Origin of the sequence: Mycolicibacterium chitae, assembly GCF_900637205.1 — a bacterium.
GTDB classification, from domain to species: domain Bacteria; phylum Actinomycetota; class Actinomycetes; order Mycobacteriales; family Mycobacteriaceae; genus Mycobacterium; species Mycobacterium chitae.
The window spans coordinates 5,345,349-5,459,570 of record NZ_LR134355.1 but is presented as its reverse complement, the minus strand read 5'-3'; the positions used below and the strand labels follow the sequence as shown (position 1 = coordinate 5,459,570).

104 protein-coding genes and 8 pseudogenes (2 of these 112 running past the window's edge) are annotated in these 114,222 nt (G+C 67.5%); 58 read left to right on the top strand and 54 right to left on the bottom strand.

All coding sequences use genetic code 11. The features are described from left to right. The 6 genes from yidC to EL338_RS26000 form a co-directional block, all read left to right on the top strand. A protein-coding gene (yidC, locus tag EL338_RS26025) for a membrane protein insertase YidC (RefSeq protein ID WP_126336570.1) crosses the window boundary here: on the top strand, positions 1 to 547 show its 3' end. 623 nt of this gene lie to the left of the window's left edge; the window shows 547 of its 1,170 coding nt (coding positions 624-1,170); its start codon lies beyond the left edge, outside the window; its stop codon occupies positions 545 to 547. Positions 548 to 602: 55 nt separating this feature from the next. Then, the gene (locus tag EL338_RS26020; RefSeq protein ID WP_126336569.1) at positions 603 to 1,166 is read left to right on the top strand and encodes a Jag family protein; all 564 of its coding nucleotides are present in this window, start codon (positions 603 to 605) and stop codon (positions 1,164 to 1,166) included. Positions 1,167 to 1,216: 50 nt separating this feature from the next. Beyond that, positions 1,217 to 1,918 carry a 16S rRNA (guanine(527)-N(7))-methyltransferase RsmG gene (gene rsmG, locus EL338_RS26015; RefSeq protein WP_126336568.1) on the top strand — a complete coding sequence of 234 codons (702 nt, stop codon included), beginning with the start codon at positions 1,217 to 1,219 and terminating at the stop codon, positions 1,916 to 1,918. Beyond that, the gene (locus tag EL338_RS26010; protein WP_126336567.1) at positions 1,915 to 2,886 is read left to right on the top strand and encodes a ParA family protein; all 972 of its coding nucleotides are present in this window, start codon (positions 1,915 to 1,917) and stop codon (positions 2,884 to 2,886) included. The genes rsmG and EL338_RS26010 overlap by 4 nt, the downstream gene beginning before the upstream one ends. Beyond that, positions 2,883 to 3,869: a ParB/RepB/Spo0J family partition protein gene (locus tag EL338_RS26005; RefSeq protein WP_126336566.1), complete on the top strand. Its 987-nt coding sequence runs from the start codon at positions 2,883 to 2,885 to the stop codon at positions 3,867 to 3,869. The genes EL338_RS26010 and EL338_RS26005 overlap by 4 nt, the downstream gene beginning before the upstream one ends. Positions 3,870 to 4,075: 206 nt before the next feature. After that, the gene (locus EL338_RS26000; protein WP_126336565.1) at positions 4,076 to 4,804 is read left to right on the top strand and encodes an acetyltransferase; all 729 of its coding nucleotides are present in this window, start codon (positions 4,076 to 4,078) and stop codon (positions 4,802 to 4,804) included. A 164-nt stretch (positions 4,805 to 4,968) separates the two neighbouring features. Here the strand turns inward: EL338_RS26000 and EL338_RS25995 are convergent, their stop codons facing one another. From EL338_RS25995 to EL338_RS25960, 8 genes are all read right to left on the bottom strand, one after another. Then, positions 4,969 to 6,180, bottom strand: coding sequence for an N-acetylmuramoyl-L-alanine amidase (locus tag EL338_RS25995; RefSeq protein WP_126336564.1), 1,212 nt, complete (start codon positions 6,178 to 6,180; stop codon positions 4,969 to 4,971). Positions 6,181 to 6,340: 160 nt separating this feature from the next. Next, positions 6,341 to 6,682: a thioredoxin gene (trxA, locus tag EL338_RS25990; protein WP_126336563.1), complete on the bottom strand. Its 342-nt coding sequence runs from the start codon at positions 6,680 to 6,682 to the stop codon at positions 6,341 to 6,343. Beyond that, complete coding sequence (gene trxB, locus EL338_RS25985) at positions 6,679 to 7,650, bottom strand: thioredoxin-disulfide reductase (RefSeq protein WP_126336562.1); 972 nt, start codon at positions 7,648 to 7,650, stop codon at positions 6,679 to 6,681. The genes trxA and trxB overlap by 4 nt, the downstream gene beginning before the upstream one ends. A gap of 115 nt (positions 7,651 to 7,765) precedes the next feature. Continuing rightward, on the bottom strand, positions 7,766 to 8,287 hold the full coding sequence (locus EL338_RS25980) for an RsmA family anti-sigma factor (protein WP_276005769.1): 522 nt from the start codon (positions 8,285 to 8,287) through the stop codon (positions 7,766 to 7,768). A gap of 4 nt (positions 8,288 to 8,291) precedes the next feature. Next, entirely contained in the window at positions 8,292 to 8,864 is a 573-nt protein-coding gene (sigM, locus tag EL338_RS25975; protein ID WP_126336561.1) for an RNA polymerase sigma factor SigM, read from the bottom strand. A gap of 74 nt (positions 8,865 to 8,938) precedes the next feature. Further along, positions 8,939 to 12,481, bottom strand: coding sequence for a murein biosynthesis integral membrane protein MurJ (gene murJ, locus EL338_RS25970; RefSeq protein WP_126336560.1), 3,543 nt, complete (start codon positions 12,479 to 12,481; stop codon positions 8,939 to 8,941). After that, positions 12,478 to 14,874, bottom strand: coding sequence for a hypothetical protein (locus EL338_RS25965; protein ID WP_126336559.1), 2,397 nt, complete (start codon positions 14,872 to 14,874; stop codon positions 12,478 to 12,480). The genes murJ and EL338_RS25965 overlap by 4 nt, the downstream gene beginning before the upstream one ends. Further along, on the bottom strand, positions 14,871 to 15,683 hold the full coding sequence (locus EL338_RS25960) for an NUDIX hydrolase (RefSeq protein ID WP_126336557.1): 813 nt from the start codon (positions 15,681 to 15,683) through the stop codon (positions 14,871 to 14,873). The genes EL338_RS25965 and EL338_RS25960 overlap by 4 nt, the downstream gene beginning before the upstream one ends. Before the next feature lie 127 nt (positions 15,684 to 15,810). Between EL338_RS25960 and EL338_RS25955 the strand changes: the two genes are divergently transcribed. Continuing rightward, entirely contained in the window at positions 15,811 to 17,301 is a 1,491-nt protein-coding gene (locus tag EL338_RS25955) for a CCA tRNA nucleotidyltransferase (protein ID WP_126336555.1), read from the top strand. A 7-nt stretch (positions 17,302 to 17,308) separates the two neighbouring features. Further along, entirely contained in the window at positions 17,309 to 17,812 is a 504-nt protein-coding gene (locus EL338_RS25950) for a pullulanase (RefSeq protein WP_126336553.1), read from the top strand. Positions 17,813 to 17,874: 62 nt separating this feature from the next. Here the strand turns inward: EL338_RS25950 and EL338_RS25945 are convergent, their stop codons facing one another. After that, complete coding sequence (locus EL338_RS25945) at positions 17,875 to 18,660, bottom strand: TIGR03084 family metal-binding protein (RefSeq protein WP_126336551.1); 786 nt, start codon at positions 18,658 to 18,660, stop codon at positions 17,875 to 17,877. Positions 18,661 to 18,664: 4 nt separating this feature from the next. Then, the gene (locus tag EL338_RS25940; protein ID WP_126336549.1) at positions 18,665 to 19,942 is read right to left on the bottom strand and encodes an MFS transporter; all 1,278 of its coding nucleotides are present in this window, start codon (positions 19,940 to 19,942) and stop codon (positions 18,665 to 18,667) included. 138 nt (positions 19,943 to 20,080) lie between these two features. Between EL338_RS25940 and EL338_RS25935 the strand changes: the two genes are divergently transcribed. Next, positions 20,081 to 20,686, top strand: coding sequence for a YqgE/AlgH family protein (locus tag EL338_RS25935; protein ID WP_126336547.1), 606 nt, complete (start codon positions 20,081 to 20,083; stop codon positions 20,684 to 20,686). Between the two features lie 3 nt (positions 20,687 to 20,689). On the opposite strand, the gene EL338_RS25930 is transcribed toward EL338_RS25935, so the two are convergent. Genes EL338_RS25930 through EL338_RS25920 form a run of 3 tightly spaced genes read right to left on the bottom strand, consistent with a single transcriptional unit; the run spans position 20,690 to position 22,569 of the window. After that, positions 20,690 to 21,178 carry a hypothetical protein gene (locus tag EL338_RS25930; RefSeq protein WP_126336545.1) on the bottom strand — a complete coding sequence of 163 codons (489 nt, stop codon included), beginning with the start codon at positions 21,176 to 21,178 and terminating at the stop codon, positions 20,690 to 20,692. Position 21,179: 1 nt separating this feature from the next. Further along, positions 21,180 to 21,857: an MspA family porin gene (locus tag EL338_RS25925; RefSeq protein ID WP_235666306.1), complete on the bottom strand. Its 678-nt coding sequence runs from the start codon at positions 21,855 to 21,857 to the stop codon at positions 21,180 to 21,182. Between the two features lie 16 nt (positions 21,858 to 21,873). Then, positions 21,874 to 22,569: an MspA family porin gene (locus EL338_RS25920; RefSeq protein WP_126336542.1), complete on the bottom strand. Its 696-nt coding sequence runs from the start codon at positions 22,567 to 22,569 to the stop codon at positions 21,874 to 21,876. 306 nt (positions 22,570 to 22,875) lie between these two features. On the opposite strand from EL338_RS25920, the gene EL338_RS25915 reads away from it, so the two are divergent. Beyond that, a complete protein-coding gene (locus tag EL338_RS25915; RefSeq protein ID WP_179967141.1) occupies positions 22,876 to 23,364 on the top strand; it encodes an Rv2240c family protein in 489 nt (162 codons plus the stop codon). 9 nt (positions 23,365 to 23,373) lie between these two features. On the opposite strand, the gene purU is transcribed toward EL338_RS25915, so the two are convergent. From purU to EL338_RS25900, 3 genes are read right to left on the bottom strand one after another with little or no spacing between them, the layout of a single operon-like run. Further along, positions 23,374 to 24,267, bottom strand: coding sequence for a formyltetrahydrofolate deformylase (gene purU, locus EL338_RS25910; protein WP_126336540.1), 894 nt, complete (start codon positions 24,265 to 24,267; stop codon positions 23,374 to 23,376). 10 nt (positions 24,268 to 24,277) lie between these two features. After that, on the bottom strand, positions 24,278 to 24,631 hold the full coding sequence (locus EL338_RS25905; protein ID WP_126336538.1) for a hypothetical protein: 354 nt from the start codon (positions 24,629 to 24,631) through the stop codon (positions 24,278 to 24,280). Positions 24,632 to 24,666: 35 nt separating this feature from the next. Beyond that, positions 24,667 to 25,632: an LpqN/LpqT family lipoprotein gene (locus EL338_RS25900; RefSeq protein WP_126336536.1), complete on the bottom strand. Its 966-nt coding sequence runs from the start codon at positions 25,630 to 25,632 to the stop codon at positions 24,667 to 24,669. A 247-nt stretch (positions 25,633 to 25,879) separates the two neighbouring features. Here EL338_RS25900 and leuS point away from each other — a divergent pair, with 247 nt between their 5' ends. Then, positions 25,880 to 28,732 (top strand): leucine--tRNA ligase, encoded by a 2,853-nt coding sequence (gene leuS, locus EL338_RS25895; protein WP_126336534.1) that lies wholly within the window; start codon positions 25,880 to 25,882, stop codon positions 28,730 to 28,732. 93 nt (positions 28,733 to 28,825) lie between these two features. On the opposite strand, the gene EL338_RS25890 is transcribed toward leuS, so the two are convergent. Then, entirely contained in the window at positions 28,826 to 29,497 is a 672-nt protein-coding gene (locus EL338_RS25890; RefSeq protein ID WP_126336532.1) for an SDR family oxidoreductase, read from the bottom strand. Positions 29,498 to 29,543: 46 nt separating this feature from the next. Between EL338_RS25890 and ggh the strand changes: the two genes are divergently transcribed. Next, complete coding sequence (gene ggh, locus EL338_RS25885) at positions 29,544 to 30,893, top strand: glucosylglycerate hydrolase (protein WP_179967140.1); 1,350 nt, start codon at positions 29,544 to 29,546, stop codon at positions 30,891 to 30,893. On the opposite strand, the gene EL338_RS25880 is transcribed toward ggh, so the two are convergent. The 9 genes from EL338_RS25880 to EL338_RS25840 form a co-directional block, all read right to left on the bottom strand. After that, positions 30,894 to 31,349, bottom strand: coding sequence for a MarR family winged helix-turn-helix transcriptional regulator (locus tag EL338_RS25880; protein WP_126336528.1), 456 nt, complete (start codon positions 31,347 to 31,349; stop codon positions 30,894 to 30,896). A gap of 61 nt (positions 31,350 to 31,410) precedes the next feature. Then, entirely contained in the window at positions 31,411 to 32,145 is a 735-nt protein-coding gene (locus tag EL338_RS25875; RefSeq protein ID WP_126336526.1) for an amino acid ABC transporter ATP-binding protein, read from the bottom strand. Beyond that, a complete protein-coding gene (locus tag EL338_RS25870; RefSeq protein WP_126336524.1) occupies positions 32,145 to 33,923 on the bottom strand; it encodes an ABC transporter substrate-binding protein/permease in 1,779 nt (592 codons plus the stop codon). The genes EL338_RS25875 and EL338_RS25870 overlap by 1 nt, the downstream gene beginning before the upstream one ends. Positions 33,924 to 33,962: 39 nt before the next feature. Next, positions 33,963 to 34,628, bottom strand: coding sequence for a GntR family transcriptional regulator (locus EL338_RS25865; RefSeq protein ID WP_126336522.1), 666 nt, complete (start codon positions 34,626 to 34,628; stop codon positions 33,963 to 33,965). A gap of 89 nt (positions 34,629 to 34,717) precedes the next feature. Next, the gene (locus EL338_RS25860) at positions 34,718 to 36,784 is read right to left on the bottom strand and encodes a PhoX family protein (RefSeq protein WP_126336521.1); all 2,067 of its coding nucleotides are present in this window, start codon (positions 36,782 to 36,784) and stop codon (positions 34,718 to 34,720) included. Between the two features lie 94 nt (positions 36,785 to 36,878). Further along, a complete protein-coding gene (locus EL338_RS25855; RefSeq protein WP_126336519.1) occupies positions 36,879 to 37,763 on the bottom strand; it encodes an Rv0045c family esterase in 885 nt (294 codons plus the stop codon). Between the two features lie 83 nt (positions 37,764 to 37,846). Beyond that, positions 37,847 to 38,962, bottom strand: a complete 1,116-nt coding sequence (locus tag EL338_RS25850) for an inositol-3-phosphate synthase (protein WP_126336517.1) — start codon at positions 38,960 to 38,962, stop codon at positions 37,847 to 37,849. Between the two features lie 62 nt (positions 38,963 to 39,024). Further along, on the bottom strand, positions 39,025 to 39,567 hold the full coding sequence (locus tag EL338_RS25845) for a PadR family transcriptional regulator (protein ID WP_163792285.1): 543 nt from the start codon (positions 39,565 to 39,567) through the stop codon (positions 39,025 to 39,027). Between the two features lie 199 nt (positions 39,568 to 39,766). After that, the gene (locus EL338_RS25840) at positions 39,767 to 40,618 is read right to left on the bottom strand and encodes a DUF1707 SHOCT-like domain-containing protein (protein WP_126336515.1); all 852 of its coding nucleotides are present in this window, start codon (positions 40,616 to 40,618) and stop codon (positions 39,767 to 39,769) included. A 104-nt stretch (positions 40,619 to 40,722) separates the two neighbouring features. Between EL338_RS25840 and EL338_RS25835 the strand changes: the two genes are divergently transcribed. From EL338_RS25835 to EL338_RS25775, 13 genes and pseudogenes are all read left to right on the top strand, one after another. After that, positions 40,723 to 41,154, top strand: coding sequence for a DUF5318 domain-containing protein (locus tag EL338_RS25835; protein ID WP_126336513.1), 432 nt, complete (start codon positions 40,723 to 40,725; stop codon positions 41,152 to 41,154). Continuing rightward, positions 41,147 to 43,687 (top strand): transglycosylase domain-containing protein, encoded by a 2,541-nt coding sequence (locus tag EL338_RS25830; protein ID WP_163791948.1) that lies wholly within the window; start codon positions 41,147 to 41,149, stop codon positions 43,685 to 43,687. Before EL338_RS25835 ends, EL338_RS25830 begins: the two co-directional genes overlap by 8 nt. A gap of 71 nt (positions 43,688 to 43,758) precedes the next feature. Continuing rightward, a complete protein-coding gene (locus tag EL338_RS25825; RefSeq protein WP_126337146.1) occupies positions 43,759 to 45,390 on the top strand; it encodes a glycosyltransferase family 87 protein in 1,632 nt (543 codons plus the stop codon). A gap of 84 nt (positions 45,391 to 45,474) precedes the next feature. Next, entirely contained in the window at positions 45,475 to 45,765 is a 291-nt protein-coding gene (gene rpsF / locus EL338_RS25820; RefSeq protein WP_085152333.1) for a 30S ribosomal protein S6, read from the top strand. A 90-nt stretch (positions 45,766 to 45,855) separates the two neighbouring features. Further along, the gene (locus tag EL338_RS25815; protein ID WP_126336509.1) at positions 45,856 to 46,380 is read left to right on the top strand and encodes a single-stranded DNA-binding protein; all 525 of its coding nucleotides are present in this window, start codon (positions 45,856 to 45,858) and stop codon (positions 46,378 to 46,380) included. Between the two features lie 44 nt (positions 46,381 to 46,424). Continuing rightward, on the top strand, positions 46,425 to 46,685 hold the full coding sequence (gene rpsR, locus EL338_RS25810) for a 30S ribosomal protein S18 (RefSeq protein WP_126336507.1): 261 nt from the start codon (positions 46,425 to 46,427) through the stop codon (positions 46,683 to 46,685). A gap of 33 nt (positions 46,686 to 46,718) precedes the next feature. Further along, the gene (gene rplI, locus EL338_RS25805) at positions 46,719 to 47,174 is read left to right on the top strand and encodes a 50S ribosomal protein L9 (protein WP_126336506.1); all 456 of its coding nucleotides are present in this window, start codon (positions 46,719 to 46,721) and stop codon (positions 47,172 to 47,174) included. Between the two features lie 525 nt (positions 47,175 to 47,699). Continuing rightward, entirely contained in the window at positions 47,700 to 49,496 is a 1,797-nt protein-coding gene (dnaB, locus tag EL338_RS25800) for a replicative DNA helicase (RefSeq protein WP_126336504.1), read from the top strand. Positions 49,497 to 49,561: 65 nt separating this feature from the next. Then, positions 49,562 to 50,065 carry an aldo-keto reductase family protein gene (locus EL338_RS26325; RefSeq protein ID WP_179967138.1) on the top strand — a complete coding sequence of 168 codons (504 nt, stop codon included), beginning with the start codon at positions 49,562 to 49,564 and terminating at the stop codon, positions 50,063 to 50,065. A gap of 265 nt (positions 50,066 to 50,330) precedes the next feature. Next, on the top strand, positions 50,331 to 51,692 hold the full coding sequence (locus EL338_RS25790) for a Mu transposase domain-containing protein (RefSeq protein WP_126336502.1): 1,362 nt from the start codon (positions 50,331 to 50,333) through the stop codon (positions 51,690 to 51,692). Next, positions 51,689 to 52,531, top strand: coding sequence for an IS21-like element helper ATPase IstB (gene istB / locus EL338_RS25785; RefSeq protein WP_085130819.1), 843 nt, complete (start codon positions 51,689 to 51,691; stop codon positions 52,529 to 52,531). The genes EL338_RS25790 and istB overlap by 4 nt, the downstream gene beginning before the upstream one ends. 49 nt (positions 52,532 to 52,580) lie before the next feature. Then, positions 52,581 to 53,437 (top strand): annotated as a pseudogene (locus EL338_RS26915) (aldo/keto reductase). A gap of 238 nt (positions 53,438 to 53,675) precedes the next feature. Continuing rightward, positions 53,676 to 55,049, top strand: coding sequence for an LAGLIDADG family homing endonuclease (locus EL338_RS25775; RefSeq protein ID WP_126336500.1), 1,374 nt, complete (start codon positions 53,676 to 53,678; stop codon positions 55,047 to 55,049). A gap of 1,045 nt (positions 55,050 to 56,094) precedes the next feature. Here the strand turns inward: EL338_RS25775 and EL338_RS25765 are convergent. Continuing rightward, positions 56,095 to 56,916 (bottom strand): NAD(P)H-binding protein, encoded by an 822-nt coding sequence (locus EL338_RS25765; protein WP_126336496.1) that lies wholly within the window; start codon positions 56,914 to 56,916, stop codon positions 56,095 to 56,097. Then, entirely contained in the window at positions 56,909 to 57,343 is a 435-nt protein-coding gene (locus EL338_RS25760) for a nuclear transport factor 2 family protein (RefSeq protein ID WP_126336494.1), read from the bottom strand. Before EL338_RS25760 ends, EL338_RS25765 begins: the two co-directional genes overlap by 8 nt. 74 nt (positions 57,344 to 57,417) lie before the next feature. On the opposite strand from EL338_RS25760, the gene EL338_RS25755 reads away from it, so the two are divergent. Next, positions 57,418 to 58,005 (top strand): TetR/AcrR family transcriptional regulator, encoded by a 588-nt coding sequence (locus EL338_RS25755; protein ID WP_126336492.1) that lies wholly within the window; start codon positions 57,418 to 57,420, stop codon positions 58,003 to 58,005. A gap of 95 nt (positions 58,006 to 58,100) precedes the next feature. Here the strand turns inward: EL338_RS25755 and EL338_RS25750 are convergent, their stop codons facing one another. The 7 genes from EL338_RS25750 to EL338_RS25720 form a co-directional block, all read right to left on the bottom strand. After that, positions 58,101 to 58,982 (bottom strand): SDR family oxidoreductase, encoded by an 882-nt coding sequence (locus EL338_RS25750; RefSeq protein ID WP_235666304.1) that lies wholly within the window; start codon positions 58,980 to 58,982, stop codon positions 58,101 to 58,103. 110 nt (positions 58,983 to 59,092) lie between these two features. After that, entirely contained in the window at positions 59,093 to 60,445 is a 1,353-nt protein-coding gene (locus EL338_RS25745) for a lipase family protein (protein ID WP_126336489.1), read from the bottom strand. Between the two features lie 94 nt (positions 60,446 to 60,539). Beyond that, entirely contained in the window at positions 60,540 to 62,105 is a 1,566-nt protein-coding gene (locus tag EL338_RS25740) for a class I adenylate-forming enzyme family protein (RefSeq protein WP_126336487.1), read from the bottom strand. A 55-nt stretch (positions 62,106 to 62,160) separates the two neighbouring features. After that, entirely contained in the window at positions 62,161 to 62,958 is a 798-nt protein-coding gene (locus EL338_RS25735) for a cyclase family protein (protein ID WP_126336486.1), read from the bottom strand. A gap of 88 nt (positions 62,959 to 63,046) precedes the next feature. After that, positions 63,047 to 64,012, bottom strand: a complete 966-nt coding sequence (locus EL338_RS25730) for a fumarylacetoacetate hydrolase family protein (RefSeq protein ID WP_126336484.1) — start codon at positions 64,010 to 64,012, stop codon at positions 63,047 to 63,049. Between the two features lie 90 nt (positions 64,013 to 64,102). Then, positions 64,103 to 64,333, bottom strand: a complete 231-nt coding sequence (locus EL338_RS25725) for a ferredoxin (protein ID WP_126336482.1) — start codon at positions 64,331 to 64,333, stop codon at positions 64,103 to 64,105. After that, positions 64,330 to 65,580, bottom strand: coding sequence for a cytochrome P450 (locus EL338_RS25720; RefSeq protein ID WP_126336481.1), 1,251 nt, complete (start codon positions 65,578 to 65,580; stop codon positions 64,330 to 64,332). The genes EL338_RS25725 and EL338_RS25720 overlap by 4 nt, the downstream gene beginning before the upstream one ends. A 297-nt stretch (positions 65,581 to 65,877) precedes the next feature. Here EL338_RS25720 and EL338_RS25715 point away from each other — a divergent pair, with 297 nt between their 5' ends. Next, positions 65,878 to 66,432, top strand: a complete 555-nt coding sequence (locus EL338_RS25715; RefSeq protein ID WP_163791946.1) for a TetR/AcrR family transcriptional regulator — start codon at positions 65,878 to 65,880, stop codon at positions 66,430 to 66,432. Here EL338_RS25715 and EL338_RS25710 read toward each other — a convergent pair. Beyond that, positions 66,429 to 67,238 carry a helix-turn-helix transcriptional regulator gene (locus EL338_RS25710; protein WP_126336477.1) on the bottom strand — a complete coding sequence of 270 codons (810 nt, stop codon included), beginning with the start codon at positions 67,236 to 67,238 and terminating at the stop codon, positions 66,429 to 66,431. The genes EL338_RS25715 and EL338_RS25710 overlap by 4 nt on opposite strands. Positions 67,239 to 67,458: 220 nt before the next feature. On the opposite strand from EL338_RS25710, the gene EL338_RS25705 reads away from it, so the two are divergent. Next, positions 67,459 to 68,988, top strand: coding sequence for an AMP-binding protein (locus tag EL338_RS25705; RefSeq protein ID WP_126336475.1), 1,530 nt, complete (start codon positions 67,459 to 67,461; stop codon positions 68,986 to 68,988). A 310-nt stretch (positions 68,989 to 69,298) separates the two neighbouring features. Beyond that, a complete protein-coding gene (locus tag EL338_RS25700; protein WP_126336473.1) occupies positions 69,299 to 69,694 on the top strand; it encodes a nitroreductase family deazaflavin-dependent oxidoreductase in 396 nt (131 codons plus the stop codon). A 65-nt stretch (positions 69,695 to 69,759) separates the two neighbouring features. On the opposite strand, the gene EL338_RS26710 is transcribed toward EL338_RS25700, so the two are convergent. Beyond that, positions 69,760 to 69,933 carry a hypothetical protein gene (locus EL338_RS26710; protein WP_235666302.1) on the bottom strand — a complete coding sequence of 58 codons (174 nt, stop codon included), beginning with the start codon at positions 69,931 to 69,933 and terminating at the stop codon, positions 69,760 to 69,762. A gap of 206 nt (positions 69,934 to 70,139) precedes the next feature. On the opposite strand from EL338_RS26710, the pseudogene EL338_RS25685 reads away from it, so the two are divergent. After that, positions 70,140 to 71,277, top strand: a pseudogene (locus EL338_RS25685) (IS3 family transposase). A gap of 29 nt (positions 71,278 to 71,306) precedes the next feature. Here the strand turns inward: EL338_RS25685 and EL338_RS25680 are convergent. Beyond that, positions 71,307 to 72,392 (bottom strand): annotated as a pseudogene (locus EL338_RS25680) (IS256 family transposase); the annotation flags it as partial. A 137-nt stretch (positions 72,393 to 72,529) separates the two neighbouring features. On the opposite strand from EL338_RS25680, the pseudogene EL338_RS25675 reads away from it, so the two are divergent. Further along, positions 72,530 to 72,772: pseudogene (locus EL338_RS25675) on the top strand (cytochrome P450); the annotation flags it as partial. Positions 72,773 to 72,986: 214 nt separating this feature from the next. On the opposite strand, the gene EL338_RS26960 reads toward EL338_RS25675, so the two are convergent. After that, positions 72,987 to 73,196, bottom strand: a complete 210-nt coding sequence (locus EL338_RS26960) for a hypothetical protein (protein WP_197721911.1) — start codon at positions 73,194 to 73,196, stop codon at positions 72,987 to 72,989. A 376-nt stretch (positions 73,197 to 73,572) separates the two neighbouring features. Here EL338_RS26960 and EL338_RS25665 point away from each other — a divergent pair, with 376 nt between their 5' ends. Then, positions 73,573 to 73,827 (top strand): hypothetical protein, encoded by a 255-nt coding sequence (locus EL338_RS25665; protein WP_276005104.1) that lies wholly within the window; start codon positions 73,573 to 73,575, stop codon positions 73,825 to 73,827. Next, positions 73,824 to 74,294 (top strand): annotated as a pseudogene (locus EL338_RS25660) (helix-turn-helix transcriptional regulator); the annotation flags it as partial. The gene EL338_RS25665 and the pseudogene EL338_RS25660, both read left to right, overlap by 4 nt. Before the next feature lie 100 nt (positions 74,295 to 74,394). Here the strand turns inward: EL338_RS25660 and EL338_RS25655 are convergent. Beyond that, positions 74,395 to 75,756, bottom strand: coding sequence for a PucR family transcriptional regulator (locus tag EL338_RS25655; protein ID WP_126336467.1), 1,362 nt, complete (start codon positions 75,754 to 75,756; stop codon positions 74,395 to 74,397). A 172-nt stretch (positions 75,757 to 75,928) separates the two neighbouring features. Here EL338_RS25655 and EL338_RS25650 point away from each other — a divergent pair, with 172 nt between their 5' ends. The 5 genes from EL338_RS25650 to EL338_RS25630 are packed head-to-tail and all read left to right on the top strand — an operon-like array spanning position 75,929 to position 80,667. Next, positions 75,929 to 77,392 carry an APC family permease gene (locus EL338_RS25650; RefSeq protein ID WP_126336466.1) on the top strand — a complete coding sequence of 488 codons (1,464 nt, stop codon included), beginning with the start codon at positions 75,929 to 75,931 and terminating at the stop codon, positions 77,390 to 77,392. Next, positions 77,389 to 78,081 (top strand): SDR family NAD(P)-dependent oxidoreductase, encoded by a 693-nt coding sequence (locus EL338_RS25645; RefSeq protein ID WP_126336464.1) that lies wholly within the window; start codon positions 77,389 to 77,391, stop codon positions 78,079 to 78,081. Before EL338_RS25650 ends, EL338_RS25645 begins: the two co-directional genes overlap by 4 nt. Next, positions 78,078 to 78,836 carry an SDR family NAD(P)-dependent oxidoreductase gene (locus EL338_RS25640; RefSeq protein ID WP_126336462.1) on the top strand — a complete coding sequence of 253 codons (759 nt, stop codon included), beginning with the start codon at positions 78,078 to 78,080 and terminating at the stop codon, positions 78,834 to 78,836. Before EL338_RS25645 ends, EL338_RS25640 begins: the two co-directional genes overlap by 4 nt. Next, the gene (speB, locus tag EL338_RS25635; protein WP_126336460.1) at positions 78,833 to 79,813 is read left to right on the top strand and encodes an agmatinase; all 981 of its coding nucleotides are present in this window, start codon (positions 78,833 to 78,835) and stop codon (positions 79,811 to 79,813) included. The genes EL338_RS25640 and speB overlap by 4 nt, the downstream gene beginning before the upstream one ends. Then, the gene (locus EL338_RS25630) at positions 79,810 to 80,667 is read left to right on the top strand and encodes a polysaccharide deacetylase family protein (RefSeq protein ID WP_126336458.1); all 858 of its coding nucleotides are present in this window, start codon (positions 79,810 to 79,812) and stop codon (positions 80,665 to 80,667) included. Before speB ends, EL338_RS25630 begins: the two co-directional genes overlap by 4 nt. A 26-nt stretch (positions 80,668 to 80,693) precedes the next feature. On the opposite strand, the gene EL338_RS25625 is transcribed toward EL338_RS25630, so the two are convergent. The 3 genes from EL338_RS25625 to poxB all read right to left on the bottom strand — a co-directional run bounded on the left by EL338_RS25625 (position 80,694) and on the right by poxB (position 83,956). Then, a complete protein-coding gene (locus tag EL338_RS25625) occupies positions 80,694 to 81,101 on the bottom strand; it encodes a histone-like nucleoid-structuring protein Lsr2 (protein ID WP_235666301.1) in 408 nt (135 codons plus the stop codon). 117 nt (positions 81,102 to 81,218) lie between these two features. Next, a complete protein-coding gene (locus EL338_RS25620; protein ID WP_126336454.1) occupies positions 81,219 to 81,983 on the bottom strand; it encodes a cutinase family protein in 765 nt (254 codons plus the stop codon). A gap of 248 nt (positions 81,984 to 82,231) precedes the next feature. Next, complete coding sequence (poxB, locus tag EL338_RS25615) at positions 82,232 to 83,956, bottom strand: ubiquinone-dependent pyruvate dehydrogenase (protein ID WP_126336452.1); 1,725 nt, start codon at positions 83,954 to 83,956, stop codon at positions 82,232 to 82,234. A 236-nt stretch (positions 83,957 to 84,192) separates the two neighbouring features. Here poxB and EL338_RS25610 point away from each other — a divergent pair, with 236 nt between their 5' ends. Next, a complete protein-coding gene (locus tag EL338_RS25610) occupies positions 84,193 to 85,203 on the top strand; it encodes an oxygenase MpaB family protein (RefSeq protein ID WP_126336450.1) in 1,011 nt (336 codons plus the stop codon). Here the strand turns inward: EL338_RS25610 and EL338_RS26310 are convergent. The 3 genes from EL338_RS26310 to EL338_RS25595 all read right to left on the bottom strand — a co-directional run bounded on the left by EL338_RS26310 (position 85,185) and on the right by EL338_RS25595 (position 86,995). After that, on the bottom strand, positions 85,185 to 85,325 hold the full coding sequence (locus EL338_RS26310) for a hypothetical protein (protein ID WP_179967137.1): 141 nt from the start codon (positions 85,323 to 85,325) through the stop codon (positions 85,185 to 85,187). The two genes, EL338_RS25610 and EL338_RS26310, sit on opposite strands and share 19 nt — an antisense overlap. Positions 85,326 to 85,501: 176 nt before the next feature. Next, the gene (locus EL338_RS25600) at positions 85,502 to 86,305 is read right to left on the bottom strand and encodes a class I SAM-dependent methyltransferase (RefSeq protein WP_197721910.1); all 804 of its coding nucleotides are present in this window, start codon (positions 86,303 to 86,305) and stop codon (positions 85,502 to 85,504) included. Positions 86,306 to 86,548: 243 nt separating this feature from the next. After that, the gene (locus EL338_RS25595) at positions 86,549 to 86,995 is read right to left on the bottom strand and encodes a DoxX family protein (protein WP_126336427.1); all 447 of its coding nucleotides are present in this window, start codon (positions 86,993 to 86,995) and stop codon (positions 86,549 to 86,551) included. Positions 86,996 to 87,090: 95 nt separating this feature from the next. Between EL338_RS25595 and EL338_RS25590 the strand changes: the two genes are divergently transcribed. Continuing rightward, a complete protein-coding gene (locus EL338_RS25590) occupies positions 87,091 to 87,660 on the top strand; it encodes a TetR/AcrR family transcriptional regulator (protein ID WP_126336446.1) in 570 nt (189 codons plus the stop codon). Between the two features lie 53 nt (positions 87,661 to 87,713). On the opposite strand, the gene EL338_RS25585 is transcribed toward EL338_RS25590, so the two are convergent. Then, positions 87,714 to 88,310: a TetR/AcrR family transcriptional regulator gene (locus EL338_RS25585; protein WP_126336444.1), complete on the bottom strand. Its 597-nt coding sequence runs from the start codon at positions 88,308 to 88,310 to the stop codon at positions 87,714 to 87,716. On the opposite strand from EL338_RS25585, the gene EL338_RS25580 reads away from it, so the two are divergent. From EL338_RS25580 to EL338_RS25560, 5 genes and pseudogenes are all read left to right on the top strand, one after another. Beyond that, entirely contained in the window at positions 88,311 to 89,525 is a 1,215-nt protein-coding gene (locus EL338_RS25580; protein ID WP_126336442.1) for an MFS transporter, read from the top strand. A 120-nt stretch (positions 89,526 to 89,645) separates the two neighbouring features. Continuing rightward, positions 89,646 to 90,247 (top strand): annotated as a pseudogene (locus EL338_RS25575) (sigma-70 family RNA polymerase sigma factor); the annotation flags it as partial. Positions 90,248 to 90,295: 48 nt separating this feature from the next. Further along, positions 90,296 to 91,162 carry an alpha/beta fold hydrolase gene (locus tag EL338_RS25570; protein ID WP_126336438.1) on the top strand — a complete coding sequence of 289 codons (867 nt, stop codon included), beginning with the start codon at positions 90,296 to 90,298 and terminating at the stop codon, positions 91,160 to 91,162. A 6-nt stretch (positions 91,163 to 91,168) separates the two neighbouring features. Further along, entirely contained in the window at positions 91,169 to 92,800 is a 1,632-nt protein-coding gene (locus EL338_RS25565; protein ID WP_126336436.1) for a glutamate synthase-related protein, read from the top strand. Continuing rightward, positions 92,797 to 94,755, top strand: a complete 1,959-nt coding sequence (locus EL338_RS25560; RefSeq protein WP_126336435.1) for a thiamine pyrophosphate-dependent enzyme — start codon at positions 92,797 to 92,799, stop codon at positions 94,753 to 94,755. Before EL338_RS25565 ends, EL338_RS25560 begins: the two co-directional genes overlap by 4 nt. A gap of 15 nt (positions 94,756 to 94,770) precedes the next feature. On the opposite strand, the gene EL338_RS25555 is transcribed toward EL338_RS25560, so the two are convergent. Continuing rightward, positions 94,771 to 95,349: a TetR/AcrR family transcriptional regulator gene (locus EL338_RS25555; RefSeq protein ID WP_126336433.1), complete on the bottom strand. Its 579-nt coding sequence runs from the start codon at positions 95,347 to 95,349 to the stop codon at positions 94,771 to 94,773. A 202-nt stretch (positions 95,350 to 95,551) separates the two neighbouring features. Between EL338_RS25555 and EL338_RS25550 the strand changes: the two genes are divergently transcribed. Beyond that, positions 95,552 to 96,295: an SDR family NAD(P)-dependent oxidoreductase gene (locus EL338_RS25550; RefSeq protein ID WP_126336431.1), complete on the top strand. Its 744-nt coding sequence runs from the start codon at positions 95,552 to 95,554 to the stop codon at positions 96,293 to 96,295. Between the two features lie 73 nt (positions 96,296 to 96,368). Then, complete coding sequence (locus tag EL338_RS25545; protein WP_235666300.1) at positions 96,369 to 97,883, top strand: alpha/beta hydrolase; 1,515 nt, start codon at positions 96,369 to 96,371, stop codon at positions 97,881 to 97,883. Here the strand turns inward: EL338_RS25545 and EL338_RS25540 are convergent. The 3 genes and pseudogenes from EL338_RS25540 to EL338_RS25525 all read right to left on the bottom strand — a co-directional run bounded on the left by EL338_RS25540 (position 97,832) and on the right by EL338_RS25525 (position 99,719). Beyond that, entirely contained in the window at positions 97,832 to 98,824 is a 993-nt protein-coding gene (locus tag EL338_RS25540; protein WP_235666299.1) for a class I SAM-dependent methyltransferase, read from the bottom strand. The two genes, EL338_RS25545 and EL338_RS25540, sit on opposite strands and share 52 nt — an antisense overlap. Before the next feature lie 214 nt (positions 98,825 to 99,038). Then, positions 99,039 to 99,221 (bottom strand): annotated as a pseudogene (locus tag EL338_RS25530) (carotenoid oxygenase family protein); the annotation flags it as partial. A gap of 51 nt (positions 99,222 to 99,272) precedes the next feature. Then, positions 99,273 to 99,719: a DoxX family protein gene (locus EL338_RS25525; RefSeq protein ID WP_126336427.1), complete on the bottom strand. Its 447-nt coding sequence runs from the start codon at positions 99,717 to 99,719 to the stop codon at positions 99,273 to 99,275. A gap of 95 nt (positions 99,720 to 99,814) precedes the next feature. On the opposite strand from EL338_RS25525, the gene EL338_RS25520 reads away from it, so the two are divergent. The 10 genes and pseudogenes from EL338_RS25520 to EL338_RS25465 all read left to right on the top strand — a co-directional run bounded on the left by EL338_RS25520 (position 99,815) and on the right by EL338_RS25465 (position 110,740). Then, on the top strand, positions 99,815 to 100,384 hold the full coding sequence (locus tag EL338_RS25520; protein WP_126336425.1) for a TetR/AcrR family transcriptional regulator: 570 nt from the start codon (positions 99,815 to 99,817) through the stop codon (positions 100,382 to 100,384). 235 nt (positions 100,385 to 100,619) lie between these two features. Then, positions 100,620 to 100,847, top strand: a complete 228-nt coding sequence (locus EL338_RS25510) for a hypothetical protein (protein WP_179967136.1) — start codon at positions 100,620 to 100,622, stop codon at positions 100,845 to 100,847. Positions 100,848 to 100,977: 130 nt separating this feature from the next. Next, positions 100,978 to 101,787: a TauD/TfdA family dioxygenase gene (locus tag EL338_RS26875; RefSeq protein ID WP_308213077.1), complete on the top strand. Its 810-nt coding sequence runs from the start codon at positions 100,978 to 100,980 to the stop codon at positions 101,785 to 101,787. A 19-nt stretch (positions 101,788 to 101,806) separates the two neighbouring features. Continuing rightward, positions 101,807 to 104,344: an excinuclease ABC subunit UvrA gene (locus tag EL338_RS25495; protein WP_126336423.1), complete on the top strand. Its 2,538-nt coding sequence runs from the start codon at positions 101,807 to 101,809 to the stop codon at positions 104,342 to 104,344. A 35-nt stretch (positions 104,345 to 104,379) separates the two neighbouring features. Next, positions 104,380 to 104,622: pseudogene (locus tag EL338_RS25490) on the top strand (VldE C-terminal domain-containing protein); the annotation flags it as partial. 336 nt (positions 104,623 to 104,958) lie between these two features. Further along, positions 104,959 to 106,293 (top strand): ABC transporter substrate-binding protein, encoded by a 1,335-nt coding sequence (locus EL338_RS25485; protein ID WP_126336421.1) that lies wholly within the window; start codon positions 104,959 to 104,961, stop codon positions 106,291 to 106,293. Positions 106,294 to 106,402: 109 nt separating this feature from the next. Then, positions 106,403 to 107,245, top strand: coding sequence for an ABC transporter permease subunit (locus EL338_RS25480; protein WP_197721909.1), 843 nt, complete (start codon positions 106,403 to 106,405; stop codon positions 107,243 to 107,245). Between the two features lie 68 nt (positions 107,246 to 107,313). Beyond that, a complete protein-coding gene (locus EL338_RS25475; RefSeq protein WP_163791940.1) occupies positions 107,314 to 109,068 on the top strand; it encodes an ABC transporter permease subunit in 1,755 nt (584 codons plus the stop codon). Next, on the top strand, positions 109,040 to 109,756 hold the full coding sequence (locus EL338_RS25470) for an ABC transporter ATP-binding protein (RefSeq protein ID WP_163791938.1): 717 nt from the start codon (positions 109,040 to 109,042) through the stop codon (positions 109,754 to 109,756). Before EL338_RS25475 ends, EL338_RS25470 begins: the two co-directional genes overlap by 29 nt. Positions 109,757 to 109,816: 60 nt before the next feature. Further along, positions 109,817 to 110,740, top strand: coding sequence for a LysR family transcriptional regulator (locus EL338_RS25465; protein WP_126336413.1), 924 nt, complete (start codon positions 109,817 to 109,819; stop codon positions 110,738 to 110,740). A 72-nt stretch (positions 110,741 to 110,812) separates the two neighbouring features. On the opposite strand, the gene EL338_RS25460 is transcribed toward EL338_RS25465, so the two are convergent. The 3 genes from EL338_RS25460 to EL338_RS25455 all read right to left on the bottom strand — a co-directional run bounded on the left by EL338_RS25460 (position 110,813) and on the right by EL338_RS25455 (position 113,438). Next, positions 110,813 to 112,228, bottom strand: coding sequence for an amidase (locus tag EL338_RS25460; RefSeq protein ID WP_126336411.1), 1,416 nt, complete (start codon positions 112,226 to 112,228; stop codon positions 110,813 to 110,815). Between the two features lie 34 nt (positions 112,229 to 112,262). Continuing rightward, on the bottom strand, positions 112,263 to 112,406 hold the full coding sequence (locus tag EL338_RS26245; RefSeq protein ID WP_163791937.1) for a hypothetical protein: 144 nt from the start codon (positions 112,404 to 112,406) through the stop codon (positions 112,263 to 112,265). Between the two features lie 129 nt (positions 112,407 to 112,535). After that, entirely contained in the window at positions 112,536 to 113,438 is a 903-nt protein-coding gene (locus EL338_RS25455; protein WP_126336409.1) for a LysR family transcriptional regulator, read from the bottom strand. Positions 113,439 to 113,522: 84 nt separating this feature from the next. Here EL338_RS25455 and EL338_RS25450 point away from each other — a divergent pair, with 84 nt between their 5' ends. Beyond that, positions 113,523 to 114,222 carry the beginning of a CoA-acylating methylmalonate-semialdehyde dehydrogenase gene (locus tag EL338_RS25450; RefSeq protein ID WP_308213076.1) on the top strand. The gene runs 812 nt beyond the window's last position, so only the first 700 of its 1,512 coding nucleotides appear in the window; it begins with the start codon at positions 113,523 to 113,525; its stop codon lies beyond the right edge, outside the window.

The window sequence follows — 114,222 nt, the reverse complement described above, 5'->3', positions numbered from 1 at the left end:
CACCTACTTCAACAGCCGGGCCTCGATCTCGCGGCAGAGCCCGGAGGCCGCGGCCAACCCGCAGACCGCGATCATGAACAAGCTCGCGCTGTACGTCTTCCCGCTCGGAGTGGTTGTCGGCGGGCCGTTCCTGCCGCTGGCGATCATCCTGTACTGGTTCGCCAACAACGTCTGGACCTTCGGTCAGCAGCACTACGTGTTCGGCAAGATCGAGCAGGAAGAGGAAGCCAAGAAGCAGGAGGCGCTCGAGCGCCGCTCCGCCAATGCCCCCGCCCCGGGCGCCAAGCCGGCCAAGCGCAAGAAGTCGGCGACGGGCACCGCGGCGAACGCCGCGACGACGGTGACCGAGGACGGCGCCGAAGCCGAGGCCCCCGCGGAGGCGGAGGGCGAGGGCGCGACGGAGACGACGCCGCAGAAGCCGGCCGCCCAGAAGCCGGCCGCGAAGGCCACCCCCAAGACTGCGGCCAAGGGCGGCCAGGCGAAGGCGGGCGGGACCGCCAACCGCAATCCGCGCCCCGGCGCGAAGCCGAAGAAACGTAAGCGCTGACAAGCCAGCGCACCGATACCACCCCACGGTGATTTGAGAGGGACCCGAGAAACACATGACTGACACGACCGACACCACAGCCACCGAAGCCCCCGAGGCGGCCGAGACCGACGCGACCCAGGCCGCCGACGCCGGCGAGGCGAAGGGCAACGATCTCGAGGAGCGCTTGGTCGCCGAGGGCGAGATCGCCGGCGACTACCTCGAGGAGCTGCTCGACCTGTTGGACTTCGACGGCGACATCGATCTGGACGTCGAGGGCAACCGCGCCGTCGTCAGCATCGACGGCGGCGACGACTTGGAGAAGCTCGTCGGCCGCAAGGGCGAGGTGCTCGACGCGCTGCAGGAGCTGACCCGGCTGGCCGTGCACCAGAAGACGGGGGAGCGCAGCCGGCTGATGCTGGACGTCGCGAGCTGGCGCCGTCGCCGTCGCGATGAGCTGGCCGCGCTCGGCGACAAGCTGGCGCGGCGGGTGCTCGACTCGGGTGAGCGTGAGCAGCTCGCTCCGATGACGCCGTTCGAGCGCAAGATCGTGCACGACGCCGTGGCCGCCATCGACGGTGTGCACAGCGAGAGCGAGGGCGTGGAGCCGTCGCGCCGCGTGGTCATCCTGCCCGACTGACCTGACTTACATCGATGTAGTTCTGCGCCGACGCCCCGACCACCCGGAGGATGTTTCACGTGAAACATGACGGCGTGAGCGCGGTGCCCCCGGCCGCTCGCGAGGTCTTCGGCGAGCGGTTGGGGACGGCGCAGCGCTACGCGGAGTTCCTGGCGACGGCCGGGGTGGAGCGCGGGCTGATCGGTCCCCGCGAAACCGACCGGCTGTGGGAACGCCACGTCCTCAACAGTGCGGCGATCGCCGAACTCATCCCCGAGGGCCAACGGGTGGTCGACGTCGGCAGCGGCGCCGGTCTGCCCGGCGTGCCGCTGGCCATCGCTCGCCCGGATCTTGCGGTGGTCCTCGTCGAGCCCTTGCTCCGGCGGGCCGCCTTCCTCAACGAAGTCGTCGACGAGCTTCGCCTCGAGAACGTCACGGTGGTGCGCGGCCGCGCGGAGGAGAAGTCCGTCGTCGCCGAGCACGGCCGGGCCGACATCGTCACCTCCCGGGCGGTCGCAGCGCTGGACAAGTTGAGCAAGTGGAGTCTGCCGCTCTTGCGGGTCGGGGGCACGATGCTGGCGCTGAAGGGGGAGCGCGCCGAAAGCGAAGTCGCCGAGCATCGGCGTGTGATGACATCGTTGGGCGCCGACGATGTGAGGGTGATGAAATGTGGCGTGAGCTATTTGGATCCGCCGGCGACCGTCGTCGCCGCCCGCCGGTCGGAGCCGAAGTCAGGACGGCGAACGCGTCCGCCAACCAGGAGAGCACGATGACGTCGGAACAACGACGGATGAACCGGCCGCGGCCACAGCGCACCGATGTTTCACGTGAAACATGGAGCGGACCGGGGGAGTCCAGCAGCGAGTACGACACACCGATCGGGGCCGCGGCGCAACGCGCGACCCAGGTGCTGCACACCAATCAGCGCTTGCCGCGCCCGCCCCGTCGTCGCGTCTTCACCGTGGCGAACCAGAAGGGTGGGGTCGGCAAGACCACGACCGCGGTGAACCTCGCGGCCGCGATGGCGGTCCAGGGCTTGAAGACCTTGGTCATCGATCTCGACCCGCAGGGCAACGCCAGCACCGCGCTGGGCATCGAGCGCCGCGAGTCGGGCACCCCGTCGTCCTACGAGGTGTTGATCGGGGAGATCCCCCTGCGCGAGGCGCTGCGCCGGAGCCCGCACAGCGAGTTGCTGTACTGCGTCCCGGCCACCATCGACCTGGCCGGCGCGGAGATCGAGTTGGTCAGCATGGTCGCCCGCGAGAACCGGCTGCGTTCCGCGCTGGCCGATCTGGACCAGTACGACTTCGACTACGTCTTCATCGACTGCCCGCCATCGCTGGGTCTGCTGACGATCAACGCCCTCGTCGCCGCGCCCGAGGTGCTGATCCCGATCCAGTGCGAGTACTACGCGCTCGAGGGTGTCTCGCAGTTGATGAACAACATCGAGATGGTCCGCGCGCATCTCAACCCGGCGCTGAACGTGACGACGGTTCTGCTGACCATGTATGACGGCCGCACCAAGCTGGCCGATCAGGTGGCCGAGGAGGTCCGCCGCTACTTCGGCGAGAAGGTGCTGCGGACGGTGATCCCGCGCAGCGTCAAGGTCTCCGAGGCACCCGGCTACAGCATGACGATCATCGACTACGACCCCGGGTCACGGGGTGCGATGAGTTATCTGGACGCCAGCCGCGAGATCGCCGAACGGGGCGCCGCGCCCACCGGGAAGGGACAGTCATGACGAACGCACCATCGAAACGTAAGGGTGGCCTGGGCCGCGGGCTGGCCTCGCTGATTCCGACCGGACCGGCCGACGGGGACGCGACCGCGCCGAAGATCGGTTCGGCCGCCGCCGACGTCCTGATGGGCGGCGGCACGCCGGCCGCGGCGGCCCCCGCACCCGAGGGCGATATGGGGGCGACGTACCGGGAGATCGACCCGGCCACCATCGAGCCGAACCCACGCCAGCCGCGCCAGGTGTTCGACGAGGAAGCGCTCGCGGAACTCGTGCACTCGATCCGCGAGTTCGGCCTGATGCAGCCGATCGTCGTCCGCGAGGTTTCACGTGAACCGGTGCGCTATCAGCTGGTGATGGGGGAGCGGCGCTGGCGGGCCTCCCAAGAGGCCGGCCTGGCGACCATCCCGGCGATCGTCCGCGAGACCGCCGACGACAACCTGCTCCGGGATGCCCTGCTGGAGAACATCCACCGGGTCCAGCTGAACCCCCTGGAAGAGGCGGCGGCCTACCAGCAGCTGCTCGACGAGTTCGGGGTCACCCACGATGAACTCGCCTCCCGGATCGGCCGCTCGAGGCCGTTGATCACCAACATGATCCGACTGCTGCGGCTGCCGATCGCCGTGCAACGCCGCGTGGCCGCCGGCGTGCTGTCGGCCGGTCACGCCCGCGCGCTGCTCTCGCTCGAGGCGGGCGCCGAGGCGCAGGAGGAGTTGGCGGCGCGCATCGTCGCCGAGGGGCTGTCGGTCCGGGCGACCGAGGAGGCGGTGACCCTGGCCAATCGGGCCGACGGCACCTCCACCACCCCCGCCCGGCGCAAGCCGATCCAGATGCCGGGACTCCAAGACGTTGCTGAGCGGCTGTCGGGGACCTTCGATACCCGTGTCACGGTCAGCCTCGGCAAACGAAAGGGCAAGATCGTCGTCGAGTTCGGGTCGGTGGAGGATCTGCAGCGCATTGTCGAGTTGATGGACCAAAAAGGCGGTTGAAACGTAGGTCCGGACATACCGGGGAATTACGTCACTGTGACACAGCCCCCGTCCGGACCCACCCGTAGCCCCGGCACGATCGCCAAAGCTGCTGTGCAGCAGCGGTATTCACCGAAAACGGGCGCTACTGGTGGGATATCCGCTTCCTCTCCTATTCTGGAGGGGCTGCCGCGCACCGCGGCCTGGCAGAAAGGCCTGAAAACCTAGTGTCGGCTCGTATCTCGCCGCTTCGGCTCGAAGCCTTCGAGCAGTTGCCCAAGCACGCCCGCCGGTGTGTGTTCTGGGAGGTCGATCCGGACATCGTGGGCCGCGAAGATCACCTCACCGACCCGGAGTTCGAGAAGGAAGCATGGCTGTCGATGGTCATGCTCGAGTGGGGATCCTGCGGGCAGGTCGCGCTGGCCGGACCGCCACCGGCCGCCGACGGTGGTGCCGACGAGGCGCCGTGCGCCGGCTACATCCTCTACGCCCCGCCGAACGCCGTGCCCCGCGCGCAGCGGATGCCGACCGGACCCGTCAGTGCCGACGCGGTCCTGCTCACCTCGATGGGGGTGGAGCCGGGCTGGGAATCCGACGGATTGCCACACACGTTGATCGCTCAGGTGGTCGCCGAACTGGTGCGCCGCGGGGTGCGCGCGCTCGAGGCGTTCGGGCGCACCGCCGAGGCCGACACCATCGATCCGGCCGGCACCGATCCGCAGACCAGGGCGGCCGTGGAGGCGCTCGGCGAATGCTCGTTCGACCACTGCATGATCGACGCCGACTTCCTCACCGAGGTCGGGTTCGACGTGGTCTCACCGCACCGCTACTTCCCGCGGCTGCGCCTCGAGCTCGACAAGGGGCTGGGCTGGAAGGCCGAGGTCGAAGCGGCCCTCGAGCGGTTGTTGAATTCCGCGGAACTGAGCCAGCCGGTCGGAGCGGGTAACGGCGGCTGAGCGCCAAGCCGGCGTGCCGCCTCGGTCCGGTGACGGATTTGCCCACCTTCGCGCGACAACGTCGGGAAAGTGTCGCTCGGAGGCGGGCAATCCGTTGTGCGCCGGGAAATCTCGCGGGTGTGCCAGAAACTCCGCAGCCCGGTAAACCCGGGTCAGCGCCGGGCCTAGCGGCTGGCCTGCTCCACCGACAGTTCGTGGGCGAGCAGTTCGGCGAAGGTGAAAGTGCCTGTGGGACGGTCGTTCTTGCCCAGCAGGTAGAGGCGCTTGACGGCGGCCAGGATGCCCTCGGCGATGGCGTCGCGGGTCTGCGTGGAGCCCAGCATGGCGCGATCGCGCGGATTGCTGATGTAACCGACGTCGACCTGCACGGTGGGCATCCGGGTCAGTCGCAGCAGATCCCAGGTCCGGCCGTGGCTGCGGCAGTCGCGTAAACCGGTGCGCGCCACCACTTCCCGCTGAATGAAATCGGCCAGGTTGCGGCCGATGGTCGACACCGAACCGTGCGAGTTGCCGAAGTGGAACGAGGCCACACCGTTGGCGGCGGGATTGGGCTGACGGGCGCAGCGCAGGCTGATCATCAGGTCGGCGCCCACCCCGTTGGCGGTGTCGGCGCGCTGCGCATCGGTGGGACCGAAGTTGGCCGGCCGCGACAGGAAGGTCTCCATGCCGATGGCGGTCATTCGGCCCTCGAGCCGGCTTGCCAAGTCCCACAGGATATCTGCCTCGCTGATCGGCCCGCCCGGGCCCGAGACGATGACACCCGTGTCCTGGCCGCCCAGACCGGGATCGATGATGATCCGCTTGCCGGAGAGCTTCGGGCCGGAGCGGCGTACCAGCTCCTCCTCGCGGATCGCGTGCGGCGAACCGCCGGTGACCCGCGAACCCAGAAAGTACAGCGACCGCAGCGTTTCCGGGCCGCAGATGCCGTCGGCGGCCAGCCCGTACTCACGCTGGTAGGACATCAACGCATTGTGGGTTTGCAGCCCGAAGTGGCCGTCGACCAAACCGGTGTAGAAACCGAGATCCTGCAGCCGGGCCTGCAACGTGGCGACGTCGTCGCCGTACATCGGGGCGCCGAACTGATGATTCAGGGTCCGGGCCCCCAACCGGTAGGAGGCTTCCTTGATGGCGCGGTAGGTGGCCTCGCCCACGATCCCGTCGACCAGCAGCGCGCGGTGCTGCTGGAAGGCGCGCACCGCCTCGTCGAGCTCGGCGTCGAACAGATCCACTGCCACGTGCTTGCCGGTGGTCAGGTCCGAATCCGGGTTCTCGACGAGACCCAGCGCCGCGAGCGCGGCGCGGATCTCGGTCACAGCGAGGCCGCGGTCTCCGAGACGGAGCACGTCTGGAGTGTCTCCGTGGCGGGGACTCGACATGGGTTAGGGCCCTTCGGTCACGGTGGTCGGCGTCCCCCAAGAACGTCGACCTTGGCAAGGCAGACTGCGAATATTGTCGCAGACCTGTGCCCGAATCGGGAAAACACCAGGCCAGTGCGCGAGCCCCACCGGCGGGTGGGGCCGGCGCACCGGCCGGCGCTCAGCTAACTTCGTCGGCCAGTTCGCGCAGCAGCGCGGCCTTGCCCTTGGCGCCGACGATCCGCTTCACCGGCTCGCCGTTCTTGAACAGGATCAGCGTCGGGATCGACACGACGGAGAACTGCTGGGCGGTGTTCGGGTTGGCGTCGACGTCGAGCTTGGCGACGGTCAGCTGACCGGACTTCTCGGCGGCGATCTCCTCGAGCACCGGGGCGACCATCTTGCACGGGCCGCACCAGGTGGCCCAAAAGTCCACCAGCACAGGGGTGTTGCTACCCAACACGTCCGAGGCGAACGAGTCGTCGGACACCTCGACGGTGGCGTGGCCCTCCGATGTGGTCATTGCTGAGCTCCTATCAGATCGGTGTTCTCGTCGCTGGCTTCGGCAAGCCAGCGTTCGGCGTCGATGGCGGCCGAACAGCCGCTGCCCGCGGCGGTGATGGCCTGTCGGTAGGTGCGGTCCACCAGGTCGCCGGAGGCAAACACACCCTCGACCGAGGTGGCCGTCGTACGGCCCTGCACCAGCACGTAGCCGTCGGGATCAAGATCGAGCGTGTCGCGGACCAGCTCCGAGCGCGGGTCGTGGCCGATCGCGACGAACACGCCGGTCACCGGCAGCGTCGACTCGGCGCCGGTCAGGACGTCGCGCACCCGCATGCCGGTGACGGTGTCGGTGCCCTCCACGGCCACGACCTGGGTGTTCGTCACGAACTTGATCTTCTCGTTGGTCTGGGCGCGCTCCAGCATGATCTTGGAGGCGCGGAACTCGTCGCGACGGTGGACCAGAGTGACGGTGCGGGCGAACTTCGTCAGGAAGATGGCCTCCTCCATCGCCGAGTCGCCGCCGCCGATGACGGCGATGTCCTGCTCCTTGAAGAAGAACCCGTCGCAGGTGGCGCACGAGCTGACCCCGCGGCCCAGCAACTCCTGCTCGCCGGGTACCCCGAGGTAGCGCGGCGCGGCGCCCATCGCCAGGATGATCGAACGGGCGTGGAACGTCTCGCCGCCGGCGGTGGTGACGGACTTGACGGGCCCGGTCAGCGACACCGACTCGACGTCCTCCATCTGCAGGTCGGCGCCGAACCGCAGCGCCTGCTCCCGCATCTCGTCCATCAGATCGGGCCCCTGGATGCCCTCCTTGAACCCGGGGTAGTTCTCCACCTCGGTGGTGGTCATCAGGGCGCCACCGAAGGCGCTGCCCTCGAACACCAGCGGCGCCAGCTGGGCGCGGGCGGTGTAGATCGCGGCGGTGTAACCGGCCGGGCCGGAGCCGATGATGATGACCTCGTGGACGGTCGGACTGGCGCTCATGCGGGCCTTTCTGGGTTCTCGAGCGGCGGCCTGGGGTTATCGGCCGGATACGCGTAGCAACACCAGCGTAGGCGCGGGTGTTCCACGACGTTCCCACGGCCGACAAATCCCGTCCTCAGGGAGCCGTCGGCCGCGTCAGGCTGGTCTGCGCCAACAAACCGGTGTCCGCCGCGCTGCAGTGGGGCGCCACCACCACCGCGCTGAGCTCGTCGTCCTGCGCACCCGGCAGGACCAGCAGCACCCCGGACCGGCCGTCGACGTCGAGGGGCCGCGCGGCCAGTACACGGGTCGACGCCGGGTAGCCGAGCCCGCTCAGACAGCCCGCCCGCCGGCCCGGATCGGTCAGCGGCCCGTAGTCCGGCGGGCGGTGCAGCAGCACCAGCAGCTGCTGGTCGGTCAGCGGCACGGTCGGGGTGACGGTGATGTGCAGCGCCGAACTCGGTGTGGAGCGCACCGGGCCCGGGGAGTTCACCAGCGCGAAGGTGCCGACCCCGATCGCGGCGAGGGCCGCCACACCGCCGAGCACCGCGGCCGTGCGCCGCGCGGGCCCGGCCGACGGTCGTGCGCTGTGCTGCGCGCGACCCGGATCCACGCCGGTGACCTGGTGAGATTCGCCCTCGGGCGGGGTGGACGCCACCCGATCAGTGTCCGGCAGACCCCGGGTCGCATTGCCGTCGGGGGTCCAGCGATTCGACCAACTGCGCGCGGGCGCGGGCCCGCCGGCTCTTCACAGTGCCCTCCGGGATGCCCAGCAGCCGCGCGGCCTCGCGCACCGAGTAGCCGTGCATGTCCACGGCCAGCACCGCGGCCCGCTGCGTCGGTGGAAGCCTGCGCAGCGCGGCGCGGACGGTCAGCGCGGTCTCGATCTGGGCGGTGCGGTCGGCCACGGGGTGGGCCTCCTCGTCGAACCACTGTTCGCGTCGGGTGGCCCGTGCGCGGTGCCGGTCGATGCAGGCGTTGGTGACGATGCGGCACAGCCAGCTGCCGACGGCGGCGTGCTGCCGGAGTCCGCCCGCGCGGCGGTGCGCGGACAACATGGCGTCCTGCAGGGCGTCGGCGGCGTCCTCGGGGGTGTCGCTGCACCGCGCGGCCAGCCGGGCAAGGCGCGGGCCGTGGCGGGCGAACAGTTCGGCGAACGCGTCCGGCTCACCGGCGACGTGCGCGCTCAACAGCTGCGCATCGGAACGGGGGGTGGGGGATTGGATGCCGACCATCCGCCGCACGGTAGGAGCGTCGACGCGCGGCGGCACTTCACGGCGGGGCCGGGCTGTGGAGCGTTGCCGGCGGGCTACTCCGCGGCGCGGACGGTGATCTCGGCGATATCGGTGCGGCTCTCGCCGTCGATGCTGCCCAGCGTCGAAATCCACACCAGCACATTGGATGTCGGCTCGGCGGCGTCGACCTCGATGGTGTTCTCGCCGCGGCGCATGGTGGCCGGTTCCGTCAAGGCGGTGGTGTCCTCGAGTGTGGACGGATTCGGCGTGGACGACGACCGGATCTGGATCCGGGTGCCGGTGCTGGCCAGGTCGACGGTCACCGCGCCGATCTTCGTGGGCTCCGGCAGGGTGAGCATCAGGCCGACCCCGCTCTTGAAGTTGGGGAACGGCACCGTGTCCGAATAGGTGTCGGTGGGCCACACGGTGGACCGGTCGCCGTCGATGGCCAACGATGCCTGGCTCGGGGAATCGGCGCCGCCGCCCGGCGAGAACACCGTGACCCCAGTGGGTTTGACCTCGCTGCCGGAGGCGGACGGGGATTCGCTCTCGGTCTCGGTGGCGGAGGTCTTCGGGTTCAGTCCGAGCTGATCGCCGTCGAGCCCGCCGCCGACATCACCGAAGATGCGGCCCAGCACCGTCGCCAGGACGATCAGTGCCACCAGGATGATGGCCCCGGCGATGCCGCCGCCGATCATCAGCGCCCGGCGCCGCCGGGCCTGGGTCTCGTCATCGTCGCTGGGGCGGGAGCGGTCCTGGTCGACCGGTTCGATCAACTCGGTGCGATCGGCCACCGCGGTGGTCTGCTGCAGCAGGTTCAACAGCGTTGGCGCGGTGCGGATCCCGCCGCCTTCCTGCACCGAACGCGCGGCGGCCGCGGAGATCTGGAACGGGATGGCCCGGTCCACCGAGCGCGGTTCGACGGGCTGACCGGCCGCGTCGAGGTCGGCCGGGGCCAGTCCGCCGGCCGTCCCGGTCTCGGGCAGCGGCCACCGGTTCACCAGCAGCGCGTACAGCGCGGCGCCGGTCCCGCGGATGTCGTCCTCGGGGGTGGCGTCGGGCAGGGTGGCCGGGAAGGCCAGGACCACATCGCCTTCGACGCTGACGCGGATCCGGCTCGGATGGTCCAGCGACAGCGCGACGCCGGCCTGATGGGCGGCCTCCGCGGCGGCGGCCAGGGACTGCACCGCCCGGGCACCGCCGACCGGCGACGGCGAAGTCTCGGCGACCTCCTGCAGCGAGCCGCCGCGGATCCACTCCGAAACCACCAGTCCGCCGGAGCCGGTGTCGGCGACATCGAGGATGCGCGCGATGCCCAGCGCCTCGACGCGGCTCAGTCGCATTGTGCGCGAAAGGATTTCCTGCACCTCGGCGGCGGGCAGATTGCCCTCGGGGTCGACGAAGGTCAGCGCGACCTGACGGTCCAGCGCGGTGTCGAGGGCCTGCCAGAACTGCAGGTGCTCGGGGCCGCCGTGGAACACCAACAGCCGGTACCGGCCGTCGGCGATGCTCGCCCCGGCCATCAGGTACACGTCGTCGGTGCCGCCGTCGAGGGACCGCTCGGTCGGCGGGTCGAAGGCCACCGGTTCGCGGCTGGGATCTCCGGCGAAGTCGGCGCGGGGTCGGCGCGACGGCGCGGACTCGCCGGATTCGGGGGCGGGTCGGTCGGCGTCAGGGTCGGCGTCGGCGGCGTCGGTCAGCGGCTTGCTCGACGGGTCGTCGTCCACCACCGCTCCTCCTGTGCTGCCGGGCCCGGCAACCTCCGCCGGGGGCCCCGACCGGGGGTCGTCGCGGGTCGGCCGCGACGCCGGTTGGGGCGAATTGCTCTGCTCAGAGTACTGGACGGGCTTCCCCGGCGGATGTGACTGAGCTGCAGCGGATCCACTTGCGGCTACCACGTGACCCGGCCGTAACCGGCGCAGGACCGCCGCCTTGGCGGCCGCCGCCTCGGGTACGCGGGCCAGCAACAGGACCGCCGCGACGACGGGCAGCATCAGGACGCCGAGGATCAGCAGCCGCAGCAGCGACCCCGCCCCGCCCCACGCCTCGGTCAGCGACGAGAGCCCCAGCACCGTGTCGGCGACATAGCCCAGCAACCCCGCCAGCAGCGACGCGGTGATGGTCACCAGGATGGTGCGGACCACCGGCAGTCCCAGCAGCCGGCCGTCGGGCGGTTGCAGCGCGCGCCGCAGCAGCACGTACCCGGCGACCGCACCGGCGGTGAAGCCCAATCCGTTGGCCAGCCCGAGATATCCGGCCACCAGGTCGGGGTTGTCGGTCATGTGCGGGGCCAGCACCGAGGCCACGATCTTGACGATGGTGATCACCACGATGATGGCGATCGGGATCCACGGTTGCTCGCGCGCGTAGAACACCCGGAGCTGCAGCAGCACCAGCGCGTAGGGGATCAAGGTGAAGGCCGACAACGAGATCGAGATGCCCAGGTAGTTCGCGTCGACCGAGCCGAAATTGCCGTAGGCGAACAGGGCGCTGCCGATCGCCGGGCCGCCCACGGTCATGAACGCCACGATCGGGATCAGGGTGATCATGGTCAGGCGGGTGGCCAGCGACAGGTCGGCCAGCACGGCCGGGCCGTCGTCGGCCGCGGCGTTGCGGCTCAGCCTAGGCATCACCACGGTCAGCACCGTCACGCCGATCATGCCGAACGGCAGCATCAGCACCAGCCAGGTGTAGTTGTAGATCGCGGGCCCGGAAGCGGCCGCGCCACTGGCGATCTGGTTGCCGACGATCAACCCGATCTGGCTGATGATGACGTAGAGCACCATGGCGGCGGCCATCGCGCCGAACCGCTTGAGCCGGTCGTCGATGCCCCACAGCGGCCGCAGGCTGATGTGCTCGCGGCGGATGGCGATCAGCAGCACGGCGGTCTGGGCCACCACCCCCAGCGTGGTGCCGATGCCCAGCACCAGCAGCTTCGCGTTGCCCATCTGCACCGGGTCCAGGGACAGCTCGCCGGGCACCAGCACGTACAGGCCCAGGGTGGCGATCGCCACCACGTTGTTGACCACCGGGGCCCACGCCGGCGCACGGAACTCGTTGCGGTTGTTCAGGATTGCCATGAACACCGAGGACAGCCCGTAGAAGATGACCTGCGGTAACAACAGGTAGGCGAAGGCTCGCGTCAGCGGCTCGTTGACCTGCGGATGGCTGCCCAGCATGAGCCGCACCAGCAGCGGCGCGCAGGCCACCGACAACACCGTGGTGACCAGCAGCAACGTGGTCGCCAGCGTGACCAGCCGGCGGACGAAGGCCGCACCCCCGTCGGGGTCGTCGCGTTCGGCGCGGGCCAGCACGGGCACGAAGATGGCCGTGAACGTCGCCTCGAGCACCAAGGCGGCCACCAGGTTGGGCAGCTGATTGGCGATGGTGAACGAACTCGACAGCGCGGCGCCCAGGATGGCCGCCAGCAACACGATCCGGATGAACCCGGTGATCCGGCTGACCAGCGTCGCGACCGCCATGCCCCAGGACCGCGACACCACCGCGGAGTCGCTGAGCTCCGGGCGGACCGGCCGCTTGGGCGGGCCGGCGACCGGCGGCGGCGCGATGCCGGGGGTTCGGGCGCTGCGGCGCCCGGCTTCGTGGGGTGCGTTCATCGTGGCGGTTCTACTGGGGCAGGTTCGGGGTCACTGGATTCGGGTCGATCGCGGGGTTCGGGTCGATCGCTGGATTCTGGTCGATCGAGGTCGGCGGGGTCCGGTTGGCCCCGGAAACGGTGCCACAACCGGCGCGCGGTCAGCGTGATCAGTACCGCGGCCGCCGCCAGGGTGATGAAGAACAGGACCTTGCCGTAGGCGTTGGAATGCACCGACAGCCGGACCGGCTCACCGAGGGTCAGGCCGTCCGGGGTGCGCAGCGCCACGTCGACGGCGACGCGCTGGCTGAAGTGCACCTCGACGGGGATGTGGATGGGCAGATAGCCCGGCGGCAGCTCCTGCTCGCCGATGTCGGTGACCGACATGCCCGGCGGCGCGTCGACCACCAGGCGCACCCGGATCGGGACGGCCAGGTCGTTGCGCAGCGCCAGCGGCAGCGGGCTGCGCTCGGTGGCCAGGGTGTAGGAGCCGCCCGGGTTCACGATGGTCACCGCCCCGAACAGATCGGCGACGGTGCGGCCGACGACGGCCAGCCGCTGCTCGGCCAGTTCGTTGCGCACGGCGGGACGCTCGGCCTGGCTGAGCGCGCGCAGCATGTCCTCGCGCAGCGGCGCGGTGTACTGCAGGCCGGTCAGCCCGGTCTGCTCGTTGGTGGTCAGCGCCGCCGTCAGTCCCCACAGCCGGCCCACCTGCCCGGCGATGGTGTTGACGACGCCGTCGTCGAACCGGGTCTGCGGGGCGACGGCCGCGACGGCGTCCGGGTCGGCGGGCGGCGGGGCCGCGGCCGCCCCGGCGATGACCGCGGGCAGCGGGGCCGCAGTCGCCAGCCCCGCGCGGATCGTGGTCGCCAGCGTGGTCAGGATGGCCTGGGCGTCATCGGGGTCCAGGTTCCACTTCAGCGGCGGCATCAGGATCTGGCTGCGCGGCTCGTTCTCGGGATCCAGCGTGCGCCACAGCATGGCGCCCAGCGCGTCCTGGCGCCGGGCGGTGTGCGAGCCGTCGCGCAGCGGCACGGCCAGCGAGTCGTCGAGGTAGTTCGGTGCGACGGGGGCCCGGCCCGCGGCGGCCAGTGCCGCCCCGACCGTCGGGTCGGTGGGTGCGGCGACCACCTGCGGCGAGACCCGCCGCACGGCGAGGTCGGGGCCGTCGTCGGCGGTGGCGTCCGCGGCGGCGATGGCCACGGTGTTGCCCTGGGCGCCGAGCAGGTCGACCACCCGGCGGGTCAGTGGGCCGTCGCCCACCAGCGTCGCCCCGCGCACCGACTGCACGCCGAGCAGCTGATCCACCAGATCGGCGGCGGCCACGGTGGTGAAGTGGCTCAGGCCGGGGTCGTTGACCCGCTGCAGCGCGTCGAGGTCGGCCTGCGCGTACGGCGTCGCGACCACGCACATCCGCGCGGCCAGCGCGCGCAGCCGGTCCAGCCAGCCGATCGCCGCGGTCTGGCCGGTGCCCGGGTGGCTGGCCGCCCCCAGGCCGTCGCTGGCGTCGGCGACGACGTAGCCGCCGGTCATGGCGTTGACGGTGACCAGCAGGTCCGGGTCGACGGCCAGGCACAACGCGCGGCTGACCTCGCCCTCGGGGTCGACGGGCTCGCTGGTGGCGAACTCGGCGGCGCCCAGCAGCGTGTCCAGCCGGCCGCCGGGGGCCAGCGAGGTCGCCAACTCGTCGTCCATCAGCCGCACGGGCGCGGTGCCGCCGGGCACCCCGGGCGCCAGCCGGGGCCGATCGGCCAGCGGCCACAGCATCGTCGTGGCCACCGGCCGGCGGGTGTCCGGCGGGATCACGCCGTCGAGCCCGAGCGCGCCGACGGTCGGGGCGCCGTCGGCGTCGTCCTCGCGGGGCACCCCGAGGACCGGCAGCAGGAAGCGCGCGTCGTCCAGGCGGGCCGGGGCGCCGTAATCCGGGGTGCCGTTGACGTTGACCAGCAGCGGGTAGACGCCGGGCTCGGTCACCCGCAGCGACGGGTCGGTGTCGGAGCGCAGCGGGTAGCTGAACCGGAACGGGGTCCGCTGGCCGCGGTCGAGTTGGTCGGTGAGGGTGACGAATCCGCCGACCGCGCTGAACTGCGCGGTGCCGCCGGTCAGGCTGGTGCGCAGCGCCGCGGCCGACGACACGGCCGGGGCGTGCTCGAGGCGGGCGACGACGTCGCGCACGGTGCGGTCGCCGACGTTGGACACGGTGCCGGTGACGGTGACGGTGGGATTGCTGGCGGTGGTGACGACGTTCGGGTCGACGCTGTCGATGCTGATCACCACGAACGGGGCGGAGCCGGACTCGTCGCCGGGCTGGGCGGCGGCCTGCGGCAGGACGGCCGGCACCAACAGCATCGCCAGGATCGCCAGCAGGGTGACGATGCGTGGCGCCACGATCGATGGGCGCCGCGGCACGGTCATGGCGACTTTCCGCAACCGTTCGTCCGTCCCGATGCGGATTCGTCATTGCGGCGTTCGGTACGGCGATCCCGGTGGCGGTCCCGGGTGCGCGAATGGGTCTGCGGGCGGCGCCGCGGCGAACTCGGCGGCAGCGGCGGCAGCGCCTCGGGCCCGTGGGTCTGCAGGGTGTGGATCAGTTCGCCGGCGACCTCGGCCAGGCGGCGCTCGTCGGCGTAGGCCAGCCGCGCGGGCAACTCGGACAGGGGCACCCAGGCCACCTCGCTGACCTCGACGTCCTCGTCGGACAGCTCGCCGCCGGCGAACCGCAGCAGATAGTGGTGCACGGTCTTGTGCACGCGGCGGCCCTCGGTGACGAACCAGTAGTCGATGCTGCCGAGCGCGGCCAGCACCGTGCCCTGGATGCCGGTTTCCTCGGCGACCTCGCGGATGGCGGTCTGCTCGGCGGTCTCGCCCTGCTCGATGTGGCCCTTGGGCAGCGACCACAGCATCCGGCCGCGCCGGTCGATCCGGCCGATCAGGGCGGCGCTCTGTTCATCGCGGGGGCCGTCGATGCCGTCGATCACCAGGCCGCCGGCCGACGTCTCGTGGACCGTGCGCAGCCGCGGCGGTCGGGCGCGCCGACTCTTGCCGGGCTGGGCCGCCGGCCGGGCGGCGGCGACGACATTGGGGGTGTTCACGGTTTTCTGCGGCGGGACGTCACGCGGGCTGTCGGAATGGGCCTCGGCGGCCGGTTGCGCGGGACCGGCGGCACGACGACCGCGACGCCGGCCTCGGCGCCGTCGCGGTTTGGCCTGTTCGCCGTCGGACACCCAAGCGATAGTAGCTGCCAGGACGACGGCCCCTCGCCGCCACTCGCCGGTGCTGCGATATCGAGACCGGCCTGTTGTCGAGGAGGTATTAGGCCGTCGCCCGCCCGGCGCATTAGGCTCACCGAACGTGTCCGAGCCCCGTCCGCGCAGCGCCGCCGCCGATCCTCTCGCCGAGGATGACGCCGCGTTGTTGGCGCGCGCCGTGGTGGCCCTGCAGCGGCACGCCGAGCCGCTGCGCGAAGTGGGCGCGCTGTTCACCGACGCCGGCCACGAGCTCTACTTGGTGGGCGGCAGCGTCCGCGACGCGCTGCTGGGCCGGCTGGGCGTCGACCTGGATTTCACCACCGACGCGCATCCCGAGGCCGTGCAGCGCATCCTGCGGCCGTGGGCCGACGGGATGTGGGACACCGGCATCGACTTCGGCACGGTGGGCGCCGCGCGGCAGGGGCACCGGGTGGAGATCACCACGTTCCGGGCCGATACCTACGACCGGGTGTCGCGCAACCCGCAGGTGCGGTTCGGCGAACGCCTCGACGACGACCTGATCCGGCGGGACTTCACCGTCAACGCGATGGCGGTGCGGATCGACCCGGCCGCGCCGGGCGGCATCGGCGAGTTCGTCGACCCGCTGAACGGGCTCGCCGCGCTGCGCGCCCGGACGCTCGATACGCCGTCGGCGCCGGAGGTGTCCTTCGGCGACGACCCGCTGCGCATGCTGCGCGCCGCCCGGTTCGTGTCCCAGCTGGGTTTCACCGTGGCGCCGCGGGTGCGCGCGGCCATCGAGCAGATGGCCCCGGAGCTGGGCCGGATCACCGCCGAGCGGATCGCCGCCGAACTCGACAAGCTGCTGCTGGGGGCCGACCCGGTGGCCGGCATCGACCTGATGGTCGAGACCGGGATGGGCGAGCAGGTGCTGCCGGAGATCGGCGCCATGCGGATGGCCATCGACGAACACCATCAGCACAAGGACGTCTACCAGCATTCGCTGACGGTGCTGCGCCAGGCGATCGACCTCGAGGCCGGTGAGCCGGATCTGGTGCTGCGCTGGGCCGCGCTGCTGCACGACATCGGCAAGCCCGCGACGCGGCGCCACGAAGAGGGCGGCGGCGTGAGCTTCCACCACCACGAGGTGGTCGGGGCGAAGATGGCCCGCAAGCGGATGCGGGCGTTGAAGTACTCCAAGCAGATGGTCGACGACGTATCCCAGCTGGTGTACCTGCACCTGCGGTTCCACGGCTACGGCGACGGGCGCTGGACCGACTCGGCGGTGCGCCGCTACGTCACCGACGCCGGCCCGCTGCTGAGCCGGCTGCACCGGCTGGTCCGCGCGGACTGCACGACCCGCAACAAGCGGCGCGCCGCGCGGCTGCAGGCCAACTACGACGACCTCGAGCAGCGCATCGCCGAACTGGCCGCCAAGGAGGACTTGGCGCGGGTCCGTCCGGACCTCGACGGCAACGAGATCATGCAGCTGCTGGGCATCCCGGCCGGCCCGCAGGTCGGGCGCGCCTGGAACTTCCTCAAGGAGCTGCGGATGGAGCGCGGTCCGCTGGACCGCGACGAGGCCGAGGCCGAATTGTTGAAATGGTGGAACGCCGAGGGCGGTTCGACCGTCTGATCCCGGTATGGATTACTGCTTGGGTGCCGGGGACGGCACCGCATCGATGTGGAGTGCCCAACCGGATGTCGACACCGACGGCGACGGCGTGCTGGACGCGGTCGGGGTGGATCTGGACGACGACGGCCTGCGCGACGACGCGCTGCTCGATCTCGACGACGACGGGCTGGCCGACCACGCCGTGCTGGACTTCGCCGCCGAGCCCGCGTGGTTCACCGACGACGGCTCCGGCACCTGGGCGCTGGCCGCGGCCGCCCCGGGATCGGGGTCCGCGCTGCGGTGGTACGCGCTGGACGGGGTGGAGCAGTCCGGCGGGCCGTTGGTCGATTTCGACGCCGACGGCGCGGCCGACGACCGGCTGTTCGACAGCGACGGCGACGGCCTGGCGGACCGGGTGATCGCCGAGGACGGGTCGGTCGGCTTCGTCGACCTCGACGGGGACGGCCGGATGGATCTCAAGCTGGTGGACGCCGACGGCGACGGTGCCGCCGAGGACGCCGGGGCGCTCTGACCCGCCTCTGGCGCCGAGAAGTAGCTGCCGTACGCATTTCCCCAGGACGGGGTGTCAGAAAGCTACTTCTCGGCGGCGCGACCTTTGCCGGGCGGCCCCGCGAACGCCTGCGCGATCGTCAGCCAATGCTCGGCGTCGGCGCCGCGGGCGACCACGTCGAGCTCGCGCAGCGGCCGCCGCTGCGTGACCAGCGCGCAGAAGTCGGCCGCCGAGCCGGTGATCCGCTGCGCCGCATCCGGCGGGCCCCACGTCCACACGTCCCCGTCGGGCGCGCGTAGTTCCACGTGAAACGGTGCCTCCGGCGGGGTTTGGCCGTGCACGGTGTAGGCGAAGTCGCGGGTCCGCACGCCGATGTGCGCGATCGACCGGAGCCGGGCGGTGGGCGCGCGCCGTACCCCGAGCGCATCGGCGACGTCGAGACCGTGCGCCCAGGTCTCCATGAGCCGCGCGGTGGCCATCGACGCCGCGCTCATCGGCGGGCCGAACCACACCAGCTTGCGGCCGTCGGCCACGGTGCGCAGCGCCTCGTGCAGCCGGGTGCGGGTGGTGCGCCAGTCGGCGAGCAGCCGCTCGGGCGGAGCGGCGGCGAGTTCGGCCGCCGCGGCGTCGACGAAGCCGGTGGGGTCGGCGGCCGCGGTGCCCAGCACATCGGCGAAGCCGGCCTCGTCGGTCACCGAGATCAGCGCGACGCGGTCGGTCCACAGCAGGTGCCCGATCTGATGCGCGATGCTCCAGCCCGGCGCGGGGGTCGGCGTGCGCCACTGCGCTTCGGTCAGTCCGGCGACGAGCGCGTCGAGCTCCGCGCTCTCCGCGACGAGGTCGTCGACGATCGGACCGGCTGCGCCCATGGGCTCACCGTAACCGCCCGACGGCCGCGTGCACCCCTAAGCCGATCAGATACAGCGCGGAGCCGACGACGGCCAGCAGCGGCGCCTGCCCGTCCGGGGGGATGACGGCGGCCGCGGCGGTGATCGCGGCGATGAACGACACCCAGAACAGCGAGTCCTGCACGGCGAACACGTGCCCGCGCAGCGCGTCCTCGACGTCGAGTTGCATTGCGCTGTCGGCACACAACTTGACCACCTGACCCAGCCCGCCGAGGACGAAACCGCACAGCACCATCACCGGCAGGTGCAGCGTCGCGCCCGCCAGTTGCACCAGCGCCGCGGCACCCAGCGCGCCGTTGGCCGTCGCGTAGCGGCCCCACCGGTGCACCGCGGCCGGAGTCAGGACGGTGGCCAGGAAGGATCCGGTCCCGGTCGCGGCCACGAACAGCACCGCGGTGCCCAACCCCGCGACGCCGACGGTCGGGACGTCGGTGTGCCGCACGATGACCAGCACCAGCAGCGTGTTGATGCCGAACGCCATCCGGTGCACCGCCAACCCGGCCAGCGTCGCGGTGACCGCCGGCACGGCCAGTACGGTGCGCGCGCCGTGCATCCACCCGGTGGCCACGGCGTAGAGCACCGACCCGTGCACGGCGCGGGCGCTGTCGTCGGGACCGAGGACCCGGGTCGGGAACCGCAGCGCGAGTAGCAGCGCGATCGTCACCGGGATCGCGACCATGAAGATGATGGCCGCGGCGCCGGCGTCGTCGGCGCCGATCAGCCGGCGCGGCACCAGCATGAAGTTGGCGCCCAGGAACGTGGCGACCGCACCCGTCGCGATGGCCACCGAGTTCATCGACACCACCTGTTCGCGCGGCACGACGTGCGGCAGGGCGGCCGACAGGCCGGAGCCGACGAACCGGGTGAAGCCGTTGACCAGCAGCGCCCCGCACAGCACCGCCAGATCGCTGGAGTGGGTGGCCAACAACAGCCCGACGCCGAGGATCAGCACCAGCCGACCGGAGTTGGCGCCCACGAGGACCAGCCGTCGGTCCCAGCGGTCCAGCAGCGCGCCGGCGAACGGGCCCAGCAGCGAGTAGGGCAGGAACAGCACCGCGAACGCCCCGGCGATCGCCCACGGATTGGCGGCGCGTTCGGGGTTGAACAGCAGCGCGCCGGCCAGCCCCGCCGAGAACAGGCCGTCGCCGAACTGGCTGACGATGCGCAGTTCGAGCAGCCGCCGGAAGTCCGGGAGGGCCCGCACGGAACGCCAACCGGCCAGCGAGAGGCGCGGATTGTTCACAGGGGCCACTCCCTTGCGGTGGTGCTACCGACCGCAGGCGCGGGCGACGGGACGGATCGGCGCAGTCTCACCCTACAAATATCCAGCGGTCCGGCGCTTGATGGCCACAGCCGGCGGCGGGGGTGCCATGATGGATGGATGGCTCAGCCCGAGGACCCGGAGGACTTCGTCGCACCCGCGGCGCAGCGGGTGCGTGCCGGGACGCTGCTGTTGGCCAACACCGATCTGTTGGAGCCGACCTTCCGGCGCAGCGTGATCTACGTGGTGGAACACAACGACGGCGGGACGCTGGGCGTCATCCTGAACCGGCCCAGCGAGATGGCGGTCTACAACGTGTTGCCGCAGTGGGCCAAGCTGACCACCAAACCCAAGACGATGTTCGTCGGCGGCCCCGTCAAGCGGGACGCCGCGCTGTGCCTGGGCACGCTGCGAGTGGGGGCGGACGCCGAGGAGGTGCCCGGCCTGCGGCACGTGTCGGGCCGCATCGTCATGGTGGACCTCGACGCCGACCCCGACGAACTGGCCCCGGTGCTCGAGGGCGTGCGGATCTTCGCCGGCTACTCCGGGTGGACCATCGGTCAGCTCGAGGGCGAGATCGAGCGCGACGACTGGATCGTGTTGTCCGCGTTGCCCTCTGATGTGCTGGTGGAGCCGAAGGTGGATCTGTGGTCGCGGATCCTGCGCCGTCAGCCGATGCCGTTGGCGATGCTGGCGACCCACCCGATCGACACCAGCCGCAACTGAGGCTCAGCCCGGCGGCGGGACGGGCCCGGGCGGCGCGGTCCCCGGCAGCGGTTCGGCGAGACGTTCGACGGGGAGCTTGCCGAACATCGAGTGCCAGTAGGCGTGGATGCCCCGCGCGCTGTTGATCCGGCCGGGCGCGTGCGGGTCGCCGGGGCCCAGGACATACGGCGACAGGTGCGGGGGTTGGTCGGGCTTCGGCTTCCGGAAGTTCAGCGGGTCCATGAACTGACCGCCGTTGACGATCTCGAGGCCCGGGGGAGCGGCGGGCTGGCCGCCCGGCGCCGACGGCACCGAATGTTGGCCCAGCACAAGCTCGTCCAGCGGTGTCGAGGCCAGCTGCTCCGGAAGGCTCGGCTGCGGCGCGGGGACCGGGGCCGGCACCGGATCCGGCGGCGGGGGAGGCGGTTCGGCGGCCGCGGTGGTCGCGCCGAGGGTCGTCGCCGCGAGCGCGAGCAGACCGGCCACCGCCGCGCGTGTCCTCCAGTGCCTCATCTCAGAACACCTTCGGGATGCCGTAGTAGGCGACGATGTCGTCGGTATCGGTGTCGGAACTGGTCAAGATCGCATACGACCGCAGCGACGAGGCGCCGACACAGCCGTCGACCTTGATCTGGATGTCCTTGACGGTGACTCGCGTGCTCGTGCCCTTGAACGACTTCTTGTCCACCGGGACGTTGGTGACCTCGCCGGGGCGGGGGAACACCTCGACGCCGCCGTTGATCGGGAAGCCCACGACGCCGTCGGCGAAGTCGCCCTGCGGGGTCGCGATGCCGAACCCGCCGAAGGCGACGCCCACCGAACCGGTCAGCTTGACGCCCTTGTCCAGCAGGATGCCGCACCCGATCTGGTAGCCGACCTCGAGCGTCCCGCCGTTGACGTCGCCGGTGACCTCGCCGGTGAAGGTGGCGCCGACCAGCCAGGCCCGCGACGACAAGGCGGTGGTCAGTGGCGCGATCGGCAACTGGGTCTCGTCCCTGGCGGCGACGGTCAGGGTGCGGCCGTCCGGGGTCTGCGCGACGACGGGTGCCTCCGAGGCGACGACGCCGGTGTCCGGGGGCGGCCCGACGTCGGCCACCGGTTGTACCAGCGGATCGGCGGGGGGCGGCGGTTCGGCAGCCGCCGACGGCGCCAGCGCGATCGGGACGAGGGCCAGCGCCGCGGCAAGGCGCACGCGTAAGTGGTTGGGATCAAACAATTTTGGTCACCCCCGTGTATGTGATGACGTCGTTGGTGTTGTCGGTGGCGGCCCCGAAGGTGGCGTAGGACCGGATGAAGGACTGGCCGGCGCAGCTGTCGAACTTGATCCGCAGGCCCGTGATGGAGATCCGCGGGACGGTGCCCTTGAAGGCCTTCTTGCCCACCGGGACGGTGGTGACCGTGCCGGGGCGCAGCGCGATCTTGGTGTTGACGCTTGCCTGGGCGCCGAGGACCAGCGGGAAGATCCCGCCCTCCCCGAGGAACGGCAGGGCGAAGCCGGGCGCGATGCCGGCGTTGATGATCGGCTCGATGGAATCCTGGATGATGCCGCAGCCGATCTGATAGCCGGCCTCGAGCGTGCCGCCGGTCAGGCTGGTGATGTTCGTACCGGTCACTGCGCCGGTGAACGTCCCGCTGACGATGTATTCGCGCGACGTCGGCGCGCCGGTCAGCGCGGGGACCGGCGTCATGGATTCGTCCTTGCCGAACACCGTCAGCGTCCACCCATCGGGGGTCTCCAGCACGCCCGGTGGGGCCGACGGGACGGGCCCGTCGGGCACGGGGGTGGCGTTGGCGACCGGGGTGACGGGCGGGCCGGGCGGCTCGGGTTCGGCCAGCGCCGGCGCTCCCACCGCGATGGGCACCAGCACGCAGGCAGCGGTCAGGACGGCGAGTCGAATCACCATGCTGCGGTGCTCCTTTCGGTTCGTGACGCAAACGCGGAACCGTTGCGGCGCAGCCGGTTTTGACAGGCGTCAGGTGGGACGCGAGTCGCGGTCGGGGCGAGATTCGGTAGCGGTTTCGGCGGATGCCTTGTTGGCGAGCACTAGATCACAGTTCGGCGGTCCGCCCAATGCGCTTGCTACTGAGTGGAATTGCGGGGAGCGAAAGCGAGGTGGAGGGCGAGGCTGTGGGAATCTCATTACTCGGCGACGCCGGGGGAGAATCAACGGCGTGTCCGAAAATGCTCAATCTCATAGGGGGACAACACGATGCAATTCAGATTCCGGACCGCGATCCCGGCGACCGTCATCGCCGTCGGCCTGGGGCCGGCGTTTGCTGCTGTTGCCGCCGCCGACGAGGCCCCGGCGGCGCCGGGGGGCGGACCGGCCGTGATCGCCTGTCAGCAGTTCGCCCAGGCCCTGGACTACGCGGCGACGAACTACTCCGACTTCGCGGATTCGGTCGCCTTCGGCGATGCGCGCCTGGACTTCGCGGATCCGACGGTCCGCAGCAACAACACCGTCGGCCGGACCGCGCTGCGGCAGGCGGCCGGGGTGGCGCTGGACGCGGCGGGCACCCCGGGGTTGCAGCCGCAGATCGCCGACCCGATGCGGTCCTGGTCGCTGCACGCCACCAAGCTGCTGCTGTTGATGGGGGTGCGCAGCGGCAGCGAACGAATCGACAACGCGGCCGCTCAGGTCAACACCGACACCCACGACGTCCAGATGGCCTGCGCGCAGGCCGGCACATCGGCCTGATCCAGGGCCTCAGAGGACGATCGTCTGATTGCCGTGCTGCACAATGCGGTCCTCGCAGTGCCACAGCACGGCGCGGGAGAGCACCACGCGCTCGACGTCGGCGCCGAGGCGCCGCAGGTCGTCGACGGTGTGCCGGTGGTCCACCCGCACGACGTCCTGTTCGATGATGGGGCCCTCGTCGAGTTCCTCGGTGACGTAATGCGCGGTGGCGCCCACCAGCTTCACGCCGCGTTCCCGGGCCTTGCGGTAGGGGGCCTCGCCGACAAAGGCGGGCAGGAACGAGTGGTGAATGTTGATCAGCGGGCAGCCGACCTCGGTGAGGAACGCACCGGACAGGATCTGCATGTAGCGCGCGAGCACCACCAGGTCGACGTTGCCGCGCAGTAGGTCGAGCTGGCGCGCCTCGGCCTCGGCCCGAATGTCCTTGTGCGCGGGCACATGCAGGAACGGCACCCCGAACGGGCGGACCTGATCGGCCAGGTCGGAATGGTTGGAGATCACCATCGCCACCGACATGTCCAGCTCGCCGCGGCGGTTGCGCCACAACAGGTCCAGCAGGCAGTGGTCCTCGCGGGAGGCGAGGATGGCGACGCGCTTGGGCTTGGCGGCCTCGGTGAGGCGAAAGTCCATCGCGAACTGGTCGGCGACCCGCGCGGCGAACTCGCGCTCGAGCTCGTCGCGGGCGGCGGCCAGGCCGGGCATGTGGAAGATGGTGCGCTGCATGAACGTGCCGCCGGTCTGCGTGGTCGAATGCTGATCCAGCGAGATGATGTTGGCCCCGGCGTCGGACAGGAACCCGCTGATGGCGGCCACCAGGCCAGGGCGGTCCGCGCAGCGCAGCAGCAGCCGACCGATGTCCTTGGCCGGCAGCGTGGTGGCCGAGGGGAAACTCTCCGAGGTCATGGCGGGCCGCTCAGTGGCAGGACAGCGCGCAGGACGCGCAGCTGCCGGCGCAGTCGTCGGTTTGCGGCGGGGCCGCGGCGGCGTTCGCGACCACGAAGCGGGCGCCCTGCCACGACCCGGCGGCAATCGTTCCGATGGCGCCGAGCACGCAGACGATCAGCACCACCAGCGTCGTCGCACCGTGGCCGGCCAGCGCGACGGCGCCGCCGGCGGCCAACATCACCGCGGCCGCCAACTGGGTGGGCGCCAGGGCGCGTCGGACCTGCGCGGACAGGTCGTCGGCGGGGGGTCGGGTCAGCGTCCAGAGTCCGAATCCCGCCGAGGCAAGGGCCGCGCACAGGCACAGCACTCCGGCGATCAACATAGGGGCCACCTTAACGAGGTGGCCGCCGTTCACCGCTATCCGGTGGGTGCGGGCACCCCGGGCAGGACCGGCGCGGCCGCGGGGACGGCCGGCGCCACCGGTGCCGGTGCGGCAGCCGGGGCGGGCGCGACGGCAGCCGGGTCGCCGGGCGTCGCGGGCGCCGGCGCGACAGGCAGGGCCGTCGGCGTGGCCGGGTCGGTGACGCGGAAGCCGTTGACGATCGCATCGGTGGCGTCCGCGGTGGCCACGGCCTGGCTCACCGAGGTGGTCACCGCCAGCGACACCAGGTAGTGGTCGGCCCCGGCCTTGGCGATGACGTGCCGGCGCGAGGTGTTCAGCGGCAACTCGTTCTCCGTGTAGGTGCCCTCGATCAGCGCGGACGGGAAGCCGCCGAAGTCGGCCAGCGACGCGTCGGTGGACTGCCAGGCCGGCAACTGCTGGCTGTCGACGTAGCCGTGGGTGATCGCTTCCTTCGGGTCGAACTCGCCGACCAGCCGGTAGATCACCACCTGCGCGTTCGAGGTGTACAGGCCGCCGCTGGCGCGGTCGGCGATCACCACGTACGCGTCGGGGACGTTGGGGTCGGGCACCTGCGTCCAGCCCGGCGGCATCGGCAAGGTGATGTGCAGCGCCTCGAACACGCGCGGATCCTGCGCTTCGAGGGCCACGCCCTTGTCGGCGAAGTACTCGCGCAGCGTCCCGGAGGTGGCCGGGGCCAGCGTCGGGACCGCCGGGGCGGCCAGCAGGGCGGCCGGTTGGTGGGGCACGGCCTGCTGGGGCACGGCTTGGGGCACGGCTGCGGCCGATGGCGCGGTGCCGGCGGCGACGGGTGCGGCGGTGACGGTCTGGGTGACCGTGACCGGCGCCGGGACGGGGGCCGGTGGCGCGGGCAGCACCGGGTCGGCCGCGGCGGTCGTGGAGCCGACGAAACCCACCACGCACGCAACGCCGGCGGCCGCCCCACCTGCCACAACGCGCCAGCTTCGGGCCTTGGAGAACATAGTCTTCGCGTCCTTCCAGGTGGGCGGAAACCGACTTCCGCGATCCGATTTCGGGGCGTGCGCCACCCCTTCCGTAGGGGCCGACTGTAGCCCCGGCCCGCAGGCCCAACCAGGGGTCGAGGGCACCTGGAACACAGCTGGAATCAACCCCTGACAACCCCGCAACTCAACCGAGACCAAGCTGTTGCCCAGGTCACTGGGTTTCCGCGCTTTTTGGCCCGGCGCGCAGCCCTTATACCCTGTCTGGGTGACCGAACCCCTGAGCTCCGGAGCCGAGTCCGACGCACCGCAATTCCGCTACACCGCGGAGCTCGCGGGCCGGATCGAGCAGGACTGGCAGCAGCTCTGGCGGGACCGCGGGACATTCAATGTCCCCAACCCGGTCGGGTCGCTGGCGCCGCCGGCGGGCACCGCGGTGCCCGAGGACAAGATGTTCGTCCAGGACATGTTCCCGTACCCGTCCGGCGACGGACTGCACGTCGGGCACCCGCTGGGCTACATCGCCACCGACGTCTACGCGCGCTACTTCCGCATGACGGGCCGCAACGTGCTGCACGCGCTGGGGTTCGACGCGTTCGGGCTGCCCGCCGAGCAGTACGCCATCCAGACCGGCACGCACCCGCGGACCCGGACCGAGGCCAACATCGTCAACTTCCGCCGGCAGCTGGGCCGGCTGGGGCTGGGACACGATGCGCGGCGCAGTTTCTCCACCACCGACGTCGACTACTACAAGTGGACGCAGTGGATCTTCCTGCAGATCTACAACGCCTGGTTCGACACCGACGCCCAGAAGGCGCGGCCCATCTCCGAGCTGGTCGCCGAGTTCGAGGCCGGCACAAGAACTCTCGACGACGGCCGCGACTGGGCGGACCTGGACGCCGCGGCCCGCGCCGATGTGATCGACGGCCATCGGCTGGTCTACCGCTCGGACTCGATGGTCAACTGGTGCCCCGGTCTGGGCACGGTGCTGGCCAACGAGGAGGTCACCGCCGACGGCCGCAGCGAGCGCGGCAACTTCCCGGTGTTCCGCAAGCGCCTGCGGCAGTGGATGATGCGGATCACCGCCTACTCCGACCGGTTGCTCGACGACCTGGACGTGCTGGACTGGCCGGACAAGGTCAAGGCCATGCAGCGCAACTGGATCGGGCGCTCCACCGGCGCCACCGCGCTGTTCGACTCGCCGGCCGGCGACATCGAGGTGTTCACCACCCGCCCGGACACCCTGTTCGGCGCGACGTACCTGGTGCTGGCACCCGAGCACGAACTGGTGGATCAACTGGTGGCCGACGCCTGGCCCGACGGTGTCGACGAGCGCTGGACCTACGGGGCGGCCACGCCGGGTGCGGCGGTCGACGCCTACCGCAAGGCGATCGCCGCCAAGTCGGACCTGGAACGCCAGGAGAACAAGACCAAGACCGGCGTGTTCCTGGGCGCCTACGCCGTCAACCCCGCCAACGACGCCCCGGTGCCGATCTTCATCGCCGACTACGTGCTGGCCGGCTACGGCACCGGCGCCATCATGGCGGTGCCCAGCGGCGACCAGCGGGACTGGGATTTCGCCACCGAGTTCGGCCTGCCGATCGTGGAAGTCGTTGCCGGCGGCGACATCTCGCAGGGCGCCCATACCGGCGACGGCACGCTGGTGAATTCGGGCTTCCTCAACGGCATGGACGTCGCGACCGCCAAGGCGGCCATGGCCGAGAAGCTGACGGCCGACGGGCGCGGTGAAGAGCGCGTCGAGTACAAGCTGCGGGATTGGCTGTTCGCCCGGCAGCGCTACTGGGGTGAGCCGTTCCCCATCGTCTACGACGCCGACGGCCGGGCCCACCCGCTGCCGGAGTCCGCGCTGCCGGTGGAACTGCCCGACGTCGAGGACTACTCGCCGGTGCTGTTCGACCCGGAGGACGCCTCCACCGAACCGTCGCCGCCGCTGAACAAGGCGGTCGACTGGGTGCATGTCGAGCTGGATCTCGGCGACGGCCTCAAGCCCTACAGCCGCGACACCAACGTCATGCCGCAGTGGGCCGGCAGCTCCTGGTACGAGCTGCGCTACTGCGACCCGCACAATCCGGAGACGTTCTGCGACAAGGAGAACGAGCAGTACTGGATGGGGCCGCGGCCGGCCGAGCACGGCCCGGACGATCCGGGCGGTGTCGACCTCTACGTCGGTGGCGTCGAGCACGCCGTGCTGCACCTGCTGTATTCCCGGTTCTGGCACAAGGTGCTCTTCGACCTCGGGCACGTCAGCTCGAAGGAGCCCTACCGGCGGCTGGTGAACCAGGGCTACATCCAGGCGTTCGCCTACACCGATTCCCGGGGCGCCTATGTGCCGGCCGCCGACGTCGTCGAGCGGGACGGAAAGTTCTTCCTGCCCACCGACTCCGGCGAGATCGAGGTGTTCCAGGAATTCGGCAAGATCGGCAAGAGCCTGAAGAACTCGATCTCACCCGACGAGATCTGCGACGGCTACGGCGCCGACACGCTGCGCGTCTACGAGATGTCGATGGGTCCGCTGGAGGCCTCGCGCCCGTGGGCCACCAAGGATGTGGTGGGCGCCTACCGGTTCCTGCAGCGGGTGTGGCGGCTGGTGGTCGACGAGACCACCGGCGCCGACCGCGTCACCGACGACGAACTGGACGACGCGACGTTGCGCGCGCTGCACCGCGCGATCGCCGGGGTGTCCGAGGATTACGCGAACCTGCGCAACAACACCGCCGCGGCGAAGCTGATCGAATACACCAATCACTTGACCAAGGCGGGCGTCACCGCGCGCGCCGCGATCGCGCCGCTGGTGTTGATGCTCGCGCCGCTGGCCCCGCACCTGGCCGAGGAGCTGTGGCGGCGCCTCGGTAACGCGGAGTCGTTGGCGCACGGGCCTTTCCCGGTGGCCGACGAGGCGTATCTGGTGGAGGACACCGTGGAGTACCCGGTCCAGGTCAACGGCAAGGTACGCGGGCACATCACGGTGCCCGCCGACGCCGATGCCAAGGCCCTGGAGGCCGCCGCGGTCGCCGACGAGAAGGTGCAGGCGTTCCTGGCCGGGGCCACCCCGAAGAAGGTCATCGTGGTGCCGGGCAAGCTGGTCAACATCGTCGCCTGACCAGCTCGTCCCCTCCCTTTAGCGCGAGCGTGCGCGCCCCCGGCCGACACGCCGCCAGAATCACGTGGTTTGGGCACCCTCGCGCAGGCGTGGCTACCGAGGCCGGGGCCGGACAACCACCTCGTGCACGTCGCCGTCCGGTGGCGTCGTGACCACATCGGCAACGATCTGCGCGACGGTCTCGGGCTTCAGGAAGCGCGCCGGGTCGTAGTCGCGGCCCTCGTAGGCGGTCAGGTCGCGCTGCATGTCGGTGTCGATCCGGCCGGGGTACACGGTGCTCACCCGCAGCGTCGGCTCGTCGGCCCGCAGCGACTCGGCGAACGCCCGCAACGCGAACTTGCTGGCCGAGTACGACGCCAGCCCGGGGGAGGGGTTGCGCCCGGAACCGGAGTTGATGAACACCACCTGACCGCGGGCCGCGCGCAGCGCCGGCAGCAGCGCCAAGGTCAGTGCGACGGCCCCGACGACGTTCACCTCGAGGGTGGCGCGCCACTCTTCCGGCGTCGATTCGGCGACCCGCCCCGGGTAGGCCACCCCGGCGCAGTGCACCAACACGTCGAGTTCGGCCAGCACCTCGGCGCTGGCCTCGATGCTGTCGGCATCGGTGAGCTCCAACGGCCAGGTGGGCGCGCCGAATCGCTCGGCGACGGCGTCGAGGTCGGCCGACGGTCGGCCCGCCAGCAGCAGGGTGTGGGTGGGGGCCAGCGCGGCGGCGATGGCCGCGCCGAGCCCGCGGGAGGCACCGGTGATCAGAGCGGTCGGCATGTGCGCAACCCTAGTTGGCGGGCGGACGCCCGCGCGACGCCGCAGAATGGAGGGCGTGGCACCGGACCCCAGTTTCACCCCGACCCAGCTCGCCGCCCGCGCGGCCTACCTGCTGCGAGGAAATGACCTGGGCACCATGACCACTGCGGCACCGCTGCTGTATCCGCACATGTGGAGCTGGGATGCGGCGTTCGTGGCCGTCGGGCTGGCCCCGCTGAGCGTCGAACGCGCCGTCGTCGAACTCGACACTCTGCTGTCGGCGCAGTGGACCAACGGCATGATCCCGCACATCGTGTTCGCCAACGGGGTCGACGGGTACTTCCCCGGCCCGGCGCGCTGGGCCACCGCGACCCTGGCCGCGCACGCCCCGCGCAACCGGCACACCTCGGGGATCACCCAGCCGCCGGTGCACGCGATCGCCGTGCAGCGCATCCTCGATCATGCGCGACGGCGGGGCCGGTCGAGCCGGGCGGTCGCCGATGCGTTCCTGGACCGCCGCTGGGACGCCCTGGTGCGCTGGCACCGCTGGCTCGCCGAGAGCCGCGACCAGAATTCGCGCGGGCGCATCACGCTCTACCACGGCTGGGAATCCGGGATGGACAACTCCCCGCGGTGGGATGCCGCCTACGCCAACGTGATTCCGGGCGCGGTGCCCGCGTATCAGCGCGCGGACAACAGCATCATCACCGACGCGACCCAACGTCCCTCCGACGTCGAGTACGACCGGTACCTGTGGCTGCTCGAGGAGATGAAGGCCGCCCGCTACGACGACGACTTGCTGCCGAAGGTCATGAGCTTCGCCGTCGAGGACGTGTTCGTCTCGGCGATCTTCGCGGTGGCCTGCACGGTGCTCGCCGAGATCGGGGAGGAGCAGCGGCGCCCGCGTAGCGATGTGCGCGAGCTGTACGGCTGGGCGGATCTGTTCCGCGGCGGCGTCGTCGAGAGTTGCGACGAACGATCGGGCGCAGCAAGGGATTACGACGTGCGTGCGGAGCGCTGGGTGGCCACCGAGACGGTCGCCCAGTTCGCCCCCCTGCTGTGCGGCGGGTTGCCGCACGACCGGGAGCGCGCGCTGCTGAAGCTGATGGAGGGCCCGCGCTTTGCCGGGCATCCCGACCTGAAGTACGCGCTGATCCCGTCGACGTCCCCGGTGTCGCGGGACTTTCGGGCCCGCGAATACTGGCGTGGCCCGGTGTGGCCGGTGATGACGTGGCTCTTCTCCTGGGCGTTCGGCCGACGCGGCTGGGTGGAGCGCTCGGCGTCGCTGCGCCGGGAGGGGCTGCGCCAGGCCAGCGACGGGACCTTCGCCGAGTATTACGAGCCGTTCACCGGGGCGCCGCTGGGCAGCATGCAGCAGTCGTGGACCGCGGCCGCGGTGCTCGACTGGCTGGGCTGACTACTCACCGGCCAGCCGTTCCAGGGGGCCCAGCGCGGCCTCGAGCGTCTCGAGATCCTCGGGACTGAGCCCGCGCAGCAGCGCCGCCAGCGAAGCGTAGCGGTGCGTCAGGGCCTCCTGATGCTGCGCGTGCCCCTTGGGCGTGATCTCCACGAGCACGGCGCGCAGATCGGAGGGATCCTTGGTGCGCTTGACCAGACCGAGCTTCTCGAGGCGCCGGATCGCGACGGTGGTGGTCGGGGTCCGGACCCGCTCGTGGGCCGCCAGCTCGGTCATCCGGATGGGGCCCTGATTGAGCAGCGTGACCAGGATCGACAGCTGCGCCAGCGTGAGCTCGCCCGCGGCTTCGGTGTGATTGTCACTGCGCCTGAGCAGGGTGAACAGCTTCGCCAGGGTACGGTGCAGACCCTCGGCAAGGTGGGTCACATCGGGGAGGGTGGCGTCGCCTTCTGGCATAGTTCGCTAGTCTAACCTGTCCGAGACTGTCAGGACTTCACCTCCGTCGAAATGCGGGGGTTCACAGCACCTGGGAGAGGAACCGCTGGAGCCGGTCGGTCTCGGCGGCCTCGAAGATCCGCTCCGGGGGGCCGGCCTCGACCACCGTGCCGTGGTCCATGAACACCACCGCGTCGGCGGCCGATCGGGCAAACCCCATCTCGTGGGTCACCACCACCATGGTCATCCCGTCGGCACCGAGTTCGGCGATCAACGCGAGGATGCCCTTGACCAGTTCGGGGTCCAGCGCCGAGGTGGCCTCGTCGAAGAACATCACCTGCGGCGACATCGCCAGCGCCCGGGCGATCGCCACCCGCTGCTGTTGGCCGCCCGACAGGGTGCCCGGCCGCACATCGGCCTTGTGCCGCAGCCCCACTCGTTCCAGCTGGCCCAGCGCCAGATCCTTGGCGGCCTCGGCCGACAGGCCCTTGAGCTTGCGCGGGGCCAGGCTGACGTTGTCCAGCACGCTGCGGTGCGGGAACAGGTTGAACTGCTGGAACACCATGCCGATGCGTTGCCGCAGCCGATCCGGGTCGTCCTGGAGCACCGAGCGCCCGTCGAGCAGGATGTCGCCGCTGTCGGGTTCGTAGAGCCGGTTCAACGTGCGCAGCAGGGTGGACTTGCCCGAGCCCGACGGCCCGATCACCGCGGCGGTGCTGCCCGCCGGCACGTCGATGTCGACGCCGCGCAGCACCTTGGTCGGTCCGAAGGCTAGGTGAATGTCCTTGCCCGCCAGTGAGACTGCCTCGATCGCCATCAGATCATCTCCTGAGTGGTCGCCGGGTTCGCCGGATCCAACGGGTCCTCGGCCGAGGTGGTGCGCCCGCGACGCAGCCGGGCGTCGATGTAGTTGACCAGGTGCGTCAGCGGGATGGTCAGCGCCAGGTAGAACAACCCGGCGGCCACCAGCGGGGAGAGGTTCCCGGTCTGCGCGTTGAGATCTCGGCCCACCTGGAACAGTTCGCGCTGGCTGGCCACCAGGCCCAGGAAGTACACCAGCGAGGACGCCTTGAGCAGCGAGATGAACTGGTTGACCAGCGCGGGCAGCACCCGTCGCACGCCCTGCGGGACCACCACCAGCTTCATCGACGACGAGTAGCTGAAGCCCAGCGCGCGGGATGCCTCGAGTTGGCCGGCCTCCACGCTCTGGATGCCGGAGCGCAGGATCTCCCCGACGTAGGCCGCGGCCATCAGCCCCAGGGCCGCAATTCCCAACGGGTACGGGTTGTTTCCGGTGAGGCCGCCGACCACCGGACCGAAGCCCAGGCCGATGATCAGGATGATCACCACCTCGGGCAGCCCGCGGAAGATGTCGGTGTACACCCGGGCGGGCCAGCGCAGCCAGCGCGAGCGTGAGATCCCCGCGACGGCCAGGACCATGCCGAGCACCAGCCCGATCACCGCGGCCCAGAAGGTCAGGATCAGCGTGTTGGGCAGACCGGTCTTGAACAGGTCCGGGATGGCCTGCTTGTACAGGTCCCAGCTGAAGAACGCCGTACCGAGCTGCGCCAGCACGGATTTCGGCGCCGCGCCCTCGGCGCGTTCGGGTTCCTGTGCCTCGGCGAGCGCGGCGAAGTCGGGCAGTTGCGGCTCGGGGGCGGCCTTCGACCCGGGCTTCCAGCCCGGCGGCAGCGCCCGCGGGACCCACTCCGAATACAGCCGCGCCCAGGTGCCGTCGGCGATCACGGCGTCCAGGCCCGAGTTCAGCGCGTCGATCAGCGGCTGATTCTCCTGCGCCACCGCGTAGGCCACGAAATTGTCCAGGCTGAACGTGTTTTCGATGATCTCGGCGGGATCGCCGGGCTGCACGGTGCCGACGGCCTGCTGCGACGGCGCCACCCACGCGTCGAGCTGGCGGGTCTTCAGGCTGGCGTAGACGGTGTTGTAGTCCGGGTACTTCACCGGGTCCAGCCCGAGGGTGTCCACCACGTAGGACTCCTGGACGGTGCCCTGCACCACGCCGATGCGCTGGCCCGGCCCGAGTTGGGAGAAGCTGGTGATCGGCGAACCGCTGGGCACCACCAGCGAGAAGTAGCCGAAGTCATAGCCGTTGGTGAAGCCGACGGTGCGCCGGCGCGGTTCGGTGGTGGTGATCGAGGACGACCCGACGTCGAACCGGCGGGAGGCCACCTGCGCCAGCAGCCCGGAGAAGTCGGTGCCCACGAAGTTCACCCGCAGCCCCAGCTTCTCGGCGATGGCGCGCAGCACTTCGTTGTCGAACCCGGTGAACTGGCCGGCGGCGTTGATGCAGATGCTCGGCGGCGCATCGGAGAGCGTGCCCACGGTCAGGGTGCCCGCTGTGCCCAGGCCGAGGGCGGCGACGTCGATCGAGTCCAGCGGGGCCGTCGTCGCGGTGGTGTAGCGGTCCTGTTCAGGGCCCTGGGCCGCGGCGGCCAGGTTCGTCGGTAACGCGCTGGCGCTGTCGATGCCGGGCGGGGCGCACTGATCGGCGGCGGCGGGCGGGGCCAGGATCAGCCCCAGCCCGAGCAGCGCCACGATCAACAGCGCCGGAAGTCGGCGGGCGGAAGATCTCATTGGTCGAAACTAGCCCGCTCGGCGGTCGGCTGCTTCTGTTCAGTGTGAGCGCAAGTCGCCCAGAACGCCGCGTCGGCGCAGTTCGGCGACCATGATCTGGGCCATCGCCGACGACACGCCGATGTTGGCGGCGCGGGCGCCCTCGGGGTTGCCGCGCCGGATCGCCTCGGTCTCGGCCTCGTAGTACGCCACCAGTTCGGCGCGCCGCGAGTCGTAGGCGCTCCACAGGCTGCGCGGGATGAAGTTCTGCGTGGCGCGGATCAACGCCCGCAGCCGCGGCCCGGCGTAGTCCTCGTTGATCGCGGTGCGGTATTCGTGGCCCAACTCCTGGAACGAGCGGGTCTCACCGAGCAGCCGCAGCTGCCGCACGAGCGACTCGAGGCGTTCCAGCAGCGGTGGATTCGGGTGGGCGGCGGCGCGCGCGGCGGCCATCCCGTTGAGCATCCCGTACAGCTCGTGATGCTCGAAGATGGTGTCCTCGTCGAAGCGTTCGACGAAGGCACCGCGGTGGTAGCGGGTCGTCAGGATGCCGTCGTGTTCGAGCTGAACCACGGCCTCCTGGACCGGAACTCGGCTCAGGCCCAAGGTCTCCGCGATCTCGTTGCGGTCTATGCGATCGCCGGTGCGGAGCTTCCCGGTCAGGATCAGGTTCACCACGTGGGCGACCACTTGATCCTTTTCCTTGATCCCGTAGTTTTTCGGCATCGCGAACGCTCAGCGCGGGGCGGTGGGCGCAGATGGGCAAAACACGCACCCACGGTAGCGATCGGAGACCGATAGCAGGCGGCTACCTTTCAGGCCCCGATGGGACCTTCGTCACGCCAGACCACGACCACGGCCGGCCGTGCCACGGCGTCGCCGCCGTCGGGCCAGTGCGACAACGGGTCGGCCAGGCTGTGGTCGTCGCTCTCGCCGGGGTGCTGCACACACACCACCACCAGATCGTCGGTGACGATGGGCCCGCACGTCTCGGCGCCGACCGGGACCGTCAGGAACTGCCGGGTCTCGCCGCGGCGCGGGCCCTCCAGCGCGACGGCGAACAGTCCGTCGTTGCCGTCCAGCGCGTTGCCGTCGGTCGAGATCCACAGGTTGCCGTGGCTGTCGAAGGCCAGGTTGTCCGGGCAGGAGATGGGACTGACCTGGCTCTTGTCGAAGCCGCCGTAGTAGGTGTCGGCCGCGGCCGGGTCGCCGCAGACCAGCAGCAACTCCCAGGTGAACGCGGTGCCGGCGTGGTCGTCGACGATCTCGAGGACCTGACCGTTCTTGTTGTCGGTGCGCGGGTTGGCGGCATCGGGGCCGGGTTCGCCGTCGAGGCCGCGCTCGTCGTTGTTGGTCAGCGCCAGGTAGACCTTGCCCGTCACGGGATTGGTCTCGAAGTCCTCGGGACGGTCCATCTTGGTGGCGCCGGCCTTGTCGGCGGCGAACCGGGTGAACACCGCGACCTCGTCGGCGGCGATGCCCGGCACCAGCGATTCGGCGCGGCCGCCGGCCTCGGTGCGCAGCAACGGCAGCCAGGTTCCGGTGCCGGTGAACGCCCCGGCCGACGGCAGCCGACCGGACCCGTCGATCTCACCGGCGGGGATGTCGCTGCCGAGCTTGGCCACATACAGCGTGCCCTCGTCGAGCACGGTCATGTTGTGCGCCAGCGCCGCCGGATCCTTGCCGGGCCGGATCTTCTTGGTCGAGACGAACTTGTACATGTAGTCGAAGCGTTCGTCGTCGCCGGAGTAGGCGACGACGGTGCCGTCGTCGGTGACGTGGATGGTGGCGGCCTCGTGCTTGAACCGGCCCAGCGCGGAATGCTTGACCGGGGTGGAGGAGGGGTCCCACGGGTTGATCTCGAGAATGTAGCCGTAGCGGTTGATCTCGTTGGGCTCCTTGGTCGGATCGAACCGCGGGTCGAAGGTCTCCCAGCGCCGCTCGGAGGGCTCGAGCTTCACGCCGTAGCGGGCCAGCCGGTCGGCCTGGATCGGGGAGCCGGCCTCGGCGCCCTCCGCGGCGCCGAAGTAGCCGTGGAAGTTCTCCTCGGCGGAAAGCACTGTGCCCCAGGGCGTCAGACCGCCGGCGCAGTTGTTGAACGTGCCGACCACCGCGCGTCCGGTCGGGTCGGCCGTGGTCTTGACCAGGTCGCTGCCCGCGGCCGGCCCGACCAGGGTGAACGGCGTGTCGCCGGTGATGCGTCGGTTGTAGCGGCCCGGCACCGGCTCGAGGCCCTCGGGTGTGCGTCGCACCTCGACCACCGAAAGCCCGTGGGCGGCAAGGCCGATCTCGAACTGTTCGCGGGTGGGTGCCTCCGGGTCGTAGCCGGGGTGCATGAACTGCTCGGTGGTGTACTCGTGGCTGACGACCAGCAGGTACCGGTCTTCGGTGCCGTCGATGGGCAGCAACCCGGCGAAGTCGTTGTTGAAGCCGAACTGCCGGCGTTGGGCGGCCGCGGTCTGGACGTTGACGTCGAACGGCGGGGCCTCGGGCAGCACCGGGTCGCCCCAGCCGATCACCACCGACTGTCGGTAGCCGTCGGGGATCACGACGGCGTCCTCGGTATTGGGGGCCACCGCGGTGAAGTTCATCCCGGGGGCGGGTTCGGTGTGGGCGACGTCGGCGACGGGGGCGGTCCGGTCGTCGCGGCCGCAGGCGGCCAGCGCCGATCCGGCACCCACCGCCAGCACCGTCACCCCGGTGGCCTGCAGCACCGAGCGTCGCGAAACCGCCTGGCGCACAACGTCGCCGAAGTACTCGTTGGGGCTGGTGTTCGGCGCCGGATGCGCGCAGGCGTCGCCGCACTTGTAGCGGCAGGTGACGCGCTGGCGGCTGGACTTGCCGCGGTGGTTCACGAACAGGTTCAACGGCACGAGCGCCATGGCTTCCTTCCGGGGCTGTGAAGGGACCCGGGGAAAGCTACGGCAGCCGAGCGAGCACTTGCCGATCAGAAGGTGAACAACAGCCGAACCGTGCTCAGAGCAGCCCGCGCAGGATCTCCACGAGCCGCAGCGGCTGATCGCCCTGCACCGAGTGGCCGGCGTCCGGGACCACGATGGTGTCGCGGAATCCGGGGGCGCCCTTGGCGAACGACTCGGCGTCCTCGTCGTTGACGAAGAACGAGTTGGCGCCGCGGACCAAGGTGGTGGGCATGGTGATGGCCGGGACGTCGTCCCAGAGGCCCTCGAACCCGTCGCCCTTGCGGAACGAATCGTAGCGCCAGGTCCAACTGCCGTCGTCGAGGCGCTTGGAGTTGTGGAAAACGCCGCGCCGCAACGAGTTCCGATCCCGATGCGGCGAGGCCGCCACCGCGGCGTCGAGCATGGCCGCGAAATCGGGGAAGGTGCGCTCACCGCGCACCAGTGCCACGGCGCCCTGCTGGGCCTTGGTCATCTGCTCGTGGCGCTCCGGCGCCGACGGCGTCACGTCGACCAGCACCAGCTGCGGGACCAGCGCGGGTTCGGTGGCTGCCACGCGCAGCGCGGTCAGCCCGCCCAGCGACATGCCGACCACCAGGTCGACGTCGGCGGCCAGCTCGCGCAGCACTGGGCGCAGGGTCTCGGCGTTGAGCTTCGGGCCGTAGTCGCCGTCCTCGCGCCACGACGAGCGGCCGTGGCCGGGCAGGTCGACGGCCACCGCGGGCAGGCCCAGGCCCAGGATCACGGTGTCCCAGGTGTGGGCGTTCTGGCCGCCGCCGTGCAGGAACAGCACGCGCGGGTCGGCGGTGCCGAACCGCAGGGAACTGATCGGCCCGGTATCGATGCGCTCCACGGGCGGGATGTCGGGGACCCCGGCCTGCTCGGCGTTCTCGGGCAGCAGGCCGAACTCGTCGAGCTCGAGCAGTTCGTCGTCGGAGATCATCAGGCCTTTATAACCCGTGCCCGATGACAAGACTGCGCCCACCGCACTTCCGGTGCGGGGGCGCAGTCTTGGGAAAACGGGAATCAGCCGGTGATGAACTGCTCGAGCTGCTCGCGAGCGACGTCGTCGGCCAGCTGCTTGGGCGGGCTCTTCATCAGGTAGGCCGAGGCCGGGATGATCGGGCCGCCGATGCCGCGGTCCTTGGCGATCTTGGCCGCGCGCACCGCGTCGATGATGATGCCCGCCGAGTTCGGCGAGTCCCACACCTCGAGCTTGTACTCCAGGTTCAGCGGGGCGTCGCCGAAGGCGCGGCCCTCCAGGCGCACGTAGGCCCACTTGCGGTCATCGAGCCACGCGACGTGGTCGGACGGGCCGATGTGGACGTTCTTGTCCTCGACCTTGCCGGCCAGCGAGCCGGTCAGGTTGGAGGTGACGGCCTGGGTCTTGGAGACCTTCTTGGACTCGAGGCGGTCGCGCTCGAGCATGTTCTTGAAGTCCATGTTGCCGCCGACGTTGAGCTGGTAGGTGCGGTCCAGCGTCACGCCGCGGTCCTCGAACAGCTTGGCCATCACGCGGTGGGTGATGGTGGCGCCGACCTGGCTCTTGATGTCGTCGCCGACGATCGGCACGCCGGCGTCCTCGAACTTCTTGGCCCACTCCGGGTCGGAGGCGATGAACACCGGCAGCGCGTTGACGAAGGCCACGTTCGCGTCGATGGCGCACTGCGCGTAGAACTTGTCGGCGTCGTCGGAGCCCACCGGCAGGTAGGAGACCAGCACGTCGACCTTGGCGTCCTTGAGGGCCTTGACGACGTCGACGGGCTCGGCGTCGGAGACCTCGATGGTGTCGGCGTAGTACTTGCCGATGCCGTCGAGGGTCGGGCCGCGCTGCACGACGACGTCGGTGGGCGGCACGTCGGCGATCTTGATGGTGTTGTTCTCGGAGGCGAAGATCGCCTCGGACAGGTCGAAGCCCACCTTCTTGGCGTCGACGTCGAACGCGGCGACGAACTTCACGTCGCGCACGTGGTAAGGCCCGAACTTGACGTGCATCAGGCCGGGAACGGTGCCGTTCTCGTCGGCGTCCTGGTAGTACTGCACGCCCTGCACAAGCGAGGACGCGCAGTTCCCCACGCCGACGATGGCGACCCGCACATCCTGGGACGCATTCGACGCCGCAGTCGCGTTGTTCTCACTCATGAGTGTTCTCCTTAATCCGGTACTGCCGTAGTTCGGTGCTGCTCTTCAGGTCAGGGCTGTGGTCAGGGTTGGTCGGTGCTGGGCTGACTGCGTTCGGCGGCGATGAGGTCGTTGAGCCACTTGACCTCGCGCTCGCTGGACTCGAGCCCCAGCTGGTGCAGTTGTTTGGTGTAGCGGTCGAACGAATTGCTGGCCCGCGCGATCGCCTCGCGCAGTCCCTCGCGCCGTTCCTCCACCTGGCGGCGGCGGCCTTCCAGGATCCGCATCCGGGCCTCGGCCGGGGTGCGGTTGAAGAACGCCAGATGCACACCGAAGCCGTCGTCGGTGTAGTTCTGCGGCCCGGTGTCGGCGACCAGCTCGGTGAAGCGCTGCCGGCCCGCGTCGCTCAGCTGGTAGACGCGTCGGGCGCGCCGCAGCTTGGTGGTGCCTTCGGGGGCCGCGTCCTCGACGATCAGGCCGTCGGCCTGCATGCGCCGCAGCGCGGGGTACAGCGAGCCGTAGGAGAAGGCGCGGAAGGCGCCGAGGAGACCGGTCAACCGTTTGCGCAGTTCGTAGCCGTGCATCGGCGATTCGAGCAGCAAGCCCAGAATGGCCAGTTCGAGCACCCGGATCACCTCCCCCTGCGCGTTCGTCAATACGTCCCGCCGTTACGGCGGATCGACACCTCGCGAAACTGTATCGCGCCGATATATCCGCAGCCAACCCCCTACCCCAAAACTCTCCAGCGTGAACGTGCGCGCCCCCGGCCCGACACGCCGCGAGAATCCCGGGTCTGCGCACCTTCGCGCCCCAGAGATGCCCAGGTCAGGGATAGTTGATGCGCTTCTGGCTGCCGTCGGGATTCAGCTCGATGTAGCCCGAGCCGAACTCACTGGACACGTACACCGAGATCTCCACGGCCTCCGGCGTCGTCGGATCGCCCGATGGGTCGATGATCAGATAGGTGTTGGTGACGTCCTCGGGGTTGATGCCCAGGGTCTCCGGGGCGCCGCGCAGGATGCCGACGATCGCCTCGTGGTCGAAGCGGGCCAGGTCCACCAGCCGCGCCGAGTCGCTCCTGGCGGACGACGACGGGTCGTCCCAGCCGCCGCGGTAGGAGTAGGAGAACTCGCGGCGCTGTTCGCCGGGGTCGGGCCGATTGACCGACGCGTAGTCGGGATAGATCACCGCGCGATATCCCATGGTGTCGCCGAACTTCTGCTTCATCTGCTCGAACAGGCCGGTCAGCCCGCCCAGCGAGTGCAACTGCCGCGGCGGTGTCAGCACCACCGGGGCGACGCCGTCGGGTTGCGCGCCCGGGTCTTCGGCCGTGCCCAGCGGGCCGCCGGGAGCCGACGATCCGGAGAAGCCCCAGCCGATCCCGATGCCCAGCACGACGAGGCCCGCGGCCACCACCGCCAACACGGCCCGGCTGCGGGTCGGCTTGTTCGTCGACTTGTTCAACGACGGCAGCTGGACCGGGGCGTTGGCGTTCTGCAGGTCATCGACCAGGGCCGCGAGCTCGCCCAGCGTGGTGGCACTGGTGGCCGCGGCCACCCGCTGGCGGTGTTCCACACCGGTGAGCTGACCGTCGGCCAGCGCGCTGTCGAGGACTTTGCACGTGTCGTTTCGGTCACTGTCCTTGGCCCGGGTACCCGCCGTCTGCCGCGTCGCCATCCGACGATCGTAGGAGGTCGAACCCGCCTCGGCGCGGTCGGTCGCGGACGCGCGTGCGGCCGGTCGAGCCTCGGTGGCCGACGGGCCGACGTACTCTGGTCAACGTGCGATTGCAGCGACAGGTGGTGGATTACGCCTTGCGGCGGCGTTCACTGCTGGCCGAGGTGTATTCCGGCCGGACTGGCGTCACCGAGGTGTGTGACGCCAACCCCTACTTGCTGCGCGCCGCCAAGTTCCACGGAAAACCCAGCTCGGTGATGTGCCCGATCTGCCGCAAGGAGCAGCTGACCCTGGTGTCCTGGGTGTTCGGCGAGCACCTGGGCGCGGTGTCCGGGTCGGCCCGCACCGCCGAGGAGTTGGTGCTGCTGGCGACCCGTTTCGAGGAGTTCGCGGTACACGTGGTGGAGGTATGCCGAACCTGCAGTTGGAATCACCTGGTCAAGTCCTACGTGCTTGGCGCGCCAAAGAAGCCGAAGAGTGCGCCCAAGCGGGGCACCCGAACGGCGCGCAACAGCGCGCGCACGGCCAGTGAATAGCGAAGGGCGCCACGACCGGTCAGCCAGTGATGCTCCGCGGGGAGCACCGCCTGCCGATCAGCGCCGCACCGATGCCACCCGGCCGCCGTGGCAACAGCCCACGGTGCCGGAGAAGCGCCCCGCGCCGCGCCCCAACCCCGGTCCGAACCCCAAGCCCGGTCCCGGCCGGCATGCCGCGCGCGGCGACGGGCCGGCGCCGGATCTGCGTCCCACCGCGGTGATCCCACCGGTGCGCGAGGGTGCGGACCCGCGCTGGCGCGACCCCATCGACGTCGTCAAGGCCGCCCTCGACGGCACCCCGCCGCCGCCGAAGCCGCCGCCCGGCCCACCGCCGCGCACCGGCGGCGGATCGGGTGGCAACGGCGGATCGGGGCGCGGCCAGTTCCAGATCAACTGGCGCTGGGTGCGTCGCGGCGTGGCCGCGTGCGCGGTGGTGTTCCTGCTGCTGCCGCTGATCACGTTCGCGATGGCCTACAGCATTGTCGACGTCCCCAAGCCCGGCGACATCCGGACCAACCAGGTGTCGACGATCCTGGCCAGCGACGGCTCCGAGCTGGCCAAAATAGTTCCGCCCGAGGGCAACCGGGTCGACGTCAAGATTGACCAGATCCCGGTGCACGTCCGGGAGGCGGTGATGGCCGCCGAGGACCGGGACTTCTACAGCAACCCCGGTTTCTCGTTCACCGGGTTCGCCCGCGCCTTCAAGAACAACATCTTCGGCGGGGACATGCAGGGCGGTTCGACCATCACCCAGCAGTACGTGAAGAACGCGTTGGTCGGTGATGCGCGCAGCGGCGTCGGCGGTCTGGTGCGCAAGGCCAAGGAGCTGGTCATCTCCACCAAGATGTCCCGCGAATGGTCGAAAGACCAAGTGCTCGAATCGTATTTGAACATCATCTATTTCGGCCGCGGCGCCTACGGCATCGCGGCGGCTTCCCGGGCGTACTTCGACAAGCCGGTCGAGGAGCTGACGATCTCCGAGGGTGCGCTGTTCGCCGCGCTGATCCAGCGCCCGTCGACGCTGGATCCCGCCGTCGACCCCGAGGGTGCGGCCGACCGCTGGAACTGGGTGCTCGACGGCATGGTCGAGATCGGCGCGCTGTCCCCGCAGGAGCGCGCCGAGCAGGTGTTCCCGGTGACCATCCCGCCGGACCAGGCCGGCAGCGCCAACCAGACCACCGGCCCCAACGGGCTCATCGAGCGGCAGGTCATCCGGGAGTTGCTCGACCTGTTCAACATCAGCGAGCAGCAACTCAACACCGAGGGTCTGCAGATCACCACCACCATCGACCCGGATGCGCAGGAGGCGGCCGAGGAGGCCGTGGCCGACGCGCTCGAGGGCCAGGATCCGGACATGCGCGCCGCCGTGGTCTCCATCGACCCGAAGACCGGCGGGGTCAAGGCGTACTACGGCGGATCGGACGCCAACGGCTTCGACTTCGCGCAGGCCGGCCTGCCGACCGGGTCGGCGTTCAAGGTGTTCGCGCTCGTCGCCGCGCTCGAGCAGGGCATGGGCCTGGGCTATCAGGTCGACAGCTCGCCGCTGACCGTCAACGGCATCGAGATCGGCAACGTCGAGGGCGGCAGCTGCGGCACCTGCAACATCGCCGAGGCGCTGAAGCGGTCCCTGAACACCAGCTACTACCGGCTGATGCTCAAGCTGGAGAACGGGCCCTCCGATGTCGCCGACGCCGCGCACCGCGCGGGCATCGCGACCAGCTTCCCCGGCGTCGAGCACACCCTGAGCGAGGACGGCCAGGGCGGCCCGCCCAACAACGGCGTGGTGCTCGGCCAGTATCAGTCCCGGGTCATCGACATGGCCTCGGCGTACGCGACGCTGGCCGCGTCCGGGGTGTACCGGGCGCCGCACTTCGTGCAGAAGGTGGTCAACGCCGACGGCGACGTCCTGTTCGACGCGGGCGGCCAGGACAACAGCGGCGAACAGCGCATCGACGAGTCCGTGGCCGACAACGTCACCTCGGCCATGCAACCCATCGCCTCCTACTCGAACGGCCACGGCCTGGCCGGCGGGCGCGCCTCGGCGGCCAAGACCGGAACGCATCAGCTCGGCGACACCGGCGACAACCGGGACGCCTGGATGGTCGGCTACACCCCGTCGTTGTCGACGGCGGTCTGGGTGGGCACCACCCAGGGCAACAAGCCGCTGAAGAACCAGTGGGGCGGTTCGGTGTACGGCTCGGGGCTGCCGTCGGACATCTGGAAGGACACCATGGACGGGGCCCTGCAGGGCACCGATCAGGAGAGCTTCCCCAAGCCGGAGTCGATCGGCGGGTACGCGGGCGTGCCGTCGCCGCCGCCCCCGCCGCGGGATCCGGCCACCGAGGCGCCGACGACGACGCTGCCGCCGCAGCCCGGCACCGTGATCCAGCCGAGTATCGAGGTGGCCCCGGGCATCACGATTCCGATCGGGCCGCCGACGACGGTGCCGGTTGGCCCCCCGGAGTTGCCGCCCCCGCCGCCGGCCCCGTTTGATCCGAACGCCCCCGTACCGCCGCCGCCCCCGCCGCCGTGACCCCGGGGCGCCACGACGCGGACGAGCCCCTCGATGAGCTCGACGGGCCGGGTGCAGCCGAACGTGCCACGGTGTCCCCGCTGCCGTTGGCGCGCGACCTGCGCAGCGCCGATGACCGTGACTTCCCCAGCCGCACCGACCCGTTGGGCGCCGCGCTCTCGGAGACGATCGGCGGCCCGGTCGGCCGGCACGCGCTGATCGGCCGCAATCGCTTCGCCACCCCGCTGCGGGTGATCTTCGCTTTGGCGCTGGTGTTCCTGGCGCTGGGCTGGGTGACGAAGTCGCCGTGCCTGCAGACCGTGGGGGAGGGCAGCCCCGCGCAGATGGTGGCCAACTGGGACCATCAGCGCGCCTATTACCAGCTGTGCTACTCCGACACCGTGCCGCTCTACGGCGCAGAGTTGTTGAGCCAGGGCAAGTTTCCGTACAAGTCGAGTTGGCTCGAGACCGACGGCGCCGGCGACCCCCGCCAGCAGTACGACGGCAGCCCGGCCGTGCGTTACATGGAGTATCCGGTGCTGACCGGGCTCTATCAGTACGTGTCGATGGCGCTGGCCAAGACCTACACCGCGCTGTCGTCGACGATCGCGCTGCCGAAGGTCGCCGAGGTGGTGGTGTTCTTCGACATCGTCGCGCTCGGGCTGGCGCTGGCCTGGTTGGCGACGGTGTGGGCGACGGCGAAGCTGGCCGGGCGCCGGATCTGGGACGCCGCGCTGGTGGCCGCGTCCCCGCTGGTGATCTTCCAGATCTTCACCAACTTCGACGCGCTGGCAACGGCTTTCGCGACGGGGGCGCTGCTGGCGTGGGCGCGGCGCAGACCGGTGCTGGCCGGCGTGCTGATCGGGCTGGGGGTGGCCGCCAAGCTGTACCCGTTGCTGTTGTTGGGGCCCTTGTTGCTGCTGGGCGTGCGCACCGGGCGCCTGGTCGAGGTGGGCCGCACGCTGCTGGCCGCGATCACCGCGTGGCTCGTGGTCAATCTGCCGATCATGCTGTTGTTCCCGCGCGGGTGGTCGGAGTTCTTCCGGCTCAACACCCGTCGCGGCGACGACATGGATTCGCTGTACAACGTGGTGAAGTCCTTCACCGGGTGGGGTGGATTCGATTCGGATCTCGGGTTCTGGGAGCCGCCGACGGTGCTCAACACCGTCGTCGCGGTGCTGTTCGTGCTGTGTTGCATCGGGATCGGTTACATCGCGCTGACGGCGCCGCAGCGCCCGCGCGTGGCGCAACTGGCGTTCCTGGTGGTGGCCGCGTTCCTGCTGACCAACAAGGTCTGGAGCCCACAGTTCTCGCTGTGGCTGGTGCCGCTGGCGGTGCTGGCGCTGCCGCATCGGCGGATCCTGTTGGCGTGGATGACCGTTGACGCGCTGGTCTGGGTGCCGCGGATGTACTACCTCTACGGCGAGGCCAACCGGGGGCTGCCCGAGCAATGGTTCACGACGACGGTGCTGCTGCGCGACCTGGCGGTGCTGGGGCTGTGCGCGCTGGTGATCCGGCAGATCTACCGGCCCCGCCACGACCTGGTGCGCTGGTCCGGGCGGATCGACGATCCGGTGGGCGGGGTGTTCGACGGTGCCCCGGACGACCCGCCGGCCTGGCTGCCGCGGTGGCTGCGCCCCAAGTCCGAGCGTGTCCCTGAGCCCGGGCCGGTGCCCGAGGCGGCGCCAACCGCCGATTTCGCAGGTGACCGGCGGTTCCTGTAGCCTGGTCCGGTTGCCGACGCAGGCGACCCTCCTGCCGCGGAACACGCCGCGGCCGAGAAGACCATAGGAGGTGATGGGTTCCTCATGCGTCCATACGAAATCATGGTCATCCTTGACCCCACACTCGACGAGCGCACCGTAGCTCCCTCGCTGGAGACGTTCCTCAACGTCATCCGCAAGGACGGCGGCAGTGTCGACAAGGTCGACATCTGGGGCCGGCGCCGGCTGGCGTACGAGATCGCCAAGCATGCCGAGGGCATCTACGCGGTCATCGACGTCAAGGCCGAGCCCGCCACCGTGAGCGAACTCGACCGTCAGCTCGGTCTGAACGAGTCGGTGTTGCGCACCAAGGTGATGCGGACCGACAAGCACTGAAGCCCGGTGGTCGTCACCCCGTTTCCGTAGGCTCGCCTGCGGAAGCCCAGACCTACACCGTTGCTCGACCAGGACTTGAGGAGGACACCCGTGGCTGGTGACACGATCATCACCGTCGTCGGAAACCTGACCGCCGACCCTGAACTGCGTTTCACCCCGTCGGGTGCTGCCGTGGCCAACTTCACGGTGGCGTCGACGCCGCGCATCTACGACCGCCAGAGCGGTGAGTGGAAGGACGGCGAGGCGCTGTTCCTGCGGTGCAACATCTGGCGCGAGGCGGCCGAGAACGTCGCCGAGAGCCTGACCCGCGGTGCCCGCGTGGTGGTCCAGGGCCGGCTCAAGCAGCGTTCGTTCGAGACCCGCGAGGGCGAGAAGCGGACCGTGGTGGAGCTCGAGGTCGACGAGATCGGCCCGTCCCTGCGCTACGCGACGGCCAAGGTCAACAAGGTCAGTCGCGGTGGCGGCGGTGGCGGGTTCGGCGGCGGTGGCGGCGGGGGATCCCGCGCGGCCGCCGGTGGTGGCGGCGGTGGCTCGTCCGCACCGGCCGAGGACCCCTGGGGCAGCGCCCCGGCATCGGGTTCCTTCGGCGGGGCCGACGACGAGCCCCCCTTCTGATATCTCCAAATACAAACCTTTAGCAGTACAGAAAGAGAACAACCATGGCCAAGGCCAACAAGCGTCGTCCCGCGCCCGAGAAGCCGGTCAAGACCCGCAAGTGTGTGTTCTGCTCGAAGAAGGGCAAGAACCAGGTCATCGACTACAAGGACACCCAGCTGCTGCGCACCTACATCTCCGAGCGCGGCAAGATCCGTGCCCGTCGGGTGACCGGGAACTGCGTGCAGCACCAGCGCGACGTCGCCGTCGCAGTGAAGAACGCCCGCGAGGTGGCCCTGCTGCCCTTCACGTCCAGTACTCGCTGACAGCGACTCGGCTAGAAACGGAAACACCAGATCATGAAGCTCATTCTCACCGCCGAGGTGGACAAGCTGGGTTCGGCCGGCGACACCGTGGAGGTCAAGGACGGCTACGGCCGTAACTTCCTGCTGCCCCGCGGGCTGGCGATCGTCGCGACCCGCGGCGCCCAGCGTCAGGCCGACGAGATCCGGCGCGCGCAGGAGATCAAGACCGTGCGCGACCTGGACCACGCCAAGGAACTCAAGACCGCCATCGAGGCCCTGGGTTCGGTCTCGCTGAGCGTGAAGACCGCCGGCGACTCCGGCAAGCTGTTCGGCTCCGTCACCGCCGGTGACGTCGTCTCGGCCATCAAGAAGGCCGGCGGACCGAGCCTGGACAAGCGCGCCGTGGATCTGCCCAAGGGCCACATCAAGGCCCTCGGCACGCATTCGGTCGAGGTGCACCTGCACTCCGGTCTCAATGCCACCGTGCCGGTGGAGGTCGTCGCCGAGTAGTTAGCTCGGCAACGTCGCCGCTATTCGGCTGCAGCGTCAATACTCCCCGGTGGTCGCCTTCCCAGCGACCGCCGGGGAGTTGCTGTATGTGCTGGCGAACTGACCCGGGCGTAGGTTGCGCAGCGAACCACACCCGCCGTTAACCTGGCGCACCACCGAACGCAACACAACACGCCCGAGACCGCAACCTGACACGACACGCCGTCGCGATTCCCATCCACAGTGTGGAGGGCGTTCTATGGTCCGTTCATCAGCGGTAATACAACTCAACACAACATTGCTCCACAGGTTCTCCCCACCCACCTAACATGGCAACCCACAGCTATCCACACGCAGTGCACAGGTTCGCTAACAGGGGTGGTTCCACTGCCCGCCAGCAACGTCTACGGTCGACTCGGCGCGGAAGCGGCGCAGGGTCTCAGGCCCTGGGAATCTTGCAGTGGACTGTCGGAGCCTTGGCTTACCGTCAGTCCATGAAGTCGAACAGGTGTTTGGTCGCGTGAGGGCAGGGGGCGCAGTAGCCGTATGGCCGTAGTTGATGATCTCGGGCAGTCGGGGATGGATGAGTCCCCGCCCAGTGAGGACTTCGGTCGACAGCCGCCGCAGGACATGGCGGCCGAGCAGTCGGTCCTCGGCGGCATGCTGCTGAGCAAGGACGCCATCGCCGACGTCTTGGAGCGGCTCCGGCCCGGGGACTTCTACCGTCCCGCGCACCAGAACGTCTACGACGCAATCCTGGATCTCTACGGGCGCGGGGAGCCGGCCGACGCCGTCACCGTGGCCGCGGAGCTGGATCGGCGTGGGCTGCTGCGCCGCATCGGCGGGGCGCCCTATCTGCACACCCTGATCTCGACGGTGCCGACGGCGGCCAACGCCGGGTACTACGCGGGCATCGTGGCCGAGAAGGCGCTGCTGCGCCGCCTCGTGGAGGCCGGCACTCGGGTGGTCCAGTACGGCTATGCCGGTGCCGAGGGCGCCGACGTGGCCGAGGTGGTCGACCGCGCCCAGGCCGAGATGTACGACATCACCGACCGGCGCAGCACCGAGGACTTCGTCCCGCTCGAGGACCTGCTGCAGCCGACGATGGACGAGATCGACGCAATCGCCTCCAACGGCGGTATCGCCCGCGGTGTGCCCACCGGCTTCACTGAACTCGACGACGTCACCAACGGTCTGCACGCCGGGCAGATGATCATCATCGCGGCGCGCCCTGGTGTCGGGAAGGCGCTGGCGCTGGACACCCCGCTGCCCACGCCGCACGGCTGGACCACGATGGGCGATGTCGCCGTGGGCGACGAACTGCTCGACGCCGACGGTGAGCCGACGCGGGTGGTGGCCGCCACCGAGGTGATGCTCGGCCGGCCGTGCTTCGAGGTGGAGTTCTCCGACGGCACGGTGATCGTCGCGGATGCGCAGCATCAGTGGCCCACCGGTGACGGGATCCGCACGACGGCAGGCCTGCGCGCGGGCATCCACACCCTCGTCGGCGGGACCGGCGGTGGCGGCGGCACCGCGGTGCTGGCGCCGGTGGTGCAGATCGCCGACGTGCGTCGGCGGCCGAGCGTGCCGGTGCGTTGCGTGGAGGTCGACAACCCCGCGCACCTGTACCTGGCCGGGCGCGGCATGGTGCCCACGCACAACTCCACGCTGGGGCTGGATTTCATGCGGTCCTGCTCGATCAAGAACCAGATGGCCAGCGTCATCTTCTCGCTGGAAATGAGCAAGTCCGAGATCGTCATGCGGCTGCTGTCGGCCGAGGCGAAGATCAAGCTCGGCGACATGCGCTCAGGCCGGATGAGCGACGACGACTGGACCCGGCTGGCCCGGCGGATGAGTGAGATCAGCGAAGCGCCGCTGTTCATCGACGATTCGCCGAACCTGACCATGATGGAGATCCGGGCCAAAGCGCGGCGGCTCTCGCAGAAGTCCGACCTGCGGCTGATCGTGGTCGACTACATGCAGCTGATGAGCTCGGGTAAGAAATATGAATCACGGCAGCAAGAAGTGTCGGATTTCTCGCGGCAGTTGAAATTGATGGCAAAGGAATTGGACGTTCCGGTGGTGGCAATTAGCCAGCTTAACCGTGGGCCGGAACAGCGTACAGATAAGAAGCCACAAGTCTCTGACCTGCGTGAATCGGGTTCTTTGGAACAGGATGCGGACATGGTTATGCTTTTGCATCGCCCCGATGCATTTGATCGTGATGACCCGCGCGGCGGCGAAGCCGACATTATTCTGGGTAAGCACCGAAATGGTCCTACGGCCACAATTACCGTGGCGCATCAATTGCATTTGTCGCGTTTTGCGAATATGGCTCGGTAGGAATTAATGGAGGGTCTCACGGATCGTGGCGGAGTCTCACGGGTGATGGCGGATCCGCCAAGCTGGTGAGACACGCCACCATCCCGTGGTTTTCTGCCGACAACATCAATGCCAACAAGGCGTTGGTGAGCCACCTCAGGGCCCTCACCGAGGCGCAGGTTTGCACGCCCGGTCAGGTCGCGCTGGCACGGCTGCTCGTTCAACAGCTGTGGATTCTGCCGATTCCCGGCACTCGCCGCCGCGGCCGCATCGACGAGAACGCCGGTGCCACCAAGTCGCCGACGAGGTTGCCGGACCCACCCGCGGCGAGTCTCACCGCGGGACATCAGATCAACGCCGACCCGGCGAGAATGCCCTGCAGTGCAGCTTTTAGTGCCCCGACCGGATTGTTGGGTGGCGCCGATCGCGGGTACCCCTCCCCGATGGGCGGTGACACGCGCCCTGCCCGTCCCGGGGTCGGAACCACGCTGACCTGGCTGGCGCCGCCGTCAGTAGCTTCATCGCCGGGCTACATCTATTCGCCGCCACCACCTGAACAGACAACAACAGCACGGGAGTCGAATCAATGAAGACGAGAAGCATTGGGGCACTGCAGGTGTCCGCAGTCGGGTTCGGTGCGATGGGGTTCAGCCACGGCTACGGTCCGGGGCCCACCGCCGACGAGGCGATCGACCTGATGCGTAAAACGTTCGATCTTGACCGCGCTCACTGAAATTCCCCACTGACGCTCATCGAAATTCCCCACCCGTGTGGCTCCGCCGAGAAGGGCGGGCCTCCCTCGATGCTGCTGGTGTCTGACGCCAGTAGCTCCAGTCGAAGGAGGCCCGCTTTCTCATGCTCACATGGGAGGACGACATGGAAGTACACGCCCTACGAAAACGTGGTTGGTCGATCTCTGCGATTGCCCGTCACACCGGATTCGACCGCAAAACAGTCCGCAAGTATCTGGCCGGCGATGGCAAGCCCGGAGTGCGGGCCAGGTCGGGTCCGGATCCGTTCGACCCGTTCGTCGACTACGTGTCGGCCCGGCTGGTCGAGGACCCGCACTTGTGGGCCCGCACCCTTTACGACGAACTCGAAGGCCTGGGTTTCGGGCTGTCGTATCAGAGCCTGACCCGCAACATCCGCACCCGAGGTTTGCGGCCGGACTGCCAGGCTTGCCGCACCGCCACCGACCGACCCAACGCCATCATCGCGCATCCGCCGGGTGAGGAAACCCAGTGGGACTGGCTGGAATTGCCCGATCCACCCGAATCGTGGGGTTGGGGGAAGAAGGCGTTCCTGTTGGTCGGATCGCTGGCACATTCCGGGAAATGGCGGGCAGTGCTCTCACCGTCGATGGATCAACCGCACCTGGTCGCCGCCATCGACAAGATCTGCCGCGGCCTGGGTGGACTGAGCAGGGTGTGGCGGTTCGACCGGATGGCCACCGTCTGCGATCCCGGCTCAGGTCGAGTCACCGCATCGTTTGCCGGGGTGGCCAAACATTACGGGGTGTCGGTGGCGATCTGCCCGCCGCGCCGCGGTAACCGCAAAGGTGTGGTCGAGAAGGTCAATCACACTGCCGCGCAACGCTGGTGGCGCACCCTGGCTGACGACATGACCGTCGAACAGGCCCAAGCCAGTGTGGATCGTTTCTCCCGTGTGCGCGGGGACACCCGCATTCGGGCCACCGTCGGCGGGCGATCCTCGGTGGCCGTGGTCGCCAAGGCCGAACCGCTGGCGCCGGTGCCGGCGGCGCCGTATCCGGTGATCGTGTCGCAGTCCCGGACCGCCTCGCGCCAAGCGTTGGTGTCCTACCGCGGCAACCGGTACTCGGTGCCACCGGAGCTGGCTGCCGCGCAGGTGACGATCAGCCATCCAATCGGTGGCCAGTTCTGCGACATCGCCACCACGAGTGGGATCGTGATCGCGCGACACCGCATGGCTGCCGACGGGCTCGGTGTGATGGTCCGCGACAGCGGCCACATCATCGCCCTGGACACCGCGGCGATGGCCACCGCTAACACCGGGCGACCGCATCGCCGCAAGGAACGCATCCCACCCGGCCCGGCCGCCAAAACCGCTGCCGCACAACTGCGTGCGCTCCGCGACACCACCGCCAATTCGGCCGAATCAACCACGCCATCAACCGATTCCACTGTCATCGACCTGTCCGTCTACGAGCGGGCCGCCCAGAAAAGGACCCTGCAATGACCCCCACCCCACGCACCCCGAAAACCACCACCGAGACACCGGCGGCCGCGGCAAGCCGCTATCAGCAACTGCGGTCGCACCTGGCCGAGCTTAAACTCACCGCTGCCGCCGAGGCCCTGCCCTCGGTGCTCGACCAGGCCACCGCCGAGGGCCTGTCGATCACGGTGGCCCTGGAGCGGCTGCTGGCCGCCGAAGTCGATGCCAGCACCGCCCGCCGCCTCGCTGGAAGATTGCGGTTCGCCAACCTGCCCACCCCCGCCACCCTCGCCGATTTCGATGTCGACGCCGCCGCCGGCATCGACCGCGCACTGATCGACGAACTGGGCACCTGCCGCTACCTCGAATCGGCAACCAACGTCCTACTGATCGGCCCGCCGGGCACAGGAAAAACGCACTTATCAGTTGGATTAGCAAGGGCCGCAGCACATGCCGGATACCGCACCTACTTCACTACCGCCGCCGACCTGGCCGCACGCTGCCACCGCGCCGCCATCGAGGGACGCTGGGCCACCACCATGCGGTTCTACGCCGGCCCAACACTGCTGGTGATCGACGAACTGGGCTACCTGCCACTACCAGCTGAGGCAGCCTCGGCGCTGTTTCAAGTCGTATCCCAACGCTATTTGAAGACCAGCATCGTCATCACCACCAACCGCGGGGTCGGCGCATGGGGCGAAGTACTCGGTGACACCACCGTCGCCGCCGCCATGCTCGACCGCCTCCTACACCGGTCGGTGGTCATCAATCTCGACGGCGAGTCCTACCGGCTACGCGACCACCACGCCGCCGCCGAAAGCCTCCGCCGAGCCGCCACCGGAACCCGTCAACCCCTACACTGACCGGTGCTCACAGGTGAGGAATTTCGGCGAGCACACCTGGGGACGTTCGATGAGCGCGATCAATCTGGGCTGCACCTTCTTTGACACCGCCGAGGTCTACGGCGACGGTGACAACGAACGGCTGGTTGGCCGGGCGCTGGCCCCGATCCGCGACCAGGTCGTGATCGCCACCAAACTGCGCATCGACGAGGAGATGACACGCGCGCAACTGGGCAAGTATGTCCGCACGCACCTGGATGCGTCGCTGGTGCGGCTGGGTATCGACCACGTGGACCTGTACTACCAGCACCGACTGGTCGATTCCATCCCGGTCGAAGACGTCGCCGCGATCATGGGCGAGCTCATCTCTGAAGGCAAGATCGGCGGGTGGGGCCAGTCCCAAGTCAGCGCCGAGCAGCTCCGCCGGGCCCACGCCGTCACGCCACTGACCGCCATCCAAAGCGAGTACTCGATCATGGAGCGGATGTTCGAGAAGATGTCATCCCCGCCTGCGAGGAACTCGGTATCGGTTTCGTCCCGTTCAGCCCGCTTGCCAGCGGCTTTCTGTCCGGCAAGGTCAGCGCGGACGACACCTACACCGGTGACGATGTCCGGCGCGTCATCACCCGTTTCGATAAAGATAACGTCCGTGCCAACCGGCCGCTGCTGGATCTACTGACCGACTTCGCCGAGAAGAAGGGCGCGACCCCGGCGCAGATCTCGTTGGCCTGGATGTTGCACAAGAAGGAATTCATCGTGCCCATCCCGGGCTCCCGCAAACTGGAGCGCATCCAGGAGAACCTCGGCGCCGCCGACGTCGACCTCTCCGACGAGGAGCTCACCCAGATCGAGGCTGAACTGGCCAAGATCGAGATCCATGGCAACCGCACCGACGAAGACATCGCCAAATTACGCGACCTCGACTGACACCGGCGCGCAGGAGTATCCCGGCTTTCGTGATGGATGCAGTCTCGGCCTTCCGCCGGCGGCGTGAGACAACATCGGGAAGCGCGGGTCGCGACAGTTGTGAGATGCAGTTCGGATCGAGAACCTGCAGGTCGGGCGTAGTTCATTCGGTCCGCCGTGCCTCTTGGCGAACCGGCCGGCCAGTGCATCTCCGACCGACAGTCCGCAGGATGTCGGTGGTCGTCCGTACGTTGACGGCATGACGGCCGACGCCTCGCCGCGTGTCAGCATACGAGTGGCCAGAGCCGACAACGGTTTTGACGAGTCGCTCGAGACCCTGAAGCGCACGGGCGAGAAGCGGTTGCTGTGGTCGGTTGACGAGCGCGGACGCCTGGTCCGACGAAGGTCGTCCGGGACGGTGGCCGTTCGCAGTCGGGAAGTGCACCGAGTCAACCTCGCGTCGGGCCGTCAGTTCGAACTCGCGTCGGACCAACAGGTTCTCAAGGTCGACGGCTGGGCGCCGGTGTCGGATCTGGCTGGCGGAAGCAGGGTCGGTGTCCTGCGGCGCCTGGGTGCGCCCACCGAACCGCGGGCGATGAATGACGCGGAGATAATCCTGTTGGCGCACATGATCGGTGACGGCTCGTGCGTGCGGCGGCAGCCGATTCGATACGCCTCCATCGACGAGGAGAACCTGGCCGCGGTGACCATTGCTGCAGCGCACTTCGGTGTGACCGCTATCCGCGATGAGTACGCCGCAGCGCGGGTCACCACGTTGCGACTGCCCGCGCCGTATCGCTTGGCTCGCGGGAAGCGCAATCCGATTGCCGAATGGTTGGATGGGCTCGGACTGTTTGGACTTCGGAGTTACGAAAAGTTCGTCCCCGCAGAGGTTTTTGCGCCGCCCACCGAACAAGTCGCCTTGTTCCTTCGCCATCTCTGGGCTACGGACGGTTCCGTGCGGTGGGACGCAAAGACCAAGCAGGGCCGCGTTTACTATGCGTCGACCAGTCGTGCGTTGATCGAGGGCGTCCTGCAGTTACTGCTGCGCGTCGGTGTGCAGGGCAGGGTCACCCGGATCAGGAAGGCTGGGTACCGCGATTGCTGGCATCTCACCATTGACCGTGCCGCCAATCAGATCGCATTCCTCACGAAGGTGGGCGTGCACGGCGCGCGGGGCGTCAAAGCGCGAGAGGTTGTCACTGAGCTAGCCGGTCGTGTCCGTCGCCCAGGCACCGATAGCATCCCGCTCGAAGTCTGGTGCACAGTGAAAAACACCATGGCTGAGCGGGATTGGTCCGACAAAGACTTCGCCTTGGCGACCAACACTCGATTTGACGGCCCGCGCATGTGGACACACTGCCCGGGCCGTGTCCGGTTGCACCGCATATCCAATGCGTTGGGAAATCGCGGGCTTCACGACCTCGCAACCAATGACATCTACTGGGACAAGATCGTCAGTACTGCCGGAATCGGCCGTCGCGAGATCTTCGAGTTGAGGATGGCTGAAGATCATCCGATCGTTGTCGGTGGGTTGCTCGTTCGCAGGGCCACGGTCGAGTGCGACCGCGGGCGCAAGCAATTTGACGGTCTACCGGTATCGCGAAATATTCATGACACTTCGCAAGGGTAAAAGCAGCCTGGTGAACAGCGACATCGCAGCCCTCGCCAGATGGGCGGAGTCTCATCCGAGTTCGATGGCCCACACGCGCACGAACTCCCGAAGCGCGGCTTAGGCCGCAGAGTAAGCGTCGAATCGCGGGGTCGCGCGGGTGTAGGCGGTGGATCCGATGATGATGGAGGCCGGGTTGTCGAGTAACGGCAGCTACTTCTGGACGGCGAACACGATTTCACTGACGTAGCGCACGTACATCTGGTCGAAGTGTTCTGGGGCCATAGCTTCCAGGAAGGCGAGGTGTCGGTATCGCCACCCTCTTTCGCCATTTCCCGACCCGCGACGATCTGATCACCGGAGTGTTCGAGGACAAGATGACGGCCTACCTCGACGCTGTCGAGACCGCACTGCGTGATCCCGACGCGTGGAACGGTTTTCGTGGCTTTGTCGAGCACGTCTGCGCGACGCAATGTGAGGATCGCGGTTTCACCAACGTGTTGACGATGACGTGCCCCAACGCGTGCGCCTTCGAATCCACGCGGTCAGCGGCCTAACGAGGATTCTAGACCCTGATCACCAAGGCCAAATCAACCGGACGGCGGCGCAGCGACTTCCGCGCCCAGGATCTCGTGGTCTTACTGATGGCCACGCCGGTGTCGTCTCCAGTGCCTCCGACGTCACGCCCAGGGCATCAGCCCGCCTGTCAGTTATCTGATCGGCGGTGGTAGTCGGCGGGGACATCGAAAAAGCGTCTTGTGGCCCGTAATTGGTCAGATAAGGATTTCGCGATGGCCACCAACACGCGATTCGATGGACCGCTCATGTGGACTCATGCACGTGGTCGGGTGCGGCTCCATCGCCTCTCTACTGCCTTTGGGCGGATCCGGCTTTGCATGACTTGGCGACGAGCAATGTCTATTGGGACACGGTGACCGCCATCGCGAGACAGGTCTGGGCGCAGAACTGGCGGTCAAACACCTCGTCACGCTGCAACTCCAGAGCGGAGACATGAGCCCGCGCAAAATTACGAAGGAGCCCTGCGAGCATTCCGTCCGCGCCGCCGTCAGCAGAACGCGGCCGCGCAGAACTCCCGGAACGACACCGGTGCCCGGCCCGTGACTTCGAAAACGGTGTCAGTCAACCGATCTTCGGCGCCGCCGGCGATCTCGGTGTCGAGGGCAGCGAGGATTTCGGCAAAGTCCGCGGGAACACCGCTACCGGTCAGAAGTGCTGCGAACGTGGCCGCACTGACCGGCCGATGCCGCACTGGATGGTCGACGAACTCACTGACGACAAGGGTCGTGTCGGCGTAGCTGAGCGCCTGCGGGCCGGTGATCAGGTGCTCGGTGTTGTGCGGCACGTCGTCGGTCAATGCCCGGACTGCCACGGCGGCGATGTCGCCGGCGTCGACGAAGGCAATTCGGCCCGTACCGGTGGCGGTGACGATCACACCGCGGCGGACGCCCTGGGCTACAACATGATCACCCGTAAAGTTCTGCATGAACCAGGACGGCCGGAGCACCGCCCATTCCGGCATCATCGTCCGGACCAGGTGGTGCACCTGTCCCAGACCGGGGGCGCCTTCCGGCAGTGCTGACGAACTGAGGGCAATTACACGGCGGACGCCGAGATCGACAGCATCCTGAAGGAAGAGCTCCACCATCGGCGCGGGGTCCGCCGCCCCGATTGGCGCCACCAGGTAGACGGCGGCGGCCCCGTCGAGCGCCACCTTGTGCGTGTCACGGTCAGCCCAGTCGAAGCGCACCTGAGCGGGCTCGCGCGGTGTGCGCGTTGCCGCGCGGACCGGGACACCCTGGCTCGTGAGCGCAGCAGCAACCCGACTACCGGTGGTTCCGGTAGCACCGAGCACCAGGACTTCACGCACCGGTCGCCCCGCCGAAGGAGTTCACCTGCTCCGAGCCACCCGCGGCCTCGGCGGCGGCCAGCGGGCTCCAGTAATCGCGGTAATTCTGAATCTCGCCGTCGCGGACCGTGATTACCGCGACATAGCGCATCCGGTAGGGGGCACCTGTGGCGGTGACGACACCGGCCGCTTCGAATTCGACGATCACGACGTCCGGGTCGACTGACTGATGTACCACCTTGGTGGGGAACTCCCTGATCTGCAGCAGGTCGGGATAGCCGCGCAGGTAATCAGCGACGGCCTCGCGCCCTGCTACCCGCTGCGGATAACCGGGGGCCGCGAACGGGAACTCGATGACACCGTCGGGGGCCCACATGTTTGCGAAACCGGCCATGTCCTGGGCGCGCAGCAGTTCGAGTGCCCGATTCACCGTATCCACGGCTGACATCCCCACCTCCTAACGGACGATACGGTACCGTCCCGTCGCGGACTCTACTCGGACGGGACGGTATCGTCCACTCCATGACCCGCCGCAATCCGTCTGGTGCCGCCGTGTTGCAACCGGCGATCACCGAGGCCATCGTCGAGGCCGTCCTCGACGAGATGGCCGAATTCGGTTACGCCCGGCTGTCGATGGAGGCCGTCGCCAAGCGGGCCGGCGTCAGCAAGAGCGCCCTGTACCGGCGCTGGAGCTCCAAGCAGCAGATGGCTTTGGCGGTGCTCGCCGACTTCAGCGTCGGTCAGGCCGCGGCACCTGACACGGGAAGTCTGCGCGGCGATGTCCGTCAGACACTTGAAGCCGTCACACGTTGGCTGAGCCATCCCCGCTTTTCCCGCATCCTGCCCGACCTCATCGCCGAGATGGCGCGCACGCCTGAGCTCAGCGAGTTGGTGGAGAGCATGATCGGACGTCCGCGGCGCGAGCATGGTGCCGCAATCCTGCGACGAGCGATCGACCGTGGCGAGTTGGCGCCCGATACCGACATCGACATCGCGCTCGACCTGATTGCCGCCCCGGTCTATTGGCGACTGACTATTCGCGATGGCGAGGCAGAGCCCGGTTATCTCGACAAGCTCACCGACGTCTTGATGCGTGCACTGGGCGCGTGAATCGACGTCGACCCGGCTGCGTACTTTCGTCTCAGGGAAGACGAGTGGACATCAAACTGGAGGATTCGTAACCATCGCCGGTGTCGGATCGGCGCTCACCGTTGCCACACTCCTTTGGCCGCCGTCCGTACAACGTAATCCTCGAACGTTCGCGGCGAGCGCCCCAGCACGGCGGCAACGTCGTCGGTGGCCGCCGCGGTCCCGGTGATCAGCCCGCGGCCCATCATCACGAACATCTCGGTGATGTCATGGGCGATATCGACGCTGAGCCCTCGTTCGACCAGCATGACGGTGTATTCCTCGGGGGAGACTTGCTTGTAGGCGATGGGTTGTCCGCAGGCCCGCGAAATCAATTCGGCGGCCTCCTCGAATGTGATCGCGCGTGGACCGCTGAGCTCATAGGTCACCCCCGCGTGGTGGGCCGGATCGGTCAGGACCGTGGTGGCCACGTCGGCGACATCGTCGATGTCGATGAAGGGCTCGGGAACATCGTCGGCCGGCAAAGCCAGTTCGCCGGAAAGCAACGGGGCGTAGAAGATGTCTTCGTTGAAGTTCTGATTGAAGTTGTTGGCCCGAAGAATCGTCCACTGCAACGCCGAATCCCGTACGGCAGCCTCGGCGTCGCGCATGTCCAAGCCGAAACTGGTGTCGCCCCAGGTGTCGGCGCCGCGCCCGGACAGCAGGACCAGGCGCTGAACGCCGGCGGCCTCGGCGCGAGCGACGAACTCGTGTACCGGGCCTACGGCGGAGGGGGGCACGATGTAGACGGCAGCCACACCGTGTAGGGCGGCGTCCCAGCCGACCGGAGCAGACCAGTCGAACGGTGTCGGGCTGGTACGGGAGGCTGCGCGTACCGGCGTGCCGTGAAGCCGCAGGCGGGGGACGATGCGGCGACCGGTCTTGCCGGTGGCTCCGAGAACAAGGACGGGTTCTTGCGTCACAATCGATTCAACGTCGGGCGACCCGGACAGTTCCACGGGCGATCGGCCGGGATCCCTGTCCTTTCGTCCGATCTGGGTGGTCGGCAGACTCGCCGTCGCGGAGCCACGACTGGGTTGGTGGGTCGGCGGGTTCGGCATCTTTCTCATCAGAGTTGGTGGCAATTCGATGTGGTGGGGAGAGCGTTGAACCGATCGGTGATCCATTGCATTCCGCGTTCCCCGTCAACGAAGTAGGGAACGAGGCTGTTGAAGCCGGTTTTATTGAGGAAGGGAGGCTGCTCGTTGGTCCATAGTTCGACGTCGGCGTCCCGCGCACACCAGTCCTGGGCGAGTTGCTGGGCACCTATGTAGGGGAAGAGAGGATCATATCGGTTGACGCTGATCTGCACGGGGGCAGCCGGCTTCAGCGATCCCAGCTTCTGTGCGGCAAGAGCGGACTTGAGGGGTTCGGAGTCCAGGATCTGGCGGTAGTTCTGATCGAAATAGGGCTGGACATGGCGGAACATGAACTTCGTCATGACCTCGTTGATGCAGTTGTAGCGGGTCTTTTCGAGCATGTCGATGCCGCGAGGGGTCAGGACGCCACGGATACCTTCCTCGGCCTCGGGAAAGGCGGCGATGAAGCTGTTCAGCGTATAGCCGAGCACTCCGATAAACAGTGAGCCGTCGGCATAGTCGGGGAGCAGCGAGTAATCGGCGGTCGGTGCGCCGATCCAGGCGCCGACAACATCGAGCTCGGGCGCATAGCTGGGAGCCAGCTCGGCAGCGGCCCCGGCGGCAAACCCGCCCGGACCCCAGCCCCAGAAGGCGACCGGACTGTCGGAAGTAAGGGAGGTATCCGGCAATCGTTTGGCCGCGCGAGCAGAATCGATCACAGCGTTGGCGGTGGGCACCCGAATGCCGGAGGTCGGGGGACCATAGGTCCCTGTGCCCTGATAGTCAGTAACCACAAGAGCGAATCCACGGTCGAGCATCGTGGTGAAGAAACCTTGCTCCCACAGGAAGAGGTAGTCGAGGTATCCGCCGTAGTGAAAGCCACCTTCGCTGATCACACGCGAAACGGCGCACTGGTCACCAAGACCCGTGGGAAAAGGAGCCAACGCCAGTAGCGGGCGTGGTCCGGCACCTGTCCACGGATTGTGTGGCTCAAAGTAGGTGCCGGTGACGGCCACGACGTCGTCATCGAGGTTGCGGCTCTGGTACATCAGGCGTGTACCGTCGGCCTTGTAGTTCCCGTGTCCCGCTGGGTCGAGGGCAATACGCGACGGTTCAGTGCGCACCAGGTCCCCAGGTGTCCCGTCCGGCAGCGGGCTGGGCGGCGTATAGAAGGGTCGATACTGACACTCCGGTTGGTAGCCAATGTTCGGAGGGCAGTCCTCAGCCGCAGCCTGGGCGGGAGAGGTGACGTGAGCCAACGTGATCAAGAGTGTCAGAATGCCTAGGAGGGCGAAAGCCACAGGTGTGGCGGGTAATTGGGGCCGTTGGTACGTTGATGCCATGTCTGTGTTCTCCAAACACTCTGGGAATGTTGAGGGGTGACCCGGCTGGGCAAGTGGCGGGAGTCTCTGACGGGGAAAGTGGACGAATCGGTGGTCAATCCGGCACCGGCGACACACTCGACGATGACGCAGCGCCGGCGGAATCCGCTTGCTGCCGCGCTGCAGTGAGTTGGGCGCGATGAATCTTTCCCGCACTTGTTCGCGGAAGTTTCTCGACCACATGCCATTCCGCTGGCCGAGCGGGCGGGACCAGGTTGCGCGCGGCCCAATCGTCGAGCTCTGCGGGCAGCGGCGGGTCGTCTTGGTCCGCGGCAACAATGAAGGCAACGGGCACCACGTCGCGTACCGGATCGGGCCGCGCCACGACAGCAGCCTCGTGTACGCCTGGCACTTCGGTCAGCCGGCCCTCGATCTCGGCGAGGCCGACGTTCTCTCCTGCGACCTTGATCACATCGTCGACACGCCCGACGAACCTCAAGACACCGGCCTCGTCTCTGGTCATCAGGTCGCCGGTGGCAAACCATACGGTGTTGCCAGCGCTGTCGACGAACGCTCTCGCGGTGGCGGCGGCATCATCGAAGTAGCCGGCGAAGAGGTCGTGGCCCGGTTTTCCGTGAACCATGAGCTCACCAACCTCATCTGCCGCGCACTCTTGTCCGGTCTCGACCGAGCGCAACTTGACATGTCGACCGGGAACCGGCGTTCCGAGAACGTCGTTTCGGTAGGGCGGATCCTCGTCGCAGCTGACGACGGCGATGGTTTCTGTCATTCCGTAGAGCTGACGGGGACGGCTGCCGACCAGCGTTGCGAATCGCTCGTAGTGGGTGGCTGCGAGATTCTGCGCAAACCAGACGTGTTGAAGGTCAAGGCTTGTCGTGGACCGTGGGGTGCGGTCGAGGATCATCCGGATCGGTGCCGCGAACAGGCTTGCATGGGTGACCGACAGTGAACGGGCTTGTTCTACCCACCGCGAGGCGGAGAATGTTGAGGTCATCGCGACGCTGGCACCGACGGCAATTGCTGGCGCGAAGCAGTAGTACTGCGCGTTGGCGTGGAACAGGGGAAGGGTCACGAACCAACGGTGTGCTGACTGGAGATTCGACGCCCGCGCCATGAGTTCGCCTGCGGATACATAGTTTGACTGCGTCACCAGCACCCCTTTGGGAGCCGAGGTTGTTCCAGAGGTGAACATGACCGCCAACCGTCCGTCGGACTTCCCGCACGCTGACACACCCGCGTGCGCAGCAAGGGCACCATCGGGTAGGACATCGGATTCGTCCTCCGCCAATTCGATGACCGATGTCGAGGCGACGGCACCCGCACGGTAGAAATGTGCGCGGTCACGCGCGCAGATTCCCAACCGCGGCCCGGTCCGCTCAAATTGCCTGCGGATTTCGTCTGCCGAGGACGCTGGGTCAGCAGGTACGATCCACGCGCCTAACCTCGCCGCCGACAGCCAGACTGCGATGAAGCCGGGTGAGTTTCGCAATGCCAGGTGGACGGGGTCGCCAGTGCCGACACCGTGCTGCGCCAGTACGGCCGCGGTCTGGGCGATCACGGTGTCGAACTGTCGGTATGTCCACGAGGTCACCTTGCCGTCACTCGACCTGAACACAAGAAAGGTTCGCGCGGCATGATGTCGGACGGTGTCGTCCCACATTTGAGCGAATGATGTTGTGCCAGCGGGGCAGTCGTCGACCCGCGGCAGCGGGCGGTCAGTCTTCAAGGAATGCCACCACCCGCGCCGGTGCTGCGCTGGCCTTGTAGAGGCGCAGCGGAAAGAACCCCACCATGAACCCGTGCGCTGGCAACTTGTCGAGGTTCGTCAGCTGTTGGACGATGAACGCCTCGCGCTCTTGAATAGCGAAATGACCGTCCCAGATCTGACTGGCATCTCCGGTTTCCTTGTATGCCTGCTTCATCACGGGGAACGGGCGGTCCCAGGCCATGGCGTCGGTGCCCAGTATGGTGGCGCCCATGCCGGTCAGGTATTTGGTTCCTGCGGCGGTCATTCCGGGATACTGGAAGAACTCCGGGTCGGAGACCGAGTAGCGCTCCTGACCGGAGCGAATAAGAACAGCATCACCGGCTGTGATCGGCCGTCCGGCTGCGTCGATGGCAGCGGCGAGGGCTTCGATACTGATTGCTTCACGTGGTGCTACATGCTGACGAACGTCGAGGACGATACCCGGCCGGTAGAGCTCGTCGAGCTCGATGTCGGTGATCGTGCGTGCTGGCCGGCCTTCGCATTGACTGCCGCTATGCAGCGGCGCATCGACGTGAGTGTTGCAATGGCTGCTCATCACGATCGAATCCTCGCCCCACCCTTCACCATTGGGTAGATCATGTGCGGGACAGTCGAATACCGATTGCATGTGCTCCAAGCCCGTAGTGGCCGGTGGACCGTACTCGATCTGCGGTCCCAGTACGACGCGAAGCGTCTCGTATTCGGGCGGGACATCGATGTTGGCAGCGGGTTTCATGAGGCGGGAGAGTTCGATCAGGCGTGGCACTTTATGGGGTCCTATCTAGGCTGTGCAATGGAAGTGGACGGGTTGGCTGATTCGGCGCGGTTCGTCATCGGTGCCGTAGCGCGGACACTCAGCGGTAGCGGACGGTGTTGCGAAGAGATCCGAGTCGGTCGACCTGGAGCTCCACCTCATCGCCGTTGTTGAGTACCCGCCCTAGCTCAAATGCGCAGCCAGAGGCCACGGTCCCGCTGCCGAGGATGTCGCCGGCGTGGAGTTGCTTGCCGCGACTGAGGTGTGCGATCGCGAACTCGAACGAGTAGGCCATGGAGGCGGAGTTTCCTCGTGACCATTCCTCGCCGTTGATCAGTGCCCGCATGCCGAGTCGGTAGGCGTCGCCCACCTCGTCGGCAGTGACGAGAAACGGCCCGAAGGTATTACTTCCGTCGAAGTCTTTTCCCTCCGCGGGCCCCAGCGTGGATTTCATAACTTCGCTCTGTATATCTCGAGCACTCCAGTCGTTGAAGATCATGAAGCCGAAGATGTGTGCGTTCGCTTGACTTTCCGGGATGTCGGTCCCCCCGTGACCGAGCACGGCGGCGAACTCGAGTTCGTAGTCGATGGTGTGCGACGTCGGGGGAGCGGTGATGGTCTCGCCCAGACCGCTGATCGAAAGGTGATCGGAGTTGTAGTAGACGAACTGCTTGCGCAAGATGTCGGGCAGGTCATACTGCCCGGAGTCGATCATGCGTTGGTACTCGGCTTCCGGGTCCGTCGTCTCCTTGGCGCGACGGCGCGCCATCGCCCGGAGCGCGGGTTCGATGTGGTCTGTGAACAGGGTGCAGTCCCGGATGCGAATCGGGTCGGGGATCGGCGCGAGTAGTTTGAGGGACTCAAGATCCAGGAGCGCTTCCGCGGGCGGCCGGGACTGTGCGGTGCGTACGCGATCCCATGCTTCGGGACCCATTTCGATGATCTTCCGAACGCTACTGAAGTCCTCGCCTAGGACGCGGCCGAGGTCGAGAACCTGGTGGTCACCATCGCCGACGGTGACGCCCGCGCGGCTGGCGCCATCTGCTCGAAATGTCAGATATCGCAATTGATGTCCTTAGTTGGTAGGGACGATGGGCGACGGCCGCGTCGATCGCGATGTCGCACACGATCCGCCGTGCCGCACCCCGTGTCCCTGTCAGGCAAGTGAATGTCCTTCATCGTCGAGAACGTCAATGAGTCCGAGCGGGCACGCATTTTGAGCGCTGAGCGCCGCCTCGAGATCATCCATTGGCGGCTCGTGATCGAGCACCTGCACCCATCCGGGCTCGTCGAGTTTGAAGAGGTGGGGCGCCGCCGAGACGCATCTCCCGCTTCCGGCGCAGTACTCGGCGTGAGCGGTCAGGCGGAACGTTCGACCGGTGCTCATAAGACCACCGGGCGGGAAGCCCAGCCGCGGGCGACTGCGTTGTTGGTACGTCGTTGCGCGGGCGCGGATCCGAGCCGTAGCTCAGGGAAGTTGTCGAGGATGTAGCGCAGGACCACCCGGACCTCCAGCCGGCCCAGCGGCGCTCCTACACAAAAGTGGATCCCGTTGTAGAAGGCCAGGTGTTTGTTATCGGACCGGTGGATGTCGAACTCGTTCGGGGCATCGAATCGACGGGGATCTCGGTTCGCGGCTGCGAGACAGGGTGCGAGTATTGCACCGGCTGGAACTACGGTGTTGCCGAATCGGGTCTCCTCCGTGGTTTTTCGGAGGGCGAGATGCAGTGGCGGGTCTAACCGGAGTATTTCCTCGATGGCTACGGGCAGCATGTCCGGATCGGCTCGTACTTCCGCGAGCGTCGTTGGGTGCTCAAGTAGGTACGTCAGTCCGCTACCGATCAGGCTCGTGGTGGTCTCATTGCCGGCTACTAACAGCAGGGCGAGCTGCGCCACCAACTCGATGTCCTGGAGTCGGTCACCCGAAACTGTCTCGGTCCGGATGAGTTCGCTGATCAGGTCGTCCTTGGGTGCGACGGAGCGTTCGTCGATCAAGCTCCGTAGGTATTCGAACAACTCCAACGACGCAGCAATCGCGGTATCCCGCATATCGCCCTGGACCACAGGGTCGAATGTGGAGGCGAAGCCGTAAGACCATTCGCGGAACTTCGCCCTGGCCTCGTCGGGAACGCCGAGGATGGACGCGATGATCGCGACTGGGACGTCCGCGGCGAATCCAGGCATGATGTCGAACTCCCGACCGCGTGAATACCGACTGATCAGATCCTCGGTGACCTTACGAATTGTGGTCTCCCACTGAGCTATCGATCTGGGGGTGAAGACGTGGCGAAACGACGAGCGGATGCGTGTGTGGGTGGGGGGATCGGAGAACATGAACAACAGAGAAGCGGTGTCGACGAACCGAAGATGCTCCGGGTTGGTGTTGTCATGCCAGCTTGGAGCAGAGTCGTAGAACACGTCGCTGGAGAACCGCCGATGGTCGCTGCCCAGAAATCGGACGTCGTCGTAGCGGCAGACCAGGTAGGCCTGTAATTGCTCAGACCAGTGCACGCCGTCGCCCAGTTCACGCAATTCGTTGTACGCGGGAAACGGGTCTTCCAGCGCACCCCCGAACAGGTCCGCCATGACGGTTGCGGCCCGCGGGTGCACGGCCGGTTTGGTATCGGTTGCCATTGTCCTCCTTCACTCCTGAGAGCGATGCACATCACAGTCGCGCCCCAGTTTGGGGGACATCCCACCGCGTGTCAACGCTTTGTCGACAATCGTCGACGGACCGTCGAACGGCAGCGCGGCCGACAGTCATCCAGTTCGACGCGATACCGACTCCAGGGCGCGGCCGGACTAGCATCGATTGCGATGAGTGACCAATCCGATGCCTCAGATGCGAGGCTGCGGTCTGCCGCTCGGGGGGCGCGGCGGCCGCGGCGCTTTCAGGCGGCTATGCCGCGAGCTGGTGACGAGCGACGCGACATGCTGCTGGACAGCATCGAGAAGCTGCTTCAGTCGACGTCGATTGCAGATCTGTCCATGGAAGCGATCGCGTCGGCGGGATCGCTGTCGCGGACCAGCGTCTACTTTTATTTCGGCAACAAGAGCGACGCCGTGGACGCTCTTATCGCCCGTGCAACAGAACAGATGCAGGTGCAGATGTTCCCCCGCGCACCTGACGAATCGCTGCACGATTTCGTTACCCGTATTGTCGCCGCAGCACTCGACGGCTGGCGGCGGCACCGTCCGGCTTACATTGCGGCGGTGGAATTGTCAGCGTCCCGAGGCCCCGGTGTCACGCGTTGGCGTGAGATTATGCGAGCCTTTGCTGAGGTACTCGCTCAGGGCGTCCTCGCCGAGGGATTGGATGTAGCAGAACGGGATGCTCAACAGCGCGGCGAGATCGTGTGTTGGATGGTCGAACGTAACTTTTACTTCCTGTTCACCAGTGAACACACCGCCGACGAAGAGGACTCGCTTGCCGCAGGACTCACTCAGGCGGCGCTCGCGGTTCTCGGCGCTCCACACCCCAGCTAGGGCAGTGCTCCAAGCCGGCGCGCCCGTACGACCGCTTCTAACCGTGTGTGCGCGTGCAGCTTTCGCATAGCATCCTTCATGTAGCCCTTTACGGTCTCGGTCTGCAGTCCGAGTAACTGGCCTATTTGGGCATTGGGATGGCCCAGCGCGGCCAGCGCGAGGACGTCGATCTCTCTCGCCGTCAAGTCTCTCTCGACGTGGACTTGCTGGTCCCCGAGTAGCGATTTCGAAATCTGTGTGATTGTGGCGGCCGTGCTGGGGTCATCCAATGTTCGAGCCAGCGTCCGCAACTGCGCATAGGCTCCGCAGATTCGGTCACGCAGCACCGCCGCTTCACTCGGCAGTCTGTCACTCGAGACCACGGCGCGAGCGGCGACTATGCGCTGTTCCACGGCGCGGGCCTCGTCGGCCAGACAATCCTTCGTCCGGTCCCCAATGGGATCGGCGGTACGCAATGCGGCGTAGAGAACGGCCACTGTTTTCCGGTCAACCACAACCGGCGCCGCAGCCATCGCACGCAGGCCCTCGCTCGCGATAACCGCGTCATAGCGGTGCGTGATCGACGACGTACGGCGGTAATCATCGACGACCATCGGACGGCCTACCTCGACCACTCTGCCGCCGAGGCCATGTCCGACATCGATCAGGACACGATCGAGTGCACCGACGGTGTTCCCGGCGAAGTGATTGAGCCGAAGCCGCGCCCCAGATTCGATCGTGCCGGCGAAAGCCAGCGGCACACCGGTCGACCGCCGTACCCGGTGAAGCGTTTCGATCAATGGGCGGGCGATCGGAGACTGGGCCATGTTGCTCCTCCTCATCACCGGGGCAACTCCACACCCCGCGAGAGGGCAGGGCTCGTGGTCAGGTTACGCACAGCAACGTCGCCCGTGAAGGTCGGATTTCCTTTCCGACCCCCACTCTGGGGGGTGTTCAACGTTTGTGTGTACCCGGACACTGGTGCAAAGCCCGTCGAATCGCAAGTGAGGTCCCGTGTCTCGAACCGCTCGAACCAGTCAGGAATCGGTGGTCGGCACCGTCGAGTTCTGGCTGCAGCGTTTCTCCCCCGCTGCTGCGAACGCCGCCGAACTCCTGGTTGATTGTCATGACCCCACGTCCACCGCGTTCATCACGGTGGATTCCTCGGGCGAGCCCGAGGTCGCCGTGACCTATGGAGAACTGCAGGAACGTTCCAAACGGCTCGCGCGGGTACTCACCGACATGGGAGTTCGTCGCGGTGAGGTTGTTGGGGTGCTGCTGGGCAAGCGCATTGACTTACCTGTAGCCCTAGCGGCGATCCTCCGCCTCGGTGCCGTGTACCTTCCGCTGTTCACGGCGTTCGCGCCGCCGGCGATCGAGGCACGGTTGCGAGGGGCGGGCGCGCGCGTGGTGATCACCGAACCGAGCCAGGCCGACAAGCTGCATGAGATTGGCGGCATTGAAACGCTCGTAACTGGAGCCGAACTCGATGCGCGCATCTCAGATTCCGCACCTGTCGAGGAGTCAGTTTCGGTGGGCGGGGACGGCACAGTCCTTCTCCTCTTCACCAGCGGTACCACGGGTAGCCCCAAAGGTGTTCCGGTGCCGCTTCGTGCTCTGGCAGCATTCGCCTGTTACATGGTCTACGGACTGGATGTTCGAGAGGACGACGTTTTCTGGAACGCGGCCGATCCGGGCTGGGCTTACGGTCTTTACTACGGCGTGCTCGGACCAATGGCTGTCGGCCGAACCAACATCCTTCACAACAGCGCCTTTTCGGCGGAGGCCACGCTGACACTTCTCCGACAGCTAAGCGTGACCAACCTCGCAGCGGCGCCAACGGTCTATCGCGCGCTGAGCAAAACCTCCGGTTTGGGCGAAGTCTCGCTGCGCTGCGCATCCTCGGCGGGTGAACCACTGACGCCCGAGATCACCCAGTGGGCAGTGGATGCGCTTGGCACGGAAGTTCGTGACCACTACGGCCAAACCGAGCTCGGAATGGTCATCAACAACCACTGGCATGATGAGGTCCGGCAACACCCGGTGAAGGGCTCCATGGGAAAGCCGATGCCAGGATTTGCCTGCGGCATCGTCGACGGACAGATCGCCGTCGACACCGCACAGAGTCCGCTGATGTGGTTCGCGGGGTATCACGGCGACCCGAGCAAAACCGATTCGCGGTTTACCGAGGACAAGCGCTGGTATCTCACCGGAGACACGGGTTACGCGGACGACGCCGGAAACTTCCACTTCGGTGGCCGAGACGACGACGTGATCATCATGGCGGGTTACCGCATTGGGCCCCTCGACGTCGAAAGTGTGCTCATTACCCATCCAGCCGTCACGGATGTGGCGGTCGTGGGCCAGCCAGACGAACTTCGCGGTGAGGTTTTGGAGGCTTTTGTCGTGCTGGGGCCTGGCAACCTTGGCAGTGAGGAGCTGGCTGGGCAACTTCAGGAGATGGTGAAGACCAACTATGCCGCGCACGCCTACCCACGCAGGGTGCACTTCGTCGGGCAACTGCCGAGAACCGCGAGCGGCAAGGTCCAGCGTTACGTTCTGCGGCGGAGCGGCTGAGAGGCGTGGAACTAGGTGTACCCGGTCATCAGGTTAGTTGCGGTCGGCTGACTGGTGGTAGGCCTGCGAGTGCGCTGTGGCGTCGTTCAGTATTTTAGAACTCGACCCAGGGTGCAAGGGCGCGGGCGTGGCCTGCGTTGGAGGCGAAGCCGCGCCGGTAGAACCATGCGCTTTGCAGGGTGCGGTCATAGCAGCATTGTCAGATTTTTGAGATCCGCACAAAGTGTCCGAACTCGGTGCCGAAACGGCGGGCCGGTGAGTCGACCCGCCACTGCGGTCACTCACTTCGACCCTTACCTAGACTCCGAGAATGCGCGTGCCTCGACGAATCGCAGAGTTCAACAAGCGAGTCACCAACCCGGCGGCTCGCACGATCACACCGTGGCTTCCGAGCCTCGGGACGCTCGAGCACGTCGGGCGGAAGTCGGGTAAGCGATATCGCACGCCCCTTTTGGTGTTCAAGACCCATGAGGGCTACGCCATCCTCATCGGCTACGGCCCGCAGACGGACTGGTTGAAGAACGTGCTGGCCGGCGGACCGACGGTGCTGCGCAAGCGCGGACGGTCTGTTGTGCTCGTCAACCCACGGGTGGTGAGCAAGGTCGAGGCTGCGACCCTCGTCATACCGCGTTCCCGGCTGCTCTACCGAGCTTTTCCCTACAACGAGGCAGCCCTGCTGATGGCGAATGCGAGCCCTGCGGGCTGACCTTTGTACCGCACAGGACTTGGTGAATCGCCCCGGGTTTGATGCGGCATCAAACCCGGGGTGGTTCAGCTGCGCCGCGCCTGCCGGGTGATCACCGATCGACCGAGTACTGGTTCGAGCAGGCCGGGCGCGCTCTTGACGACGTGGGGAATCGCGTTGACGACGGCCTGGCCGGTGAACGCCAGCGAGGGCATGGCGCGTTCCCCGGGACCCCGCTCGAAAGACATCTGGAGGCGCATGCTGGGGCGTCCTTCGATGCGGTGCACCATCCCGGCTCCACCCTCGGGCTTGGGCCAGTTCTCAGGCCATGGCGTCGACGACACCGTCGCGAAGTACTGGACCGCAACGACGGGCTCACCCTGGCTTGAGGTGAGCCCCTCGTAGTGGTCCAGTCGTTGTGCGACTCTGTTGCCCGGTCTGCGGGCAAGGAAGAATCGACAACGACATGGCATCGAACAAGCGCCGGCGGCATACGCCGGATCAGATCATCCGCAAGCTGGCCGAGGGCAACAAGCTGCTCGGGAGCGGCCAGGAGCTCGCTGAGGTGTGTCGGCACCTGGAGATCGCCGAATCGACCTGGCATCGCTGGGTAGCCCAGTACGGCGGCATGAAGGCCAACGAGGCCAAACGGCTCAAAGAGCTCGAGGCCGAGAACGCCCGGCTCAAGAAGCTGGTCGCCAATCAGGCTCTCGACATCGACATGCTCAAGGAGATTTCGGCGGGAAACTTTTGACCCCGAACCGCAAGCGCAGCGCCGTAGCGGCGCTGCGTGAGCGGTTCGGGGTGTCCGAACGCCGCGCCTGCACCGTCGTGGGCATCCACCGGTCCACAATGCGCCTGACCCCGGCGCCGGTGACCACCGAGGAAGCCGAGTTGCGGGCCTGGCTGCGCAAGTTCTCCACTGACCGGCCACGCTGGGGGTGGCGACGGGCGGCCAAGATGGCCCGCCGCGCCGGCTGGCAGGTCAACAACAAGCGCATCCGTCGACTGTGGCGCCCAGAGGGCCTTCGGGTTCCGCAGCGGCGCCGCAAAAGCGTCTCACCGGTATCGGCGTCGCCGTCGGCGCGATGTCACCGATCCGCCCCAACGTCATCTGGGCGATGGACTTCCAGTTCGACACCACCGCCGATGGCCGCACCATCAAGATGCTCAACGTCATCAACGAGTTCACCCGCCAAGCACTCGCGATCGAGGTCGACCGCGCCATCAACGCCGACGGCGTCGTCGACGTGCTGGATCGCCTGGCGCTGACCCACGGGGCGCCGCGGTACGTGCGTTTCGACAACGGTCCTGAGTTCGTCGCCCACGCCGTGAGCGATTGGTGCCGATTCAACAGTGCTGGTTCACTTTTCATTGATCCCGGCTCGCCCTGGCAGAACGCCTTCATCGAATCATTCAACGGTCGCCTGCGCGACGAACTGCTCAACTCCTGGCGCTTCGACTCCCTACGCGAAGCCCGCGTGATCATCGAAGACTGGAGGATCGACTACAACACCAACCGACCCCACTCCGCCCACGGTGAACTCACCCCGACCGAGTTCGCTCTACAGTGGGCCACGACCCACCAACCCCAAGTCGCATAACGAGTGGACCACCAAACGGGTCCCCCTCAGCGCAAACGCACTGTGGCGAAGGTGCTTTCGATCGGATTCGTGGTGCGTAGGTGAATCCAATGTTCGGCGGGATAGTGGTAGAACTCCAGCAGGGTGTCCAGATCGTCGGTGATCTTGGCGACCGCTTTAGGATACTTGGCCCCGAAGTCGACCTCGAAGGCTTTGACCGCGAGCTGGGCCTTGTCGATATCCTCGGCGTTGTAGATCTCCTTGATCGCCGCCAACGCCGACGGGTGCGCTGATTTCGGCAGCGCGGCAAGAACATTAGCCTGCTTATGAAACCAGCACCGCTGCTCTTTGGTGGCCGGGAACACCTCACGCACCGCGTTCCAGAACCCGAGTGCGCCATCGCCGACCGCGAGCACCGGGGCGGTCATGCCGCGTCGCTTGCAGTCGCGCAGCAGATCAGCCCACGACTCGGTCGATTCGCGGTAGCCGTCGGTGATCGCCACCAGTTCTTTGCGGCCGTCAGCGCGCACACCCAGCATCACCAGCAAGCACAGCTTTTCCTGGTCCAGGCGGACCTTGAGGTGGATGCCGTCCACCCACAGGTAGACGTAATCGGTGCCCGACAGGTCCCGGGCGGCGAACGCGCGGGCCTCATCTTGCCACTGACTGGTCAGCCGGGTGATCGTGGTGGCCGACAACCCGGCACCCGAGCCCAGAAACTGCTCCAGGGCCGGCCCGAAATCACTGGTCGACAGCCCGTGCAGATACAAAAGCGGCAGCACCTCGCTCATCTGCGGTGACTTGCGCGCCCACGCCGGCAGGATCGCCGAGGAAAACCGTTTCCGCTCACCAGTGTCGGGGTCGACGCGTTTGTCGTTGACTCGTGGAGCTTTCACCTGCACCGCACCGGCTGCGGTCAACACCTCACGTGGCTGGTGGTAGCCGTTGCGCACCACCAGCCGGTGCCCGTTGTCGTCGAGCTGATCGGCGTACTGGGCCACATACGCGGCGACCTCGGCCTGCAACGCCGCGGCCAGCATTTGCCGGGCACCGTCGCGGACGATCTCGTCCAACAACGAGCGCCCAGAGGCCTCGTGGCCGTTGGCGTCCTCGGCGTCGTGAACTACGGTGAGCATGGGCGTACCTTCCCGAACCAGCGCGCCAACGCCGGCTCATGATCGGACCTACTGACTTTCAGATCATCCTCGGGAAGGTGCGCCCACTTTCACGCCCCCATCCCGAGGCTCATCCACAGGTTCTGATCATTGCTCACGAACGAGCTTTTGAGGATCCTGACCGGTTTGATATCACCCGCAAGCCCGCAGGCCACAACCTTGGCTTCGGGTACGGCATCCACAGCTGTCTCGGCGCGGCGCTTGCGAGGATGGAGGGCCGCATCGCCCTGGACATCATGTTGGATCTGATCCCCGAGTACGAGGTCGACGCCTCCGGGCTCGAACGGGTAAAGATGCCGAATGTCTACGGGTGGAGGCGGGTACCGGTTCGTCAGAGGTAGCCGTCACTACTGCCGGAATGCCGCGCTCGTGCGGATGGCGGCTACCGGGTGTGGCACCGATGGCTCCAGTTATGCCTCGCTGTTCCCACCGACGAACTCCCGGTCTGGAAGGGACGCCGGCTCAGTGGTGAGCACGCGGTGGGTCCGCTCGATGCTGGCCATGCACTTGTTGCGATGAGTACACAACGAAGGGCTATTGAGGCGATTGCCGAATTCAGTTGAGCAGCTGGTGGTCTCGTAGCAGTGCGGGTGCCATGGCCACAAACTCGAAGCCTTCACGCATTGCCAGGTCCATGGCTGCTTTGGTGGTGAGGCCACCGAGCAGGATCAACGGCCCTTCATTCTCGTTGGGCTGGACGTTGCAACGAAAAGTCAGCCGGCTAGTGCATCTCCGATCGACAGTCTGAAGGATGTCGGTGGTCATCCGTACGTTGACGGTATGACAGCCGACGTCTCGCCGAGGCCCGTATGCGAGTGACGAGAGCCAACAAAGGCTTTGACGAGTCGTTCGAGATTCTGAAGCGCACGGGCGAGAAACCACTGGTGTGGTCAGTTGACGAGCGAGGACGCCTCGTGTGGTGGAGGCCGGCCGCGGCGGTCGCTGTTGGCAGTTTCGTGCAAACGTGTTGCGCTAGATTCGCCCCGATCATGTTGGCGCACATGATCGGTGTCGGCTCGTGCGTGCGGCGGCAACCGGTGCGATATGCCTCGATCGACGGGAGTGCGAGCGCAGGCACAAAACTGTTGACGTTGTATCGGTATTGTCAATATTCTTGACACATCGCAATGATAAGGGGAGCATGGTGAACAGCGACGTCGCTGACCTCGCCAAATGGGCGGAGTCTCAGGGCTGGACTGTCAACGACGACACCAAGGGCTACACCAGGTTCTACGACGTCAATGGCAACTACATCGCGAGTTACCCGGCCACACCGAGCAACCCGCGACGGCGAATGGCGGACCTACATGTCGCACTACGTAAGGCGGGCCTGCAGGTGCCGCCGCCCAGCAAGAAGGAGCAACGCGCACAGCGCCGAAAGGAGAAGGCGGAATGAATGACTGGGTTGCCACCGTCAGCTACGCGCTCGACGCCACGGTGGACACGATGGACCACTGGTCCGAGCAGTTCGACGCCACGGTCTCGCGTGTCCCCAAGCGTGGTGTTGTCGACGTCACGGTCTATGCGCCCGCCGAGCTGCATCTGGTCGACGTGATCGCCAAGTACGTGGACAACATCAGTGAGGTCGTCGGTGCCGCGCCGGCCTGCATCGAGATTGTCCGCGAGGACGAGTGGCGACGGCGCGCAGAGGCTCCAACCTTGCCTGAACTCATGTCAGCCGCCGAGATCGCTGACGAGCTGGGTGTCGCGCGTCAACGAGTGCATCAACTGCGCTCGACTGCCGCATTTCCAGCGCCCCTGGCCGAGCTGCGAGGCGGCGCAGTCTGGGATGCCGCCGCAGTACGCAAGTTTGCTCGGGAATGGGAGCGTAAGCCGGGGCGTCCGGCCGGGCGAACAAGCCGCTGAACGGGCTATCTCGAATCCGGCCGTCTCGTCGACCGCACCCACATCAAGGACGGCCCCCAGTCGGACCTCAACCGACGCCGGCCGCACACACGCCGGGTCAACGCTCAGACTCCCGATCCAGCGCATGCAAACCGATCGAATACGCGGCTTGATCGTTGTGGTCCAACGGATCTCGGCCGGTGAGCTCGTAGATCCGCACCAGCCGATGCCGCACCGTGTTGATATGTAGATACAGCTCACGGGCGGTGTCGCTGAGCGAACCGTTCGCGGCGAGGAAGGTACGTAGCGTGCGCACGTGCTGGGTTCCCTTGCGGCGATCCATCTCGGCCAGCGGTTCGATGAGCTGCTGCCGGAACGGCTCCAGCTGGGCCGACGGGAGTTGCTCGAGCAGGCTGTCGAGCGTGCTGAGCTGATCGGGTCCGACGCGCAGCCCCCGGCGCTGCGCGAGATCCAGCGCGATGCGCGCCTGCCCGATCGCCGACCCGAGCTCGGTCAACGGCACCAGCGCCGAGTGGCCCGACGGCAGCGAAAGGTCGTCGGTGCCCTCGAGGGGCTGCGTCGTCAGGATCAGGCACAGGTCGGGGGCATCGCCGACCAACGCGTCGGGCACCGCCATCGACAGCAGGGCACCGGCCCCGGCCGGCCAAGCCGAGCAGCTCAGTTGCCCGGCCGCGAATCCGGACCAGTCCAGCAGCTGGCTCAGCGCATCGGGCAGCAGCATTCGGCGTTCGACGAGGGACAGCAGTTGTCCGACGCGTTCCCGGGCCAAGGCGGCCTCGACATCGCGTTCCACCTGGGTCGCCCGCACGAACCGTGCGATCAGTTCCAGCAGCGCCGGCTCCGGCGGCACGCCCCTGCCCATCCAGCCCAGGGTGCCGACGCCGGGCACCTCGACCGACACCGACGCCGCGTCGTCCGTCGGCTCCGGGTCCAGCAGGAAGTAACAGCCCAGCAGCTGGCCGGCGGTGTCGAGCATGTCCCGCGCCGACGCATGCCGTCGCAGCGCGGCGAGCAGTTCGGGCACCAGTGCGTAGGTCGCCCGCGCGACGGCAATCTCCGCGCCCAGTTCGTGCTCGGCGATGAACCGGCTGACCGTGCTGAAGGGCACGCTCGGCGCGGCGATCAGCATCGGCAACCGGTGCCGCCGACATTCGGCGAGCAGGGCGGCGGGCACCTCGTCGTGGCCGTCGCCGACGCCGAAGCACACGCCGGCGGCGCCCGCGCGAGCCAGCGCCTCGGCGAAGGTCCGGCAGTCCTGCGGGTCCTGCAGGCTCAGGCCGACGGTGCACACCAGCTCGCCGCCGCGCAGGTAGCGCGACGGATCACGCATCTCGGTGATGTGGACCCAGCTGATCGGCCGGTCGAGATCCTGGGGCGCGTCCGGGACGGCGAGACCCAGGCGCGCGTCGAGCAGTGCCCGAAGAGTCGGAGCGTCGGTGTCGCGCGACCCTTCCTTCATTGGACGAGCGTAACGCCGACGACACATTTGCGGGCCCCAGCGTTGTGCAATCGTCCAACGGCGAGGCGTCGACCGGTGGGATCGCTGCGTGTTCCGCACCTGGTGTGGCTTCCGCGCTGAGCTGGGGAGATAGTTCGGGGATACCGCGCACGGACCCGAAGGGGAGTACCTCATGTCGTCATCGATCGCCGAGCAGCAGCCGCAGGGGCTGCGCCGGGAGTTCTCCCTGTGGTCGGCGTTCGCTTTCGCGTTCGCCTTCATCTCGCCGATCGTCGCGCTGTACGCCATCTTCGGCCTGGCCCTGAGCGCCGCCGGCCCGTCGTTCTGGTGGGGCTTCGTGCTGGTGTTCGGCGGACAGTTCCTGGTCGCCCTGGTCTTCGCGATGCTGGTGTCGCGCTGGCCGCTGGAGGGTTCGATCTACCAGTGGTCGCGTCGACTGCTCGGCACCGGCTACGGCTGGTTCGCCGGCTGGGCCTACATGTGGACGCTGGTGATCGCGATGGCCACCGTCGCGCTCGGCGCGGCCGGCTTCGTCGCCAACATCATCGGCATCGAGGCACCCTCGGGCGGTCTGCAGGCGCTGATCGCCCTGGTGATCCTGTTGGGCGGCACCGCGGTCAACCTGATCGGCCGGGGCGCGTTGAAGGTGTTCATGACGGCCAGCATCATCGCCGAGGTGATCGGCTCGGTCGGTCTGGGCACCTGGCTGCTGCTGTTCCACCGCCACAACTCGCTGTCGGTGCTGTTCACCGGCGGCGGAGCGGACATCGACCTCTTCGCGTACCTGTCCGGGCCGTTCCTGCTGGCGGTGGCGTTCATCGGCTTCTCGTTCGTCGGCTTCGAAAGCGCCGGCTCCATCGCCGAGGAGGTGCACCAGCCGCGGCGCTACCTGCCCAAGGCGGTGCTGTTCTCGCTCGGGTTCATCGCGCTCGTCGTCGCCTACTCCAGCCTGGCGATCATCCTGGCCGTCCCGGATCTCGACGCGGTCGCCGAGGGCGCCGTCGCCGACCCGGTCTACGAGACCCTGACCACCGCGCTCGGACCCGGGATCGCCAAACCCGTTCAGGTGCTGTTCATCATCGGCTTCCTCGCGAGCTTCCTGGCGCTGCAGACCTCCGGTTCGCGGGTGATCTGGGCCTACGCCCGCGACGGTGCCCTGCCGGCCTCCGGCGCACTGGCCCGGCTGCACAGCCAGGCCCGCATCCCGACGATCGCGATCCTGATCACCACCGTGGTCGGTGCGGCGCTGTTCGGCCTGAGCATCGTCGCCGGCGACATCTACACGCTGATGGTGAACTTCACCGCCGGCGGTTTTTACCTGGCATTCCTGTTCCCGTTGATCGGTTTCCTGGTGGTGCTGCTGCGCCGGCAGTGGACACCGGCCCGGTTCTCCCTGGGCGCCTGGACGCTGCCGGTGGCGGCGACGGCGGTGGTGTGGGCGGTGCTGCAGTTCATCAACATCGCCTGGCCGCGGGTCGCGTTCGACGAGCGCTACCTGGACTGGTCGGTGTGGATCGGCGTCGGGGTGCTGCTGGTGCTCGGCACCGCGTTGTTCGCGTCGGTGCGCGAGAACATCACCCCCGCAGCGGTGGTGGACGACCTCGAAGCCGAGGACGAACTGGCGGATCGCCGATGACGGCGCCGGTTGCGCTGGTCACCGGCGGCGCCAGTGGCATCGGCGCCGAGGTGGTCACCGCCCTGACGCGGCGCGGCTACACCGTTGGCTGCCTGGACCGCAACCCGGCGCCCAACGTCGAACACACTGTCGCCGTGGATATCTCGGACGCGGACGCGGTCGCGGCCGGGGTGGCCGAGTTGCGCGACCGGCTCGGGCCGATCAGCGCGGTGGTGAACTCCGCCGGGCACTACGAGATGGTCCCGGTCGCCGACATCACCGCCGCGGCGTGGCGCACGATGCTGCGCGTCCACCTCGGCGGACTGCTCAACATCGCGCGGGCCTGCCTGCCCGACCTGCTGGCCAACCGCGGCACCCTGGTGGCGGTCGCCAGCGAGTTGGCCGTCGGTGGCGGCGACGGCGACGCCCACTATGCGGCGGCCAAGGGCGCGGTGCTCGGCCTGGTCCGCAGCCTGGCCGCCGAGGTCGCCGATCGCGGTGTGCGGATCAATGCGGTGGCCCCCGGCCCCACCGACACCCCGCTGCTGGCCGCCGACAACCCCTGCCGCGCACCGGAATATCTGAACTTGCTACCCCTGCGCCGGCTCACCACCCCGCGCGAGGTGGCCCGCTGCGTCGAATACCTGGTCTGCGATGCAACATTCAGTACCGGGGAAGTCCTCAACGTCAACGCGGGAGCGGTGATATGAGCCTGCACGGACGCGTCGCGCTGATCACCGGTGCGGCACAGGGCATGGGCGCCGCGCATGCGCGCCGGTTGGCCGCGGCCGGAGCGACGGTGGCGGTCAACGACATCGACGACAGCGCAGCGCTGCGCGCGCTGGCGACCGAACTCGGCGGGTTGGCTGCCCCCGGCGACGTTTCCGACTCGGCGGAATGCGTGCGCATCGCCGAGCACGTGGTCGGAGCCGCCGGACGCCTGGACGTGCTGGTGGCCAACCACGCCTATATGACGATGGCGCCGCTGCTCGACCACGACCCGGACGACTGGTGGAAGGTGGTCGACACCAACCTCGGCGGCACCTTCTTCCTGGTGCAGGCCGTGCTCCCGCACATGCGCGCACTCGGCGGCGGACGCATCGTCGTCGTCAGCAGCGAATGGGGAGTGACGGGCTGGCCGGAGGCGACGGCCTACGCTGCCTCGAAGGCCGGGTTGATCGCCTTGGTCAAGACGCTGGGGCGGGAACTGGCGCCGGAGCGGATCATCGTCAACGCGGTGGCGCCGGGGGTGACCGATACGCCCCAACTGCAGGTCGACGCTGACGCCGCCGGGGTGGACTTGTCCACCGTGCAGCAGCAGTACGCGGGGGGTATCCCGTTGGGCCGCATCGGTTCTGCAGACGAGATCGCCACGGCGGTGGAACTGCTCGCCGACTTCGAGGTCGAGGCGATCGTCGGACAGGTGATCTCCAGCAACGGCGGATCGACAAGGGGGAGGGTATGAGCACAGACGGAGAGAACATGCAGTACGTGCGGTCGGAGACCGGAATGTTGGGTCAGGTGGACGCGCAGGCGGTGCCGCGGTATGCGGGTCTGGCGACCTTCGCGCGGCTGCCGCAGCGCCACGAGGTCGACGACTACGACATCGCGGTGGTGGGTGTGCCCTTCGACGGCGGGGTGACCTACCGGCCCGGGGCCCGGTTCGGCCCGGCGGCCATCCGGCAGGCCTCCCGGCTGCTCAAGCCCTATCATCCGGCCCTGGACGTCAGCCCGTTCGCGCAGGCGCAGGTGGTCGACGCCGGTGACATCGCGGCCAACCCGTTCGACATCACGGTCGCGGTCGACGAGATCCGCGCCGGGGTGCGCGGTTTGCTTACCCGGCCCGAACAACGGGTCGTGCTGCTCGGCGGGGACCACACCATCGCGCTGCCTTCGTTGCAGGCAGTCAACGAGGTCCACGGCCCAGTGGCGCTGGTGCATTTCGACGCCCACCTCGACACCTGGGACACCTACTTCGGCGCGCCCTGCACCCACGGCACCCCGTTCCGGCGGGCCTCCGAACAGGGTCTGCTGGTCAAGGACCACTCGGCGCACGTCGGCATCCGCGGTTCGCTCTACGACCGCGCGGACCTGCTCGAGGACGCCGAACTGGGATTCACCGTGGTGCACTGCCGCGACATCGACCGCATCGGCGTCGACGGGGTGATCGAGCGGGTGCTCGAGCGGGTGGGCGCGCACCCGGTGTACGTGTCGATCGACATCGACGTGCTGGACCCCGCGTTCGCGCCGGGGACGGGCACCCCCGAGATCGGCGGCATGACCAGCCGCGAGTTGGTGGCGGTGCTGCGGGCCATGCGGGGCCTGAACATCGTCGCCGCCGACATCGTGGAGGTGGCGCCGGCCTACGACCAGGCCGAGGTCACGGCGGTCGCCGCGGCGAACCTGGCCTACGAGTTGATCACGCTGATGGCCGACCGATGAGCGAATTCAATTGGCCCGACGGCAAATCCGCGGCGGCGGCGTTCACCTTCGACGTCGACGCCGAATCGGCTGTGCTGTGGGGCAACGAGGCGGCGGGCGCGCGGATGAGCGTGATGAGCCACCAGGCCTACGGGCCGCTGGTGGGGATTCCGCGCATCCTCAATCTGTTGGAGCGTCACCAGATCGCCTCGACCTTCTTCGTCCCCGGCCATACCGCCGACCGCTATCCCGAGGCCGTCCGCAGCATCGTGGCCGCCGGTCACGAGATCGCCCACCACGGTTACCTCCACGAACAGCCCACCGCGTTGACCCTCGAGCAGGAGATCGACGCCATCGACCGCGGCCTGGCCGCCCTCGCCGACGTCGCCGGGGTGCGGCCGGTCGGGTATCGCGCACCGATGTGGGATCTGTCGTGGCGCACACCCGCGCTGCTGGCCGAGCGCGGCTTCCTCTACGACTCCAGCCTGATGGATGCCGACCTCCCGTACGAGTTGGCGGTGGACGGGCACGGTCCGCTGGTCGAGATCCCCATCCAGTGGGCGCTCGACGACTGGGAGCAATTCTGCTTCCTACCCGACATCGCCGGCAGCGGGCTCATCGAAAGTCCCCGCAAGGCACGGGAACTGTGGCAGCTGGAGTTCGACGGTCTGCGGCGGGCCGGCGCCTGCTGGGTGCTGACCAACCACCCGTTCCTGACCGGACGGACGTCGCGCGCCGCCGAACTCGACGATTTGATGCGCTACGTCCTCGAGCACGACGACGTGTGGACCACCAACCTTGGTTCGATCGCAGAACACGTCCGGACGCTGGGTCTGGAGCCGCGGAGCATCACCCCGCCCGATGTGCCGCGCTGAGCGCATATTCGGCGTGCTGGGTCCGGTCAGTGCGCGGCGTCGTAGGCCTGGAGGACCGCCGCCGGAATCCGGCCGCGGGTAGAAACGGTGTGCCCGTTGTCCGCTGCCCATTTGCGAATCGCGCGAGTGCGCTCCGGGCCGGAGACAGCTGCCGATGCGGTTCGGCGCGAAGCAGCCTTGCGCCGCGTGGGCGTCTTCGAGGTGTTTGCTTTTCGCGATGTGGGTTTGGCCGGTTTGCGTGCGGCCCGTGCTTCGCGGGCCTGGGCCTTCTTGGCGGCGGTGATGTAGCGAGAAATGTCCTTATCGAACTGGGCACCGTTCTTCTTGGTCAAGACGAGGCTGTATTCCTGCCCTCGATACGAAAACTCGACGGTGTCAACCGATTCCGCGTCAATCGATGTCCCGTCGAAGTCGTCGACGTACTCGATCGTCACTATTTTTCCCACGGGGGTCCTTCCCAGTTCACTCAATTGTCGTCAGAAGCCTAGCTGTAATTGCCAGGAAGGTTGTGAACTGCGTGGTGTGCGGACGGCGCGGAGGGGATCGTCGCGTCAGCGTCTCATGATCCGTCGAGCAGCAAAGTCGGCGGCTTGATCGGCCATCCCGTTGCTGACGTAGGCGCTGTGCGCGCTGCGGTCGAGGCTGCCGAACTGGCAGACCGGATCGGCAGGCGCGCACAGGTCGAGGGTCTTATCCGCGAAGGCGGAGCCGATCCTCATGGGAGGCGCACCTTGCTGCAAAAGCTTGACGACGCCAACTGACGGCTTGCCGAACAATGCAACAGCGGCAACGTTGTTGGCCACCGCAGGTGACAGCGGCCCGGATAGGCCTGCGGGCAGTGCGTAGCCGGCGGGCACCGTGTCACTGGTCGCATAGGTGGTGACTGCGGCTCCTTGGGAGTAGCCGCCGAGCACGATGTCGGTGGTGGGGCAGTGGGTGGCCATGTCGTTGAGGTGATTGCTGACGTCGGCTACGCCGTCGGCGGCGCGGGCAAAGTCCGTCGAGGCGGGGTAGTTGACCGCATAGACCCCGACGCTCTGGTCGGGCAGTCGGGCACGGAGGGCCTCGACGAAGGGGACGCCGACTTTTCCGATACCGGGCGCTTCGAACGTACCGCGGGCGAAGACCACCTCGACGTCGGCGCAGCCGGTGTTGGCAATGCCGGTCGGTGCGGCCGCGGCGGGGCCGACAGACGCGCTCAGCAGTGCCGCGACGCCCGCGGCACCGACGACGAATGCCTGCAACAGGATTGGGATGCGACGGCGGCTCACCGACGATGAGACGCGTGGGCGGGAGTTGAACAGGCGAAACGTCATGGCAGGGAGGGCCTCTCGGGCGCGGTCTCAGTGGTCGCAACGCTGCGTGTGGGGTGGAAGGCTCCGGGCCGCTGGGTGTCAGCCGCAATGGGCGGACGGCGTCGGGGCTCCATTCGATGTACAACGCGACGCGTCGACGAAAATTCCTGCCCACACCGCGCAGGCCGCACCCCCGAAAAAGTGCCCCTGCGGCGCGGCTGTTTCGGGGCTCAGGACCCTAACGACTTCCGACCCGTGCCCCGAGTGTGTCAGAAGAGCTGTCGGAGGTTGGCCTTCGCCAGGTCGATCAACTCGTCGCCGCGGCCCGACATGACGGTGCGGATCGCGTAGAGCGTGAAGCCCTTGACCTGCTCGGCGTTGATCGCGGGCGGCATCGACAGTTCGTGGCGTTCCGTGACGACGTCGAGCAGGGCCGGCCCGTCGTGGGCAAGGACATCGCGAACCGCGTCGGGGAGATCCTCGGAGTGCTCCACCCGCACGGCGTGGATGCCCATGGCGCGGGCGACCTCGGCGAAGTTGGGGTTGACCAACTCGGTTCCGTAGTTGATGAAACCGGCGGCCTTCATCTCGAGCTCGACGAAGTTCAGCGACGAGTTGTTGAACACCACCAGCTTTACGGGGAGCTTGTTCTGGGTGAGGGTGATCAACTCGCCCAACAGCATCCCCAGTCCGCCGTCGCCGGCCAGCGCCACCACCTGGCGTTCCGGAAACGCCGCCTGCACGCCGACGGCATGGGGCAGCGCGTTGGCCATCGATCCGTGGGTGAACGATCCGATCAGCCGTCGGCGGCCGTTCATCGTCAGGTAGCGCGCGGCCCAGACGACCGGGGAACCGACGTCGGGGATGAACACCGCGTCCGCGGCGGCGTGCTGGTCGACCAGCCGCGCGAGGTATTGCGGGTGGATGGGCGCGTCCCGCTTCGACGGGGTCGCCAGCTCGTCGAGTTTGGCGCGGGTGCGTCGGTAATGGTCGCGGGAGTCCTCGAGGTGACTGCGGTCAGTCTTGCGCTCCAGCAGGGGAAGTAGGGCGGTGGCGGTGTCCTTGACGGTCCCGACCAGCCCGAGTTCCAGTGGATGCCGTCGGCCGAGTTGTTCGCCGCGGATGTCGACCTGGATGGTGGTGGCGTGCTCGGGATAGAACTGCCGGTAGGGAAAGTCGGTGCCCAGCATCAGGACCGTGTCGGCGTTCTCCATCGCCCGGTAGCCGGAAGCGAATCCGAGCAATCCGGTCATGCCGACGTCGTAGGGGTTGTCGTACTCGATGAATTCCTTGCCGCGCAGTGCGTGCACGACGGGGGCGCCCAGCGCCTCGGCGACGGCCAGCACCTCGTCGTGCGCCCCGGCACAACCTGCGCCGGCCAGGATGGTCACCCGTTGACCCTCGTTGAGTAGCATTGCGGCGCGGTCGATTTCGTTTGCCGCGGGCACCACGACCGAGTGGCTCGCGCGGATGGCGGCGGCCCGGTCGGTGACGGCGTCCGCGAGCGCCACGTCGCCGGGGATCACCACGACCGCGACGCCCTGCCGCTCCACGGCAGTGCGCATCGCGATCTCCAGCACGTGGGGCATCTGACTGGGGTGGGCGACGTACTCCGTGTACACGGAGGCTTCGCGGAACAGGTCTTGCGGGTGGGTCTCCTGGAAGTAGCCGGTGCCGATCTCGGCGGTCGGGATGTGCGCCGCGATCGCGAGGACCGGTACCCGCGAACGGTTCGCGTCGTACAGGCCATTGATGAGATGCAGATTGCCCGGCCCGCAACTGCCGGCGGCTACCGCGAGTTCACCCGTCACCGCGGCGTCGGCCGCGGCGGCGAAAGCCGCCGCCTCCTCGTGGCGTACCAGCACCCACCGGATGCCACCGTCCTTGCGGAGCGCATCGGTGAACCCGTTGAGGGAGTCGCCCGGAATTCCGTAGACGCGACGGACGCCGCTGGCCCTCAGTGTCGCCACCATCTGTTCCGCCACCGTGGGCATGCGAATCTCCTTCATCTCGGGGTTGTCGCGAGCGTCTGGGTAGGTGGGAGCTCGCTCATCGGCGAATATCCACGGTGACAGTCTTGCGCGATGTCGAGTTGTCGAGCGCCCTCTTGCGCAAAACCGCAGGTCGGGGAGGTGTCGACCACTCGAGCGCACCGTGCCCGTACTGTCCGGAGTGGACAATGACAACGAACGTAGTCAGAATGGACTGACCCCGACGGAAAGATTGGCCAGTGACTCAAGACGCGTCCGACACCTGCCCGGTTACCGAGGCTGAGGCCGCAACGGTGGCAGCGGGCTGTCCCGTTACCGCCGGCGGCTACGACGCCCCGCCGGTACCGCTGGGCCCCGATTCGCTGACCTGGAAGTACTTCGGCCAGTGGACCGGGTTGTTCCAGGGCACCTGGGCTGGCTCGATGCAGAACATGCATCCGCAACTCGGCGCCGCGGTGCAGGAGCACTCGATCTTCTTCCTGGAGCGCATTCCCCGACTGCTGCGGTCCATCTATCCGATCGGCGGCGTGGTTTTCGACGGCGACCGCGCACCGCAGACCGGCGCCGAGGTCCGCGATTACCACATCGGCATCAAGGGCGTCGACGAGCAGGGGCGTCGCTACAGCGCGCTGAACCCGGACGTCTTCTACTGGGCGCACGCGACGTTCTTCAAGTCGACGCTGCTGGCGGCCGAGAAGTTCGGCGGCGGGATCAGCGAGGCCGACAAGCGTCAGCTGTTCGACGAACACGTCACCTGGTACCGGATGTATGGGATGAGCATGCGGCCGGTGCCGAACTCCTGGGAGGAGTTCGAGGAGTACTGGGACCACATGTGCAGCAATGTGCTGGAGAACAACTGGGCCGCCCGCGAGGTGATGGATCTGTCCACCATGCCCAAACATCCTTCGCTGCAGTGGGTTCCGGATCCGCTGTGGGCGATGAACCTGAAGGTCATGCAGCGCTTCCTGACGTTCATGACCGTCGCGCTCTACGACCCGTCGGTGCGCGAGCTGATGGGTTACACGTGGTCGCCGCGACAGCAGTGGGCGCACGACCGGCTGTGCGACGTGATCACGCTGGTCTCGAAGTACGGACCCAAGCGCCGGCTGATGCACCCGCGCAAACGCTCCGCCATGGATCGCAGCCAGGGACGGCGACCGGCCGATTCGCCGCTGGTGCAAACGCCGGCGCGGAACCTGCCGCCCGAGGAATACCGCGACCAACCCCAGTTCTACTGCCCGATGGTCTGAGAACCGCGCCGTGCGCAGTTGACGACGGGAATCCCGCCGGCCGCCTCGTCGTACCGCAGCTGGACGTCCTTGGCCGCCGGATCGAGCCGGTAACCGGAGGACGCGATAATGAGGCGGCGCACGGCATCCGGATGGTCGGCGGCCAACTGCAGGGCCGTGTGCCAGCACGCCCTCGGCGATGTCGAGGTCAGCGGGTTCGGCCGACATGACGCAACTCCTCCGGGCGGGCCCGACATGGGCAGCGCCGATGCTACCGACGGGGACGCCGGGCGTGTTTCAGCCGAGGTGGGGCATCAGATCACCGCCACGCGCGGACAAAGTAACCCTGCGGCACCCCCGGGGTTCCGCGGGGAGCATCGGGAAACGGCCAGCGACCCAGCTCGGTGCCCATTGCGCCGACGCTGGTGACCTGCGCTTGCCAGCCCCGCTCGGTGAGCAGTTCTTCGGGCTCTTCGGTGCCGAAGACCCAGGCCATTCGGTGCTCGGCGAAGCTTTCGAGCATGGGTTGTAGAGCGGGGTGATCCAGCAGGGACTGGCCGAGGAAGTCGATGACCAGGTGGCTTCCCGGCGCCGAAAGTGCAGTGATCCGGTCCAGCAGCTGGTCAACCTCGGCGGCGGTGAGATATGGGGTGAGCCCCTCGATCAGCCAGCAGATCGGCCGGCTCGGGTTCAAGCCGACATCCTGCAGGGCCCTCGGCCAGTCGTGCGTCAGGTCCGCGCCCACCGGTCGAAGCGCACAGCTCGGCACCGCGCTGTTTGCGCCCACATCCGCAAGCAGAGCCGCTTTGAGGCCGAGCACCTCTGGGTGATCCACCTCGTACAGGGTGGTTCTCGGTGGGAAACCCAGTCGGTAGGCGCGAGTGTCCATGCCCGCCGCCAGCAACACGATCTGCTCGCCGGCCGCAGGGTCGGCGACCAGCGCAATCAGGGCGTCGTCGAAGAACCTGGTGCGTACCGCCACGGTGGGGTTGTCGAAGGGAGTCGTCCTACTGAAGTGAGCAGCCAACTCTCGTCCCACCTCGCCGGCTAGGAGCGCGGCCAACGGGTCATCGAAGAGCCGATCCGGGCGGGCGGACTCGGCGGCCCGCTCCGCTGCGGTCATTCGCGCCGTGGTCCCGACGGGGGTGAGCTGTGGCATCGTTTGCTCCTGTCCTGATACTTGTTGATTCCGTGCATAGTTGGCGGCCATGAGTTGCTGTCCCCTCACCGCGCGACGGGCAGCTAGTTTCCGTGGAAGCCGGCCGGTACCCGGTGCGGCAGGTGGATGTTCGCGAGGGGCTGATCATCTCGAACTCCTTTGTTGACATGGGTATTGGTCAGTAGCTATCGGTCCGATGCGTCCCGCTCAGAGGCTGCCGACGACCACTACCGCTGCGGCCGCCAGGAAGACGACCTCGACGCCGGTGCGGGCACCCAACCGCGAGTGCATGGACTTCGGCGCGTTGGCCATCCGGGCCGCATGGACGTTGGCCGGGAACATCGCGACCATCAACAGGAACAGGCACAGCGCCGCGGCCGGCCGGGTGGTCGGGATCAGCAGACCCACCGCGCCCACCAACTCGAGCACGCCGGTGAGCGTCACCAGCAATGCCGGGTGCGGAAGCCGCGGCGGGACGATCGCGATCATGTCGGCCCGCAGCGGCGGCGCGAAGTGCGCGATGCCGGTGACCAAGAACATCGCCGCCAGGCCGACGGCGACGGCCGCGGGCCAGTTGTCGGTGTAGTCCCAGCCGAGCCACCCGCCTGCCCGCGCGGCCAACGTGACGACGATGAGTGTGAGTTGCGGAACCATCGCGAGGTCCAATCTTGACAGTGGCTAGTTTGACGACGGCCACGCTACAACCGCTATGTAGGCACTGTCAAGATGAGCGGGGTTAGGATCGCGCCATGTCAAAGCAGAAGGTGAATTACCACCACGGTGACCTGCGGGCGGTGATCCTGGCCTCGGCCGCGCGTCTCGTGGCCGAGCGGGGTGTCGACGCGGTATCGCTGCGCGAGCTGGCCCGCCAGGCGGGGGTCTCGCACGCTGCGCCCGCACATCACTTCACCGACCGGCGGGGGTTGTTCACGGCGTTGGCCACTGGCGGCTACCGCCTGCTCGCCACCGCCCTAACTGACGCCCGCCCGCGATTTGTCGACGCCGCCACCGCATACGTCCGATTCGCGATCGACCATCCCGGCCACTACGCGGTCATGTTCGATCACTCGTTACTCGATATGGCCGACACCGAGCTGGACGCAGCCCAGAGTGCGGCCGGGGCTGAACTCGCCCGGGGGGTGGCCACTCTCGCCGACCCGCATGCCGTGGCCGACCCAACCGGCGCAGAATTGGCCGCATGGTCACTGGTGCACGGATTCGCGACGCTTTGGCTCAACAACGCGGTGCCACCTGAATTCCGTGATGTCGATCCGGTCGTCTCGACCGAGCGGATCGCCAACATGCTATTCGACGGTTAGATGGCCGGCGCCAGGAAAAGGGCTGGGCTCGAAGGCCATTCGTCGAGTCCGCATCAGCTCCTGCTACTCAGGTGACGGTCGATGACGAATCCCGCCAAACGCCTGCCCCGTTCGATGGGCGCCGTGTCGACGCCGATGGCCAGCACGCTGAGCGTTCCGTCGTAGACGAGTGCAATATCGCATGCCGCACTGCCAGGATCACTGAGTCCGGCATCTCCGGCCAGGGCCGTGAGTCGAGTGATGACATAACGCTTGTGCTCGGCGGCTGCGCCGACGCCGGCGTGGCCATCCGGCAGTTGGGCCGCGGCCGCCACATGGGCACACCCGCGCTGCACCTCGGCCTGATGTGCCCATTCCTCCGTAGCGTCGAAGATCGCCAGCAGTCGGTCTACCGGCCTCGGTACCGCGTTGATGTGCGACTCCCAAAGCGCGCGGAACCGTTGGTCGCGCTCGGAGAGATATGCGGCGATCAGACCGTCCTTACCGGCGAAGTTCTTGTAGAGCGATCCGATCGCAACGCCGGCCTTCTCGATGACGGCATCGACACCGGTGGCCGCAATTCCGTTGGCGTAGAACAGTTCATCAGCGGCACGCAGGAGTCGCGCCCGGGCGGGTTGCCGAATTGACATCACGATGACAGCATAGGTCAAGTGCAACGATCGTTCTACTCGCTCATCGCGTCGGGTTGTGCCCTGATCGCGTGTTGCTACGGGTTCGCCCGGTTCGGATACGGATTGTTCGCGCCGGTGCTCGCAGACGAGTTCGGCCTAAGTTCGACGACGGTCGGCGTTATCGCGGCCGGCGGCTATGTCGGCTACTGCGCCGCGATCAGCCTCAGCGCAATGCTGACCACGCGCCTCGGTCCGCGTGCTGTAGCGGTCGGTGCCGGCGTGGTCGCGACGCTGGGGATGACGATGATCGCCCTATCGCCGACGGCGGGGGTCCTCGCCGTCGGGGTCCTGGTCGCCGGAACCAGTACCGGTATCGCGTCACCGCCGCTGGCCGCGGCCATCTCGCAACGGATACTCGGCGCCGCCGGGGACCGCGCACAGACCATCGTCAACGCCGGCACCGGAATCGGGGTACTCGCCTCCGGCCCCATCGCTTTCGTCTTCTTCGACCACTGGCGGTTCGCCTGGGGCTGGTACGCCGTCATCGCCGCCGCCACGACGACGTGGGTGTTCTTCACCGTCGGCGGGACGGTGACATCCACCGTGCGCACAGCGCCCGCCCGCCGCTGGCGAACAGGGAGCACCGGCCTGGTGACGGCATCGCTGCTCACCGGTATCGGCAGCATCACGGTGTGGAGTTTCGGCCGGGGCGTGATCGGCACGGCTGGGCCCGCCGGCGACGCTGTGGCGTCGATCGCATGGACGGTGCTGGGTGCCGCGGGAATCGCGGGCGCCCTTGGGGGCGACCTCACCGGGCGCGTCGGCCCCCGGCGGGCTTGGATGGGCACAACTCTCGCCATGTCCGCGGCGACCATCGGCCTGGCACTCGCACCGTCAAACACGGTCGTGATCATGATGTCTGCAAGCGTCTTCGGCGCGGCCTACATCGGACTCACGGGGCTCCTGCTGCTATGGAGCACCCGGGTCTACCCTGATTCGACATCCCTTGGAGTTGGGTTGTCTTTCTTCATGATTGCGTTCGGTCAGGCCATGGGCGCAGCCCTTGCGGGAAGTTCGATCGACGCGTTTGGGGCCACCACCACGTTCGTCCTATTCGCGATGGCGGGAGCGACAGCGGCGGCGGTGCGTCCCGCTGCGCCCGCTGGCAACTGCCCCATGGCACCGACGGCGCGCGGCAGGCAGCACCTCAGGAAGGATCCATACATACCATCAAGACGAACCGGTCCGTCTTGACACGAGACGGCCCGGTCCGTACTCTCACTCACTATCACGCTCGGAATCACGCGGGTCCTTTAACGCAACCGGGCGATTCGGCGCCATCCCGGCCGAACACAATGTCTAGGAGACTTTGACATGATCGCGTCCGACAATTGCGACGAGACCGACGACGAGTTGGCCGCTCGTTTCGAGCGTGACGTGATCCCTCTTCTGGACACCCTCTTTGCCGGGGCCATGCGAATGACCCTGCAGCGCGCCGATGCCGAAGAACTGGTGCTAGAGACCATGGTCAAGGCGTATGCCGGATTTCGGAGCTTCCAACACGGAACAAATCTCATCGGGTGGCTCTTTCGCATCCAGGCCAACGCGCACAGCAGCAGCTGCTGCAAGCGGATGCGCAGGCCCACGGAGACCATCAGCGGCACGATCCATGACTGGCAGCTCGCCGCCAACGCCGAACATTCAGCGAGGGCACTGCGCTCCGCGGAAGTAGAGGTCTTGGAGTCGCTGCCTGACACCGACATCAGAAACGCCCTGGACGCACTACCTGAGGAGGTTCGGATGGCGGTGTACTACGCCGACGTCGAAGGACTTGCCTACCAGGAGATTCGCGACATCATAGGCATCCCGCTGGGCACCGTCGTGTCACGAATCCAGTGCGGCCGATCCCAGCTGCGCGTCCTGTTGGCTGACCTCGCCGCGACCGCGGGTACCTTCGCCATAAGTCACTCGCGGCGACGACATCTGTTGGTACCCAACACACAAAACCACCAAAGGGGTTACGAATGAGCGTCGTACATCACCGGGCCGTCACTGTCGACGGCTACGAGATCTTCTATCGCGAAGCCGGACCAGCGGATGCTCCCGCGGTCGTCCTGCTGCACGGCTACCCGACCAGCTCGTTCATGTTCCGTGAACTCATCCCCTTGCTGGCCGGCGACTACCACGTAATCGCACCCGACCACCTCGGGTTCGGCCGCTCCGATGCTCCGGGTGTGGGAGAGTTCGACTACACCTTCGAGGCCCTCGCCCGGCTCACGTCCGGGCTGCTCGATCACCTTGGCCTGGAGCGCTATGCCCTGTATGTCCACGACTACGGCGCGCCCATAGGGTGGCGGCTCGCGCTCGAACATCCCGAACGGATCACCGCCGTTGTCACACAGAACGGCAACGGCTACGAGGACGGTTTCGTCGAATCGTTCTGGGAAGGCATCTGGGCATACGGCGCCAATCCCGGTCCCGACACCGAACCCGCCGTCCGGGTCGCGCTGAGCCTCGACGCCATCCGCTGGCAGTACGTGCACGGCGTATCCGACCCGAGCACAGTCAGCCCGGACACCTGGGAGCACGACTTCGCTCTTGTTTCCCGAGAGGGCAATGACGAAGTGCAATTGGCCTTGTTCCGCGACTACCGCAACAACCGCCCGCTCTACCCGCTGCTGCATGAATTCCTGCGCACCAATGAGGTTCCGGTACTCGCGGTGTGGGGTCGCAACGACGAAATCTTCGCCCCCGCGGGTGCGCAAGCCTTCGCTCGCGACGCCAAAGACGCGGAGGTGCACCTGATCGATGGCGGGCACTTCCTGCTGGAGAGTCACCTCGACGTCGTTGCGGGCCATGTGCGCGGTTTCCTCGGCCGAGTGCTCGGCTGACTCGCGATGACGATGGCACCAGAAGCGAGAACCGGCGTGCAGGTGGCGGCCCTGTCCGACCTGCCCGACAACGCTCCGTTCGCGGTGGTCGCCGCGGGTGTGGACGTTGTGCTCGTCCGGCGCGGTGCGGATGTCGCTGCGCTGTACGGGCGTTGCGCGCATCGAGGCGCGCTGCTGGCCGACGGGCACGTCGACGGCAATGCCCTCGTGTGCGACCTGCATGGCTGGCGTTACAACGTCGACTCCGGCGTCTCGCCGGTCAACCCCGCGGTGGCGTTGGCGACGTTTCCGGCCTGGGTCCGCGACGGCGCCGTATATGTAGATCGATCCGCGATCGCCGAGTTCGCCCGGGCCAATCCGCAACCCGACCGCGACGACGGCTATCAGGGCCGGTGGATCCAGCCCGCCGACACCGCGGAAGAGCGGTTCAACACCCAGATCCATGAGCTTGCCACCCACGGCCTGAGCAGGTCCGGTGAGCATGGACCTTCTGCGGCGATGGGTGTCTCGCGCGCCGAGTTGCCCTCATGGGATTCGATCCAACTGGTCACCGCACAGCTGGCGCGACTACCGCTCCTCGATGAGGAGCCGGTCAGCACCGAAACCGTCATCGGCCCGGGGGCCAAACGTCCACTGGTGCTCGACATTCCGCTCTTCGTCAGCGATATGAGCTTCGGGGCGTTGTCCCAGGAGGCCAAAACGGCCCTTGCGGCCGGTGCGGAACTGGCCGGAACGGGGATCTGCTCGGGCGAGGGCGGCATGCTTCCCGAAGAACAACAGGAGAATTCGAGGTACCTCTACGAACTGGCCTCCGGCCGGTTCGGGTGGAGTTTCGAACATCTGAAGAAGGTCCAGGCGTTTCACTTCAAAGGCGGGCAGGGCGCCAAAACGGGCACCGGCGGCCACCTTCCCGGGACCAAAGTGGTGGGAAGGATCGCCGAAGTGCGGGGCCTGCCGCCGGGCACCGCAGCGATCTCTCCGGCCCGGTTTCCCCAGTGGTCCTCGCTGGCGGAGTACAAGGACTTCGCCGCGCAGGTCCGCGACGCCTCGGGCGGCATCCCGGTGGGCTACAAGCTCAGCGCCCAGCACATCGAACGCGATCTCGATGCCGCACTCGAGATCGGGGTCGATTACGTCATCCTCGACGGCCGCGGCGGCGGAACCGGTTCCGCACCAACAATTTTCCGTGACAACATCTCGGTACCCACCATTCCGGCACTGGCCCGGGCCCGGCGACACCTGGACCGCAGTCAGAGCCGGGCCACGCTGGCCATCACCGGCGGCATCCGCACCCCCGCCGACATGGTCAAAGCCCTGGGTCTGGGGGCCGACGCGATCGGCATCGCCAACAGCGCGATTCAGGCCATCGGTTGCGTGGGCATGCGGGCCTGCCACACCAACACGTGCCCGGCGGGCATCGCCACCCAAGACCCCCGCCTGCGCGCTCGGCTGCCGGTGCGGCCCGCCGCCGAGCGGTTGGACCGGTACCTGCGCTCCGCGGTGGAGTTGATGGTGGTGCTCGCCCGGGCTTGCGGGCACCGGCGCCTCGCTGATTTCACCCTCGATGACCTGACGACGTTCGACCGCGACTTCGCCTACCTCAGCGGAGTCCCCTACGCAGGAGTGACGCCGCTGTGAGTAACGCCGAAAACGACCACGAACTCGACTGGCACAAGGCCGCTGACCCTGGCGAACTCGACGAGGGGCAGGTGTCGGCGTGCCCGATCGGCCTCAAGACGGTGGCCTTGACCAAGCTGAACGGGCGCTACGGCGCCATCGACAATCGCTGCCCGCACCAAGGCGGCCCGCTGGGGCAAGGAACGCTGGAGAACGAAAAGATCCGCTGCCCCTGGCATGGTTTCGACTTCGACCCGTTCACCGGCGAGGCTGCGGGCGGCCCGGATTTCGACGTCGCCACCTACCCCGTGCAAGCGCGCGACGACGGAATCTACGTCGGCACACCGGCACCCGCCCCCGCGAAGCGCACCGTCAGCGACGTCTTGATCGAGACGATGACCAACTGGGGCGTCGACGCGGTTTTCGGGATGGTCGGGCACTCCAACCTCGGGATGGCCGAGGCCATGCACCGCGCCGAAAATGCCGGAAAGCTCCGCTATTTCGGCATTCGTCACGAAGGCGCCGCGGCGTTTGCGGCGGCGGCCTACGGAAAACTCACCGGCCGGCCCGCGGCCTGCTTCGGTATCGCGGGACCGGGTTCGACGAATCTGCTGACCGGACTCTATGACGCCAAGGCCGACCGCGCGCCGGTGCTGGCACTGTCCGGCAACGTCGATTCCGCGGTGGCCGGCAAAGGGGCGTTTCAGGATATCGACCTGCTGGCGGCGTTCGCCGACGTCGCCGTCTACTCGGAGATGGTGCGCGCCGGCTCGGAACACGCCGAACTGATGACCCTGGCGCTCAAGCACGCCATCCTCGAACGCGGGGTCGCGCACCTGGTGGTGCCCGATGAAGTCCAGATTGTCGAGGACCCGGATCAACAGTCGTCTGGCCCCGAGGGCCGGATGCCCGATCTGCGGGTCGCTCCACCCGCGGCGGCGCTGCAGCAGGCGCTCGACCGCATCGCAGCGGCGACTCGTCCGGTGATCATCGTCGGCGCCGGCGCAAAATTCGATATGGCGGCCATCGTCGCGTTTGCCGAGCGTCTGCAGGCCCCGGTGCTCACCACCTTCAAGGCCAAGGGCCAACTCTCCGACGAGCATCCGCTGGCCTGCGGCACACTGGGCCGTTCGGGCACCCCGGTCGCATCCTGGATGATGAACAAGGCAGACCTGCTGGTGGTGTTCGGCGCGTCCTTCTCGAATCACACGGGCATATCGCCGTACAAGCCCATCGTCCAAGTCGACACCGACCCGCTGGCGCTGGGCCGATTCAACCCGGTGACGGTTCCGGTGTTCGGCGACGTGGGGGTGACGGCGTCGGCCCTGACCCGACGCCTGCGCAGCCACCCGGCGCTGGTCGACCAACGCCCGGAGGTCGCTGACCGATGGGCAGTGTGGCGCACCGAGAAAGTCCGCCGTGCCGCCAAGCACCCCGACGGCCGGATCGCTGCCGCGACGGTCTTCGCCGAACTCAGCCACCTCGTCCCGGCCGACGCCGTGCTCACAGTGGATGTGGGCAACCACGCGTACTCGTTCGGGCGATATTTCGAGACCAAAGGCCAACAGTCCGTGCTCATGTCGGGCTACCTCGGGTCCATCGGTTTCGGCTTCCCGGCGGCCATGGGGGCCTGGGCCGCCGTTCCCGACCGCCCCGTCATCGCCGTCACCGGCGACGGTGGCTTCGGCCAGTACCTCGCCGACTTCACCACGGCGGTCAAGTACGACATGAACATCACCCACATCCTGCTCAACAACGGTGAACTGGGAAAGATCACGCAGGAGCAGCGCAGTTCCGAGTACGAGGTATGGCAGACCTCGCTGCACAATCCAGACTTCGCCGCGTACGCGCGGGATTGCGGCGCCTACGGGATCCAGGTCAGCAGCCCTGCGGAGCTGAGCGCTGCCATCGCAGCGGCGCTCAGCCACCCCGGACCGGCGCTGGTCGAGATCCTGACCGACGCGCAGTCGAACTGAGGCAGACTCAGATCCTCACCGCACGCCCTCGAACGTGAGCTTCAGAAGCGCGTCGATGTGTTCGGGTTCGAGCGGCATCGCGTGGAATATCCGGTATTCGATCACCCCGTAGAGCACGTCGCGCAGGGTTGCCACGTCGGCGTCGGCGCGGATCTCGCCGCGCTGCTGCGCCAGGGCGGCCCGCGCGCTGAACCCTTTGATGTTGGGCTCGACGACCTGCTGGTAGGCGGCCTCCAGCAGGTCGGGCTCGGACTGGCCGGCGGCGATCACACCCCGATATGCCGCTCCGAAACTCGTGGTCGTGACCAACTCGAGGATGTCGACCAACTGGGCGCGCAGGTCGGCGACGAGGTCACCGGTGTCGGGGAACACGACGACGGGATTGAGCGACTGGGTGGCAGCTTCGAGGACCACCGCACCCTTCGACGACCACCAGCGGTAGATGGTCTGCTTACCGCAGCCCGCCCGCCTGGCGATGGCCTCGATCGAAACCTTGTCGTAGCCGAGCTCGCCGACCAGGGACAGGGCCGCGTCGAGGATCGCCCGCCGCGAGTGCTCGTTGCGTCGGCTGGGGTCAGGAACGTAGGCGGACATGCAAGAACCTTAGCGATGGACACGCGCTAAGGCAACACGAACCGGTTCGTCTTGACACGAGACGGACCGAGCCGTAACGTCATTTTGGTCACCCGTTGCGGTGGTTTGGCCCCAGTGCTGGTGAACCCGCATCTCGCGTCCGGTCAACTGATTTACCCCTACGCCGAAGCCACGAGCGATCGGTACGAAACTGGAGGTTCGCATGCCATCATCAACAGATAAGACCGCGCTGGTCACCGGAGCAACATCGGGAATCGGGCTCGCCGCGGCGCGGGCGCTCGCTCAGGATGGTGCCTACGTGTTCCTGGTGGGACGTCGCGAAGACGCCCTCGAACAGGCCGTCGCCGGCATCGGGGAAGGTCAGGCCACCTACATCCGCGCCGACGTGACACAGCAGTCCGATCTCGACCGCGTCGTGGCCACCGTCGAGGCAACGGGGCGCGGTCTCGACGTCGTCTTCGCCAATGCGGGTATCGCCGCGGTCGCGCCGCTGGGCGAGATCACCTGGGAGCACTACACGACGGCGTTCAACACTAATGTCGGCGGCATCATCTTCACCGTGCAGGCCGCCCTTCCGCTGCTCAACGAAGGCGCATCGGTCATTCTGTGCGGTTCCAGCGGCGACGTGAAGGCGAATCCCGGCACCAGCGTCTACGCCGCCTCCAAGACCGCAATCCGGTCCTTGGCCCGCAGCTGGGCCGCGGAACTGGTCGACCGCAAGATCCGCGTCAACGTCGTCGCTCCCGGACTCACGGAGACTCCGGGATTGAAGGAACTCTTCTCCGGCGACGACGACGGCCTCGCAGCGTTGGCCTCCTCGATGCCCATGAAGCGCCTTGCCCGGCCGGAGGAGGTCAGCAGTGTGGTCGCGTTCTTGGCCTCCGACGCCAGCACCTTCATGACCGGCGCAGAGATCTACGTCGACGGCGGCGGCAGCCAGTTCTGATCCGCCATACCCGACCACAAAACGAACGGACTCTTCGATGTCGCCACGGCTCCAGAAGCGCTGGGCTCCAGCCATGTTGGGCACCCTCGTGATTCTCGCCGCGATGACGGCCTGCACCACAGCCCCACCAGCAGACACACCATCGGGCCTGACGCAGTTCTACTCCCAACAGATCGCCTGGGAGGCCTGTAAGGGCTACGCCAACACAGCGATCGAGAGCGCCGTCTTCGCCCAGGCGCCGACCATGGAATGCGGACGCCTGGAAGTGCCGCTGGATTACCAGGATCCGGACGGCAAGACAGCGCACCTGGCCGTCGCACGGGTACCGGCGCGCGGTCAGCCCATCGGATCGTTGGTGATCAACCCCGGCGGGCCGGGCGGCTCGGGGTTGTTCGCCACCGCGGCGACGGCGATGTCGCTGCCGGCTGCCCGCCTGACCGAAAGTTTTGACCTGGTCGGCTTCGACCCGCGCGGCGTGGGCAGCTCGGAGCCCGCCATCGATTGCTTCACCGATGCCGTGGCCGATAGCGGCGACATCATATTGAGCACGCAGGGCACCGCCGTGCAATGGACAGAACAGAATACGAAAGACATTCTCGATCAGTGTGCCGAGCGCTCGGGTGGCGTCGACGTGCTGACCAGTGTCGGCACCCGCGACGCGGCGCGTGACATCGACGTGGTGCGCGCCGTCCTCGGCGATGAACAGCTCACCTTCCTGGGGCAGAGTTACGGGACGCGACTCGGCGCCGTCTACGCCGAGCAGTTCCCGCAGAACGTGCGAGCGATGCTGCTCGACGGCGCCATCGATCCGACTCAGGGCACGGTCGAGCGCAGGGTCGGTGCGTACACCGGGTTCCAGCGCTCCTTCGAGCAGATGGCCGCGTTCTGTGCCACGCAGGCCGACTGTCCGCTGGGCGACGACCCCACCCGGGCTACTGAAAAGTTTCACCAGATCGTGCGGCCGCTATACGAAAAGCCCGTGCCGGCGCTGAACTCCGACCTGGGCTTCGACGAAGCGATCGGCGGCGTGGTCGCCGGTCTCTACACCGAGGCGGCCTGGCCCCGAATCATCGCCGGGATAACGCAACTACGGCAGGGCCGCGGCGACGAACTGCTCCAGCTCAACTATGACTTCTCGCTCCGCGACGCCGAGGGGCGTTGGCCCAACTTCGCCGAGGCACTCTACGCGATCAACTGCATGGACGAGGAACGCCTCAGCGAGGAAGAGGGAAGTGCGCTGCGCACCAGCATCTTTGAAGCAGCGCCCTTCATGGACCCCGGAGTCGCACTGACCGGTGCTCGCGACGGGTGCGAGCATTGGCCGGTCGAGCCGACCTTGGGCTACCCGTACGCGACCGGCATCGAGGGACTGCCGCCCACGCTGGTGGTGTCGATCACCGGTGATCCCACCACACCGCACGCCGGCGGCATCCAGCTGGCCGAGTCGCTCGGGGCTGCCCTGCTCACCGTGGAAGGCGAAGGCCACACCATCGTGATGGCCGGAACCAACCAGTGCGTCAACGAGATGGCCGCCGACTACTTGATCGACCTCGAGTTGCCGCCGGAAGGTGCCTCCTGCGAGTTGTGACGCCGCTGTGTCTTGTTAGGTGAACCAAGGTCATCGAATCGTCGAGTACGGCAGCGTCGAACCCGACGCGGCGTTCCTGATGCGGGCACTCGGGCATCGCGATCACCGCCACGCGTGGACAAAGTAACCCTGTGGCACCCCCCGGGCTCCTCGTGGAGCATGGGAAACGGCCAGCGGTCCAGTTCGTTGCCGACCTCTCCGACGCAGGTGGCTTGCGCCTGCCAGCCCCGCCGGGTGAGAAGCGCTTCGGGCGTCTCGGTGCCGAAGACCCACGCCATGCCGCGCTGGGCGAGGTGTTCGAGCATCGGCTGCAGAGCGGGGTGCTCCAGCAGGGATTGACCGAGGACGTCGATCATCAGGTGGCTTCCCGGCGCCGAAAGCGCAGTGATCCGGTCGAGCAGCAGGTCGACCTCAGCGGTAGTGAGATACGGGGTGAGCCCCTCGACCAGCCAGCACACCGGTCGGGTCACGCTCAGGCCGGCGCCCCGCAGCGCGCTCGGCCAGTCGTGAGCCAGGTCCGCGGCCACTGCTCGAAGTGCACAGCTCGGCGCCGCGGTTTCTGCGCCCACCCCCGCTAGCAGAGATGCCTTGAGGCCGAGCACCTCTGGACGATCCACCTCGTACACGGTGGTTCCCGGCGGGAAACCCAGTCGGTAGGCGCGAGTGTCCATGCCCGCCGCCAGCAACACGATCTGCTCGCCAGCCGCAGACCCGGCGACCAGAGCAGTCAGGGCATCGTCGAAGAACCTTGTGCGTACCGCCACTGTGGGGTTGTCGAATGGGGTTGTCCTACTGAAGTGAGCAGCCAACTCTCGTCCCGCCTCCCCGGCTAGAAGCGCGGCGAACGGGTCATCGAAGAGCCGATCCGGGCGTGCGGACTCGGCGGCCCGCTCCGCTGCGGTCAGTCGCGCCGTCGTTCCGACGGGCGTGATCTGCGGCATCGTTAACTCCTGTGCTGGTACTTGATTCCGACATAGTTGGTGGTTCATCAGTAGCTGAAGCTTCACCGCGCGGCGGGCACCCAGTTTCCGTGGAAGCCGGCGGGCACCCGGTGCGGCAGGTGGATGCTCGCGACGGTGCCCAAGGTTTCGGCGTCGAGGATCGCCAGATCGCTGCGACCGGTGGCGCGGTCGTAGACGAATCCAATGAGTACTGCACCATGCCGTCGCCGAGGAACCAGTGATAGAGCTCGGGATCGATCTCGCCGATCGGATTGGGTCCGTTACGCAGGTAACGCCCGTCGAGGTAGTCGGGGACGTTGCCGGTGACGTCGAGGTCGGTGAGCGTGAACTCCTCGTGCAGTGGGGCGAAATCACCCACCAGGTAGGGGTTGGTCATCTCAAATTCCTTTGCTGACGTAGGTATTGGTGAGAAACTGCGTGTCGGTGCTCAGAGGCTGCCGACGACCACTACCGCTGCGGCCGCCAGGAACACGACCTCGACGCCGGTGCGGGCACCCAACCGCGAGTGCATGGACTTCGGCGCGTTGGCCATCCGGGCCGCATGGACGTTGGCCGGGAACATCGCGACCATCAACAGGAACAGGCACAGCGCCGCGGCCGGCCGGGTGGTCGGGATCAGCAGACCCACCGCGCCCACCAACTCGAGCACGCCGGTGAGCGTCACCAGCAATGCCGGGTGCGGAAGCCGCGGCGGGACGATCGCGATCATGTCGGCCCGCAGCGGCGGCGCGAAGTGCGCGATGCCGGTGACCAAGAACATCGCCGCCAGGCCGACGGCGACGGCCGCGGGCCAGTTGTCGGTGTAGTCCCAGCCGAGCCACCCGCCTGCCCGCGCGGCCAACGTGACGACGATGAGTGTGAGTTGCGGAACCATCGCGAGGTCCAATCTTGACAGTGGCTAGTTTGACGACGGCCACGCTACAACCGCTATGTAGGCACTGTCAAGATGAGCGGGGTTAGGATCGCGCCATGTCAAAGCAGAAGGTGAATTACCACCACGGTGACCTGCGGGCGGTGATCCTGGCCTCGGCCGCGCGCCTGGTGGCCGAGCGGGGTGTCGACGCGGTATCGCTGCGCGAGCTGGCCCGCCAGGCGGGGGTCTCGCACGCCGCGCCCGCACATCACTTCACCGACCGGCGCGGCCTGTTCACGGCGCTGGCTACCGAGGGTTACCGCCTGCTGGCTACCGCCCTCGCCGGTGCTCGCCCGCGGTTTGTGGATGCCGCCACCACCTACGTCCGATTCGCGATCGACCACCCCGGCCACTACGCGGTCATGTTCGACCATTCGTTACTCGATATGGCCGACACCGACCTGGCCGCAGCCCAGAGTGCGGCCGGGGCTGAACTCGCCCGGGGGGTGGCCACCCTCGTCGACCCACATGCCGTGGCCGACCCAACGGGCGCAGAATTGGCCGCATGGTCGTTGATGCACGGATTCTCGATGCTCTGGCTCAACAGTGCGGTGCCACCTGAATTCCGCGATGTCGATCCGGCCATCACGACCGAGCGGATCGCCAACATGTTGTTTGACGGTTAGGTGGCCGGCCGATCCGCAATAGGTTGCGCACCAACAAGACTCGCGAGACCCGCCAACGCAACGTCGATGTCAACGAGATCGCCGCGGCCAGGTGCGTCCGGCGAGCTGTTACGCCGCCGTGGCTTGTTGGGCGCCCGCCTGATCAGCTCCTCTGTCCGGCGTCAGCATCCGCCGCCCCGGGGACGGAAGCCTCGTACCGGTGCAGGTACTCCTGAACCAAATCGATGGTCGCCTGATGACCGGTGGTGATGCCCAGCCCCTGCTCGATGACCAAGAGTCGGCCACTCGTCGCGAGGTCGCTGCGGCGTACCCCACCCTGCAGCGCTTCCTCGACCGCACCGCCACGATCCCCCTGTCCGAGAAACATCACGGCGCGACCGGTGCGCGACGATTCCGCCACGATCCGACCTACATCATCCGCGGATTGACCGATCTGCACCTCGAATTCACCCCCGCCGCGTAGCGAACAGCACGCCCACCAGAGCAGGATCTGCCACCATGACCATCATCACGACACCGATCTCGACCGCAATCGGCGTAGCGGTCGCCGGTTACACCAGCAGCGACTTCCTGACCCCGGATGCAGCCCGCAATTGCCAAGCGCTGCTGGACCGTTACGGCGGCGTGGTCTACCGCGAAGCCCACGTCACCGATGCCGACCTGGTTGCCTTCTCCCGCGCACTGGGGGAGGTCGTCGTGGCCGGCACCGGCGCACACCCGGACCACCCGGAGACCCGGCACGGGAGCACCCGCCGGTGTGGCGGCGCCGCGATGGCCGCAAGTCTCTGCTGATCGGCGCCACCGCCGGCCAGATCGTCGGCATGCACCCCGACCGGAGCCGCGCGCTGCTCGACGGGATCCTGGCGTGGGCCACCCAGCCGCAGTTCGTCTTGCGGCACCAGTGGCGGGTCGGGGACCTGGTGGTCTGGGACAACACCGGTCTGCTGCACCGTGCCATCCCCTATGAGCCAACCTCGCGGCGGCTGATGCACCGCACCACTCTCGTCGGTGAGGAAGCCATCGCATGGGTCCGTTCCCATGCTCAGAGGAGGCCGGTGACATCACCGGCCAGGTTTTCGGCGTCAATCGCGGGAGGGTTACCTAGAGCCATGGCACGGGTCGATCCCTTGCCGCCCAAGGAATGGCCGGCGGAATTCCGTGCGGCGATGGCGGCGTTGCGTCCCCCGAACCCCCGTCATCAGCCGCTGAGCACCGAGGACCGGCCCAAGGCCCTCAACACCCTGGGCACTTTCGCCCACCATCCCGAGTTGGCCCGCGCCTACTTCACCTTCAACGGGCACCTCCTCCTGGGCACCACGCTGACCGAACGGCAACGCGAACTCATCGTGCTGCGCGGTGGATGCGCAGGTCGCGCGAGTGCGCGGACAACGCGGCGCCGGTGATCACGGCCAGGCGTACACAATGGCGGAGGTGGACGAAGACAGCGGCGCAATCAGGCAGGGCCCGGACTCGTACGTCCGCGTCCTCGCATCCCGGGTGCACAATCTGAAGGCTGTGGACGTCGCGGCCCCGCGCGACTCCTTCGTGGTGTTCACCGGGGTGTCGGGATCCGGGAAGTCGTCGCTGGCGTTCGGCACCGTCTACGCCGAGGCCCAGCGCCGGTACTTCGAGTCGGTCGCGCCGTATGCCCGCCGATTGTTGCTGCCCCAGGACGCACCGAAGGTCGACGACATCACCGGGCTGCCACCGGCCGTCGCGCTGCAGCAACGCCGCGGCACGGCGACATCGCGATCGACCGTCGGGACCGTCACCACGCTGTCGAACCTGCTGCGGATGCTGTTCTCACGGGCCGGCACCTACCCAGCCGGTGCCACCGAACGTCTCGACTCGGATGCGTTCTCCCCGAACACCACCATCGGCGCATGCCCGCGGTGCCACGGCCTCGGCCGCGTCCACGAGGTGACCGAGCAGACGCTGGTGCCCGACCCGTCGCTGACCATCCGCGAGGGTGCGGTGGCCGCCTGGCCGGGCGCCTGGCAGGGCCAGAACCTGCGGGACATCCTCATCACGCTCGGTTATGACATCGACAAGCCGTGGCGCAAACTGCCCAAGCGGCAACGGGATTGGATCCTGTTCACCGACGACCAACCCACCGTCGAGATCGATCCGAGCCAGCATCCCGTCACCGCCGAGTACTACTACAACGGCACCTTCTCGAGTGCCGAGCGTCACGTGCGCCACACGCTGGCCAACTCGCAGAGTGCGACGATGCGACGCCGCGTGCTGCAGTACGTGCACAGCGCCGATTGCGCGGTCTGCGGCGGCGCGGGGTTGCGGCCCGAGGCCCTGGCGGTGACCTTCGCCGGCCGCACCATCGCCGAGTTGGTCGCCCTGCCGTTGACGGCGCTGGCCGATGCCTTGGCGCCGGCGGCGGCCAGAACGGAGTTCGCGGCGGCCTACGAGTCCACCGAGTCCGGTGAATTCACCGAGGTGGCGACCATGATCGCCGCCGATCTGGTGGCCCGGATATCAGTCCTGGTCGATCTGGGACTCGGCTACCTGAGCCTGCATCGCCGCACCCCCACGGTGTCGCCGGGGGAGTTGCAGCGGCTGCGGCTGGCGACGCAGTTGCGGGCCGGCCTGTTCGGCGTCCTCTACGTGCTCGACGAGCCCTCGGCCGGGCTGCACCCGGCCGACGCCGAACCGCTGCTCGACGTGTTGGACCGGCTCCGGCGCGCCGGGAACTCGTTGTTCGTGGTCGAGCACGACATGGACGTGGTGCGCCGCGCCGAATGGATCGTGGATGTCGGGCCTGGCGCCGGTGAACTCGGCGGGGACGTGCTCTACAGCGGGCCCGTGGCCGGCCTCGCCGACATCGAACCGTCGGTCACCCGGCGGTACCTGTTCGCCGATGGGCCTGCTGTCCCACGGACCGCACGCACACCGAGCGGCGTTCTGCGGTTGCGCGGCATCACCTTCCACAACCTGCGCAAAGTCGACGTCGACATCCCGCTGGGTTCGTTGGTGGCCGTCACCGGGGTATCGGGCTCCGGTAAGTCGACGCTGGTCTGCAAAGTGCTCGGCGACGTGATGGCCGGGCGGCTGGGTAAGTCGGTCGAACTCCCAGGCGCCGACGCCGACGGTGACACCGAACTGCTCGACATCGACGTCGACTCCAGTGCGGGGGTGAGCGTCGACGGTGCGGAGCTGATCACGCGCCTCATCACCGTGGATCAGCGACCGATCGGCCGCACGCCACGGTCGAACCTGGCGACCTACACCGGGCTGTTCGACGCCGTCCGGAAACGCTTCGCCGACACCCCCGAGGCGCGGCGGCGGGGCTGGGGTGCGGGACGTTTCTCGTTCAATGTCGCCGCGGGCCGTTGCGCCACCTGCCAGGGCGAGGGTTTCGTGGCGGTCGAGTTGTTGTTCCTGCCCGGCACCTACGCCACCTGCCCGACGTGTGGCGGCGCTCGCTATTCCGCGGAGACGCTGGAGATCACCTACCGGGGTCGCACCATCGCCGAGGTGCTCGCCCAGACCGTCGACGAGGCGGCCGAGTTCCTCAGCGATCTGCCGGCGGCGGCCCGCAGCCTGGTGACGCTGCGGGAGGTCGGGCTCGGGTATCTGCGGCTGGGACAACCGGCGACCGAACTGTCCGGCGGCGAGGCGCAACGCATCAAACTGGCCACCGAGTTGCAGCGCGCCCAACGCGGCCACACCCTCTATGTGCTCGACGAACCCACCACGGGCCTGCACCCTGCCGACGTCGAGTTGCTGGAAAGTCAGCTGCACCGGCTCGTCGACGCCGGCAACACCGTCGTCGTCGCCGAGCACGATATGTCGGTGGTGGCGGGCGCCGACCACGTCATCGATCTCGGACCCGGCGGCGGCGACGACGGCGGCACCGTCGTGGCGGCCGGAACGCCGGCCGTGGTGGCCGCCGACCCGGTCAGCCGCACGGCGCCGTACCTCGCCGCGCAACTGGGCCCGGCGTGACGGGTTCGGACGAGCCGGACGGGTGGACATCCTCTAGGCCGGACTCGAAGCCCTGGCATCCGCGCGGCCTGGCGATCGACATCATGATTCCCAATCACGGCAGCCCCGAGGGCATCGCGCTGGGCGACCAGATTCTCGCGTTCGCGATGGCCAATGCGGGCCAGTTGGGGCTGCAGGACGCGATCTGGCGCGGCACCTATTACACGCCGGCCGGTCCGCAGGCTACGGGGTACAGCCACTTCGACCACGTGCGCATCACCACGCTGCCGCGTCGCTAGCCGAGGACCCGACCACGACGGTTGCAGCGGCCCACTCGACCTGCCGTCTTTCGTAGCGCACTCATCAGTGAGGTGCGGGCTGACGGTTTCGCAGCGTGAAGTTCGCCGGCAAAGTCGAGCAGTTTAGTTGTGCAACACGCACAAGACATCTGCGTTGTTGCACAGCGCCCTGGTTTTTTGCGCCAGAAGAACAGGCCCGCCGAAATTCGGGAAAAGTGCCATTCACAACCGTGTGGGCACTAGCGGTCCGCCGGCGCGACTTCACCTGGACGCTGAAAGGTGCTCATAAACGCACAACCGGTCTGCAGATCTGGACCTTTACAACGCTGGTTGGCAATGGCGATCATGTATCGATCCGAGTGGGTTAAATCACACAGGAACCTCCCAGGGGACGACCCCGGGGTCGGGCGAGAACCGGACGAGGAGAACGTGATGAGGCGGTCGGTCAGGACGCTGGCAGTTGGCGCTGCGGGTCTGTTGGCAGTGGGATTGTCGGCATGTGGTGGTGGGCCCGGCAACGACGGGGACACCATCGTGGTGGGCGCGGTCTACGACACCAGCGGTGTGCAGCGCGTGGTCGGAAAATCGATGCTCGACGCGTTGAACCTCGCGGTCGATGAGATCAACGCTGACGGTGGTGTGCTGGGTAAGCAGCTCACGGTCAGGTTCTACGACTCCGGCGGTGACATCGCCAGCTACAAGCAGTACGCCGAGCAGCTGGCACTGCGTGATGAGCCCGCAGTGGCCTTCGCCGGCATCAACGGCGCATCGCGAGCGGCAATTCAGCCGATCTTCTCCCGCGCCGGCATCCCGTATATCTACAGCGAGCTGAACGAGGGTGGCATCTGTGAGAAGAACACCTTCACCACCGGTGTCGTACCGTCACAGAGCCTGGCGGCGTTGGTGCCGCGGATGCTGAACGAGCCCGGCAAGACCGTCTACATCGCCGGTGCCGATTACAACTTCGGCCACATCTCCGGTCAGTGGGGGCGCAAGTTCGCTGAGGAGGCCGGAGCCCGGGTGGTCGGTGAACGCTACATCCCGCTGGAGAGCTCGGACTTCGGATCGGTGGTCGATGAGATCCAACGACTTCAACCGGATCTGGTGCTGTCCTTCCTGGTCGGTGCCAACCACCAGTCCTTCTACAGATCTTTCGCGGCCGCGGGCCTGAACAAGACAACTCCGATCGCTTCGAGCACCTTCGGCACCGACGGCGAAACCGAGGCCCTCAGCGCGGCCGAGCAGGAGAACATCTACGTCGCCTATCCATATATCCAGTCGATCGAGAGCCCGGAGAATACGGAGTTCATCGAGGCCTGGGAGAACAAGTACGGCGAGCTGAAATCCCCGTTGCCCGACGAGGTCAACTCGGTGTGGAGCGGGCTCCACCTTTGGGCGGAAGCCGTGGAGAAGGCCGGTGAGCTGGACCAGGGCGCAGTGATCGAGGCACTGGAATCAGGCATCGAGTTCACCGGGCCGGGCGGCCGCATGCAGCTCGATCCTGCCAGCCACAACGTCATCCAGAACGTGAGCATCGGTCGGACCAACGGTCCGGACGGCTATTTCGAGGTCATCGAGACCCGCGAGAACGTCGCACCCTCCTTCGAACAAGAAGTCTGCGACCTGATCTCCAACCCCGACCTCAACGAGCAATTCACGCCGACGAGCTGACGCGCCCTCTTTCGGACCACGCCTGCGACCCGGTCGCAGACTCTGACATCAACAGCAGTAAACGACGGCGGAGTGATTTGAACACATGCAATGGGACACAGTAATCAACTTGGCCCTCGGGGTCGGGACGGGGATTTCGATCCTCGTGCTGATCTCGCTGGGTCTGGCAGTGATCTTCGGAATGATGGGCGTGATCAACTTCGCCCACGGTGAGTTCCTCATGATCGGAGCTTTCACGACCTACTCCGGGTACAGCTTCGGGCTCCCGCTGCCGCTCGCGATGCTGTTCGGTGCTCTGGTAGCCGGTTTGCTGGGCGTCGTTGTCGAACAGGTGCTGGTGCGACGGCTGTACGGGCGACTCGAGTCGACGATGTTGGCGACGTTCGGCCTCAGCCTCGTGCTCGTCCAAGTCGCCGTATTGATCTGGGGCACCAGCCCCGCCGGCATACCGACCCCGCTCGGTGTGGTCTCGATCGGCAGATACTCGGTCAGCATGTACCGGATCGTGCTGATCGTGGCCGCAGTCGGGTTGCTCGCGCTCGTCTGGTGGGTGTTCGTCAAGACCGGATTCGGTCTGCGTGCCAGGGCTGCGGCACTGGACGCGGAGACTGCGGCGTCGGTGGGCGTCAACGCGGCGCGAACCAACATGTGGACCTTCGGCCTGGGCGGAGCTCTGGCCGGAGCGGGCGGGGCGCTGCTCGCTCCGATCGTGGCCGTCTCGGCGAACATGGGGGCGGTCTACATCGCCCAGGCATTCATGACTGTCGTCGTTGGCGGGCCCGGGGTAATCACCGGAACCGTCAGCGCGGCAGGCCTGCTCGGCACGGTTCAGCGCGCGGCGTCGGACCTGTTTGCACCGCTGATCGGGATCGCCGCACTGCTTGTCGTGGCACTGGTACTCGTCCGGGTCCTGCCGAACGGCATCTCGGGCCGACTGAGGAGAGACCTGTGAGAACTTTCGAGGTGCGGTGGCGCACTCTGCTGGACCCACGCGGAGCCTGGTCGCGCAGCTGGCTGTCCGTGGCCATCAGCATCGTTGTGGTCCTGGTGCTCTCACAGACGGTGAGCCAGTTCGAACTCCGGCAATGGACGAGCTGGTTGGCCCTGACGGTACTGACACTGAGTCTGGTGTGGGTTTGGGGTCATGCGGGGGTGTTCAGCTTCGGTCAGGTGCTGTTCTTCGGTATCGGCGCCTACGCCTATGGCGCGGGCTCGATCAATCTGGTCGACCGCACCGGGGAGACACTCACCTCCCTACTCATCGGAATGGTCGCCGCGCTGGTGGTGGCTGCGGTCCTCGGTTATTTCCTTTTCTACGGGGATGTTTCAGGGGTGTACGTCGCGATCGCGACGTTGGCGGCGACCTTGGTGGCGTTCACGCTCATGGCAAGCACCGCGGATCCGATATACGCGATCGGAGACGCGCGGTTAGGCGGATACAACGGCATGAGCGGCATTGCGCCGATCACCCTGCCCGGCGGTCACGAGCTAGCCATCGCGCAACTGTTCGTCTTCACGGCGATTACGGCGATTCTGGTCGCCTTCGGCGTGTTGGCGTTGCAGCGCAGCGCATTTGGTCGCGGTGCACGTGCCGTCCGTGAAAACGAGACCCGAACGACGTTGGTAGGCTTCGACACTCGTCGTCACAAGCTGCTGGTCTTTGTCATCGGCGGGGCCATCGCCGGGTTGGCCGGCGGCTTGTACGCCGCCTGGGGCGGGTTCGCAGATCCGTCGCTGTTCGGCCTGGAACAGGCGACGCTGGTGGTCGCTTGGAGCCTGGTCGGTGGCCGCACATCAGTGCTCGGCGCCTTCGTCGGTGTCTTCGGCCTGCAACAGCTCACCACCAGTGTCACGTCGACCGGAACGAATGTGACGCCCCTGGTGGTCGGCGCAGTCCTCATCCTGATCGTGCTGGTGCTACCGCGCGGGGTGATCCCGACCCTGGCCGACCAGTTGACGGCTTGGCGGCGGCGCGCAGCCCCGACCGTTCCGTCCGAAAAAACGCTTCCCGTCGACGAACGTGAACTGCCCCCAGCGGCTTTGACCGGCCAGGCCCGGTCCCTACGGGCCGAGAAGGTCGAGAAAGCGTTCGGCGGCGTCAAGGCGGTCGCCGGTGTCGATTGGAGCATTGCGGGCCCTGGGGTGGAGGCGTTGCTCGGCCCCAACGGCGCGGGCAAGAGCACGCTGTTCAATCTCTTCGCCGGTTCCTACACACCGACCGCCGGCAAGGTCTACCTCGACGACTTGGACATCTCGCGCTGGCGGCCAGATCGCCGAACTCGTGCGGGGATGTCGATCAAACGTCAGGTGCCGAGCCTGTTCGGAGGGTTGTCGACGCATGAGAACCTATGGCTCGCGGCCTACGGCAGCGGCAAGAGCGCCGCGGAATCAGCTCGGGTCGCCGACCAGTTCGTCCGTTGGCTCGGGCCGGCGGCAGACGTAGAAGAGGTGCAAGTCCTCGCCCACGGTCAGCAGCAGTGGCTCGACATCGCGATGGCCCTGGCTGCCTCGCCATCGGTGTTGCTGCTCGACGAGCCCACCGCGGGCATGGGCCGCGAAGAGAGCTCCCAGATCGCACGGGTCGCGCGACAGTTGGGTGAACGGATCCCGGTGATCGTTGTGGAACACGACATGGAGTTCGTCGAGGAACTCGGTGCGCCGATCACGGTCCTCGACCGGGGGCGGACGCTGGCTCGCGGAACGCTGGAAGAGATCAAGAACAACGACGACGTCTTGGAGGTGTACCTTGGCCGCACAGTCAGTACTGAGCGTTGAGGGACTGCATGCCGGTTACGGGAAAACCCAAATAGTCGACGACGTCTCGTTCGAGCTATCAGCCGGATCGGTGCTGGGTGTCCTTGGCCGCAACGGCGTGGGAAAGACCACGACATTGAAGGCCATGATGGGACACCTCCCCCATACCGGTTCGGTGCGTCTCGACGGTGTGGACTTGTCTCGCCTCAAGGCCCACGAACGGGCTGCTGCCGGGCTGGCCTACGTCCCGCAGGGACGGCGGATCTTCGCCAGCTTGTCGGTGGAGGACAACATGCGAATCGCGGTGCCGCGGGCGCGGCGCTCCGCGTGGCAGAGCGAACTCGAGCAGATGTATGACCAGTTCCCGATCCTCGCGGAGAAACGGCGCCAGGCGGGCGGACAGCTCAGTGGCGGCCAGCAACAGATTCTCGCGCTGGGTCGGGCACTGGTCGCTCGGCCGAAGGTCATCCTGCTCGACGAACCCTCCGAGGGCATTCAGCCGTCCATCGTCGAGCAGATCGGGCAGGCGGTCGGCACGTTGTGTGCCGACCGCAAGATCGCGTTCGTCCTCGTCGAGCAGAACCTCGGCTTCGCAACGTCCGTCTGCGATACCGTCGTGCTGGTCGACAAGGGCAGCATCGTCATGCAGACCCAACCGCGGATAATCGCCGAGGACAGGGAACTCCAGCTCCAGTACCTGGGGGTGTGATCAGGGCGGCGACGGACGACCCCATCGGCGATAGTCAACACGATCGGCGGATTATGCTTGATGAAAACTGTGAAGGCCGCGGAGGCCCCCGACACGACGTCGCAGGTCAGTGCTGACGACCTGCTTGTGGCACTGACCGTCGCGAGGTCGGGCAGCTTCAACGCCGCCGCCGGCATCCTGGGTGTCACCCACACGACCGTGTCGCGTCGCGTGAGCAACCTCGAGAAGGCGCTCAGGAGTCGGGTTTTCGTGCGGGCTTCGGAAGGGTGGGTGCCGACGGAGACCGGCCAGACGGTCATCACCGCTGCCGAAGAGATCGAACGCGCTCTCGGGCGCCTCGGGCAGACAGGGCAGGTCGCCACGGTGGTGCGGGTGGGTGCTCCCGACGGGCTCAGCTCCTTCTGTGTCGCCCCTGCAATGGCCAGGCTGGCGCGCGAGCGCCCGCAGTTCAGCTTTGAGTTGATCTCCGCGACCCGATCCTGGCGGCAGACCAGGTCCGACCTCGACATCGAGATCGTCATCGGGCGTCCTGAAGTCAACAACCGTGCCGACATGGTCCACGTGCGCGACTACAGCTTGGCCCTCTATGCGACAGAGGCTTACCTGCAGGAGCACGGCGAGCCCGAAAGCCTGTTGGACCTTACGAACCACACGGTGATCTACTACATCGACTCGGCGCTGCAGGTCGATGATCTCGACAAGGCGACCGATCTGCTCCCGCAGTCGGCGAAGGCCATCCGGTCGACGTCGGTTCACGTGCACGTGCAGTCCACGGTGGCCTCCGCTGGCATCGGTCTTCTCCCCGACTACCTCGCGGAGCGCGAGCCCGGTCTTCGTCCCGTGCTGCACCATCAGTTCAGGCACCCGTTGAGCTACTGGGCCGTGATCCGTCGCGATTCCTACCGGAACCCGATGGTTCAGCTCGCTCTGCGCGAGATCATGCGCGAAGCTGCGTCCGGGGCGGTGCCGCGCAGCACGCCGTGACACTCGACGCGCCGCTGCCCTGGTGAGGGGCGGACGGTCCCGGCTGCAAGCAGGGCACCCACCCCGCCCCGGTCACAGCTCGGGATGCCGCTTGTTCCATGGTGTGACAGCCTGGAATGCCCCCACAACATCGACGAGTCGGCGCTCGGTGAAGGCGCTGCCCACCATCTGCAGCCCGACCGGGAAAGGGAGGCCGGATTCGGTGGTGGTGAATCCACCGGGGAACGTGATCGTGGGCATCTGCGACAGCGTGAACGGCACCGTGAACCGGTGCACGCCGGCGGTGGTCTCCTCGTCCATCCGGATCATCTTCTCGACCGGCGGCGCGATGAAGGACATCGCCGGAATCAAGACGGCGTCCACGCTCGCCAGGACAGCTTCCATTTGACCCTTGAAGATCAGCCTGCGCTGCAATAGTTCGTCGTACTCGATGCCGGACATGGCGATTCCGCGGTCGAGGAGCTCGCTGAGTGCCGGACCGTAGCTGTCACGGTGCTTTGGATACAGACCGCGGTGTGAACGTGCGGTCTGCACGGCGCATACACCGAACCAGTCGGTGATGGCCTCGGTGGGATCGGGCAATTCGACGGGGACCAGTTCGGCACCCAGGTCGGCCAGCACCTGCTCGGCTTGCTGATGGGCCTTCTCGACGTCATTGCTGACATCCCGGTAGCTCCACTCGGGGTCGATCCCGATCCGGACGCCGCGTAGGGAACTCGGCACCGCGGTGCTGAATTCGGGCACCGGCTGCAGTGACGCCGTGGGATCGCGGGGATCAGCGCCGGCGATCGCGCCGAGCATGAGCCCTGCGTCGCGCGCGGAGCGACAGATCGGCCCGACATGGTCGAGGGTCGCCGCCAGTTCGACGGCGCCGGCCCGGCTCACCCGCCCCCAGGTCGGCTTCAACCCGGTCGCGCCGTTGGAGGCTGACGGCATCCGGATCGAGCCGCCGGTGTCCGACCCGAGCGCTCCGAAACACAGTCCCGCGGCCGGAGCCACTCCGCTGCCACTCGACGACACGCCGACCCAACGGTTCGGATCCCACGGATTGACCGGAGCTCGGAACGGCGGCGTGTGCTCGGTGTAGACACCCTCGGTCGTGTGCACCTTGCCGACGATGATCGCCCCGGATTGTTCCAGGCGCTCGACGACGGTGGCCGACGTGGCCGCGACTTGGCCGGCGCGCACGGACATACCGGCCTCGGTGCGCCAACCTGTCTTGTCGAAAACATCCTTGACCGCCAGCGGGATTCCGTCGAGCGGGCCGCGGGTGGTACCCGTCTTGCGGCGCTCGTCCGAATCTGCGGCGCAGGCACGGGCCTCGTCTGCGGCCACGAACGCATACGCGCCGAGTCGCTGGTCGACGTCGGCTATCCGGTCGAGCGTCAGTTCGGTCAGTTGTTCGGCAGTGACGTCCCCGCTGGCCAACATGTCCACGAGCTCGCTGATCTCACGGTAGTGCAGCGCGTCGTCGGTGGTCTCGGTCATCCGTCAATCTCCCTGTCTTCGAGCCTGTCTCGGTCTACATGATCTCTCGGGCCGCCGCGGGCCCGCGGCCATCGGCCATGGTGTCGTCATCGTTGAGCGCGGGCAGGCCGGACTGCCACCAGAGCGGATGCTCGGCTCCGCTGTACCGCGAGGGCAATGCCCGCTTGTGATTGAACACATCTCAACCGGCGTGCTCGATCAAGTCAATGACCACTACTGCACCGATCGGTGCAAGATTGCAGAGCACCGTGGTTCCCCGATTGCGTATCGCCGGTTCGGCCGCAGGTTTTCGGCGCAGTGTGGGCGTCTACGAGACGCTCTTGGGCACGCTGAGATCAGGATGTTCCGCGACCGTCTTCCGCAGGAACGCGCAGACCGTCCGGACCCTTTCCAGCCGTTCGAGTTCCCGGGGGACGACCAACCAATACAGGCGACTGACGTTGAACGAGTCCGGCAGGATGCGCACCAGTCGATCGTCGCGGTTTCCGACGTAGGCCGGCAACGGCGCGACGCCGAGGCCGCTGCGGGCCGCAAGCCAATGCCCGGTGATGTTGGAAATCTGCGCGTCCACCTGCTGGATATGCGGGAGTTCGTCGAAGATCCTCAGTGGCTGGATGTTCATGAGCGCGTTGACGTACCAGATAACGGTGTGAGCGCGCAGGTCGGCCACCTTGGTGATCGGCGGGTTGGCTGCCAGATAGTCACGCGTGGCATAGAGGCCGAGGTCGTAGTAGGTAAGCCGTTCGGAGCGCACCGCGCGTGAGGTCGGTCGTTCCAGCGTCACCGCGACGTCGAAATGCCGCTCCGAGACCGCGTTATGGACGGTGGAGGTGACCAATTCGACGCCGAGATGCGGATGCGCCCTCTTCAACTCGACCAGGTGGGGCGCGATGATGAATGCGCCGAAACCGTCGGTGGTCGCGATGCGGATCGAGCCGGTGAGGATGTCGGCGGTGGCGCCTTGCGTGTCATAAGCGGCGATCACCGCCGATTCGACGGCCTCGGCGCGCGGCATCAACCGCTTGCCGGCTTCGGTCAGTCGCCATCCGCTCGGCGCCCGGTCGAAGAGACGCTCACCCAGAGACCGCTCGAGCGCGACGATACGGCGCCCCACTGTGGTGTGGTCGACCTCGAGAACCCGCGACGCGTCACTCAGCCGTCCCGTTCTGGCCACTTCGAGGAAGTACCGAAGATTGTCCGCACCGAGCATGTGACCTCCCAGCGTGCATTTTTGCAGTAGCCTACGCGCATTTTCTCGTTGACTGGTGCGCAAATGTCACATCAGATTGGTGGTGTGACACAGACTGCACAACCCTCCACGACCATCAGCCACTGGCTGGACAACGACTTCTTTCCCGGAACCTCGACCACCACGGCGCCGGTCACCAACCCGGCGACCGGCGAGGTCACGGCCGATCTGGCGCTGGCGTCAGCGCACGACGCGAAGGCCGTCATCGATGCGGCGGCCGCGGCGTTCCCCAGCTGGCGGGACACCTCGCTGGCCAAGCGCACCCAGGTGCTCTTCCGCTTCCGTGAGTTGCTCAATGAGCGCAAGGAAGAACTGGCCGCGATCATCACCGGTGAACACGGCAAGGTGCTCTCCGACGCGCTCGGCGAGGTGACCCGGGGTCAGGAAGTAGTCGAGTTCGCTTGCGGTATACCCCATCTGCTGAAGGGCGGATTCACCGAGAACGCCTCGACCAACGTCGACGTCTACTCGATCCGTCAGCCGTTGGGGCCAGTAGCCGTCATCTCCCCGTTCAACTTCCCCGCCATGGTGCCTATGTGGTTCTTTCCCATCGCCATCGCTACCGGGAACACGGTGGTGCTCAAACCGTCGGAGAAAGACCCGTCGGCATCGTTGTGGCTCGCCGAATTGTGGAAGGAAGCCGGCCTGCCCGCGGGGGTCTTCAACGTGTTGCAGGGTGACAAGACCGCCGTCGACGAACTGCTCACCAACCCCAAGATCGCGGCCGTGTCGTTCGTGGGCTCGA

Excerpts from the sequence above, each read along its gene's own strand:
- EL338_RS26020 (WP_126336569.1), top strand. The coding sequence starts at position 603 with ATGACTGACACGACCGACACCACAGCCACCGAAGCCCCCGAGGCGGCC.
- rsmG (WP_126336568.1), top strand. The coding sequence starts at position 1,217 with ATGTTTCACGTGAAACATGACGGCGTGAGCGCGGTGCCCCCGGCCGCT.
- EL338_RS26010 (WP_126336567.1), top strand. The coding sequence starts at position 1,915 with ATGACGTCGGAACAACGACGGATGAACCGGCCGCGGCCACAGCGCACC.
- EL338_RS26005 (WP_126336566.1), top strand. The coding sequence starts at position 2,883 with ATGACGAACGCACCATCGAAACGTAAGGGTGGCCTGGGCCGCGGGCTG.
- EL338_RS25995 (WP_126336564.1), bottom strand. The coding sequence starts at position 6,180 with ATGTCGAGTCCCCGCCACGGAGACACTCCAGACGTGCTCCGTCTCGGA.
- trxA (WP_126336563.1), bottom strand. The coding sequence starts at position 6,682 with ATGACCACATCGGAGGGCCACGCCACCGTCGAGGTGTCCGACGACTCG.
- trxB (WP_126336562.1), bottom strand. The coding sequence starts at position 7,650 with ATGAGCGCCAGTCCGACCGTCCACGAGGTCATCATCATCGGCTCCGGC.
- sigM (WP_126336561.1), bottom strand. The coding sequence starts at position 8,864 with ATGGTCGGCATCCAATCCCCCACCCCCCGTTCCGATGCGCAGCTGTTG.
- murJ (WP_126336560.1), bottom strand. The coding sequence starts at position 12,481 with ATGAACGCACCCCACGAAGCCGGGCGCCGCAGCGCCCGAACCCCCGGC.
- EL338_RS25965 (WP_126336559.1), bottom strand. The coding sequence starts at position 14,874 with ATGACCGTGCCGCGGCGCCCATCGATCGTGGCGCCACGCATCGTCACC.
- EL338_RS25950 (WP_126336553.1), top strand. The coding sequence starts at position 17,309 with ATGGATTACTGCTTGGGTGCCGGGGACGGCACCGCATCGATGTGGAGT.
- EL338_RS25945 (WP_126336551.1), bottom strand. The coding sequence starts at position 18,660 with ATGGGCGCAGCCGGTCCGATCGTCGACGACCTCGTCGCGGAGAGCGCG.
- EL338_RS25935 (WP_126336547.1), top strand. The coding sequence starts at position 20,081 with ATGGCTCAGCCCGAGGACCCGGAGGACTTCGTCGCACCCGCGGCGCAG.
- EL338_RS25930 (WP_126336545.1), bottom strand. The coding sequence starts at position 21,178 with ATGAGGCACTGGAGGACACGCGCGGCGGTGGCCGGTCTGCTCGCGCTC.
- EL338_RS25920 (WP_126336542.1), bottom strand. The coding sequence starts at position 22,569 with ATGGTGATTCGACTCGCCGTCCTGACCGCTGCCTGCGTGCTGGTGCCC.
- EL338_RS25915 (WP_179967141.1), top strand. The coding sequence starts at position 22,876 with ATGCAATTCAGATTCCGGACCGCGATCCCGGCGACCGTCATCGCCGTC.
- purU (WP_126336540.1), bottom strand. The coding sequence starts at position 24,267 with ATGACCTCGGAGAGTTTCCCCTCGGCCACCACGCTGCCGGCCAAGGAC.
- EL338_RS25905 (WP_126336538.1), bottom strand. The coding sequence starts at position 24,631 with ATGTTGATCGCCGGAGTGCTGTGCCTGTGCGCGGCCCTTGCCTCGGCG.
- EL338_RS25900 (WP_126336536.1), bottom strand. The coding sequence starts at position 25,632 with ATGTTCTCCAAGGCCCGAAGCTGGCGCGTTGTGGCAGGTGGGGCGGCC.
- EL338_RS25890 (WP_126336532.1), bottom strand. The coding sequence starts at position 29,497 with ATGCCGACCGCTCTGATCACCGGTGCCTCCCGCGGGCTCGGCGCGGCC.
- ggh (WP_179967140.1), top strand. The coding sequence starts at position 29,544 with ATGGAGGGCGTGGCACCGGACCCCAGTTTCACCCCGACCCAGCTCGCC.
- EL338_RS25880 (WP_126336528.1), bottom strand. The coding sequence starts at position 31,349 with ATGCCAGAAGGCGACGCCACCCTCCCCGATGTGACCCACCTTGCCGAG.
- EL338_RS25875 (WP_126336526.1), bottom strand. The coding sequence starts at position 32,145 with ATGGCGATCGAGGCAGTCTCACTGGCGGGCAAGGACATTCACCTAGCC.
- EL338_RS25870 (WP_126336524.1), bottom strand. The coding sequence starts at position 33,923 with ATGAGATCTTCCGCCCGCCGACTTCCGGCGCTGTTGATCGTGGCGCTG.
- EL338_RS25865 (WP_126336522.1), bottom strand. The coding sequence starts at position 34,628 with ATGCCGAAAAACTACGGGATCAAGGAAAAGGATCAAGTGGTCGCCCAC.
- EL338_RS25860 (WP_126336521.1), bottom strand. The coding sequence starts at position 36,784 with ATGGCGCTCGTGCCGTTGAACCTGTTCGTGAACCACCGCGGCAAGTCC.
- EL338_RS25855 (WP_126336519.1), bottom strand. The coding sequence starts at position 37,763 with ATGATCTCCGACGACGAACTGCTCGAGCTCGACGAGTTCGGCCTGCTG.
- EL338_RS25850 (WP_126336517.1), bottom strand. The coding sequence starts at position 38,962 with ATGAGTGAGAACAACGCGACTGCGGCGTCGAATGCGTCCCAGGATGTG.
- EL338_RS25840 (WP_126336515.1), bottom strand. The coding sequence starts at position 40,618 with ATGGCGACGCGGCAGACGGCGGGTACCCGGGCCAAGGACAGTGACCGA.
- rpsF (WP_085152333.1), top strand. The coding sequence starts at position 45,475 with ATGCGTCCATACGAAATCATGGTCATCCTTGACCCCACACTCGACGAG.
- rpsR (WP_126336507.1), top strand. The coding sequence starts at position 46,425 with ATGGCCAAGGCCAACAAGCGTCGTCCCGCGCCCGAGAAGCCGGTCAAG.
- rplI (WP_126336506.1), top strand. The coding sequence starts at position 46,719 with ATGAAGCTCATTCTCACCGCCGAGGTGGACAAGCTGGGTTCGGCCGGC.
- dnaB (WP_126336504.1), top strand. The coding sequence starts at position 47,700 with ATGGCCGTAGTTGATGATCTCGGGCAGTCGGGGATGGATGAGTCCCCG.
- EL338_RS25790 (WP_126336502.1), top strand. The coding sequence starts at position 50,331 with ATGCTCACATGGGAGGACGACATGGAAGTACACGCCCTACGAAAACGT.
- istB (WP_085130819.1), top strand. The coding sequence starts at position 51,689 with ATGACCCCCACCCCACGCACCCCGAAAACCACCACCGAGACACCGGCG.
- EL338_RS25775 (WP_126336500.1), top strand. The coding sequence starts at position 53,676 with ATGACGGCCGACGCCTCGCCGCGTGTCAGCATACGAGTGGCCAGAGCC.
- EL338_RS25760 (WP_126336494.1), bottom strand. The coding sequence starts at position 57,343 with ATGTCAGCCGTGGATACGGTGAATCGGGCACTCGAACTGCTGCGCGCC.
- EL338_RS25755 (WP_126336492.1), top strand. The coding sequence starts at position 57,418 with ATGACCCGCCGCAATCCGTCTGGTGCCGCCGTGTTGCAACCGGCGATC.
- EL338_RS25745 (WP_126336489.1), bottom strand. The coding sequence starts at position 60,445 with ATGGCATCAACGTACCAACGGCCCCAATTACCCGCCACACCTGTGGCT.
- EL338_RS25740 (WP_126336487.1), bottom strand. The coding sequence starts at position 62,105 with ATGTGGGACGACACCGTCCGACATCATGCCGCGCGAACCTTTCTTGTG.
- EL338_RS25725 (WP_126336482.1), bottom strand. The coding sequence starts at position 64,333 with ATGAGCACCGGTCGAACGTTCCGCCTGACCGCTCACGCCGAGTACTGC.
- EL338_RS25720 (WP_126336481.1), bottom strand. The coding sequence starts at position 65,580 with ATGGCAACCGATACCAAACCGGCCGTGCACCCGCGGGCCGCAACCGTC.
- EL338_RS25715 (WP_163791946.1), top strand. The coding sequence starts at position 65,878 with ATGCTGCTGGACAGCATCGAGAAGCTGCTTCAGTCGACGTCGATTGCA.
- EL338_RS25710 (WP_126336477.1), bottom strand. The coding sequence starts at position 67,238 with ATGGCCCAGTCTCCGATCGCCCGCCCATTGATCGAAACGCTTCACCGG.
- EL338_RS25700 (WP_126336473.1), top strand. The coding sequence starts at position 69,299 with ATGCGCGTGCCTCGACGAATCGCAGAGTTCAACAAGCGAGTCACCAAC.
- EL338_RS26710 (WP_235666302.1), bottom strand. The coding sequence starts at position 69,933 with ATGCGCCTCCAGATGTCTTTCGAGCGGGGTCCCGGGGAACGCGCCATG.
- EL338_RS26960 (WP_197721911.1), bottom strand. The coding sequence starts at position 73,196 with ATGACCACCGACATCCTTCAGACTGTCGATCGGAGATGCACTAGCCGG.
- EL338_RS25665 (WP_276005104.1), top strand. The coding sequence starts at position 73,573 with ATGGTGAACAGCGACGTCGCTGACCTCGCCAAATGGGCGGAGTCTCAG.
- EL338_RS25655 (WP_126336467.1), bottom strand. The coding sequence starts at position 75,756 with ATGAAGGAAGGGTCGCGCGACACCGACGCTCCGACTCTTCGGGCACTG.
- EL338_RS25650 (WP_126336466.1), top strand. The coding sequence starts at position 75,929 with ATGTCGTCATCGATCGCCGAGCAGCAGCCGCAGGGGCTGCGCCGGGAG.
- EL338_RS25645 (WP_126336464.1), top strand. The coding sequence starts at position 77,389 with ATGACGGCGCCGGTTGCGCTGGTCACCGGCGGCGCCAGTGGCATCGGC.
- EL338_RS25640 (WP_126336462.1), top strand. The coding sequence starts at position 78,078 with ATGAGCCTGCACGGACGCGTCGCGCTGATCACCGGTGCGGCACAGGGC.
- speB (WP_126336460.1), top strand. The coding sequence starts at position 78,833 with ATGAGCACAGACGGAGAGAACATGCAGTACGTGCGGTCGGAGACCGGA.
- EL338_RS25630 (WP_126336458.1), top strand. The coding sequence starts at position 79,810 with ATGAGCGAATTCAATTGGCCCGACGGCAAATCCGCGGCGGCGGCGTTC.
- EL338_RS25620 (WP_126336454.1), bottom strand. The coding sequence starts at position 81,983 with ATGACGTTTCGCCTGTTCAACTCCCGCCCACGCGTCTCATCGTCGGTG.
- poxB (WP_126336452.1), bottom strand. The coding sequence starts at position 83,956 with ATGCCCACGGTGGCGGAACAGATGGTGGCGACACTGAGGGCCAGCGGC.
- EL338_RS25600 (WP_197721910.1), bottom strand. The coding sequence starts at position 86,305 with ATGACCGCAGCGGAGCGGGCCGCCGAGTCCGCCCGCCCGGATCGGCTC.
- EL338_RS25595 (WP_126336427.1), bottom strand. The coding sequence starts at position 86,995 with ATGGTTCCGCAACTCACACTCATCGTCGTCACGTTGGCCGCGCGGGCA.
- EL338_RS25590 (WP_126336446.1), top strand. The coding sequence starts at position 87,091 with ATGTCAAAGCAGAAGGTGAATTACCACCACGGTGACCTGCGGGCGGTG.
- EL338_RS25570 (WP_126336438.1), top strand. The coding sequence starts at position 90,296 with ATGAGCGTCGTACATCACCGGGCCGTCACTGTCGACGGCTACGAGATC.
- EL338_RS25565 (WP_126336436.1), top strand. The coding sequence starts at position 91,169 with ATGACGATGGCACCAGAAGCGAGAACCGGCGTGCAGGTGGCGGCCCTG.
- EL338_RS25555 (WP_126336433.1), bottom strand. The coding sequence starts at position 95,349 with ATGTCCGCCTACGTTCCTGACCCCAGCCGACGCAACGAGCACTCGCGG.
- EL338_RS25550 (WP_126336431.1), top strand. The coding sequence starts at position 95,552 with ATGCCATCATCAACAGATAAGACCGCGCTGGTCACCGGAGCAACATCG.
- EL338_RS25545 (WP_235666300.1), top strand. The coding sequence starts at position 96,369 with ATGTTGGGCACCCTCGTGATTCTCGCCGCGATGACGGCCTGCACCACA.
- EL338_RS25540 (WP_235666299.1), bottom strand. The coding sequence starts at position 98,824 with ATGCCGCAGATCACGCCCGTCGGAACGACGGCGCGACTGACCGCAGCG.
- EL338_RS25525 (WP_126336427.1), bottom strand. The coding sequence starts at position 99,719 with ATGGTTCCGCAACTCACACTCATCGTCGTCACGTTGGCCGCGCGGGCA.
- EL338_RS25520 (WP_126336425.1), top strand. The coding sequence starts at position 99,815 with ATGTCAAAGCAGAAGGTGAATTACCACCACGGTGACCTGCGGGCGGTG.
- EL338_RS25510 (WP_179967136.1), top strand. The coding sequence starts at position 100,620 with ATGACCGGTGGTGATGCCCAGCCCCTGCTCGATGACCAAGAGTCGGCC.
- EL338_RS25495 (WP_126336423.1), top strand. The coding sequence starts at position 101,807 with ATGGCGGAGGTGGACGAAGACAGCGGCGCAATCAGGCAGGGCCCGGAC.
- EL338_RS25485 (WP_126336421.1), top strand. The coding sequence starts at position 104,959 with ATGGCGATCATGTATCGATCCGAGTGGGTTAAATCACACAGGAACCTC.
- EL338_RS25465 (WP_126336413.1), top strand. The coding sequence starts at position 109,817 with ATGAAAACTGTGAAGGCCGCGGAGGCCCCCGACACGACGTCGCAGGTC.
- EL338_RS25460 (WP_126336411.1), bottom strand. The coding sequence starts at position 112,228 with ATGACCGAGACCACCGACGACGCGCTGCACTACCGTGAGATCAGCGAG.
- EL338_RS25455 (WP_126336409.1), bottom strand. The coding sequence starts at position 113,438 with ATGCTCGGTGCGGACAATCTTCGGTACTTCCTCGAAGTGGCCAGAACG.